75 protein-coding genes and 1 tRNA gene are annotated in these 81,760 nt (G+C 32.6%); 28 read left to right on the forward strand and 48 right to left on the reverse strand.

From position 1 onward, the window contains the following. Positions 1-2,725 (reverse strand): Ig-like domain-containing protein (locus tag O9267_RS10155; RefSeq protein WP_298178934.1); only part of this gene is annotated, 2,725 nt, incomplete at its 3' end. A gap of 243 nt (positions 2,726-2,968) precedes the next feature. Next, the gene (locus O9267_RS10160; RefSeq protein WP_298178936.1) at positions 2,969-3,838 is read right to left on the reverse strand and encodes a Two component regulator three Y domain protein; all 870 of its coding nucleotides are present in this window, start codon (positions 3,836-3,838) and stop codon (positions 2,969-2,971) included. Between the two features lie 204 nt (positions 3,839-4,042). On the opposite strand from O9267_RS10160, the gene O9267_RS10165 reads away from it, so the two are divergent. Both O9267_RS10165 and O9267_RS10170 read left to right on the forward strand, forming a co-directional pair. Beyond that, complete coding sequence (locus O9267_RS10165; protein WP_298178938.1) at positions 4,043-4,525, forward strand: DUF1761 domain-containing protein; 483 nt, start codon at positions 4,043-4,045, stop codon at positions 4,523-4,525. 55 nt (positions 4,526-4,580) lie between these two features. Next, positions 4,581-5,726: a GNAT family N-acetyltransferase gene (locus O9267_RS10170; protein WP_298178941.1), complete on the forward strand. Its 1,146-nt coding sequence runs from the start codon at positions 4,581-4,583 to the stop codon at positions 5,724-5,726. Positions 5,727-6,124: 398 nt separating this feature from the next. On the opposite strand, the gene O9267_RS10175 is transcribed toward O9267_RS10170, so the two are convergent. Then, positions 6,125-8,032: an ATP-binding cassette domain-containing protein gene (locus tag O9267_RS10175; RefSeq protein ID WP_298178944.1), complete on the reverse strand. Its 1,908-nt coding sequence runs from the start codon at positions 8,030-8,032 to the stop codon at positions 6,125-6,127. 133 nt (positions 8,033-8,165) lie between these two features. Between O9267_RS10175 and O9267_RS10180 the strand changes: the two genes are divergently transcribed. Continuing rightward, on the forward strand, positions 8,166-8,543 hold the full coding sequence (locus O9267_RS10180; RefSeq protein ID WP_298178946.1) for a DUF983 domain-containing protein: 378 nt from the start codon (positions 8,166-8,168) through the stop codon (positions 8,541-8,543). Here the strand turns inward: O9267_RS10180 and O9267_RS10185 are convergent. The 7 genes from O9267_RS10185 to topA all read right to left on the reverse strand — a co-directional run bounded on the left by O9267_RS10185 (position 8,540) and on the right by topA (position 18,189). Beyond that, complete coding sequence (locus O9267_RS10185; RefSeq protein WP_298178948.1) at positions 8,540-9,586, reverse strand: FAD-dependent oxidoreductase; 1,047 nt, start codon at positions 9,584-9,586, stop codon at positions 8,540-8,542. The genes O9267_RS10180 and O9267_RS10185 overlap by 4 nt on opposite strands. A 60-nt stretch (positions 9,587-9,646) precedes the next feature. After that, positions 9,647-10,534, reverse strand: coding sequence for a gliding motility protein GldN (gene gldN / locus O9267_RS10190; protein WP_298178949.1), 888 nt, complete (start codon positions 10,532-10,534; stop codon positions 9,647-9,649). Positions 10,535-10,581: 47 nt separating this feature from the next. After that, a complete protein-coding gene (gene gldM / locus O9267_RS10195) occupies positions 10,582-12,123 on the reverse strand; it encodes a gliding motility protein GldM (protein ID WP_298178951.1) in 1,542 nt (513 codons plus the stop codon). 49 nt (positions 12,124-12,172) lie between these two features. Then, the gene (gldL, locus tag O9267_RS10200; RefSeq protein ID WP_298178954.1) at positions 12,173-12,823 is read right to left on the reverse strand and encodes a gliding motility protein GldL; all 651 of its coding nucleotides are present in this window, start codon (positions 12,821-12,823) and stop codon (positions 12,173-12,175) included. Positions 12,824-12,870: 47 nt separating this feature from the next. Then, positions 12,871-14,277, reverse strand: coding sequence for a gliding motility lipoprotein GldK (gldK, locus tag O9267_RS10205; RefSeq protein WP_298178956.1), 1,407 nt, complete (start codon positions 14,275-14,277; stop codon positions 12,871-12,873). A gap of 237 nt (positions 14,278-14,514) precedes the next feature. Continuing rightward, positions 14,515-15,669, reverse strand: coding sequence for a formimidoylglutamase (locus tag O9267_RS10210; protein WP_298178958.1), 1,155 nt, complete (start codon positions 15,667-15,669; stop codon positions 14,515-14,517). 3 nt (positions 15,670-15,672) lie between these two features. Further along, entirely contained in the window at positions 15,673-18,189 is a 2,517-nt protein-coding gene (gene topA, locus O9267_RS10215; protein ID WP_298178960.1) for a type I DNA topoisomerase, read from the reverse strand. Between the two features lie 212 nt (positions 18,190-18,401). On the opposite strand from topA, the gene miaB reads away from it, so the two are divergent. The 8 genes from miaB to groL all read left to right on the forward strand — a co-directional run bounded on the left by miaB (position 18,402) and on the right by groL (position 25,564). Beyond that, positions 18,402-19,850 carry a tRNA (N6-isopentenyl adenosine(37)-C2)-methylthiotransferase MiaB gene (gene miaB / locus O9267_RS10220; protein WP_298178962.1) on the forward strand — a complete coding sequence of 483 codons (1,449 nt, stop codon included), beginning with the start codon at positions 18,402-18,404 and terminating at the stop codon, positions 19,848-19,850. A gap of 88 nt (positions 19,851-19,938) precedes the next feature. Further along, positions 19,939-20,310 carry a GxxExxY protein gene (locus tag O9267_RS10225; RefSeq protein ID WP_298178963.1) on the forward strand — a complete coding sequence of 124 codons (372 nt, stop codon included), beginning with the start codon at positions 19,939-19,941 and terminating at the stop codon, positions 20,308-20,310. Between the two features lie 83 nt (positions 20,311-20,393). Then, positions 20,394-21,656, forward strand: coding sequence for a sigma 54-interacting transcriptional regulator (locus O9267_RS10230; protein ID WP_298178964.1), 1,263 nt, complete (start codon positions 20,394-20,396; stop codon positions 21,654-21,656). A gap of 56 nt (positions 21,657-21,712) precedes the next feature. After that, positions 21,713-22,216, forward strand: a complete 504-nt coding sequence (locus tag O9267_RS10235; RefSeq protein WP_298178966.1) for an LptE family protein — start codon at positions 21,713-21,715, stop codon at positions 22,214-22,216. Between the two features lie 35 nt (positions 22,217-22,251). Next, the gene (locus O9267_RS10240) at positions 22,252-23,109 is read left to right on the forward strand and encodes a tetratricopeptide repeat protein (RefSeq protein WP_298178968.1); all 858 of its coding nucleotides are present in this window, start codon (positions 22,252-22,254) and stop codon (positions 23,107-23,109) included. A 2-nt stretch (positions 23,110-23,111) separates the two neighbouring features. Then, positions 23,112-23,459, forward strand: coding sequence for a preprotein translocase subunit SecG (secG, locus tag O9267_RS10245; RefSeq protein WP_298178970.1), 348 nt, complete (start codon positions 23,112-23,114; stop codon positions 23,457-23,459). Positions 23,460-23,599: 140 nt separating this feature from the next. Further along, the gene (locus O9267_RS10250; RefSeq protein ID WP_298178971.1) at positions 23,600-23,875 is read left to right on the forward strand and encodes a co-chaperone GroES; all 276 of its coding nucleotides are present in this window, start codon (positions 23,600-23,602) and stop codon (positions 23,873-23,875) included. Positions 23,876-23,932: 57 nt separating this feature from the next. Then, complete coding sequence (gene groL / locus O9267_RS10255; protein ID WP_298178973.1) at positions 23,933-25,564, forward strand: chaperonin GroEL; 1,632 nt, start codon at positions 23,933-23,935, stop codon at positions 25,562-25,564. Positions 25,565-25,805: 241 nt separating this feature from the next. On the opposite strand, the gene O9267_RS10260 is transcribed toward groL, so the two are convergent. The 9 genes from O9267_RS10260 to xrtF all read right to left on the reverse strand — a co-directional run bounded on the left by O9267_RS10260 (position 25,806) and on the right by xrtF (position 32,448). After that, the gene (locus O9267_RS10260; protein ID WP_298178975.1) at positions 25,806-26,486 is read right to left on the reverse strand and encodes a VTT domain-containing protein; all 681 of its coding nucleotides are present in this window, start codon (positions 26,484-26,486) and stop codon (positions 25,806-25,808) included. 94 nt (positions 26,487-26,580) lie between these two features. Beyond that, complete coding sequence (locus tag O9267_RS10265) at positions 26,581-27,333, reverse strand: DUF2490 domain-containing protein (protein WP_298178977.1); 753 nt, start codon at positions 27,331-27,333, stop codon at positions 26,581-26,583. A gap of 35 nt (positions 27,334-27,368) precedes the next feature. Beyond that, positions 27,369-27,713, reverse strand: coding sequence for a metal transporter (locus O9267_RS10270; RefSeq protein ID WP_298178979.1), 345 nt, complete (start codon positions 27,711-27,713; stop codon positions 27,369-27,371). A 96-nt stretch (positions 27,714-27,809) separates the two neighbouring features. Continuing rightward, positions 27,810-29,816 carry a TonB-dependent receptor gene (locus tag O9267_RS10275; RefSeq protein ID WP_298178980.1) on the reverse strand — a complete coding sequence of 669 codons (2,007 nt, stop codon included), beginning with the start codon at positions 29,814-29,816 and terminating at the stop codon, positions 27,810-27,812. 51 nt (positions 29,817-29,867) lie between these two features. After that, positions 29,868-30,257: a hypothetical protein gene (locus O9267_RS10280; protein WP_298178982.1), complete on the reverse strand. Its 390-nt coding sequence runs from the start codon at positions 30,255-30,257 to the stop codon at positions 29,868-29,870. A gap of 147 nt (positions 30,258-30,404) precedes the next feature. Next, the gene (locus O9267_RS10285) at positions 30,405-30,947 is read right to left on the reverse strand and encodes a hypothetical protein (RefSeq protein ID WP_298178984.1); all 543 of its coding nucleotides are present in this window, start codon (positions 30,945-30,947) and stop codon (positions 30,405-30,407) included. Positions 30,948-30,959: 12 nt separating this feature from the next. Continuing rightward, positions 30,960-31,370 (reverse strand): lipocalin family protein, encoded by a 411-nt coding sequence (locus O9267_RS10290; RefSeq protein ID WP_298178986.1) that lies wholly within the window; start codon positions 31,368-31,370, stop codon positions 30,960-30,962. Between the two features lie 105 nt (positions 31,371-31,475). Further along, entirely contained in the window at positions 31,476-31,901 is a 426-nt protein-coding gene (locus O9267_RS10295) for an exosortase F system-associated protein (RefSeq protein ID WP_298178989.1), read from the reverse strand. Continuing rightward, positions 31,891-32,448, reverse strand: a complete 558-nt coding sequence (gene xrtF, locus O9267_RS10300) for an exosortase family protein XrtF (RefSeq protein WP_298178992.1) — start codon at positions 32,446-32,448, stop codon at positions 31,891-31,893. The genes O9267_RS10295 and xrtF overlap by 11 nt, the downstream gene beginning before the upstream one ends. A gap of 71 nt (positions 32,449-32,519) precedes the next feature. On the opposite strand from xrtF, the gene O9267_RS10305 reads away from it, so the two are divergent. The 3 genes from O9267_RS10305 (at position 32,520) to O9267_RS10315 (ending at position 35,670) form a co-directional block, all read left to right on the forward strand. Then, positions 32,520-32,975, forward strand: a complete 456-nt coding sequence (locus O9267_RS10305) for a GAF domain-containing protein (protein ID WP_298178994.1) — start codon at positions 32,520-32,522, stop codon at positions 32,973-32,975. 112 nt (positions 32,976-33,087) lie between these two features. Further along, positions 33,088-33,354: a 30S ribosomal protein S15 gene (gene rpsO / locus O9267_RS10310; protein WP_298178997.1), complete on the forward strand. Its 267-nt coding sequence runs from the start codon at positions 33,088-33,090 to the stop codon at positions 33,352-33,354. Positions 33,355-33,519: 165 nt separating this feature from the next. After that, the gene (locus O9267_RS10315) at positions 33,520-35,670 is read left to right on the forward strand and encodes a polyribonucleotide nucleotidyltransferase (protein WP_298178999.1); all 2,151 of its coding nucleotides are present in this window, start codon (positions 33,520-33,522) and stop codon (positions 35,668-35,670) included. A gap of 34 nt (positions 35,671-35,704) precedes the next feature. Here O9267_RS10315 and O9267_RS10320 read toward each other — a convergent pair whose 3' ends face one another. Beyond that, positions 35,705-36,790: a fatty acid desaturase gene (locus O9267_RS10320; protein WP_298179001.1), complete on the reverse strand. Its 1,086-nt coding sequence runs from the start codon at positions 36,788-36,790 to the stop codon at positions 35,705-35,707. Between the two features lie 103 nt (positions 36,791-36,893). Here O9267_RS10320 and O9267_RS10325 point away from each other — a divergent pair, with 103 nt between their 5' ends. The 8 genes from O9267_RS10325 (at position 36,894) to rpe (ending at position 44,723) form a co-directional block, all read left to right on the forward strand. Continuing rightward, positions 36,894-37,850 carry a hypothetical protein gene (locus O9267_RS10325; RefSeq protein WP_298179003.1) on the forward strand — a complete coding sequence of 319 codons (957 nt, stop codon included), beginning with the start codon at positions 36,894-36,896 and terminating at the stop codon, positions 37,848-37,850. Between the two features lie 86 nt (positions 37,851-37,936). Continuing rightward, complete coding sequence (locus tag O9267_RS10330; RefSeq protein ID WP_298179005.1) at positions 37,937-38,416, forward strand: hypothetical protein; 480 nt, start codon at positions 37,937-37,939, stop codon at positions 38,414-38,416. 151 nt (positions 38,417-38,567) lie between these two features. Further along, positions 38,568-39,866 (forward strand): hypothetical protein, encoded by a 1,299-nt coding sequence (locus O9267_RS10335; RefSeq protein WP_298179007.1) that lies wholly within the window; start codon positions 38,568-38,570, stop codon positions 39,864-39,866. 40 nt (positions 39,867-39,906) lie between these two features. Further along, on the forward strand, positions 39,907-40,458 hold the full coding sequence (locus O9267_RS10340) for an RNA polymerase sigma factor (RefSeq protein ID WP_298179008.1): 552 nt from the start codon (positions 39,907-39,909) through the stop codon (positions 40,456-40,458). Continuing rightward, positions 40,448-41,983, forward strand: a complete 1,536-nt coding sequence (locus O9267_RS10345; protein ID WP_298179010.1) for a hypothetical protein — start codon at positions 40,448-40,450, stop codon at positions 41,981-41,983. The genes O9267_RS10340 and O9267_RS10345 overlap by 11 nt, the downstream gene beginning before the upstream one ends. 16 nt (positions 41,984-41,999) lie before the next feature. Then, positions 42,000-42,839, forward strand: coding sequence for a hypothetical protein (locus O9267_RS10350; protein WP_298179013.1), 840 nt, complete (start codon positions 42,000-42,002; stop codon positions 42,837-42,839). Positions 42,840-42,982: 143 nt separating this feature from the next. Next, positions 42,983-43,846 carry a sigma-70 family RNA polymerase sigma factor gene (locus O9267_RS10355; RefSeq protein WP_007804760.1) on the forward strand — a complete coding sequence of 288 codons (864 nt, stop codon included), beginning with the start codon at positions 42,983-42,985 and terminating at the stop codon, positions 43,844-43,846. Positions 43,847-44,060: 214 nt separating this feature from the next. Beyond that, the gene (gene rpe / locus O9267_RS10360) at positions 44,061-44,723 is read left to right on the forward strand and encodes a ribulose-phosphate 3-epimerase (RefSeq protein ID WP_298179015.1); all 663 of its coding nucleotides are present in this window, start codon (positions 44,061-44,063) and stop codon (positions 44,721-44,723) included. Position 44,724: 1 nt separating this feature from the next. On the opposite strand, the gene O9267_RS10365 is transcribed toward rpe, so the two are convergent. From O9267_RS10365 to mraZ, 18 genes are all read right to left on the reverse strand, one after another. Then, the gene (locus O9267_RS10365; protein WP_298179017.1) at positions 44,725-45,789 is read right to left on the reverse strand and encodes a T9SS type A sorting domain-containing protein; all 1,065 of its coding nucleotides are present in this window, start codon (positions 45,787-45,789) and stop codon (positions 44,725-44,727) included. A 61-nt stretch (positions 45,790-45,850) separates the two neighbouring features. Beyond that, positions 45,851-46,270 carry a CBS domain-containing protein gene (locus O9267_RS10370; protein WP_298179019.1) on the reverse strand — a complete coding sequence of 140 codons (420 nt, stop codon included), beginning with the start codon at positions 46,268-46,270 and terminating at the stop codon, positions 45,851-45,853. A gap of 157 nt (positions 46,271-46,427) precedes the next feature. Beyond that, positions 46,428-48,359 (reverse strand): choice-of-anchor L domain-containing protein, encoded by a 1,932-nt coding sequence (locus O9267_RS10375; RefSeq protein WP_298179021.1) that lies wholly within the window; start codon positions 48,357-48,359, stop codon positions 46,428-46,430. A 22-nt stretch (positions 48,360-48,381) separates the two neighbouring features. After that, positions 48,382-48,455 (reverse strand) — tRNA-Arg (locus O9267_RS10380). A gap of 76 nt (positions 48,456-48,531) precedes the next feature. Then, positions 48,532-48,981: a GatB/YqeY domain-containing protein gene (locus O9267_RS10385; protein ID WP_298179023.1), complete on the reverse strand. Its 450-nt coding sequence runs from the start codon at positions 48,979-48,981 to the stop codon at positions 48,532-48,534. Positions 48,982-49,323: 342 nt separating this feature from the next. After that, entirely contained in the window at positions 49,324-51,225 is a 1,902-nt protein-coding gene (gene ftsZ, locus O9267_RS10390; RefSeq protein ID WP_298179026.1) for a cell division protein FtsZ, read from the reverse strand. Positions 51,226-51,300: 75 nt separating this feature from the next. Continuing rightward, positions 51,301-52,683, reverse strand: a complete 1,383-nt coding sequence (gene ftsA / locus O9267_RS10395; protein ID WP_298179028.1) for a cell division protein FtsA — start codon at positions 52,681-52,683, stop codon at positions 51,301-51,303. A gap of 6 nt (positions 52,684-52,689) precedes the next feature. Next, positions 52,690-53,415: a cell division protein FtsQ gene (locus O9267_RS10400; protein ID WP_298179029.1), complete on the reverse strand. Its 726-nt coding sequence runs from the start codon at positions 53,413-53,415 to the stop codon at positions 52,690-52,692. Then, positions 53,412-54,752 (reverse strand): UDP-N-acetylmuramate--L-alanine ligase, encoded by a 1,341-nt coding sequence (gene murC / locus O9267_RS10405; RefSeq protein ID WP_298179031.1) that lies wholly within the window; start codon positions 54,750-54,752, stop codon positions 53,412-53,414. The genes O9267_RS10400 and murC overlap by 4 nt, the downstream gene beginning before the upstream one ends. 79 nt (positions 54,753-54,831) lie before the next feature. Then, positions 54,832-55,923 carry an undecaprenyldiphospho-muramoylpentapeptide beta-N-acetylglucosaminyltransferase gene (gene murG / locus O9267_RS10410; protein ID WP_298179033.1) on the reverse strand — a complete coding sequence of 364 codons (1,092 nt, stop codon included), beginning with the start codon at positions 55,921-55,923 and terminating at the stop codon, positions 54,832-54,834. A gap of 54 nt (positions 55,924-55,977) precedes the next feature. Then, a complete protein-coding gene (locus tag O9267_RS10415; protein ID WP_298179035.1) occupies positions 55,978-57,279 on the reverse strand; it encodes an FtsW/RodA/SpoVE family cell cycle protein in 1,302 nt (433 codons plus the stop codon). Between the two features lie 82 nt (positions 57,280-57,361). Next, positions 57,362-58,696 (reverse strand): UDP-N-acetylmuramoyl-L-alanine--D-glutamate ligase, encoded by a 1,335-nt coding sequence (gene murD, locus O9267_RS10420; RefSeq protein ID WP_298179037.1) that lies wholly within the window; start codon positions 58,694-58,696, stop codon positions 57,362-57,364. Between the two features lie 49 nt (positions 58,697-58,745). Further along, on the reverse strand, positions 58,746-59,972 hold the full coding sequence (gene mraY / locus O9267_RS10425) for a phospho-N-acetylmuramoyl-pentapeptide-transferase (protein ID WP_298179040.1): 1,227 nt from the start codon (positions 59,970-59,972) through the stop codon (positions 58,746-58,748). A 58-nt stretch (positions 59,973-60,030) separates the two neighbouring features. Then, positions 60,031-61,494 (reverse strand): UDP-N-acetylmuramoyl-L-alanyl-D-glutamate--2,6-diaminopimelate ligase, encoded by a 1,464-nt coding sequence (locus tag O9267_RS10430; RefSeq protein WP_298179042.1) that lies wholly within the window; start codon positions 61,492-61,494, stop codon positions 60,031-60,033. Further along, a complete protein-coding gene (locus O9267_RS10435; protein WP_298179044.1) occupies positions 61,491-63,506 on the reverse strand; it encodes a penicillin-binding protein in 2,016 nt (671 codons plus the stop codon). Before O9267_RS10435 ends, O9267_RS10430 begins: the two co-directional genes overlap by 4 nt. After that, a complete protein-coding gene (locus O9267_RS10440; RefSeq protein ID WP_298179048.1) occupies positions 63,497-63,850 on the reverse strand; it encodes an FtsL-like putative cell division protein in 354 nt (117 codons plus the stop codon). The genes O9267_RS10435 and O9267_RS10440 overlap by 10 nt, the downstream gene beginning before the upstream one ends. Further along, positions 63,847-64,749 (reverse strand): 16S rRNA (cytosine(1402)-N(4))-methyltransferase RsmH, encoded by a 903-nt coding sequence (gene rsmH, locus O9267_RS10445; protein WP_298179093.1) that lies wholly within the window; start codon positions 64,747-64,749, stop codon positions 63,847-63,849. Before rsmH ends, O9267_RS10440 begins: the two co-directional genes overlap by 4 nt. Further along, positions 64,730-65,200: a division/cell wall cluster transcriptional repressor MraZ gene (gene mraZ, locus O9267_RS10450; protein WP_298179051.1), complete on the reverse strand. Its 471-nt coding sequence runs from the start codon at positions 65,198-65,200 to the stop codon at positions 64,730-64,732. The genes rsmH and mraZ overlap by 20 nt, the downstream gene beginning before the upstream one ends. A gap of 326 nt (positions 65,201-65,526) precedes the next feature. On the opposite strand from mraZ, the gene O9267_RS10455 reads away from it, so the two are divergent. Together O9267_RS10455 and yihA are read left to right on the forward strand one after the other, a co-directional pair. Beyond that, positions 65,527-66,300, forward strand: a complete 774-nt coding sequence (locus O9267_RS10455; protein WP_298179053.1) for an alpha/beta hydrolase — start codon at positions 65,527-65,529, stop codon at positions 66,298-66,300. Between the two features lie 26 nt (positions 66,301-66,326). After that, positions 66,327-66,947 carry a ribosome biogenesis GTP-binding protein YihA/YsxC gene (gene yihA / locus O9267_RS10460; protein WP_298179056.1) on the forward strand — a complete coding sequence of 207 codons (621 nt, stop codon included), beginning with the start codon at positions 66,327-66,329 and terminating at the stop codon, positions 66,945-66,947. Here the strand turns inward: yihA and gldC are convergent, their stop codons facing one another. After that, on the reverse strand, positions 66,948-67,271 hold the full coding sequence (gene gldC, locus O9267_RS10465) for a gliding motility protein GldC (RefSeq protein WP_298179059.1): 324 nt from the start codon (positions 67,269-67,271) through the stop codon (positions 66,948-66,950). A 74-nt stretch (positions 67,272-67,345) separates the two neighbouring features. Then, the gene (gene gldB / locus O9267_RS10470) at positions 67,346-68,305 is read right to left on the reverse strand and encodes a gliding motility lipoprotein GldB (protein WP_298179062.1); all 960 of its coding nucleotides are present in this window, start codon (positions 68,303-68,305) and stop codon (positions 67,346-67,348) included. 255 nt (positions 68,306-68,560) lie between these two features. Here gldB and nadE point away from each other — a divergent pair, with 255 nt between their 5' ends. Both nadE and O9267_RS10480 read left to right on the forward strand, forming a co-directional pair. Then, positions 68,561-69,361 carry an NAD(+) synthase gene (nadE, locus tag O9267_RS10475; RefSeq protein WP_298179065.1) on the forward strand — a complete coding sequence of 267 codons (801 nt, stop codon included), beginning with the start codon at positions 68,561-68,563 and terminating at the stop codon, positions 69,359-69,361. A gap of 94 nt (positions 69,362-69,455) precedes the next feature. After that, positions 69,456-70,085 (forward strand): response regulator transcription factor, encoded by a 630-nt coding sequence (locus tag O9267_RS10480; RefSeq protein WP_298179068.1) that lies wholly within the window; start codon positions 69,456-69,458, stop codon positions 70,083-70,085. On the opposite strand, the gene dnaG is transcribed toward O9267_RS10480, so the two are convergent. The 7 genes from dnaG to O9267_RS10515 form a co-directional block, all read right to left on the reverse strand. After that, on the reverse strand, positions 70,071-72,071 hold the full coding sequence (gene dnaG, locus O9267_RS10485; RefSeq protein WP_298179071.1) for a DNA primase: 2,001 nt from the start codon (positions 72,069-72,071) through the stop codon (positions 70,071-70,073). The genes O9267_RS10480 and dnaG overlap by 15 nt on opposite strands. A 138-nt stretch (positions 72,072-72,209) precedes the next feature. Beyond that, positions 72,210-72,797 (reverse strand): Uma2 family endonuclease, encoded by a 588-nt coding sequence (locus O9267_RS10490; RefSeq protein WP_298179073.1) that lies wholly within the window; start codon positions 72,795-72,797, stop codon positions 72,210-72,212. Positions 72,798-72,894: 97 nt separating this feature from the next. Continuing rightward, positions 72,895-73,953 (reverse strand): hypothetical protein, encoded by a 1,059-nt coding sequence (locus O9267_RS10495; protein ID WP_298179076.1) that lies wholly within the window; start codon positions 73,951-73,953, stop codon positions 72,895-72,897. Positions 73,954-74,108: 155 nt separating this feature from the next. Next, positions 74,109-74,906 (reverse strand): hypothetical protein, encoded by a 798-nt coding sequence (locus tag O9267_RS10500; protein WP_298179079.1) that lies wholly within the window; start codon positions 74,904-74,906, stop codon positions 74,109-74,111. Next, positions 74,893-75,453, reverse strand: coding sequence for an RNA polymerase sigma factor (locus tag O9267_RS10505; protein WP_298179081.1), 561 nt, complete (start codon positions 75,451-75,453; stop codon positions 74,893-74,895). Before O9267_RS10505 ends, O9267_RS10500 begins: the two co-directional genes overlap by 14 nt. A gap of 140 nt (positions 75,454-75,593) precedes the next feature. Beyond that, a complete protein-coding gene (locus O9267_RS10510; protein WP_298179084.1) occupies positions 75,594-76,256 on the reverse strand; it encodes a DUF4395 domain-containing protein in 663 nt (220 codons plus the stop codon). A 170-nt stretch (positions 76,257-76,426) separates the two neighbouring features. After that, the gene (locus O9267_RS10515; protein WP_298179086.1) at positions 76,427-77,404 is read right to left on the reverse strand and encodes a polyprenyl synthetase family protein; all 978 of its coding nucleotides are present in this window, start codon (positions 77,402-77,404) and stop codon (positions 76,427-76,429) included. Positions 77,405-78,288: 884 nt separating this feature from the next. Here O9267_RS10515 and O9267_RS10520 point away from each other — a divergent pair. Beyond that, positions 78,289-79,155 carry a hypothetical protein gene (locus tag O9267_RS10520; protein ID WP_298179088.1) on the forward strand — a complete coding sequence of 289 codons (867 nt, stop codon included), beginning with the start codon at positions 78,289-78,291 and terminating at the stop codon, positions 79,153-79,155. A gap of 210 nt (positions 79,156-79,365) precedes the next feature. Here the strand turns inward: O9267_RS10520 and rlmN are convergent, their stop codons facing one another. Beyond that, entirely contained in the window at positions 79,366-80,403 is a 1,038-nt protein-coding gene (rlmN, locus tag O9267_RS10525) for a 23S rRNA (adenine(2503)-C(2))-methyltransferase RlmN (RefSeq protein WP_298179089.1), read from the reverse strand. A gap of 310 nt (positions 80,404-80,713) precedes the next feature. On the opposite strand from rlmN, the gene O9267_RS10530 reads away from it, so the two are divergent. Further along, positions 80,714-81,355, forward strand: a complete 642-nt coding sequence (locus O9267_RS10530; RefSeq protein ID WP_298179091.1) for an O-methyltransferase — start codon at positions 80,714-80,716, stop codon at positions 81,353-81,355. Positions 81,356-81,760 lie beyond the last annotated feature (405 nt).

The following is an 81,760-nucleotide window of genomic DNA, read 5'->3' on the forward strand; positions in this document are numbered from 1 at the left end:
CTGTCGGGGTATCTTCTGTTGTTGTGTTTACATCATTATCAACTATCGGTGCATCATTTAATGGTGTTACTGTAATTGTAATATTAGCTGGGTTTGACAACAATCCATCATCGTCTAATACTGTATAAGGTATGGTTGCCGCACCATTAAAATTAGCATTTGGTGTAAAAGTTACAACTCCTAATGGACTTACTGACCAATTCCCCTCTGGTGAAGTAAATGTGGTTTGTTGTCCTAATGTTGATGGATCTAAGTCAACTGTTGACACATCTACTGTTCCATCAGCATCTGTATCATTCGTTGTAACATTTACTGTTGCTGCAACTCCATCCTCTAGCATCGTTGCTGAATCATCATTCGCTACTGGTGGATTATTAACCGTCAATATCCCAAAACTTGAAGTTAAATTAGTACACGCATATGTAGTCTCTGTTATTAAAGCTCTATATCTATATGTATTGTATACAAATGGAACACCTGTTAAAGTCAGTGATGATGATGTAGCACCTGAATAAACACCACCATTGGTAACATTTCCCCAAGTTAAACCTCCATCAATACTTTGTTGCCATTGATATTGAGCAACACCACTTCCACCTGAAGCTACAGTAGTAAATATAACATTTCCTCCAGTAGTTACAGATTGATCAACTGGTTGTGTCGTAACCGAACTTGAAGAACCTGCAACTATTGCATTTGCATAACTACCCGTATAAGTTGCAGCAGGCAAATTTACTCTACCATTAGCCAAAGTTGGCGCGATAGCACCCCCTGTTTGACCAAATTGCTGACCTGCAACTGCACTTGTATTATTATTATAGTATTCATTTGAATCTGAACAACCATCATTATCAGAATCTAAATCAAACTGATTAATAATCCCATCCAAATCAGTGTCATATCGATCATCAATACCATCAAAATCTGTATCAACAAATCCTGCTGCTTGAGGATCAATATAATTAGGCACTCCATCAGTATCAGCATCAGCCATTGGATCTGGCAATGCTCCGTATTCAACTGTGTCATTTATACCGTCATTATCATCATCAAGATCAACACTGTCAGATTTACCATCACCATCATTATCACAAGTAGGTAAAATCATTGCTTGAGGAGCAGATGACACATCTACAGAGTAAAACCAAGTATTCATAATTCTTGAATTACCATAATCATTATATAGATTTGTAATATCTAATGAACCTTGACCAGCTGTTGTGGTAGCAGGAGTTGTTGTTGTAGGGTTTGGACCATCCCAAGCATGTGTTGGCCCAAAAAATCCTTCATAAAGCCCTGTAGAACTAACTCCTCCAGAAGTTGTATTAGCATTTCCGTTTGGACTCGCTCCAAAAGCAGTGATTGCCGTATCATCCCAATATAATTTTCTAGAACCAATATTTGGAAAAACAGATATAATTGATAGCCCTTCGGTATTCAACTCAGCATCAACCATTGGTACATTCGTTCTACCTTGAAATATTGTAACTGTAACTTGAGCAGTAAATGATGGAGGAACAACTGCACCTAAACCATCTACCCCATCCCAAGCCGCAATATTACTTCCTGCAGACATACCATAAGCCTCCAAAATCCTATCCGTAGTTGCTGGTTGATAGCCTGGAGTTCCATTTAAATCAATTAATACAGCAAAATCTCCAGGTTGATCAGAATAATAAGGAATATAATAAGCTCCTGGACATCCATATATATTAGATGTAAAAGCTGGATTTCCTTGAGTTCCATTAGGAAATGCAGCAACATCTGGACGCCTCAAAAACACCTTATAACCAGAAGGTGTTGCTGGATAGGTTATCGTATTTGGCGCAGTAAAATTACCATTTCTAGACCTTCTATCGTTGGCAAAATTTGATGTTGAAGCAACACCCTCATAATTCATAGACAATTTGAAACCTAAAGGGCGAAATCCAGGTCGAAACTGAACTTGCATAACAAAATTATCGGGAGTATACGCAAAAAAATCTCCCTCAAAAGAAGATGTTATTGGACAAGGATATCCGTTTAATGTTGCTAAATTAAAATTTGGTGGAACTACAGTTAAGTCTGTGGTAACAAAACTCCATTCTTTACACCATAATCTACCTGGTATAGGTGTTGTACCATTAGCTACAGTAAAATCAAAAAAAGGATATGTTGAATTTGCCGAATCAAAAGTAGATCCTCCTGTAGCACTAGTGTACACTTCAATTATATAGTCCCCATTCATGGTTGGATTTACAGTTGGAGTTCCCGCTGTATTTGCATTATCTAAAAAAGGAGTATATCCTGCAGGATTAGAACCAAAAATATTCGGCCCATTCCAAGCCTTATTATAATTCTCAATAAAACCGTTTCCAATATTAGCCGGAATAACTCTTTGAAAAACAACAGCACCCAATGGATCAGTTATTCTCAAATAAGCGTTATCGATAATTGTTGTATTAGCATTTTGGAAGTTTCTAGCCATCAAACCAGCATAGATATTTTCCACAGTGTGATCAACAATAGTTACTTTCATTTTGGAATCAGCGGGACTTCCTGGTCTAGAACCTTGCGCAGCTGTTATCAAGAGAGCTGTTCCATTTGCATTTGCAGCTCCCAATCCATTACCAGGCGACACTTGTCGTGTACCTTCCTGAGCATAAAAATTAAAAGCTAAAAGTGCAAAAAATAAAACTAGAAAAAGATTTTTAGTTTTCAAATTAGTGTAAGTAAAATTTTGCATACTTGTGTATGATTTGGTTATATAAAATTGCAAAATAGAAGAATATTCAGATAAATGAACACACTTCAGCAAGCAAATGTATAAAAAAAAAAAAATAAAAGTTTATGTTTTTATTACATTTTTATTATTATACCAAATACTACAAATAAAACTTAACAAATTATATTTAAAATAATTGCGAAACAAAAATCAAAAAGCCCAATCAAAATGATTGAGCTTTAATTTATAAAAAACTATTATTATTTAATCTTCAGCAGCAATTGCCGTTTTAGAAGATTGAGAATCGAATTTTGACTTAATTGGCAATGAAACTGCTACACCTCTAGTGTTTACCATTGTCATGTTAAGCGTATCAAGAGCCAACATTTTTTTAGACACAAATCCATCAAAATTGTTGTATGAAATATTCATTTCTTTCAAAGCTGTTAGTTTTTCTAACTCATATGGAATTTGACCATAAAAACTATTATCAAATAAGCTTAAATGCTCTAAAGATGACATGCTTCCAATTGCTTTATCAAGGCTTCCAGAAAAATTATTACTATTTAAAAGTAATATTTTCAAAGATTTCATTGCATAAATTGATTTTGGAATTTTACCCTCAAATGAATTGTTATATAAAGATAAAGTTGTTAATTTTTTAAGACTTCCAATTTCAGACGGTAATTTACCTGAAAGATTATTCATAAACAACTCAAGAGAATGAAGGTTTTTAAGATTTCCAACAGAAAAAGGAATTTTACCTTTTAGCTGATTGAAAGACAGATTTAACAATCTCAAGTTAGTTAAATTTCCAATTTCGAATGGTATAACGCCGGACAATTGATTTTTAAACAAGTTTAATTTTGCTAAATTTGTCAAAGTAGTAATCGAAGCTGGGATTTCACCAACAAGGTTATTGTCAGAAAGGTTGATTTCAACCACTTTATCATTTTTGATTTTTACACCATACCAAGAAGTTTCGTCTTGTTTCAAATCCCACTTATTGGTCCAATTAGCACCATTGGTAGTTGAATATAATTTTAGTAATGCTTCTTTTTCTGTTTTAGAAATTTTTGCATTCATTGATAATGTCACAAAGAATACAAATGCTAGGGTAGAGATAGTTTTCATAGTAGTAGGTTTTAAATTTTTATAAATGGGTTTTGTTATTTGGGTTATGTAAAACTACAAATAAATATCGTTTATAAACAAATAAAATCGATGAAATACATTTTTTTTTAATTTATTTATAATTTTACTTACAATAAAACAAAAATAATCATCTTTTCAATTAAATATTTATATTTGTATCACTAACCTTTAAAACTATAAACTATGAACATTAATTTTTTAGCATTATTACTTGCTGCGGTTTCAACTCTAGCAGTTGGATTTGTTTGGTATAATCCAAAAGTATTTGGTAACATCTGGATGAAAGAAGCTGGAATAAAAGAAGAAGACGCAAAAGGCGTAAATATGATTGCTGTTTTCGGCATGTCAATTTTCTATGCTTTCTTGATTTCTTTCATTTTACAGTTTTTAGTTATTCATCAATATGGTGCAATTGGAATGATTGGTGGTGATCCATCTAAAGCGCTACCATCTTACACAGCATTTTTTGCTGACTACGGAACAGCTTTTAGAACCTTTAAACATGGAGCATTACATGGATTCATGACTGGTTTATTTTTTGCTTTACCAGTGATTGGAGTTGGAGCTTTGTATGAAAGAAGAAGCTGGAAATATGTATTAATAGCTGGTGGATATTGGGTAGTTTCGTGTATGATTATGGGCGGAATTATCTGTGCAATGCAATAATTTAACATTTAATTATATAGTAATCGCTCTACTTTTGTGGAGCGATTTTTTTATTTTGGAACAACTCACATTTAAAATTTACAACACCGTTGCTTCACTTCCAAAAACTTGGAATGCTGTTGCAATTTCAAATGTTTTTCTGCAAACACATTATTTACAGGTACTTGAAGATTCTGCTCCTGTAAATATGGAGTGTTTTTATATTGGGATTTTTGAAAAAGAAACCTTAATTGGCGTTGCTCTTGCTCAATATCTTGACTTAAATAAACTAGAATCGTTTGGCGAAAGAGACAAATGTTTTAAGACATTTATTCGGAATTTAATTTTCAAAAATTTTGCTTCTCATACTTTATTTATGGGAAACAATATGATAACAGGTCAGAATGGTTATGTTTTTTCTAAGGAAATTGGTTTTAAAGAATTAAGTACCATTTTACTTCAAAGTGCTGCAAAAATCACAACCTATTTCAAGAACAAAGACATAAAAATTCATTTAGTTTCGTTTAAAGATTTTTATGAAAATTGTTCGGTTGAGTTGAAGAAACATGCTTTCAAAAATGTGTATGAATTTAATACACAACCCAATATGATTTTTTATCTTGATGAAAATTGGAAAAAAGAAGCAGATTATGTTGCCGCATTTTCAAAAAAATACCGTGACCAATACAAACGCGCTCACAAAAAATTTGATGGAATAATTGTAAAGAATTTATCGCTTGATGAGATTATTGAGCATGAAAAGACCATTTATGATTTATACCATTATGTAGCTCAAAATGCGCCATTTAATACTTTTTTCTTGTCGGAAAACCATTTTTCGACCATGAAGAAACAATGTTTAGATCATTTTTTGATTTATGGTTATTTCTTAGAAGGAAAACTGGTTGGCTTTCATACAATGCTATTGAATGGAACGGTTTTAGAAACCTACTTTTTAGGTTATGATGCAAAAGTTCAAAAAGAAAACATGTTGTATTTGAACATGTTATACAATATGACAGCCTACGGAATTGAAAATGGTTATAAAAAAATAATTTTTGGAAGAACAGCTTTAGAAATTAAGAGTTCTATAGGAGCTATTCCTGTAAATATGTCTGGCTTTATTTACCACAACAATAAGTTTATTGACAACTATATTGGACAAATATTCAAAAAATTGGAGCCAACACTTCATTGGCAGCAAAGAAATCCTTTTAAGTAAAAAATCGATTTTAAGGCGTTTTAAGAAACTTTAAAGCGTTTTCGATAATAATTATCTCAATAATTTTTTTTTCATTTAAATCAAACGCAAGAAAGCCGTTTTTAATAGAAAAAAATTATAAGATTTTCAGAATAATAAGAAATAATTATTCTTTCGTTTTGGAAATTTATTTATGATTTTCCTTTCAAAAAAGGATTTTGACTTACAACCGAAATTTTGTTAGAAGTTATACGAACTAGCCCTGATAGAAATGAAAAGCCTTTTCTTTGGGTTGCTATTTTTTTCTTGCTTAAAAAGAGCGACCAACGGAAGCTCCTTTTTGAGTTAGAAAAAAAGCAACGCAGAGAAAAGCTTGTAATGTATAGCAGGAATAGCTCCTTATTAAAAAATTAGAAAAACTATAAACTGTCTATTTCTTCTTGTACGGTTTCCCAATCTTCGAGGAGTTTGTCTAATTCTTGCTTTTTCTTGTTGTAAGCTATGAAGAAATTGGCGTCTTCTATATGCTTGTCATAGTTGGAAGCCAGTGCTTTATCGTCGTTTTGAATGTCGATTTCGAGTTGTTTGATTTGACTTTCTATTTTGCTAAGACGATTTTGAAGTGACTTGCTTTTCTTTTGATCTTCGTACGAAACTTTGTTGCTTTCCTTAGGTTCCTCTTTTTTGGCAATGTCTTTTTTCTCAACTTCGCGCATGTTTTCGAGATTGCGTTGTTCTAAGAAATAATTGATATCGCCAAGGTATTCTTTGATTTTTTGATCTTTGAATTCGTACACAATATTGGACATTCCTTGAAGGAAATCTCTATCGTGCGAAACCAACAAAAGTGTTCCTTCGTACTTTTGCAAAGCAGCTTTTAGGACATTTTTGGACTTTATATCTAAGTGATTTGTCGGCTCATCCATCACCAAAACATTGATTGGTTGCAACAATAATTTACACAAAGCCAATCGATTACGCTCGCCACCCGATAAAACTTTCACTTTTTTGTCTACATCGTCACCTCGAAAAAGAAACGAACCCAACATATCACGAACCTTTGAACGATTGGTATCCGTTGCAGCATTTTCCATAGTTTCGAGCAGTGTGATTTCACCATCGAGATATTCGGCTTGATTTTGTGCAAAATAACCAACTTGCACATTGTGACCTAGTTTGATTGAACCTTGAAATTCAAATTCGTTGACAATTGCCTTGATAAACGTTGATTTTCCTTGTCCGTTTTGACCCACGAAAGCGATTTTGCTTCCACGCTCAACCAACAAAGAAATATCTTTTAGTATTACTTTATCTCCATAAGCTTTGGTAACATTTTCAGCTTCAATCACAACTTTACCAGGCACTTTTGAAACAGGAAACGAAATATTCATAACCGAATTGTCGTCTTCATCGACTTCAATTCGTTCTACTTTATCTAATTTTTTAATTAAGGATTGCGCCATCGAAGCTTTGGATGCTTTAGCACGAAATTTCTCAATTAACTTTTCAGTTTCTTCAATTTTCTTGGCTTGATTTTTTTGTGTTGCCAATTGTTTTTCACGGATTTCGTGACGTAATTCTAGATATTGAGAATACGGTTTGTTGAAATCATAGGCTTTGCCAAGAGAAATTTCGATAGTTCTGTTGGTTACGTTATCCAAAAACATTTTATCATGCGAAACTATCACAACAACACCAGGATAATTACGCAAGAAATTTTCAAGCCAAATGATACTTTCAATATCCAAGTGATTGGTTGGCTCATCAAGAAGCAAAATATCGTTTGATTGCAAAAGCAATTTAGCCAATTCAATACGCATACGCCATCCACCAGAAAAAGTTTCGGTCTGATTATCAAAAACTTGACGTTTGAAACCTAATCCGAGAAGAATCTTTTCGGTATCACCAACATAATTGTAACCGCCATGAAGTTCGAAACGATGTGTGTAATCAGATAAATCTTCAATGATTTGTGAATATTCTTCACTTTCATAATCAGTTCTAGTAACCAATTGATGATTGATTTCTTCTAATTTTTTTTCAATTTCTTTAATTTCTGTAAAAGCTTGGTACGCTTCTTCAAGAACAGTTCGTCCTTGTTCAAAGTCGATATCTTGACGAAGAAACCCAATTCTGACTTCTTTTTCGGTAGCAATACTTCCAGAATCTGGTTTGAAATCACCTGCTAAAATTTTAAGCATGGTTGATTTTCCTGCGCCATTTTTTCCGACAAGTCCTACACTATCGCCTGCTCCCATTCGAAAAGTTACTTCTTCAAAAAGATAAGTTCCACCAAAAGAAATCGATAAATTATGTATGTTTAGCATTTATTATGTTTATGAGTTTAAAAGTTTAAGGGTTTAAATTTAAACCCTAGACTCTTATTTATTTTTGATTATTGTAATATTTGTTACATTAGTAAAACTACAAAGACGTACCTTTACAGAAATTTTTTTGCAAATGTTAAAAAAAGGATCCAAATTATATAGCATTTTAACAGGAACTTGTCCTAAATGTCAAAATGAAAGTATGTATGTGGATAAAAACCCATACAATCTCAAGAATTTATACAAAATGCATGACCATTGTAGCCATTGTAATTTGAAGTACATGATTGAACCAGCCTTTTTTTATGGAGCGATGTATGTGAGTTATGGTTATTCTGTGGCTTTTGGAGTGGCATTTTTTATCATTTCAAAAGTATTTTTAGGCTTAAGTTTAGTTACATCATTTATAGTAATTATTATTGGATTGATACTATTAATGCCTTTTATCGCAAGACTTTCTAGAAATACTTATATTAATATGTTTGTTTCTTATGATAAAGCGAAAGATTAATTTTTCTTTTTAAATCTTTTAATGTCCATTTCAGGTTTTAATTCTTTTCCGTATTCAATATATTCAAAAAGCGCTTTTGCTAAATAAGGTGCTAACATAACACCACGTGTGCCCAAACCATTGAGGATGTGCACATTTTTATGTTCAGAATGCGTACCTAAAAGTGGTCTTCTATCACGAACAGTTGGTCTTATGCCAGCAAAATGCTCAATAATCTCGAAATCACAATTGATAATATCTTTTAGTTTTTCTATTAATTCTTGCTTACCTTCTTCGGTTGGTGTCGTTGTTTTATCTTGCCAATTGTATGTGGCGCCTACTTTGAAATAGTGATTTCCGATTGGAAGAATGAAAACACTTGCGTTTATGATTACATTAAAACACAATTTAGGAGCTTTTATAAGCAAAAGATCACCTTTTGTCCCATCTAGAGGCAAATGATTAAAATATGGATTAGAATGCATTCCAAATCCTTCAGCGAAAACAATATGTTTTGCTTTAAAGTTTTTATATAAAATTAAATCGTCTTCAAACTGAAGTTGATCATATTCAAATGAATCTTCAATTAGTAAAGAATTCGATTTTAGATATTCTCGGAAAGAATCAATAAAGATTGCTGTATCCAAATATCCTGTATACAAAACCTGACCATAATCAAAAGGTGAATCTACTCCATCAAACTTATCCGTTACTAAATTTGCAGATAAAAAAGGAGACAATAGTGGATTATCAGAAGCAGTAAACCAGTTATTTTGCTCTTCAACTGAAAAGAATTTTCTTAAAACTGGCATCTCAAAAAGAAAGTTAGAGTTTAATTTAGATTCGATATTTCTGTAAAAAACATTCAAAAGTTCCAATTGTTCTTTTGCTTCAGGTGTTGCCGTAAATCTTTTTAAAACAACAGGATTATATAAACCCGCAGCAACTTTAGAAGAGTTTTGAGAATTGTTATCAAAAACTAAAATCTTTTTATTGGCATTCAAAATATTTTCTGCAAAAGCAATACCAGCTAAATTACAACCAATAATAATATAATCGACCATAATAAGTAAAATAAAAAACTCTCACTAATAGTGAGAGTTTATAATAAATCTATATTGAAATTAATAATTCCACATATCTTGTTCGAAATCGCGAATTTTAGTTTTAACTCTTTCAGATTCTAGTAATTGGTTTTGAGCATTGTCTTTCATATACTCATCAATTCTTCTATCACCATATACGTTTTCTTCTAAATAAATAACTGCATTAAATCTTCTAGAATTCAACAATCTATCAAAAGAGAAAGGCATTGCTGTATTTCTATCATTAAAAGCATACGCATTATGCAAAACTTCTCTAGCAGCTGGGAAATATATCCAGAATAACTCTATATAATCTTGTTCTTCTTTATCAACTGTATAAACATCAGGAGTAACAGGACATAAACCTAAAAGTCTATATTTTAATTCACCTTGACGTTTGTCAAAATACCAAAAACCTTTTATTTTATAATCAGAAACATTGTAAGCAGTTAAATCAGTCTTTACAATATACTCTGGCGATATAGGTAATCCAGCATTGAATTGCTCTCTACCTGGATCTGTAGTATCTATTCTAGTCAATGAAGCTTCAATATCCTTTAAAGATTTTTTAGTATTAAAATAACTATCAGAATAAACTTCTGTTATTTTACCTTCTTTCATAGCTTTGGTCAAAACATCATACAAAGAACGTCTGTCTTTACCAATGTTTGCGCTATCAACAGGATAGTAATAAGGAAAATTAATTCTTTCATCAAGGTCAATAATTTCCCAAACAGTTTTCCCCATCAATACATCTCTATCATGAACATATCCATAAGGTAGTGGATTGTCATTATCAGATTTTAACTGAGCCTCTGTTTTTTTACCAATTTCGTCAGGCGTTTTTGCATTAAGCAAATTCGATTGAGCGAAAGATAAACTACCAAATGTTAAAGCAAGAGCTATTACTAAATTTTTAATTTTCATCTTTATAAGAATTGTAGGTTATTTAAGTAAACGTAATACTTAAATTATTATTGTATTTCGTAAATTACTGGAGCAGTTCTTGGCAACATATAGCTACCAGCACCTTCCAATTTAGTTTTAATTTCTGAAATCGTTACTTGATCTCCTTTACTAGCTCTAGACAAAACAGCTTTACATGCAGCATTCAATTTACTCCCTTGAACAACTACTGTTGGTTGACCAGAAACTTTAAGGTTAAAACCAACAACACTTAATCCAACTTCAAAATCGAAATCAACTAATTTTGCTCCAACAGTAGAAACTTCTAAACTTGATTTAGGACCTTTAACAGTTCCCATTTCACCTCTAATTGTTCCCATTGGACCAGGAATACCTTTAATTCTGAAAACTTTACTATCAGAAACAATTTGACCATTTGGCAATTTACCGGTAACTGTGATTTTAGCTTCAGTACCAGCACCAGGACTCATTTTATACTTCCCTTTTCCTCCAGCTGGAGATAATCCAGGACCAGAAGCAGTAACTTTATCTTCACCAATACCGGCAAATGATACAGAGATTGGATTCACAACACCACGGTAAACAACATTCATTTTATCAGCTGAGATTGTTGCCGAATTTGGTCTTGGAACTACAACATATTTACCTTCGAAAGGCAATGGAATTGTTTCACCGTCTTGAACAAAAGTAAATTTACCATTTATTGATTGTTCTCCAACAGCACCAGCAGTCATAGAAATAATAGCTTGCCCATTAACAATTTTACCAGGACCTTGAAAAGAAGTAGGCTTAGTATTAGCATCATATTTACCTAACACAACTTTACCTGTAACTTGTTCTCCTTGAAAGTAAGCACTTTTATCTAAAACAACCATTGCAGTAAAATTCTTCATAGAAGAAGCCTCAACAGCAGCCTTACCTAATAAAATACTAAAAACATCAGCTTCAGCTTTCTTAACATCATTCTGAAATGATGTTAGTTTTGCAAGAGAAGCAATCGAAGGAAAACCTTTAAAATGATAATCTAAATATTTAATAGATACACCTTCACTGTTTTTAACATCTGTAGTCTTGAATTTTGTTGTAATTTCTGAAAGAACTCCACTCAATTTAGAATTACTTCCAATCACAGTTTTCATATCAGCAACATATTTATTAAAATTATTAACAAATTCTGTTCCTTTAGCAGTATATCCTTCACCTTTAAAGAACATTTGATCAATAACGTCAGCTTTGTCCATGGCCTCGTAAGGCATTTTCCCAGTAGTTTTATCTACTTCAACACTTTTTGTTATCTCAGATTTAACAGACCCAACGTAATCGTAAAAACTTTTAGATATAGCCGAAATCTTTTTTGCATCAGCAGCAGCTTGAGCAAAGTGAGCATCCTCTCCTGCTTTTTTCTCTAAAGCAGCAAGCATGCCATTATTTGTTGTCTCTGCTGAAACATTTGCCGCATCAAATTTTTCATTCATTAATCCAAAAGCCGACAAAACTTCTTTGGACATATTCATTGCTAACATTGCGATGAAAACCAAGTACATCAGGTTAATCATCTTCTGTCTAGGGGTTAATTTTCCTCCTGCCATTTTTTCTAATTATTTGTTTAGTTATTTAATTTAAAAATGTAGTAAGATACTAATTCCCTTTGTTACTCATTGCAGAAAGCATACCACCATAAACATTATTCAATGAAGATAAGTTAGATGTTAATGACTGCATTTGATCTTTTAATTTCAAGTTATTTTCAGCAACTTCATTATTTATTTGAGCATTTCTTGAAGCGCTTTCTAATTGTACTTTATATAAACTGTTTAATGATTCCATTTGAGCAGCAGCTGTTGTTAATTCTTCAGCGTATTTTCTTTGTCCTGCAATAGAATCAACTGTTGGAGAGATTGCTTTTGCAGCTCCTTCAAAGTTTTTGATACTATTACCTAAACTTGACATTAATTCACCGTCAATTTTAGCTTCTTTCAACATTGCGTCTAATTTTTGAGACAACAATCCTTGTGCGTCTTTAGCCTCTTCAACTTTAGATGTTTTCTTTTTAGCTTCACCACCTGCTAATTCTGGGTATACTAATGACCAGTCTAATTCGTTATCTACAGGCTCAAAAGCCGATAAAGCAAAGATTAAAGCTTCAGTCAAAAGACCAATTGAAAGCATTAAAGTTCCTGTTAAAGGACCCAACTCAAAGTGTGTAATTTTGAATAATGCTCCAACGATTACAACCGCAGCTCCCATACCGTATGCAAAGTTCATTGCTTTTTTGCTTAATAATGCCATAATAATAATTTTTTTTAGTTAGTTAATTTAGGTTTGTTAATATAAAATTATTTTCTTTTTTTAGGAGAGGTAATATTTGTACCCATGTAATCTTGTACAGTTCTGAAGCCGATATAACTTCTAGCCGTATCTTGGTATTCAAAATCTCTTGTACTCACTTGCAACATATAAGCTACATCTTTCCAAGAACCTCCACGAACAACTTTACGTTGATTTTTATTATCTAATACATTTGGATTCATTGTTGAAACATACTCATATGCACTTGCATCATAAGCAGAATCAGTCCATTCGGCTACATTACCAGCCATATTGTAAAGGTTATAGCCATTTGGATCATATGATTTTGCTTCAACTGTATATAAAGCATTATCACCAGCATAATCTCCTCTATTAGGTTTGAAGTTAGCTAAGAAACAACCTCTATCATTCTTAGTATAAGGACCACCCCATGGATAAGCTCCTGATTCTAAACCACCTCTAGCGGCATATTCCCATTCTGCTTCAGTTGGCAATCTGAAAGAATTAATTAAATCCCTACCTTTAGTTTTTTTAACATAAGTGTTTTTCTTTAGCGTTCTCCAAGCACAAAATGCTTTAGCTTGAGTCCATTTAACACCAACCACTGGATAATCACCGTATGCTTGATGCCATAAATAGTCATTATGCATTGGTTCATTGTATGAATAAGAGAAATCCTTAATCCAAACTGTTGTATCAGGATAAACTTCAACTTGTTCATTTTTAATAAAGTCTTTTCTTTTCCCAACTTTAGCCTTCGCAGCTGCTTGAATATCCATCCAAGAATATCTAAATTTCAATTTAGAAACATCAATAGTTCTTAAACCATTGTATGACTCAGCAATTGGCACATACATACTATCCATAACTTCAACATAGTAAGCATCAGGATATTTAGAAGTATCTGTAGCCAATTTAACTTTTCTATTAAGCTTTCTACCCGCATAAGCATCATCACTAGTACCAACACTGTAATAATTCTCATACATATACTTATCATATGGAGTCATTTTTTCAGGTTCAGCATCATTAAAAGCATAATCACCTATGCTACCGGTAGATTTCCCGCTTTTACCACCAGCACCAGCAGTTCCGCCACCACCAACTTCATCAGCCATGATTGCCAAACGTACACGAATAGTAGAATCTTTAACCCATTCTACGAATTCACGATACTCACTATTAGTGATTTCGGTTTCGTCCATATAAAAAGAACGAACAGTTACTGTTTTAGTTGGAGCGTCACCAATATTAGCCAAATCATCATCTGATTTACCCATAATAAAAGAGCCACCTGGAACAAGAGTCATACCATAAGGTTTCTCTGGATGCCATTTTCTCCCTTTAACTCCTACTAATTCACCTTTATCGCCTGATCCTCCACAACTGACCAAAAGCGCTGAAAATACTGTAAATGCAATGAATTTCTTCATATAAATTTGGGTTTTTTTTGTATTCATATTTTGAGGGCGTAAACCTATTTATTATTTTTTAAAAAAACAATTATTCTAATAAATTTATTTTCACGCACCAAAAGTAGAATTAATTATTAAAACTAAAAAATATTTTATCGATAAAATGCAAAAATTTCCGATAATTGTACAAAAAAAATGTTAAATTACCTTATTTCACAATAGATTAAGAAATTTAATTTTTTATCAAAAAAATATCTAAATCATGTTTTTTCGCTGAAATTTCCACCATCTTTCGGGAAATTCGTGATTACATGCTTGTAAATATTCTTCATAAGAACATGGTAATAACGCTTGTTTTTTTGTTTTATTGTTTGAATTTGAAATTTGTTGCGGAATTTCTAACCACCATCTTTCTGTTTTATTACTTTTATAAAATATTAACTCTTCTTCATCAAATGGGATGATATATCTTAAATAATTTTCTCTACTTCCAAATGGATATTCATTTGAACGATAATTATAACCTTCAATAAAATACCACATTATTTGTGCAATCAAAACAGCTTCATTTTTGCTACTATTATGGTTGAAAATTCCAAATAAAGAAACTTTGTCGCTAATACCTGAATATCTTGCTAAAGCACAAATTTCTTTTCCGTCAAATCCGTTAGGCTGAAAGAAACTGAAATTCCCAGAATCTGATGACTTAACTGACGACAAATCTAAACTTACACAATCTGCATCTCTAAAAACAGGTTCAGCTAATGCTATATTATTAGAAATTTCACCTAATCGATAAGCATCAAAAAACATTTTTTCAATCAAATCGATTTCTTCTTGTGAATTATAATAGGTCTGGAAGCCAACATTTGTATAATTAAACAAATTATTTGGTTCATCGATAACTATCTTAGACAAATAAGATTCTGCCGAAACGGTATCTTCTTGCTTTCCAAAATCAAACTTATTATCAATAGCAACCAAATTTACCATTTGATCTAAATTATCATAGCTCCTATACAAAGCATAAGTCAAATCTTGAGAACCACCTATAATTATAGGTGTAATTTTTCTCTTTATTAATTTAGAAATAATACTTTGTAAGGCGTAATAAGTATCTTCAATTGAATCTCCAGATCTTATATCACCTAAATCAGCAATAGAAGCCATCCAATTACCTGGATAAAGAGAATAGAACTGTTTTCTAACAAAAGTTAAATCAACTTCATCATTCAACTTATTATTTCCTCTATTATCTAAAACGCCAATGATTGCAATCTGAACTTTATCGATATCTGGAAAACTTTCATCCGAATGAAAAACAACTTTACTCGCTAAATGTTGCGAAGAAAGATTTTTTAATTCGATAAGCAAATCGACATCTATTGGCTCAAGAAAATCAAATTCCATTTACTATTTCTTTTTTACTGTAGTTTTTTTGGCTGCTGGTTTCTTTGTAGCTGCTTTTTTTGCTGGTGCTTTTTTAGCAGGCGTTTTCTTCTCAATCATTTCTTGCACTTGCGCCAAGGTTAATTTTGAAGCATCAATATCTTTGCCAAGTTCAATTTTAATTTTCCCTTTTGTAATTTCACTTCTTCCCCAACGGGCTTTTTGAACCAAAATCCCTTCAGCTTCCCAGTTATGAATCACCTTATCAATGTTTTTTTGAAGTTTATCTTCTATTAATTCGGCAACATCTGATTGCGAAAGATTATCAAAATTATATTTCTTGCTAACATTTATGAAAATTCCATTCCATTTAATGAATGGTCCAAAACGACCAGTTCCTTTTTGAACAGGTTCATTTTTATAAATTGCTATTGGAGCATCCGCTTGTTCTTTTTCACTAATTAAACCTTGAGCAGTTTCCAAAGTTACATCCATTGGATCCATTCCTTTTGGTAACGAAATAAATTGTTTACCAAAGCGAACATACGGTCCAAATCGACCATTATTAACTTCAATTTCTTCTCCTTTATATATACCCAAATTTTTTGGAAGTAAAAATAAATTCAAAACATCTTCTAAAGTTATGTTTCCAATATTCTGATCTTGACGTAAACTTGCGAATTGTTTGTTCTCATCATCCGCTTCACCAATCTGAGCCATTGGACCAAATTTTCCTAAACGAACAGAAACCTGTTTTCCTGTTTTTGGATCTTTTCCTAAAATTCTTTCACCACTTTCGCGATCTGCATTTTTTTCAACATCTTGAACATTTGGATGAAAATGTGAATAAAACTCATTCATCATTTTTGACCATTCAATATTTCCTTCGGCTATTTCGTCAAAATCTTGTTCGACTTTTGCAGTGAAATTATAATCTAAAATAGTTTCAAAATTTTTAACCAAGAAATCCGTTACGATTGTACCAATATCAGTTGGAACCAATTTTCCTTTGTCAGAACCTGTATTTTCTTTAAGAATTTTATCGCTAACCTTACCTGATTGCAAAGTCAATTGTGTATATTTTCGTTCTTGACCTTCAAGATTTCCTTTTTCTACATAATTTCTGTTGATAATGGTAGAAATTGTTGGCGCATAAGTTGAAGGACGGCCAATTCCTAATTCTTCAAGTTTTTTTACCAAAGAAGCTTCAGTATATCTTGAAGCAGGTCTAGAATAACGTTCGGTTGCAGTAATATAATGGTTTTGAAGTTTTTCGTTAATCTTTAAGGCTGGCAACATTCCTTCTTGTTCTTCATCATCGTCGTCGTGACCTTCTAAATAAACTTTTAGAAATCCTTCAAACTTTATCACTTCACCAGAAGCTGTAAAAACTTCGCTGTGATTATTAGCTTCAATTTTAACATTTGTTCTTTCTAATTCGGCATCGCTCATTTGAGAAGCTAATGTTCTTTTCCAAATCAAATCATACAAACGTGCTTGATCTCTATCAATATTAACGGTGTGACGAGACATATCTGTTGGACGAATGGCTTCGTGAGCTTCTTGAGCACCCTTACTCTTGTTTGCGAAAGTTCTTGGTTTTGAAAACTCTTTCCCGTAGGATTTTATAATTTCAGCCTGAGCAGCATCAATTGCTTCTTTTGAAAGATTGACACTATCAGTTCTCATATAGGTAATTAACCCAGCTTCGTATAAACGTTGTGCTAACTGCATTGTAATTCCAACTGGCAAGTACAATTTACGAGCCGCTTCTTGTTGCAATGTTGATGTCGTAAATGGTGCTGTTGGCGATTTTTTGGTAGGTTTAGTTTCTAAATCCGCTACCTTATATATAGAACCGATATTTTTATTTAAAAAATCTTCGGCTTCTTTTTTAGTAGAAAAGTTCTTTGGCAATTTAGCTTTGAATGCCTTTCCTGCTTCGTTTACAAATTCTGCAACGACTGAATAACTTGCAACTGCTTTAAAATTTTGGATTTCGCGTTCTCTTTCAACAATTAGTCGAACAGAAACTGATTGTACACGGCCAGCAGAAAGTCCGCCTTTAATTTTTCTCCATAAAACTGGAGATAATTCATATCCAACCAATCTATCTAAAACTCTTCTTGCTTGTTGAGCGTTTACTAAATTATAATCAATTTCGCGTGGATTATCGATTGCTTTTAGAATGGCATTTTTAGTAATTTCGTGAAAAACAATTCTTTTGGTTTTCTTTTTATCTAATTTTAATTCTTCTGACAAATGCCATGAAATAGCTTCTCCTTCTCGATCCTCATCGGATGCTAACCAAACCATATCGGCATTTTTAGCTAACGTTTTCAATTTGCTTACCAGCGCTTTTTTGTCGGGCGAAACTTCATATTTGGGTTTAAATCCGTTTTCAACATCTACTCCAATTTCTTTAGAAGGCAAGTCGGCAATATGTCCGTAACTTGATTCTACTTGATAATCACTTCCAAGAAATTTTTCAATTGTTTTTGCCTTTGCTGGTGACTCTACGATAACTAAATTCTTTGCCATATCACATTTGTTTGTTCGGCAAAAGTAGAAGATTTTTTTAAATATTGTGCTTTTAATCGAAAATTTGAGTTTTTTGACGACTTCACAAGCCTATTTATTAAACCTTTTAATTATTCAATTCAAAATTCAATTCTAAAAACTTTTGTTAAATCACATCTGCCATCTTGTCAGATTTTATAATTTAGTATTATCTTTGCTAGAGAATTTGACTTATGGAAAAGATTATTGAAGAAAACAAACAAGGACAAAGTTTAGTTCTTGAAAATAAAAAAGAAAATACCAAAAAACTTTATATTGAAAGTTATGGTTGCGCTATGAATTTTTCTGATAGCGAAATCGTAGCTTCTATTTTAGTTAATGGTGGTTACAATACAACACAAGTTTTAGAAGAAGCCGATTTGGTTTTGGTAAACACTTGCTCAATAAGAGACAAAGCAGAACAAACCATTCGCAAGCGTTTGGAAAAATACAATGCTGTCAAAAGAGAAGTAAATCCTAAAATGAAAGTAGGTGTTCTAGGCTGTATGGCCGAGCGATTGAAAGAACAATTTCTGGAAGAAGAAAAAATTGTCGATTTGGTTGTTGGTCCAGATGCTTACAAGGATTTGCCAAATTTATTAGCCGAAGTTGAAGATGGTCGTGATGCGATAAATGTAATTTTATCCAAAGAAGAAACTTACGGAGATATTTCGCCAGTAAGATTAATGAGCAACGGAATTACTGCATTGGTTTCAATCACACGTGGTTGTGACAATATGTGCACGTTTTGTGTTGTACCTTTTACTCGCGGTCGTGAACGCAGTCGTGAACCTCAAAGTATAATGACAGAAATTCAGGATTTATGGAATCAAGGATTCAAAGAAATTACACTTTTAGGTCAAAATGTGGATAGCTATTTATGGTATGGCGGTGGGTTGAAAAAAGATTTTGACAAAGCAACCGATATGCAAAAAGCTACAGCTGTTGCTTTTGACCAATTACTAGAAATGGTTGCAGTAGCTTTTCCGAAAATGCGTATTCGTTTTTCAACTTCTAATCCGCAAGACATGCACGAAGAGGTTTTACATGTAATTGCCAAATATCCAAACATCTGCAAACATATTCACTTGCCTGTTCAGTCTGGAAGCAATCGTATTTTAAAGGAAATGAATCGCTTACATTCTCGTGAAGAATATATTGAATTAATCAATAAAATCAACTCAATAATTCCAAATTGCTGTATCACACAAGATATGATAGCTGGTTTCCCAACAGAAACCGAAGAAGATCATCAAGATACTTTGAGTTTAATGGAACATGTGAAATATAGTTTTGGCTACATGTATGCCTATTCTGAAAGGCCAGGAACACTAGCTGGCAGAAAAATGGAAGATGATGTACCTGAAGAAACAAAATTGCGCAGATTACAAGAAATTGTCGATTTACAAAGAAAACACAGTGCATTCAGAACGCAAGAATTCTTAGGACAAACAGTAGAAGTTTTAATAGAAAAAGAATCCAAAAAATCGCCAAATGATTGGTCTGGAAGAAATTCGCAAAGTATAACAGTAGTTTTTCCAAAAGAAAATTACAAAATTGGAGATTTCGTAAACGTAAAAATCACCAATTGCACCAGCGGAACGTTAATTGGTAAAGCTGTTGGTTATAGTGAAATGAATTAAAAATTTTGCCACAGATTAAAAAGATTTTCACAGATTTTTTGAATTTCTTTTAATCATATTAATATGTGATTAAAAAAGATAAAACGTGATGGAAGGATATAGAGAAGAAGAAACATATAAAATTATCGGTATTTGTATGGAAGTCCATAGAAATCTTGGACCAGGATTATTGGAAGTCATTTACAAAGATGCATTGGAAATTGAATTTAAAGAAAACAACATTCCTTTTGAAAGAGAAAAGGAATTTTTAATTGAATATAAAGGCAAAATATTGCCTCATAAGTTTTACGCTGATTTTATTGTTAATGAAGATATAATATTAGAAGTAAAAGCTGTTAAAGAATTTTCTAATGAACACATTGCGCAAGTTTTAAATTACTTAAAAATAGCTGATTCAGAAATTGGCTTGTTGGTTAATTTTCAAACTAAATCGCTTCAATATAAAAGATATGTTATATAATTTAAGTTAAAAAAATCTGTGAAAATCTTTTTAATCTGTGGCAAAAATAAAAAAATGAGATTTCCTCTCTTCACGAAATAAATATGGAAACAGTACAAAGTATAAAACAACGATTTGAGATTATTGGAAACGATCCAAAGCTTAATCGTGCAATAGAAAAAGCTATTCAGGTTGCTCCTACTGATATTTCGGTTTTGGTAGCTGGTGAAAGCGGTGTCGGAAAAGAAAATATTCCTAAAATAATTCATTCGCTTTCACATAGAAAACACGGTAAATACATCGCTGTAAACTGCGGTGCCATTCCAGAAGGAACAATAGACAGTGAGCTTTTTGGACATGAAAAAGGTGCTTTTACAGGCGCAACTGGAACTCGTGAAGGTTATTTTGAAGTGGCCGATGGTGGAACAATTTTTCTTGATGAAGTTGGAGAATTACCATTGACAACGCAAGTGCGATTGCTTCGTGTTCTCGAGAATGGTGAATTTATCAAAGTTGGTTCTTCCCAAGTTCAAAAAACCAATGTTCGTATTGTTGCCGCAACCAATGTTAACTTATTTGAAGCCATCGAAAAAGGGAAATTCCGCGAAGATTTGTATTATCGTTTGAGTACGGTTGATATTACTTTGCCGCCGCTTCGTGAGCGAAAAGACGATATTCATTTGCTTTTCAGAAAATTTTCTGCAGATTTTGCTCATAAATACAAAATGCCTCCATTAAAATTGGATGAAAATGCAGTTCAAGTTTTACAAAAATTTAGATGGAGCGGAAATATTCGTCAATTGCGAAATGTTGCCGAACAAATTTCTGTTTTAGAGACTAATCGTGATGTTTCTGCCAATACACTTTTATCTTATTTACCCCAAGAAGGCAATAATTTACCAAGCGTAATTGGTGGAAAAAAAGCCGAAAATGATTTTTCTACCGAAAGAGATATTTTATACAAAGTGCTTTTTGATATGAAAAGTGACTTGAATGATTTAAAAAAATTAACTTTGGAATTGATGAAAAATGGTTCAGCAAAAGTTCAGGAAATCAACACCAATTTGATTCAGAAAATTTATGGTTCTAACGAAAGTGAAATTTCATTTGAAGAAGAACCAAGAACTGCTGTTTACAAACCTGAATATAAAGCACAAAACGAAGACAATGATTTTCAGGAAAACGATGACAATTACCTTTTTGCAGAAACAGTTGAAGAAGAAGAAATTCTGAAATTAGAACAAAAAGAAATCGAATTAATTAAAAAGTCATTAGAAAAAAACAAAGGAAAAAGAAAAGCTGCTGCCGATGAATTGGGAATTTCTGAAAGAACTTTGTATAGAAAAATTAAACAATTTGATTTATAAAAAAAATATAGTCAAATAATGTACTTTTGAAACGGAAAGTATTTGAATAAACACTTATGAAAAAAATACATTTTATAGTTGCCATCATTGTTTTGTTCTCGATAAATAGCTGTTCGGTATACAATTTTACAGGAACAGGGAAAATTGACGCCAAAACATTTCAGGTAAATTATTTTCAAAATAATGCAGAAATTGTGCAACCGGGAATCGAAAGAACTTTTACTTTGCGCTTACAAGATTTAATTCAAAATCAAACCAATCTTAACTTGATTAGTTCTGGTGGAGACTTACTTTATGAAGGTGAAATTGTAGATTTCAGAATCACACCAATGACAGCAACAGCCGACATTAAAGCCGCACAAAACAGAGTTACTATTGCAGTAAATCTTAGATACAGCAACAAAAACAAGGATACAGACGATTTTGAAAAAAGATATTCATTCTTTTATGACTATCCTGCCACTTCTCAACTAATCGGAAGAGAATTAGATAATGCTCTTGAAGAAATTTTTGAAAGAATTACACAAGATATTTTTAACGACACACTCGCTAAATGGTAATTTATTTTCATAATTTTACAGCTTTAATTTAAAATATGACAACCTCGGAAATTACAACTTTACTCAACAAACCTTTTTTCGTCAATGATACACAAACATCGGCGTTGGAAAATGTTGTGCAAGAATTTCCGTATTTCCAAAGCGCTCGCGCCTTGTATTTAAAAGGGTTGTACAATCAAAATAGTTTTAAATATAACTACGCTCTAAAAGTTACAGCTGCACATACAACCGACAGAAGTGTTTTGTTCGATTTTATTACTTCGGATGAGTTTACAACCATCAATGAAGAAAAAACGACTCCAAGTGAAAGCGAAATTTTAGAAATTTCTGTAGAGAATAGTGTTGTAGTTGCTCCTTTTAAGATTGAGCAATCAATTATAGATTCTATAAAAGCATCTGGAAACGAGATTGAAGAAAATGAAGAAACTTTAATAGTTGCTGATCCTGTTTTTGAAATAGCAAAAGAAAATTTAGAAATAGGAAAACCACTTGAATTTTCGTCAAAAGAGAAACATTCATTTCAGGAATGGTTACAATTGGCAAAAGCAAAACCTATAATTAGAGAAGAAAATACAATTACAAACGAAATTTCTGAAACTGATTTAGAAAAGCAAAAAAAAAATGAGTTAATCGATAAATTCATTGAAGCCAATCCGAAAATCCCACAAATTAAACCAAATACTACTGCCTCCACCTTTATTTTCGAGCCTTCAAAAGAAGATAATTCTTATTTAATGACCGAAACTTTGGCACGAGTTTATCTGGAACAACATAAATATCAAAAAGCAATTCAAGCTTATGAAATATTAATTTTGAAATATCCAGAAAAAAGTAGTTTCTTTGCAGACCGAATTTTAGATATTAAAAATTTACAACAAAATAATAATACATAACAATGAGCACATTTTCAATTTTTTTAGTTTTAATAACTATAGTTAGTTTTTTATTAATCATCGTCATTATGGTTCAAAATCCTAAAGGAGGCGGTTTATCATCTTCTATTGGTGGATCACAAATGCTTGGTGGTGTTCAAAAAACAACTGACTTTTTAGATAAAAGTACATGGACATTAGCAGCAGTATTAATGGCATTAATTTTATTATCAAGTTTGAGCTTTACAGGTTCATTAAGCGATTCAGATTCTAAAATCATCGATACTACAGAAGCTGCTGCGCCAGCTAAAGCAACTACACCAGCAGAAAAAGCGCCAGCTACAACTGCGCCTGTTGCTCCAGCAAAATAATATTCAAAAAAACAAATTGAAATGCCAGCCTGTCAAAGCTGGCATTTTTTTTGGCAAAATGTCAGTTTTTATGTGTTGGCATAATTTCTGAAATAACGAATACAACAAATAAATTATAACTTAATTAAAATATATTGATTATGAGTTTAAGTATTAAACCTCTTTCAGACCGCGTAATTGTTGAACCAGCTGCTGCCGAAACACAAACAGCTTCTGGAATTATCATTCCTGACACTGCCAAAGAAAAACCTCAAAAAGGAACTGTTGTAGCAGTAGGAAATGGAAAAAAAGACGAGCCAATGACTGTAAAAGTTGGCGATAGTGTCCTTTACGGTAAATATGCAGGAACCGATCTAAAATTTGACGGAAAAGATTATTTGATAATGCGTGAGGATGATATTCTAGCAATAATCTAATTAGTATTAAGATTTTGAGAATTAAGTATTAAGACTAAAATATAAACAAACAACAAAATGGCAAAAGATATAAAATTTGATATTGAAGCACGTGATGGATTAAAACGTGGCGTTGACGCATTGGCAAATGCAGTAAAAGTAACTCTTGGACCAAAAGGTCGTAATGTAATTATTGGAAAATCATTTGGTGGACCAAACGTTACTAAAGATGGTGTTACCGTTGCAAAAGAAATTGAATTGAAAGATCCATTGGAAAATATGGGTGCTCAAATGGTGAAAGAAGTTGCCTCAAAAACTAACGATTTAGCTGGAGATGGAACTACAACTGCAACCGTTTTGGCGCAAGCAATTGTAAAAGAAGGATTGAAAAACGTGGCTGCTGGAGCTAATCCAATGGATTTGAAACGTGGAATTGATAAAGCAGTTGAAGCAATAGTTGCCGATTTAGGAAAACAAGCTCAAGAAGTTGGTTCTTCATCAGAAAAAATCAAACAAGTGGCTTCTATTTCTGCTAATAATGATGAAGTTATTGGTGATTTAATTGCTACTGCTTTTGGAAAAGTTGGAAAAGAAGGTGTAATTACAGTTGAAGAAGCAAAAGGAACTGAAACTTATGTAGATGTTGTAGAAGGAATGCAATTTGACAGAGGATATTTATCTCCTTATTTTGTTACAAATCCAGAAAAAATGAATGTTGAATTAGAAAATCCATACATTCTTTTATACGACAAAAAAGTTTCTTCTCTTAAAGAATTATTGCCTGTTTTAGAACCAGTTGCTCAATCTGGAAAACCATTATTGATTATAGCAGAAGATGTTGATGGAGAAGCATTATCAACTTTAGTAGTAAACAAACTTCGTGGTGCGTTAAAAATTGCAGCTGTAAAAGCTCCAGGTTTTGGCGACAGAAGAAAAGCAATGTTAGAAGACATCGCTATCTTAACTGGTGGAACTGTAATTGCAGAAGAAAGTGGTTATACACTTGAAAATGCAACATTAGAAATGCTTGGAACAGCTGAGAAAATTGCAATTGACAAAGACAATACAACAATTGTAAATGGTGCAGGAAATGCAGATTTAATCAAAAATAGAGTAAACCAAATCAAAGGTCAAATGGAAACTACGACTTCTGATTATGACAAAGAAAAATTGCAAGAGCGTTTAGCTAAATTAGCTGGTGGTGTTGCCGTTCTTTATGTTGGTGCCGCTTCTGAAGTGGAAATGAAAGAGAAAAAAGACCGTGTTGACGATGCCTTACACGCAACTCGCGCTGCTGTAGAAGAAGGAATTGTTGCTGGTGGTGGTGTTGCGCTTTTAAGAGCTAAAAATGCCTTAGCATCAATAAAAGCCGATAATGCTGATGAAGCTACAGGAATTCAAATTGTTTTCCGTGCAGTTGAATCTCCGTTGAGAACTATTGTTGAAAATGCTGGTCTTGAAGGTTCAGTAGTAGTAGCAAAAGTTTCTGAAGGAAAAGGCGATTTTGGTTATAACGCAAAAACGGATGAATATGTGGATATGCTAAAAGCTGGAATCATCGATCCTAAAAAAGTAACTCGTGTAGCACTAGAAAATGCAGCTTCAGTAGCAGGAATGATTCTAACTACAGAATGTGCTTTAGTAGAAATTAAAGAAGAAAACGCTGGTGGCGGAATGCCAATGGGCGGTGGAATGCCAGGAATGATGTAAAACTAAGTACGAAGTACAATATTCGAAGTACGAGGTTAAAATAAAAAATCCGTCTTGTTGAAAAACTTGACGGATTTTGTTTTATTTCTTTTTAGTATATTATCATAATTTCACAAAAATGATTCACTAACTAGCCCTGATACTGGAATTGTTTGAGCTCTTAACGAAGTTAAAGCGAGTTCCAGTAGCAGGAATTACCATCACTGAAAAAAGCCCAAGCCATTCGCTCCTATTTTCAATTCTATTCTTCTAAATGAACTTTTTTCTTGATAAACTTTAAAATTACTGGCAAAGTCGTAACCAATACAATACCAATTACAATATATTCGATATAATGTTTCAAATCTATTTGATAGGTGTCAAGGAAAAACTTATACAAATAATGACCTGCAAAAATCAACGAAAACGACCATAAAAAGGCACCAATAACATTAAAAAACATGAATTTTTTCTTGTCCATTCCAACTATACCAGCAATTACAGGTATAAAAGTTCTAACTATCGGAATAAATTTTGCAAAAAGAACGGCTTTGCTTCCATGATTTTCAAAAAAGTTTTGAGCGTCATATAAGTATTTCTTTTTAAAAATAAAATTATCAGGTCTTTTAAACAAATAATTCCCACTTTTTTGTCCATACCAATAGCCAAACATATTTCCAAAAATACCCATAAGCGAAATTAATGTTGCAAGCAAAGTAACGTTAAGAAAATCGCTTCCTAATGAAAATTCTCTCATTAAAGTTTCGCTGTATATTCCGCATAGAAATAACAAACTATCGCCTGGTAAAAAGAAGCCTGCAAGCAAGCCAGTTTCGGCAAAAATGATGAATAAAACGACATACAAACCTATTTTAACACCGCCAAATTCTAATAGAATATAAAATTCAGGGTTGAAGAGTTGTTTCCAATCAAAATCTGTCATAAAAAATTGCGTATTATTTTAGGGCGTGAAAGTAATTATAATTTATTTGATTTAGTAATCTTACTTGCTTTTTTGACTTAAATATAACATATTTTTATTCTTTATAAAAAATCAAATTTTGCAATAATGTTAATGAAACAGTATGATTCATAACATCACTTCCTGATTTTGAGTTCAATAACTGATTCATGTAGGCAATTTCAAACCGAATACTATTTTTATAATTAAACCCTATGCCAGCTAAAAATCTATTTTGATCAAAAAACTTTGAATTCACTTTATTATCACCAATATTTACAAAAATCTCATCCTGCAAAACAAGATACATTTCTTCATTACCTGATTTAAAATTGGACAAATGAATTACATGTCTATTCAAATATCGAAGTCTATTCTGGTAATTGGTTGCGACTTTTTGTACAACATCATCTTTTAGTTGAATATCATCTACAAATCTTTGTTCAAGTCTAAATCTATTGGTGAAATTATTTTTGTTATCATTCCATTTATTATTCAACAGAAATTGTTCCCATATTCTATCTTCATTAAAATACTCATCTAAATCCTTATTAAAAGTATTAATCAATCCGTAACCAATAGTAACCGAAGCATTTTTATTCAAATTATAAAAACCACCAAAACGAAACAAATTTTGATTACTCATTTTCAACTCATCATCAAGTCTAAAACTGGCTTCTATATGATAACCAAGCTTAGGGGAAACATTATATTGTCCAACATAAGAAAACCAATTGGCTTGATTATTTTTTATTTCTTGTGAAAAAAATTGTGTTGTAAATAGCAACAAGATTATTTTTATTACAACTATAGCTGTTTTATTTCTCATTTTGTAAATATACCAAAATAAAAAAACAACTAACTTTATTTTCTTTCATAAAGACAGCAACTATGAAGTCTTTCATAATCTCCATCGGTAGATTTTACTCCATCTGTATCGTGTCCAACCTTTGCAACGGCTTTTTTTACATCTAGCAATGAACACTTTTCTTCATTAATTATCAAATGTAAAGTATGATCATCAATGTGCCATTCTGCACTTTTTACGCCTTTAACAGAATAAGCGGCTTTTTCAATTCTCTTTTTGCATTGCTCACAATTACCATTGACTTCGGTGTCGTATTTAGCGTTTTTATTTTTTGTTTCTTGTGCTTGTGCTGAAAGTGCTACAAACAGTAACAACATTCCAAAAATTATATTTTTACTCATGCTTTTATATTTGTTTTTTTGTATTCGAGAATCTTCGATTTCATTTTTTTATATTTTATTGTTATTGAATTTGAATTTTGATATTGTAATTGATTTCTATTTTATTTTAAAACGCAAACCAGCATAATACATTTGACCAAAAACAGGCGCATATATAATTGAGGTGTCAAAATGCGTTCCAAAAGGATTATGTTCACCTAAAATAGCGTTTTCTTGTTTGTAGTTCCCAATATTTTCTCCACCAATGTACATTTCGAATGTGCTTGAAAATGTTCTTGTAATTTGCGTATTCATAACTGCAAACGAAGGCGAAAATGTTGGCAATCTGTCCGCAACTGGATTTGTTGACGTTATTGGCAATTGCTGTTTACCTAACCAATTGAATGTATAATCAAATTTCCATTGTTGACCTTTTTCTTTGATATGTGTTTCAAATTCTAGATTTCCAAAAAACCGATGTTTGGCTTGCAATGGTCGCTGAAAAGTTCCAGATAGATAATCGGTTGCAATGTCATAATACTTGTAGGCCGTTCTCAAATTAAGATGCTTAATAATTTCTAAATTAAAATCAACTTGCAAACTATTGGCATACGAACTTCCTTTTAAATCATAAAACAAAACCTGTTGCGAACTTTGCATAACATCAACAATTGCTTGATTTTGAAAATCAGTTCGATAAAAATCAATTGTAAAATCTGCATTTTTTTGAAACAATTTGAAATTTTGTGTAAAACTCAAACCATAGTTCCAAGCAATTTCTGGATTTAAGCCATAAACTTTTCCGTTCGTATCTAAAACTGAAAACACTCTTGAACTTGCAAAAAGATTTTGATTTTCGGCATAAATATTGGCAGCACGTTTTCCTCGACCAGCAGAAAACCTAAACACTGATTTTTCCCAAGGATTGTATTTTACGTGCAATCTTGGTGTAACAAATACTCCTAACCTATTATGATAATCAACTCGACCACCAAGTGTGTAACTAAACTTATCAAGGTTATCAAAATTATATTCAAAAAAAGCACCAACAGAATTATCGACTCTACTAACATCGTTTAGATTCACAAATTCGGCATATTTATCATAAGTGAAATTCAATCCCGTCGAAAATTTATGCATCGTATTATTGATGATTGAATTAAAAATTAAATTTGAATAATAACTTTGTTGCTTTATATCATATTGATTTAATCCAAAATAAGAATCTTGATTATGATTGCTAAAAGCGTTTTGAAAACCAATACTTTGATAAGGCATGTCTTTGAAAACATACCCAATTTTTGAAGTAAAATCCAATCGTTCGGTATTGATTTCTGAACCCCAAAAGTTAGTCGTTAGTTTATCTCTTTTTTTATCAAAATCAAATTCACCAGTTTGTTTTTCATCTCTCATAAATTTAATATTGAAAAAAGAAACCCAACCCGTTTCGGCATTAGAATACTGCCAACGATTGGTAACATTTACTTGTTTACCGATTGGATTATCAAGAAAATGATCATGATTCATATCGTTTTTGGCAACTCTTGTATTTCCGTGAAGAAACAAACTTGTCGCCCATTTATCGGATATTTTTTTAGTGAAATGTGTATTCAATTCAAACCTTGAATCGGTTGAACCATAAGCATTCAGAAAAAACGGAATGTCTTTTAGTGGTTTTAATAATTCGGTATTTATTTGTCCCGAAATGCTTTCATAACCATTTACGACACTTCCTGCACCTTTTGTGATTTGGATACTTTCAACCCAAGTTCCTGGCGTAAATGATAATCCGTATGCTTGTGAAGCACCACGAACCGAAGGAATATTTTCTTCTGTAATCATCAAATACGGGCTTGTTAAACCTAACATTTTAATTTGTTTGGTTCCTGTCAAAGCATCCGAAAAATTAACATCGATTGATGGATTGGTTTCAAAACTTTCGGCAAGGTTGCAACAAGCCGCTTTTAATAATTCCTTGCTCGAAACTAACGTAGTATTTGAAGTAAGCGATAGTGATTTTTTAATTCCTTTTTGCTTTTTTTCTACCTTTACTTCCTCTAAATTTTCTTGAGAAAAAGCGATTGTAGAAAAAAGGAATATTGCGAATAACGCATATTTTTTCATGTTTTAAAATTTTAATATTTATAATAGTTGTAACTAATTAAATATCAAATTTTAACCAAAAAGCGTGAATTGACAATAGAGTTTGTAGAATGGCGGCGCATTAGCATCGCAATAGTAAGTAACATTTTGAGTTGTTACAGTTGTTGGTGAAAAAACAAAATCAAAAGAGTTGAAATCCTGAAAAACAAAAACCGAATCTAAATTGAAAGAAATAGTTTTAATAACTACTTTCTCCGTTTTACTTTCAAGCTTTACTTCTTTATCCGAACAACATTTTTTGTGTGTTGCTTGTTCCTTTGCACAGCAAGATTTTGCTTTTTTTACAGGCATCTTGCACACTTCCTCTTTTGAAAAAACAGAAGAAATTGCGGCAATTTTCCCTTCGCAATAATGCACATTAAAAGCCAATCCCGAATTGGAAACCAAAACGAAAAATGCCAAAAATAAACTTATGTGCTTTCTAATTTGAATGAAGCAAAGTTATGAAAAAGAATGGATTGAAATCTTAAAATTTACATAAATGAGAAAACGCCTCCACCAAATAAGATGAAAGCGCAATCTAACTAAAACAAAAAAACAAACTAATTTTTATTCGGTTGCGGTAGCCGAAGAAGCTGCCAATCCAATAAGTAAACCACCTGCTATTACACCAGCCACTAACCATCCAGTTCCTTTTGATTTTTTCTGAGTTACAACTGGTGGCTCATAAGTAGCAGCTTTTTGAGTAATTCCTGCTTGCAAAAGAGGAATATCTTCAGCTTTTATAGCTCTGAAATTTTTATAATTTGCAGGAAAACCACTTACTGAAACAGTCGTTACACCTTTACTTGTTTCTGTTTCAAATTTTGGCTCTATTAAAACATCTGAATTGAAGGTTTTAAGAGCGTTTACAACTGCTTCGTGTTTGATAACATCAACTGATTTTTCTAAAATTTTTCCAGATGAAGTTCCAGATGTCTTCGTATCCTTCACTTCTAAATCGACCAATGTTGGTTTGTGAATGACACCAGCTCCGTAAATATCTAATGTTTTGGCTGTTGCCGAAGAAGATTTACCTACAGAACATGATGTAAGCATTAGTGTTGCAAGAAATAATGCAATTACTCTTTGATAAGGTTGAATTTTTTTCATGGTTTATTATTTTTATTGTTTTATGTAAACTGACAAATATGTTTCAGATTCGACAACATTTTTTATCACTAATCCTGTAGCATTTAAAGTTACTATTTCACTTATAAAAGTGCCATCAGCTGTAGTAACTGTTATAGAATTATCATTTACTGTATAATTGTATGAGTAATTTTCACTTTCTGAACAGTTTTCTCCCCAGTAATCAGTTCCGTTAATTTTATCACTAGTAAAAGAAATCGTTGACATCGTTTCACAAGTTCCATTATTATCTTGAACTCCATTAGTTGAACTCGAAACAAATTTCCAATTTCCAATAAGATTTTCTTTGTTTTGGTCAGTCAATGATTTTTCATCCTCTTTATCACAAGCAACAAAGCCTACCATAATGAATGTTAATAAAAATAAAAGTTGAATTTTTTTCATAGTTAAAATGTTTAAGTTAATTAAGTTGAATACAAAACTACCCTTAAACAAATTAAACAGAATTAGGTAAAACCCTAATTTACAATAGTATTTTACCTATTATAATTATTTCATTTTTCTCTGATAATAAAAAGCTGGTACAAAAAGAATTAGAAAAATTGGTTGAATAATAAAACGACGTAAATAGAACAACGTCATTTTTTCGGCAGGAAAGAATTTCAGTGTAAAAAAGAAACTTACCATCAAAATGATTCCAAAAACCGAAAACAAGAAAATAGAAAACTTGATGATTTTATTGTCTTTAAAAATAACATACAACAACGCCAACGAAATCATCGAATTAAGATAAAATCGAAATCCCAAACTCAAGAATAACTTAATAGGATTGGTTTGAGGCAAAGGCAAGTTAGCATATTCACTTTTGAAATAAATCAAAAAAGGATCATAAAAAATAGTGTTTTCAAAAGCTCTTATAGCTATTAGAAGTAACACTAAAAATATTCCAACACCAACTCGTACTTTATTTTTCAATAGATTTTTTAGCATAAAACGAAAATTTATTTACCCAAATTACCCAAAGCAAAAACACGGTTCCGTATATCAACAATGGAAACAAAACACCATGAAGAAACTCTTTATATTCAGGAAAATGATACATTAACACAACCAACAAAGCAATTCGTGTAACGTTTAAAATGTGAATTACAATTATTCCAAAAAGAATGTATACTAAAGTAGTTTTTATTTTTCCTGAAAAAGCTATTATAAAACTAATAAATAAAATTATAACGCTTAATCCGTTACAACCTTCAATAACTCTCGCAATCCATTTTTGATTGTAGTTTAGTTTTATACTTGGCTCAGTTGGATGTTTCATAGTTTTAACATCACAATCAAAAAGTAAAAGTAACTTTTCTGTTTGATTAGAAACCACTTGTGTGAATCCATCAACTTCATGATTTTTAACATCAAAACTATTCAAATAGCTTTGATAAATAAAAGTCAAAATCAAATAACTGATTAAGAATTTACCCAAAAACAATAAAAAAGGTTTGTATTCGATTAAATAATGCTTCACTAGAAAATTTTTAACAAATTTATATATTTTTAAGTTGGGTTAATTAAATACTTTTGTCAAAATTTAAAAAAATGACATTTCAAGAACTAAAACCATTGATAAGTACAATTGTTGCAAAAGAAGCTTTTTCAAAAGAAGAAAAACTTCAAGAAATATGCAATTTATTAAAAAATGAAATTAGCTATTACGATTGGGTTGGCTTTTACTTTGCCAATCACGAAGCTAAAACCTTGCATCTTGGTCCTTATGCTGGTGCAGAAACAGATCATACTGTAATTCCGTTTGGAAAAGGAATTTGTGGTCAAGTAGCTGTTTCTAATCAAAATTTTGTAGTTCCTGATGTATCGGCACAAGACAACTATATTGCTTGTAGCTTTACGGTTAAATCAGAAATTGTTGTACCGCTTTTCGTAAATGGAATCAACATAGGTCAAATAGACATTGACAGTCATGTTCTTGATCCATTTACTAATGAAGATGAAGCGTTTTTAGAATATGTAAATCAAGAAGTTACGAAACTTTATTAGAAATTCAAAAAAATTCGTATTTCGTATTTCGTAATTCGTATTTTTTTTTACCTTTGCACACGAATTAGGAAACGCCTAGTTCATACATAATAATCATTTAAAGAATATTGGCATGTACTTAACTAAAGAAGTTAAAGCAGAAATCTTCGCTAAACACGGAGAAGCAACAAACACAGGAAAATCTGAAGCACAGATTGCCTTGTTTACATTTAGAATCAATCACTTAACTGAGCACTTGAAAAAAAATCGTCACGATTATAATACAGAGCGTTCATTGGTAAAGTTGGTAGGTAAAAGAAGAAGTCTTCTTGACTACTTGAAGAAAACCGAAATCAACAGATATCGTGAGATTATAAAAGTATTAGGAATTAGAAAATAATTCAAATATAAAGAGGTGCTCACGCGCCTCTTTTTTTTTAAATAAAAATAGAATATTTCCATTAGGGGTAAGAATAAAAAAGTTTAGTTTTTCATTGGGTTTTAGGCAATAACTACGCAACAACAACACAACTAAAACCCATGTTTAACTTAGAGAATTAAATTTATGATTCCACAATTGTTTGTAGAAAAAATCGATTTAGGTGATGGCAGAAGCATCACAATCGAGACAGGACGTTTGGCCAAACAAGCTGACGGTTCTGTAGTAGTAAGAATTGGAAATACTGTTATCTTAGGTACAGTAGTTTCCGCAAGAAAAGCAAGTCCAGGTATCGATTTTTTACCGTTAACAGTAGATTATCGTGAAAAATTTGCAGCAGCAGGTCGTTTCCCTGGTGGTTTCTTCAAAAGAGAAGCGCGCCCAAGTGATAGCGAAGTGCTAACAATGAGATTAGTTGACCGTGTTTTACGTCCACTTTTCCCATCAGATTACCATGCAGAAGTTCAAGTTATGATTCAATTAATGTCTCATGATGATGAAGTTATGCCAGATGCATTAGCAGGTTTAGCAGCTTCGGCAGCACTTGCCTTATCTGACATTCCTTTTGAAACTTTGATTTCTGAAGCTAGAGTTGGAAGAATTGACGGTAAATTTGTCATCAATCCATCAAGAGCACAATTAGAATTATCAGATATTGATATGATGATTGGAGCTTCTAGAGATTCTATCGCAATGGTAGAAGGAGAAATGAAAGAAATTTCAGAAAAAGAAATGGTAGAAGCAATTAAATTTGCTCACGAACATATTAAAGTACAAATTGACGCTCAAGAAAGATTGGCAGCAGCATTTGGAAAAAAAGAAGTTCGTACTTATGAACAAGAAAAATCAGATGATGCAATTTACGCTAAAGTTAGAGAAGCATCTTACGATAAAATTTATGCAATTGCTAGCAAAGGTTCGGCTAAACACGAACGTTCAGCTGCATTTGATGCTGTAAAAGAAGAAGTAAAAGCGTTGTTTACAGAAGAAGAATTAGCAGAAAATGGCGATTTAGTTGGAAAATATTTCTACAAAGTCAACAAAGAAGCTGTTCGTAATGTAACTTTAGATTTAGGAACTCGTCTTGACGGAAGAAAAACTACAGAAATTCGTCCTATTTGGAGTGAAGTAAATTATTTACCATCCGTTCACGGTTCGGCATTGTTTACTCGTGGAGAAACTCAAGCATTGGCAACAGCAACTTTAGGAACATCTAGAGAAGCTAACCAAATTGATTCACCATCTGAACAAGGAGAAGAAAAATTCTATTTACACTATAATTTTCCACCATTTTCAACAGGAGAAGCTCGTCCGTTAAGAGGAACTTCAAGAAGAGAAGTTGGTCACGGAAACTTGGCACAAAGAGCATTGAAAAACATGATTCCTGCTGATTGTCCTTATACAATTCGTGTGGTTTCTGAAGTATTAGAATCCAACGGTTCTTCTTCTATGGCAACAGTTTGTGCTGGAACATTATCATTAATGGACGCTGGAATTCAAATGATTCGTCCTGTTTCTGGAATTGCAATGGGATTGATTACTGACGGAGATCGTTTTGCGGTTTTATCTGATATTTTAGGTGATGAAGATCATTTAGGAGATATGGATTTCAAGGTAACTGGAACTTCTGAAGGAATTACAGCTTGTCAAATGGACATCAAAATTGATGGATTGAAATATGAAATCATGGAGCAAGCTTTGGCTCAAGCTCGTGATGGACGTTTACATATTTTAGGAAAAATATTAGAAACGCTGCCTCAACCAAATAGTGATGTTAAAGTTCACGCTCCAAAAATCATCATGCGTACCATTCCTGGTGCTTTCATTGGTGCCTTAATTGGACCTGGTGGAAAAGTGATTCAAGAATTGCAAAAAGCTACTGGAACAACTATAGTTATTAATGAAGTTGACGAACAAGGTGTTGTTGAAATCTTAGGAACTGATCCAGATGGAATTGCAGCTGTTTTAGCTAAAATTGATTCTATCATCTTCAAACCACAAATGGGTGAAGCTTACGAAGTAAAAGTAATAAAAATGCTTGATTTTGGTGCTGTGGTAGAATACACTGCTGCTCCAGGAAACGAAGTTTTATTACACGTATCAGAATTAGCTTGGGAAAGAACAGAAAATGTTACTGATGTAGTTAATATGGGCGATGTGTTTATGGTGAAATATTTAGGTATTGATCCAAAAACTAGAAAAGAAAAAGTTTCTAGAAAAGCACTTTTACCAAGACCTCCAAGAGAAGAAAATAAAATTACTCCTAAAGCGGAATAATAAATTTTCCATATAAATAAAAACCCCAATTCATTTAGTTGAATTGGGGTTTTGGTTTTTTACCCATTTCTTTAAGATGTTTGAAATGAGATTTCATCATATTTAAAAGTGTCTTATTATGATATGGTAATTGAAAACTTAAAGTCTCTTTTTCAATAATAGGATTTATCAAATCGTAAGAGGTATGACATAAATTTGGAAACAAATGATGAGCAGCATGACAATTTGCGCCTCCACTTAAAAATTGTGCAAAATAATTATTAGCATTCCAATCACAACTTGTTTTCAATTGATGAACAGCCCAAGAATCAGTAAGCATATCGTCTGAAATGTCAGGATAAAGAGCTTCCTCAAAAAAATGTGTTCCAACAAGCATTACAACAAACAGTAATGAAGTGAAAGCACTTGAAGTCAAGTATGTAATAATTATAAAATAATAATGATTATTTGTAAATAAGATTGGTAAAACTAACACTAACAAAAAATAGAAAATCTTAAAAGCAGAAAATCTTAAATATAACTCAACCTCATTAACTCCTGCTCTCATCCATTTATACTTTTTAGTAAATAAATATATCCAATCACCAATAAAAACAGAATGTAGTAATGCCAACATATACACAAAAGGCGCGTAAATATATTGAAAACTATGAAACCATTTTCTTTTATGGCAAGGAGCTAACCTTAAAAACGGATTCTCATCAATATCTATATCACTACCTTCAACATTTGCATACAGATGATGAGAACGGATATGACGCAAACCCCATAACAAAGGATCAATACCAACCGTAATAAAACTAAAAAAATGTAAAACTTGATTTGCCTTTTTGTTTTTAAATGCTGTATTATGTGAGGCATCATGACCTAAAGAAAATCCAATCAACAAACCAGATAATTGAAAAATTAAAAACAATATCCAAAAGTAAAGTTTACTATCACATAAAAAAAGTGACATATAACTTCCGTATGCAACAATAAACCAAAACAATCCTTTTATCCAAAAAGAAATTGTTCCATAACTATATTTTGCAACATCAATTTCTGAATAAACTTTGTTTTTTAAAGAAGAATAAAACAATTTTTGATCAGCAGATTTATTAAATTTTAGTTTTTTCATACTAATTAGTTTTAAAATTATTCACCAAAACTATTGCAATAAACACAATTGAATTGGCGATAAATAATAAATAAATTTTATATATTTGTGATTATCACAAAATATGAACAATCAAGAACTACTTTTAAAGGAAATTAGAAAGCTCACTTCAACTTCATTGAATGATGAAATTTCTGCAATACTCAATATTAGTTATGATGCTGCTCACAGAAGAGTTTCAGTAAAAAGTAAGTTTTCTATAGATGAAACATTGCAATTGGCCAATCATTTTAATATTTCATTAGACAAATTATTTTTGAAGAACGATAAAGTTATTGTTGAGAAAACTATTGAAATCACTTCGTTAAACGATATGCTTTCATATTTTAAAAAATCGGCAGAGAGAATTGAACATTTAGCAAGTAATGAAAATGTAACCTTATATTATTCTGCAAAAGATATTCCGCTATTTTACTTTATGGATGGAACCATTATCTCAAAATTCAAAGCTTATGTTTGGTTGAAATTGTTAAATCCAAATCAATCGGATGTTTCTTTTGAAAATTTTGTTGTTGATGAATCGTTTATGGAACATACGCAAAAGTTGAAAAAAATATATGAAAAAGTTACAGTAAAAGAAGTTTGGAATGACACGACTATCAATAGTAGTTTACAGCAAATATTATATTTTTATGAATCAGGGCTACTTAATTTTAATAGTGCTAAAGCTTTATGTTTAGATTTAAAACGCATTTTGAATTTGATAAAAGAAAAATCTAACCAATCAAATTCTAACTATTCTATCTATTACAATGAATTGATTTTGTTGAATAATAACATGCTAATCGAAACCAATAAAAAGCTCACAATGTTTATTCCTTATACATTATTAGGTTATTTTATAACAGACAATTTGGAAAGTTGCAAAAATGTACATCAGTTTTTCAAGCAGCAAATTCAGAATTCTAAATCTTTAAATCAATCAGGAATTAAAGAACAAAATTTATTTTTTAATAGAGCCAATAGAAAAATTGATTATTACTTAGAACGATTAAATAATCAAGTTGATTTACTTTTTTAAAAAAAATTAGTTATTCTATATTACCTCATTTTTCTATTTTAGGAAGCAAAAAATAATTAAATTTGATACTCCTAAAAATTCAAAAAATGCCTAGAGAAAGAAAAGAAGATTCTCCTATAATTAAAAAAGCTGACTCCATTTTTAAACAAGTTGAAGCTTTGGTAAACGCCATTCCAGAAGAAGATGATTTTTTACAATCACAAGCTGGTTTAATGATGAGCGACAGCATGATGATTTGTGCAAAATTAGCTGGTGCCAGTAGTGTTGGCTTGTATAGTATAAGAATGCAAAACGCAGCAATCATAAGACAATGCGTCATGGATTTATACGTTTTTGTTGGCGGATTACGCTACCATGAAGGTTTTACATCTAACGATTATGTAGAACTAATTCGCAAAGAAATTGAAGAATTTAGATTACTCTTTATAGACTGGGTAGCTAGTTTTGACAAATCAGATTATTTATGGGACGAATGGGAATTGTTCAATCCACCAGGTGCAATTCCTCCAAGTGATGATGACTACAATGACCCTATAAATTGGGATGATTTTGATTTTGAAAACTGATTGATTTTTTAAAATTTAACTTTATAAAAGTTTAATAGTAGTACTAGATAAAACCCGAATTCATTTAGTTGAGTTGGGGTTTTTGGTTTTATTTTATTCTTCACGCAACCTTTTTTTGTTTTGAAGACTATTAAATATAAAACAAAAAGTCATGAGATCTATTAAAAAAATTGTCATAATCTTAACGTCCTTATTTATATCATGCCAAGTAGAACCTCTGGATGAAAGCTTGTTAAACAACAGTGCTAACAACTCTAGTAATTCTGAAAAGATTGAAAAGAATTCTGAATTATACACATTGTTAGAAAACGTAACAAATGATAAAGGCAACCCAACTGAAAATATTGTATGCCTAGATTTTATTTATCCTTTTAAAGTTTTAGTTTATGATACTACTTCAGCTCAAATTGGAAATGTATTACTAACAAGCGACCAGCAATTTAGTTTGTTTTTAGAAAACCTTCCTATAGACCAAAAAATAAGCATAAGTTATCCAATAAATACAATATTGGAAGATGGCGAAATTTTTTCTGTAAATAACAATTCTGAATTAAAATTAGCAATAGAAAGCTGTTCAAAAGAAGACATAATAAACCATTGCAACAATACATTTGGTGGAGAACAATCAGTTTGTATTTGGAAAATACCCTATACAATAGAAAACGACAACAAATACTCCAGCGGGTATTTTAACACAAACAGTAATGGTTCTTTAGAATACACTTACAATGGAACTACTTATTCAGGAACATGGATATTCTTGTATGTTGACAATAAACTACATATAAATATAAATCTAGAAGGCTCATCCCAAGTTGCTCAAGATTGGAATATTGACAGGGAAATAGAATTGATTAATGAAGATATAGTAATAAAAAACGAATTGAAAGATATTATTTTAAGAAAATCATGTGAGTCAATAATAGAATATCAAATAGGCGATACAGGTCCAGCTGGAGGAATTGTTTTTTATGACAAAGGAAGCTATAGCGAAGGTTGGAGATACATGGAAGCAGCACCTTTAGACACTAATTCGACAGAATGGGGTTGCTTTGGAACATTAATTGAAAACACAAATAGTCCTGAAATTGGCAAAGGATTATTAAACTCAATTTTAACGACAAATTATCATGACAATTTATTCAATTACTATTTGAACCCAAGCATTTGTAACTCAGCAAATAATGGAACTGTCGCTAGTAGAGAGGCTCTCATTTTTGAAATAAACAATATAAAAGATTGGTTTTTACCTTCAGAAGAAGAACTTGCCTTAATGTATCAAAATTTAAAAAATGAAAATTTAGGATCATTAACAAACTCTCATTATTGGAGTTCAACACAAGTTGATGAAAATAACGCAATAGCAATAGATTTCTCAAACGGAGCAGTAATTACTCAATTAAAAATTGAAATAATACCTACAAAAGCTAGGGTTATTAGATATTTCTAAATTCAAAAAAAGAAACGTATATTTAAAACAAAAAAAATTCTTGAATCTAGAAAACCTCATAAAATCTTGCATAAAGCAAAATAGGCAAGCACAAGAAGAGTTATACCATTTGTATAAAAAAACTCTTTTCGTGTTGAGTCTTAAATATTGCGCAAACGAAACTGAAGCTGAAGATAACCTTCATAATTCTTTTATTGAGATTTTCACCAACATTAAAAAATTTGATAACAAAGGTTCGTTTGAAGGTTGGATGAAACGAATTACCATAAATAAAGCTATTGATAGCTATAAAAAGAAACTCCAACATATTACTTTAAAAGATGACAATATCCAAGATACGACAATAGATGAAGATGAACTAGAATATTCACTAGATTATATCTTATCAATTATTCAAGAATTACCGCATCAATATCGATTAGTTTTTAGCTTATACGAGTTAGATGATTATTCACATCAAGAAATTGCTCAAATGCTTTCAATATCTGAAAGTACTTCAAAATCAAACTTGCATAGAGCAAAAGTTATTTTGAAAGAAAAAATAAAGTCAAAAAATTCATTCCATAATTACTCAATAGAAAATGGGAAATAGAAAAGATATAGGAACGATTTTGAAAGAAAAAATCAATCGTTTGGACAAATCTCCAAATGAAAATGGTTGGAATGCTATTCAAACTGAATTAGACAAAAAAAAGTCTAAAAAAGTTTTTTTACTATATTGGCTTTCAAGTCTTTTGATAATTTCATTAGGCATTCTCATAACGAGCAAACTTTTATTAAATCAACCTAAGAATAATGACACAATCCACTTAGAAAATAGATTAAATAAAATAAAAGAAAACCGAAATAACACCAATAATAAATCTAAAGATTCTAATCAAATTAAAATTGAAGCTAAATCAAAACATACTAATCTCACTAATGAAGCATCAGAAAAAATTGAAGAAAACAATAAAATAAATATTACTACAAAGAACAACAAGGTTTCAAAAACAACGCTAAACAACTCTAATCCAGTAAATGAAAAACATGCGTATAACAAAAAATCTACTTCAAACAAAAGGATAAGTGCTTTAAAAAGTAAAGAAGATAAATCTACATTCAAATCAAAAAAAATAGGATCAGTTTCAAAAAGAAAATTAAAAAAGAAAAAATCTAGTAGTATTCTTGAAAAAAATAACTTTGGCACTAACATTTTTCAAAATGATAGTTCATCAAAGAACAGCGAAAAGGGAAATACTAAATTTTCAACATCAAGTTCAAATGAGAACAAAGATTCTAATGTTATTATAAAAGACAAGTTAATTTCTGACGAAAAATTATCAATCCAGAAAACTGGAAATAAACTTGAAAAAGAAAAGCTAAATCAAATTAGTAAAGACAGTATCAAAAAGAAAAATGAAGCTCTAAAAACAAAAAAAGATTCTGTCAGCAAAATTATAGAGAAAGAAAGATATGTAACTGTTTTTATATATGGAACACCAACTTTTTATAAACCACTGAATGAAAATTTCATACTAGATAACAGCTTAAAAAACAACCCTACAACATCAAAAACACAACTAAGCTATGGAGCTTACTTATGTTTTCAAGGAACCGACAATCTTAGTATTAGACTTGGATACGGAAAAAATAACATAAAATATAGCACTCAAAATGTAACAATAAATACTTCTAACTTTTCAAATATAGATTATGATTCAGGGGTTTCAAATCAATTCATATATAGCCAGTCTAACAACTCAAAATCAATGTCTGTTTTTCAAGAGTTATCTTATACCGATATTCCATTTGAAATAAAATATAAGATATTAAAGAAAAAAGTAGGTTTTAATGCAATTTTTGGTGTTAATTTTCTGCTACTAGAAAAAAATGAAGTTTCAATAGTAACTGAAAACGGTTTAAAATATAAAATTGGAAAAACTGGAAATCTTTTGAAACAAAGTTTTGGGGCAAACATAGGCTTAGGTCTTGATTATAAAATTTCTAAAAGAATAAAAATAAATGTTGAACCAATGATTAAATATCATTTCAAAGATATTGAAAATAGAAAGTCAGACTCTTATATCTTTAACATCTTAACTGGAATTGAATTCGATTTATTTAAAACTAATTAGTAAAAAAACAATCAAAATGAAATTATTTAAATTAATAATCAAAAGCATTTTTTTCCTATTATTATTTTCATGTTCGAATGACAATAACGAGGAAGCATCAAACTCTGAGAACTTAATGACTATTAAAAAAACTATTACGTACAATTATTATGTCAATACTAGTACCACGGAAAAAGTCATAAGTTACTTTGAAAACAATAAAGTAATTACTGACAGTACATTTAACAACAATATATTTGCAAGAAAAGCAATGTATGAATATGGCAGTAATAATAGGCAACAAATTGTCTATAATAACACAAATGATTTTGTAGTAAAAAATATTCGTAACTATGATAATCTAAATAGAATAACTAGCATTAACAGTTATAACATTTCAAATCAGATTATATTCTCAAAATCATACGAATACCAAAACGAAAATATTTTTGTAACAACAATTGCTGATGGGACATCAACTCTAAAATTTCACTATAAAACTAATTCTGACAACCTACTTTTTTACGAAAAAAATCTAATTACAAACGAAACTAGAACTTTAGTTTATTCAAACAATAATCCCATCGAATTATTAGGAACGCCAAACAACACCAATTACGAATATTATTCAACTCTAAAACCTTCAAATATTCAGAATAATAATTATGAGATTAACAATACTGCTTTAATCAACTTACAATTAGAGCATATCTATCTATCATGCAATAATTTTTTAAAAAAAATATCAGGAACTACGTTTGTAACCGATTTTGAAAAACAGTTTAATTCTAATAACTATGAAACATATTCGAAAACAACCATTACTCGAAATAGCGGAAGCTATATTAGTTCAGAAATATTTACTTACTATAATTAATTTAATAAATTTTGGTTAATTTGCTTAGCCCTAATTCAAACTAATGAATTGGGGTTTTGTTTTTTTTATTCCTTTTTGTAACTTTTTTGCAACCCTTTACGTATAACAACATGAACACTTTAAAGTAAAGGAGAAAAATATACATGAGACAACTTAAAATCACCAAGCAGGTAACCAATCGTGAAACTGCTTCTTTAGACAAATACCTTCAAGAAATTGGAAAAGTTGACCTTATTACTGCTGACGAAGAGGTAGAATTGGCGCAACGAATCAAAGCTGGCGATCAACGCGCTTTGGAGAAATTGACTAAAGCTAACTTACGTTTCGTGGTTTCTGTTGCTAAACAATACCAAAATCAAGGTCTAACCCTTCCCGATTTGATTAACGAAGGAAATTTAGGTTTGATAAAAGCAGCACAGCGTTTTGACGAAACTCGTGGTTTCAAATTCATTTCTTATGCGGTTTGGTGGATTCGTCAATCGATTCTTCAAGCGTTAGCAGAACAATCTCGTATCGTTCGTTTGCCATTAAACAAAATTGGTTCTATCAATAAAATCAACAAAATGTACGCATTATTAGAGCAATCTAACGAACGTCCGCCAAGTGCTGAGGAAATTGCAAAAGAGCTAGATATGACAGTAAATGATGTAAAAGAGTCTATGAAAAACTCTGGTCGTCATTTATCAATGGATGCGCCACTTGTAGAAGGTGAAGATTCAAACCTTTATGACGTTTTACGTTCTGGTGAATCTCCAAATCCTGATAGAGAATTGATTCACGAAAGTTTGCGTACAGAAATTGAGCGTTCGTTAGAAACTTTAACTCCAAGAGAAGCAGACGTAGTTCGCTTGTATTTTGGATTAGGTGACCAACACCCAATGACTTTAGAAGAAATTGGTGAAACTTTCGATTTAACTCGTGAGCGTGTACGTCAAATAAAAGAAAAAGCGATTCGCAGATTAAAACATACATCAAGAAGTAAAATCTTGAAAACATATCTTGGGTAAATTCCAAATGACAAATTCCAAATCCCAAATGTTGGAATTTTATAAAAGTAACAAACAGTCTGATTAACTGTTCGTTTTTTGATTGATGATTGAAACCTCGGCTGATTACCGAGGTTTTATTTTTTTCAAAAATGACAACCTTATGAACTTTGAATAAATCTTTGTGAACTTTGCGGTTAAAATTTTACCTTTGTCAAAACAACATAACTACACAATGAAGAATACACTTATTGCTCCATCTTTACTAGCAGCTGATTTTGCCAATTTGCAACGCGATATCGAAATGATTAACAATTCAGAGGCCGATTGGTTTCATATCGACATTATGGATGGCGTTTTTGTTCCAAATATTTCATACGGAATGCCCGTTTTAGAAGCAATTACGAAACATGCAACTAAAACTATTGATGTGCACTTAATGATTGTTGATCCTGATAGATATATAAAAACTTTTGCACAGTTAGGTTCTAACATACTAACGGTACATTACGAAGCTTGTACGCATCTTCACAGAACTTTACAGGCTATAAAAGCAGAAGGAATGAAAGCTGGAGTTGCCTTAAATCCACACACTAATGTAGATTTACTAGAAGATGTAATTAATGATATCGATGTGGTTTTGATAATGAGTGTCAATCCTGGTTTTGGCGGACAATCATTTATAGAAAACACCTATTCTAAAATTGAAAAGCTAAAAGCATTAATTACTAGAAAAAACGCTTCAACATTAATAGAAATTGACGGTGGTGTAACTGATAAAAATGCGGAAAAATTAGCAAATGCTGGCGCAGATGTTTTAGTGGCTGGAAGTTTTGTTTTTAAAGCAAAAAATCCAACTGAAACTATAAGTGCATTAAAAAAATCTGTGAATTCTTAACTTATTCTTTTACAATTTTTTTAGTAAAATTGCCTTTATCCGTAAGTAGTTTCGTGATGTAAATTCCTTGTAAAAGCTCTTGAACATTGACTTCTAAATTGGAAGTATTTGTATCTGAAATTACATTTTTTATCAATCTAGAATTAACATCATAAATTTCAATTCCTTGAATAGTTGCATTATTTACTGAAATAGAAACAACATCATTAACAGGATTTGGAGCAATAAAAATAGAATTTTCAACAACCGATTGGTTAACACCTAAAGTAACTGAACCATTTAGTACAAAAGGAAAATCCTGAGCAACATCAGGTGCTGATGAAGGTGTTCCACTATCAATAATATTTGTTGACCAACCTATAACATCAGAAGGGTAAGTTGAAGCTACAACATGTATTTTAGCATTAGCCCCTGCAACTCCTCTGCTACCAATAACAGTCGCAGGAGGAAAAAAGAAATTGGTATTGTTTGTTGGATGCACCTGAAATTCAACCCAATAATGACCCGATGGTAATGTTGCTGTTAAAGTTCCTCGTAAACGCCAAACTCTTCTAGAAAAATTGATGGGTTGTCCACCAGAAGGATATGAAGAGTTAAATATTCTGTATATAAATGCATTGCTGCAATTGGGGATATCGATCACATTTGCTGTCATATCACCAACTATAGGTGTAGCTCCTATAGTCGAAGGATCAGTATTAAAAATCTGCACTTTCAACTGATCAACTGGAGATGTAATAAGATTATTGTATTCGCCTTGATAACCAAAAAAATCAATACTTGAAACTTCCCATTCTTCACCCACAGGAACAATAAAATCATCAGCTATTCTGTAGCTAGTAGTTCCATCTGTTGTATAATAAGCAGGAAGACCAGCCGTAGCATTAGCTTGTAAAAAATTCCCAGTGTTATTTTGCATCTCGCTCCAAGTATAACCTGACGGAGCAGTACTACCACTTATTGAATTCACTCCAGTAGAAAGTGTTCCATTAGTATAGATTTGTCCATTACATACAACACAAAAAACCACTAAAATACTGCTAATTATATACTTAACTTTTAACATTTTGATCATTTACTAAATGTCAAAAATACAAAAAAAATTAATTCATAAAAAATTAAGTAATCTAATACTGACTAATCAAATATTTTATCAAATCTGTTGTAGTTACAATTCCAACTAGTAAATCACCTTGGCAAACTGGCAACGCATGAAATTCATTTTTAGATAAAATCTCTGCCGTTTCTTTAATTGTCGTTTCAGGTGTTACTGTTATTAGTTTTTTTGCCATTACTTGCTCAACTGTAAACATATTGTAAACGGTTGCATCAACAACTTCATCGTCATCATCGACAGCATCAACAAAAGAGATTCTTAGCAAATCTGTATAACTCAACATTCCTAATATAACATTTCCTTTTACAACTGGAATATGGCGAATATGATGCTTTTTAAAAAGCGTTTCAGCCTTTGTTAAATCATCATTCAAATTTAATTTAACAACATTTTGCGTCATTATAGTTGACACCGGAACAACTGCTTTCATGATTTCAGTATTTTAACAATACACAAATTTAGTTTGCTTTTAAAACAAAAATCATGACTTATATCAATAATTAATTTGATTTTTTACGCTAATTTATACACAAAAAAAAGAGTAAGATTTAGCCTTACTCTTTTTGAAATTTTTATTTCTAGTAAACTTATTGCTTAATTATTTTTAAAACTTTACTTGATGTTTCAGAAGTTATTTTGACAATATAATTACCAGAAGTTAATGCTGTCAAATCTATTTTTTCTTCACTAGTATTTACTTTCTTTTCAAAAACCAATTGTCCTAACGTATTGAAAATAGCAATTGAATTAATATTTTCTTTAGCAGAAACAGTCATAAAATCGATAATTGGATTTGGACTTACACTAACATTTGACATTTCAAAAGCAGTAGATTTTAAAGAAGATATTTCTACACACGAACTCATTTCACTACATCCATCAAATGATGTAACAAGGACAGAATACAAACCATTTGATATAGCTGTATAACTTTGGGAATTCGCTCCAATAATAGGTGTAGATGGAACTCCTCCACAAAGATACCATTGATAAGTAGCTCCATTCTGATTTGCTGTTATTGTATTACCATTTAGAGTTGTTGAATTATCAGTTGAGTAAACATAAACCATAAAAAAAGTTTGATTACTACAGTTTCCATTACTTGCATATACATAAATAAGTTGATTACTCGTAATTGCAGTTCCAGCTGGAATTTGCACACCTGTTCCATTTGGACCAGTATAGTATTCGCCCACTAGTAATACAGGCAACACAAAAAATGTACACGTAGCAATATCGCCAGATGAATACAAAACTGGTGCTTGATTAATACTCACAACCACAGGTTCAACATCAAAACCACAACTATTACTGCTTTTTACATAATAAGTACCACTTTGAGCGATTGACGATGGATTAACTAATGGTGTTGTACATGCTGCATTAGTCCAATAAGTGATTATTCCTTCCGCATCACTTTCAATGACAACATTTGGCGAAGTGATGTCAACCGTTTGTGGAGAACAAACTGACGGAGGATTTATAATTAATAATTGAGGAGCAACATTATATTCAACAATTATAGAATCTAAGCTTACTAAAGTTGTTGCTATATTGGTGTAAATCACTTCATAAGTTCCAGGCTGCGTTACGACTAATGAAGAATTAGTTTGACTTGGAATTACAACACCATCTTTTTTCCATAAGAAAGTATAATTTGAAGTACTCAAACCTGTTGTAAGCGTTACGCTGTTTCCTTGACAAACTGCTGTATTATTTGCTATTGTTAAATCAGCACCTAAAATATTGGTATCTAGCAAAGAAGATTTCATAAAAATAGCAGAATCAAATAAAGAGTCTTGCCAATCACCAATTACAATTTTGAGTTTATATGTATCTCCTATTACAAGATTTGATGAAGCATTTAGCAATACAGTACGACCATTAAAACAAGTTCCGCTCAAGGAAGAATTATTGGACGCATCATAGGCTCCAAAATATTGAGCATTAACCGAAGGACAACCGCTATTGTAAACGTTGCTTCTAATTGTATTTACTGAAACGGGAGTTGTAGTTTGTGGAACAACAGCAATATTGGTAGTCACACCAGTTGTTAAATTAGTTAACAAAAAAGCCACTTTATCGGAAAATCCACATTGATATGCACCATACTCTTCGGATGCAAAAACATAATCCATACTTAAACTTGACGTTGCTGCCACAAAATTAAAGGATAGAAAAGACGCATCTTGTATAAAACCTGTTGAACCTGATGCATTTGAAAAAGCTTGCAAATCTGAATCACTAACACCACTTCCTGTAGTTGACATTGTAGATGTACCCGAAATAGAATTTGAATTTCCACCACAAATAACAATTCCGCTAGAAAGTGGAAAGGCAGGATTTGTATTTTGAAAAGAACCTAGTCCATTGCCAGAACTTCTACTAATATTTGAGGCAGTTCCATTAAAAATAGTGTTTACAAGTGTCGTTGCGCTTGTTGTTGTATTTACTGTAATTGCTTGCGAGTAACCTGCAAAAACAGTTAGTGTAAGTAATCCTAAAATAATTTTTTTCATGTTTCTTTATTTTATTTAATTGTGACCGCGGAAGGATTCGAACCCTCAACCCTCAGAGCCGAAATCTGATATTCTATCCAGTTGAACTACGCAGCCAAATAAGAGTAAAGAATATAGAGAATAGAATAAAGACTTAGTCTATTCTCTATATTCTATTTTCTTTACTCTAAAATTATACTAAAAGTTTTTTCACTATTGCCGAAATTGTTTTGCCTTCTGCTTGACCACCTATTTGCGCTGATGCTAATCCCATCACTTTTCCCATTGAAGCTATGCCTGATGCGCCTGTTTCGGAAATGATTTTGGAAACAATTGCTTCAACTTCAGCTTCTGAAAGTTGGGCTGGAAGGAATTTTTCGATTACAGCGATTTGTGCTAATTCTGGTTCGGCTAAGTCTGGACGGTTTTGAGCTGTAAAAATTTCGAAGCTATCTTTTCTCATTTTTACTAATCGTTGTAAAATCTTGATTTCATCTGCTTCTGAAATTTCTTCTTTGCTTCCCGATGCTGTTTGTGCCAATAGTAACTCCGATTTGATTGCTCTTAATGCTTCTAATGCTATGGTGTCTTTTGAACGCATGGCATCTTTCATTACTTCCATTATTTTTGCTGATAAACTCATTTTTATATTAAATTTTAGATTTTGTACTTATAATTTGCTAATTAGCCCTGATTACTTCACATATTTTTTATTTCCATTGGAGTTCAGTGAACTTCGTTTGGAGCAAGTATCCTTTTTTTTTAATAGAAAAGCACCTCGACTGCGCTCGGCGTGACAAAAAAAAGATACTGCGGAAAGCAGGAAAATGGATTGTCGAAAAAGCCCAAACCACTCGCTCATAAGCTTTGCAAATTTAGTGAAATTTTTATTAATAATTTGGAGATTGCTTTGACCCTAACAAAAACAAATAACCCGAAAATTCAGAAGAAAATTCGGGTTACTTAGGTTTGGGATGTTTAGTTCTTAGTCTACATTATCGTGTAGAAAAGAATTATTAGAACGCAATTGAACATCGTCATTACTGTCTGTTCCCAACGACATGCGTGAATTGTTATTTAACGCTTGATTGGTAGTGATATCAATACCTGAGCGTTTGTAAGCTGGTTCTTTTTCAAATTCTTCAATACGTGATGGATTGTTGTGGAATTTGTAATTGAACTCTTTTAATTTACGTCTTCTTTCTTCGGCACGGAATCGCAATGTTTCTTCGATTGACATTTCCATTGGCGAAATTGATTCATACGTTGGAGCAACCGGATTTGTTTCTACTTGCTTCATTGTGATATTTAGCTCTTCATTAACTGGTTCTTCAACAACCGCAACAGGTTTTGAGCCAATTAAATCTGATTCCATTTCCATATACTCTTCTAACGAATATTTGATTATTCCGTTTTCTTGTACTTCGGTAACTGGAACAAATTCGATTGCTTCTTTTACATCAATGTTTTTTGCTTCAGGCGATAAATCGAATACAATTTTGTTTTCTTCAACTGGTTTAGTTTCGCTTATTGGCAAATCGAAAGAGAAAGCAACTTGTTCCACTTCTTTGTAATCAACAACAGGAATATCATTGATTTCGACAGCTGGTTTAGTAAAAGTAAAATCGATTTCTTTTACAGGCGAAACGATTTCAAAGTCAACATCGATATTTCTAATTAAATCGGTTATAAAAACCAATTCGTTTTCTGAAATTACAGGTTGTGGCGCTTCTACAACGTCTTCAACTAGTTCGAAAACTACTTTTTCTTCAACAACTACATTTTCAACAACTGGAGTTGCAGCAACAAAGTTGGTAGCGATTAAATCTCTTTCAATTTTTTGATTATCTTCAAGAGCATGAATGATTTTTTTTGGTTCTGTGTTTACAATTTCGCTTTGTTGTTCTGGATTAAAACCTGTAGCGATAATGGTAACAGCGATAGAATCTCCAAGTGTTTCGTCTTCACCAACACCCATAATAATATTAGCATTGAAACCAGCTTCGGCTTGGATATGATCATTGATTTCTCCAATTTCGTCAATTGTGATTTCATTAGTTCCAGAAACGATAAGCAACAATACGTTTTTGGCGCCTGAAATTTTATTATCATTCAACAATGGCGAATCTAAAGCAGCGATAATTGCTTCTTTAGCTCTGTTTTCACCGATAGCTGTTGCCGATCCCATAATAGCAGTTCCACTATTTGACAATACGGTTTTAGCATCTTTTAAGTCGATATTTTGCGTGTAGTGATGCGTAATAACTTCTGCAATTCCACGAGAAGCAGTAGCTAAAACTTCATCAGCTTTAGAAAAACCCGCTTTGAAACCAAGATTTCCATAAACTTCTCTAAGCTTGTTATTATTGATAACAATTAATGAGTCAACTTGTTTTCTTAAACGTTCAACACCCGCTAATGCTTGTTCTTGACGTGCTTTTCCTTCAAATTGAAACGGAATTGTTACGATACCAACGGTAAGAATATCTCTTTCCTTAGCCAATTGAGCGATTACTGGTGCAGCACCAGTTCCCGTTCCACCACCCATTCCTGCGGTGATAAAGACCATTTTGGTATTGCTATCCAACATTTTTTCGATATCAGCAACACTTTCAATTGCTGATTGTTGCCCAACTTCAGGATTAGCACCAGCTCCAAGACCTTCAGTAAGGTTTACACCTAATTGAATTTTGTTAGGAACAGGACTATTATCAAGAGCCTGAGCATCGGTATTACAAACGATGAAATCTACACCTTTGATACCTTGTTTAAACATGTGGTTTATTGCGTTACTACCGCCGCCACCTACACCGATTACTTTAATAACATTTGATTGATTTTTTGGTAAATCAAATGTAATGTTTCCAAAATCTGAGTTGCTTGTCATACTTTTTGGTTTTTGTCTTTCGTCTATTTTTTGTAAAACATCGAAAGGATATTAATTATGCTATTACTATTTTCTTTATTCTGCGTTATCTAAGAAGTCTTTTATCTTATCTACATATTTATCAAAAAAAGATCTTCTTATTTTGGTTTCAGTAGATTCTACTTCAACTTTTTGTTCCACTTTTTGTTCCACTTTTTCAACTTCTGGCTCAACTTCTTGAACTGGTTCTATTACTTTTTCTCTTTGAAAAGAAACTTTTTCTGGAACTGCTTTTTCAAATCTAACCGCGCTTTGCGTTTGGTTTTCGATGCTATTCATCATTAATCCAACAGCAGTGGCGTATAATGGACTTGAAAGTTCTTCGCTTGAATTTCCTGCCAAATGCTCGTTAGGATAACCAATTCTTGTATCCATTCCGGTGATGTATTCAACCAATTGTTTGATGTGTTGCAATTGTGCTCCACCACCTGTTAATACAATACCTGCAATTAGCTTTTTTCTTGGATCTTCGTGTCCGTAAAGTTTGATTTCTGTAAAAACTTGTTCAATAATTTCCACTACACGAGCATGAATTATTTTGGATAAATTTTTAAGCGAAATTTCTTTTGGTTCACGACCTCTTAATCCTGGTATAGAAACAATTTCATTGTCTTTGTTTTCGCCTGGCCATGCCGAACCGAATTTCACTTTCAACAATTCTGCTTGTTTTTCTATAATAGAACAACCTTCTTTGATATCTTCGGTAATCACATTTCCTCCAAAAGGAATTACTGCTGTGTGACGAATGATTCCGTCTTTAAAAATCGCTAAATCTGTTGTTCCACCACCAATATCTATTAAAGCAACACCTGCTTCTTTTTCTTCTTGACTCAAAACCGCATCTGATGACGCTAATGGTTCTAATGTTAGTCCTGATAATTCAATTCCAGAACTTTGAACACAACGTCCAACATTACGAATAGATGAAGCTTGTCCTACTACTACGTGAAAACTGCTTTCTAATCTTCCACCGTACATTCCTATTGGTTCTTTTATATCCGATTGCCCATCGATTTTGAATTCTTGTGGCAAAACGTGTATAATTTCTTCACCTGGAAGCATGGCTAATTTATGTACTTGATTAATCAACAAATCGATATCTTTTCCACCGATTACTTCTTCAGGATTACTTCGACTTATATAATCACTGTGTTGAATACTACGAATATGCTGACCAGCAATTCCAACTACAACATCTTTAATTTGATAACCTGAATTTTCTTCTGCCTCCAGAATTGCTTGCTGTATAGATTGAATCGTTTGTGTAATATTATTTACAACACCACGAGCCACTCCAAGACTTTTGGATTTTCCAACGCCTAGAATTTCCAATTTACCGTATTCGTTTTTTTTACCAATCATGGCAACGATTTTGGTAGTTCCTATATCTAGTCCAACTGCAATTGTTTCTTTTTCCATATTCTATTATTTTGTGCAAACTACTTGTTGCGTAAAAATCAGATTTATGTTTTTGTATTTACTAATCGAATTGTCGGCTGTTGTCTTTTGAAAAAAAGCTTTATAATTATTAAACTTTGTTTCCATATTTTGTGCTTTTCCAAATTCAATTACAAAATCATAACTTCTATTTTGCATTCTTATACTTCCGTTAGGATAAATTTGTATCCCAATTATATTTTTTTTTAAAAAATCGTCGTCGTACACAAATTGCAATAACTTGTGAAAATCGTCTTTAAATTCTTTGTTAATTTCCCCCGAAACAATTGGAACACGAGCTGTAAACTTATCCGACAAAGGCATTTTATTTCCTTGGTAGTCAATATAAAACGAGCCTTCCTCATTAAACACTCTCGCAATAGGATTTTTTTGTTTAACCTTTGCTTTAAGCACACCATCTATACTCAGATAAACCTCTGATTTTTCGATCATAGGATTACTGTTCACAGATTTTTCCAATTTGTTCAAATTTACTTCGACTTTTTTGATGCTTTTTACATCTGTATTATTTTCTATTAACAATTTATTAACCGTTTCTTGCTCGATAAAAGCACCGTTTTCATCGACAAAAACCACTTCGGATTTGGTCAAATTTCGATTGCTATTTCTGTATGACGTAAAAGCATACAAAAACACCATTACTCCAAGAAGTAACACGATTCTAACATTTGTCCAATTAAAGTGCTTTTTCATGACAATGCTTTTTTAATTGACGGTACTAACTCACCAATATCGCCTGCTCCAATAGTTACAATTACCGTTGCATCATTTTTTAAAATGGCTGGAATTAAATCTTCTTTAGAGATTAAACATTTGTTAACGTTTTCTATTTTAGAAAGCAACCAAGTTGATGTTATTCCTTCCATTGGCAGTTCGCGTGCTGGATAAATATCTAACAACAAAATTTCGTCGAATTGACTAAGACTTTTGGCAAAGTCATCAGCAAAATCTTTAGTTCTACTAAACAAATGCGGTTGAAAAATAGCCAAGACTTTTTGGTTTGGATACAATTCACGCACCGCTTGATGCACAGCATTTATTTCGGTTGGATGATGTGCATAATCATCAATATAAACGAGATTTTCTGATTTTATTTGATACGAAAATCTACGTTGAACTCCTTTAAATGATGCTAAAGCTTTAGCAATGGATTCGGTTGGGGAACCGTACGTTTTAGCCATCGCTAAAGCCATTAAAGCATTCATTAAATTATGATGTCCAGGCAAACCGAACGAAATATCTTTGATAGTTTCTGATGGTGTTTGCACATCAAAAACATAACTACTATTTTCAATTCTGATATTGAAAGCTTTGAAAGTTGCTTCTTCATTTATGGCTATTGTCAAACCTTCAAGCGGCAATCCTTTTGGAACAAACAATTTGGTTTTATCAACTACTTTATCGGCAAATTCTCTAAAAGAATCTTCAATTGCATTTTTATCTCCATAAATATCTAAATGATCCGCATCCATAGAAGTTACACAAGCGATATTTGGATGCAAATGCAAGAACGAACGATCAAATTCATCTGCTTCGACAACCGTGATAGTTTTTCCGCTTCCAATCAAATTAGAATGGTAATTTTCTACAATTCCACCTAAAAACGCCGTTACATCTTCACCACTTTCATATAAAATATGCCCAAGAATACTAGATGTTGTAGTTTTACCATGAGTTCCGGCTACTGCAAAACAGAAAGTGTCTTTGGTTATGATACCTAGAACTTCCGCACGTTTTTTTATAGTAAATTCTCTTTCGATAAAATAATTCCATTCCGAATGCGATGATGGAACAGCTGGAGTTACAATCACCAATGTGTTTTCTGGATAATAATCGGTTGGAATTAAACTGATTTTATCTTCAAAATGAATTTCCATTCCGCCAGCGATTAGCTCGTTGGTTAGCATGGTTGGTGTTTTGTCGTAACCCGAAACATTTTTTCCAATGTTTTGAAAATAACGAGCCAGAGCACTCATTCCGATGCCTCCAATTCCGATGAAATAGACGTTATGTATTTGGTTTAAATTCATTTTAAATTTCAAAATTCAACTTCAATATCAATTTCAAACTTTACTATTGAAATTGTCATTGCCATTGCTATTGTTATTGTTATTGTATTAGTTTTATTATCTCTTCAACTATATCTTTTGTTGCATTTGGTTTTGCCAAACTTTTGATATTGTTACTTATTTCGTTTTGCCATTTTTCATTTGAAATTAAATCTGAAAAAGTAGTTTCAAACTTTACATCCAATTCATTTTCTTTTAGAAGAATTGCTCCATTTTTATCTACAATTGCTTTTGCGTTTTTGGTTTGATGGTCTTCGGCTACATTTGGTGATGGAATAAAAATAGTTGGTTTTCCAACCAAACATAATTCTGAAACCGATGATGCTCCAGCACGCGAAATCACGAAATCGGCAGCTGCATATATCAAATCCATTCTATCAATAAACGATACAACTTGCACGTTTTGTATGTCGTTGTATTTTTTATAATCTTCAAAATACAATTTGCCACATTGCCAAAAAACTTGAATTCCTTTTTCGAGTAAAAAATCTAATTCTTTTTCAATTAGTTGATTGACTCTTCTTGCTCCAAGACTTCCACCAAGAACTAAAAGTGTTTTTTTGTTTGAATCTAATTTGAAATAATCAATTCCTTCTTGTCGTTTAGAATCAACTTCAACTAAATCTTGACGAACTGGATTTCCGGTGAAAACAATTTTCTCTTTTGGAAAAAATCGTTCTAAATTTTCATAAGCCACACAAATGGCGTTTGCTTTTTTGCTCAACAATTTGTTAGTAATGCCAGGATACGAATTTTGTTCCTGAATTACGGTTGGAATACCAAAACTATTAGCCGCTTGCAATAATGGACCACTTGCGAAACCACCAGTTCCGATTACAGCATCTGGTTTAAAACCTCTAATAATCTTTCTTGATTTCCACAAACTACTCATTAGTTTTAATGGAAACATGGTGTTTTGCAATGTCAATTTTCGTTGTAAACCAGCAATCCAAAGACCTTCAATTTTGTAGCCTGCTTGAGGCACTTTTTGCATTTCCATTTTGTCTTGAGCACCAACAAAAAGGATTTCTGCATTTGGGAAACGAGATTTTAATTCATTAGCAATCGCAATCGCAGGATAGATATGTCCTCCTGTTCCGCCGCCACTTAATATGAATTTATAGTTTCTCACTTTTATATTTTTTGCCACTGATTACACAGATTAGCACAGATTTTATTTTATTATTTACTTATTAACAACTACATTCATTGGGTTTTCAGCATTATCTTCAATTGAAAAATCTTCTAGCAATTGTGCTTCTGCTCTTTCCTCTTTTGCAATTTGTTCGTCTATCATTCGACGTAATGTTTCTTCTCTTCTATCTTTTTCAGCTTTTTCTTCGGCAATTTCTTCGTCTTTTTTGGTCACACTAATTATAATTCCTAGTGCAATGCAAGTCATCCAGATAGAACTTCCTCCACTACTTATTAATGGTAATGTTTGCCCGGTTACCGGAAGCAATTCGACTGCAACCGCCATATTGATAAGTGCCTGAAAAATGATTGGAAATCCGAGTCCAACAACTACTAATTTTCCAAACAATGTATTGGCTTTGTGCGATGCAATTACGAATCTAAAAAACAACAATAAATACAAAGCTAGAATTGCGATTCCGCCTATTAAACCATATTCTTCGACAATAATGGCATAAATAAAATCCGAAGATGATTGCGGTAAAAAGTTTTTCTGAACACTTTTTCCAGGACCAACGCCTTGAATTCCACCCGTTGCTATTGCTATTTTAGCTTTTTCTATTTGATAATCATCTTCGCCAGGCTTATCGGTTGTGAAATTTTCAAATCGGCTTTCCCAAGTCCCTACCCTACTAAAGAGTTTATTGTCTGGAAATGCTTTACTCAACAAAACAAAAACCATCAATGCTGCGACGCCCATTCCTAGAATAAAGCCAATATATTTGAGCGGATATTTACCCACAAAAACCAACATCAACACCATTGAAAACATCAAAGCAGCAGTTGAGAAATTGGCAGGCAAGATGAACATTAATGTCACAAAAACTGGCGTCCATAATTCCCATAAAGAATTTTGAAAACTTATAGCAACTTCTCTTTTCTTAGATAAATATCGTGCCACAAAAACCATTAAAACGATAAACGCCAAAGTAGATGTTTGAAACGAAACACCAATAAATGGCACTTGAATCCATCGACTTGCATTGGCACCAGCGATAACAGTTCCTTTGATTAATGTGTAGGCTAAAAGTATCCACACAAAAGGCAAACCAATCAAAGAAATCGCTCTAAAATAATGATACGGCACTTTATGAACCCAATAAATCATTAAGAAACCGATGGAAATATGAACTAAATGTTTTGCTAAATAGCCTAATGTATTTCCGGTTCCTAGACCGATATAAGCTAAATTACTACTCGCACTAAAAACAGGCATAAATGAGAACAAGCCAAGCAAGGCCACGAATGACCAAATGCCTTTATCTCCTTTTAATCTGTTTACTAGTTCTTTCATTTTTTGGTTTAAGAGTTTAAAAGTTTAAGAGTTTAAAAGTTCTGAACTAGACCTTTTAAGGTTTTAAACTTCTAAACCAATTTTATAAATTTTTAACTGCTTGTTTAAATTGTCTTCCTCTATCTTCGTAGTTTTCGAATAAATCGAAACTTGCGCAAGCTGGTGATAATAAAACCGTATCTCCTTTTTCGGCAAGACGTTGGCTCATTTTTACCGCATCATTCATACTTGAAACTTCAATCATTACATCAACCACATTTCCGAAAGCATCAATTATTTTCTTGTTATCAACACCAAGACAGATAATTGCTTTTACTTTTTCGTGTACTAAAGCCATTAATTCGGTATAATCATTTCCTTTGTCAACACCTCCAACAATCCAAACAGTTGGTGTAGTCATACTATCTAATGCAAAAAAAGTAGCATTTACATTGGTAGCTTTACTATCATTGATATATTGCACATTTTGAATTTTTAGCACTTTTTCTAAACGGTGTTCTACACCTTGAAAATTTGACAAACTTTCTCTAATAGTTTGCTTTCTGATGCGCATCAATTGTGCCACTGATGTTGCTGCCATTGCGTTTTTCATGTTGTGTTTTCCCTCAAGTGCAATTTGAGTTGTTTCCATTAAAAACTCTTCTTGATTAATGTTGATTTCCATAGTATTGTTTTTTAAAAATGCTCCGTTTTCAACCTGTTTGGTAATTGAAAAAGGAATTAGTTGTGCTTTAGTTTTGTTGTTTGTTAACCAATTATTGATTGCTTCATCATCTGCGTCATAAATAAAATAATCGTCTTCGGTTTGGTTTAATGTTATTCTAAATTTTGATTCTATATAATTTTCATATTTGTAATCGTATCTATCTAAATGGTCTGGACTTATGTTGGCTAAAATTGCAATGTGTGGTTTGTACTTCACAATGCCATCTAGCTGAAAACTGCTTAACTCCAATACATAATAATCGTATTCTTCCTCTGCTACTTGCCAAGCGAAACTTTTTCCAATGTTACCGCCTAAACCTACATTCAATCCACCTTCTTTTAGCAAATGATATGTCAACATTGTCGTTGTCGTTTTACCATTACTTCCTGTGATTCCGATGGTAATGGCATTTGTAAATTCAGAAGCAAACTCTATTTCTGAAATTACTGGTATTCCTTTTTCCAACAGTTTTTTTACCATTGGTGCTTTATCTGGAATTCCTGGACTTTTCATTACCACATCAGCATTTAGAATTAATGATTCCGTATGCTGTTCGTCTTCCCATTTTATCTCATAATCTATAAGAACTTGTCTGTAGTTTTCTTTTATTTTTCCGAAATCAGACACAAAAACATCGTATCCTTTTTTCTTTCCCAAAATGGCTGTTCCGACTCCACTTTCACCACCACCTAAAACGATTAATCTTTTCATTTTTCTTTTTTTAAACCATTAAGAAAGTTAAGTTTCATTAAGAATTTAATTAGCGTAGTTTCAATGTTACTATCGAAACGATTGTAAATAATATCGTTACTACCCAAAAACGGGTTACAATTTTACTTTCGTGATACCCTTTTTTCTGGTAATGATGGTGTAATGGCGACATGAGGAAAATTCTTCTGCCTTCGCCAAAACGTTTCTTTGTGTACTTAAAATACGTTACCTGAATAATTACAGAAGCACTTTCGGCAAAGAAAATGGCGCAGAAAAGCGGCAACAACATTTCTTTTCTAACCGAAATAGCTAATACTGCTATAATTCCACCAATAGTCAAACTACCTGTATCACCCATAAATACAGACGCTGGATACGAGTTGTACCAAAGAAACCCAATCAGCGAACCAACAAAAGCTGCTATAAACACGGTCATTTCACCCGAATTGGGAATAAACATGATGTTGAGATAGCTAGACAAAATCAAGTTACCCGAAACGAATGTGAAAATTCCGAGAGCGAGCACCGATATAGCTGAAGTTCCTGCTGCTAATCCATCAATTCCATCTGTTAGGTTGGCACCGTTTGACACAGCTGTAATGATAAAAATTACAATTGGAATAAAAACTAACCAAGCCCAGTTCTCATAATCATCTGTAAATGGTTTTAGAATTTGAGCATAATCAAGTTCGTTATTTTTAGTAAACGGAATTGACGTTGTAGTCGATTTTATATCTTTTGCAACTGGAGCAATCACGTTTTCCGTTTGATTGAAAGTAATAGGTTTTGCCGATTTTTCTCTGATAGTTACGGCTGGACTGAAATACAAAACCGAACCAACTATTAACCCCAATCCGACTTGACCAATAACTTTGAAAATTCCTTTTAAACCTTGTTTGTCTTTTTTGAATATTTTGATATAATCGTCGATAAAACCGATAGTTCCCATCCAAAGTGTTGTAACAATTAGCAAAATGATGTAAATGTTATCCAATTTGGTAAAAAGCAATACTGGAATTAAAGTTGCAAAAATGATGATAAGCCCACCCATTGTTGGCGTTCCAGCTTTTTGTGTTTGCCCTTCAAGACCAAGCTCTCTTACGGTTTCTCCTACCTGCTGATTTCTTAGAAAAGTGATTACTTTTTTACCATAAATAGTAGAAAGCATCAACGAAAGAATTAGCGCCATTGCAGAGCGAAACGTAATATATTGAAACACTCCAGCGCCTGGAAGGTCGAATGTTTTATCTAAATATTCAAATAAGTAGTATAACATAGTTTAGAAGTTTATGAGTTTATGAGTTTAAAAGTTTAGCTTGTAATCTCAATTACTTTTACTTGTTTAGTTGTTCTAAAATTTCTTTTACAATTTTCATATCATCAAAATCGTGGCGAACGCCTTGAATTTCTTGATAGGTTTCATGTCCTTTTCCAGCAATCAAAATAATATCGTTCGGATTGGCTAGTTGACATGCGGTTTTTATAGCTTGTTTTCTATCTTCAATAGAAAGCGATTTTTTATAATTTTGAGGTTCAACACCAGCTTCCATTTCGGCAATAATCACTTTTGGATCTTCTGTTCTTGGATTATCTGACGTGATGATTATTTTGTCGCTCATTGTTGAAGCGATATTTGCCATAATTGGACGTTTTGTTTTATCTCTATCACCACCACAACCAACAACTGTAATTAGTTGCTCATTTTTGGTTCGAATATCATTGATGGTTTTCAAAACATTTTCAAGAGCATCTGGTGTGTGTGCATAATCAACAATAGCCGTTATTTTTTCGTTAGAAACAATAAATTGAAAACGACCTGAAACACTTTCTAATTCTGATAATAATCTAAGAACTTCAAGATTTTCTAATCCCAATTCAACCGCAGTTCCATAAATTGCTAGTAGATTGTAGGCGTTGAATGTTCCTATTAGTCTAACCCAAACTTCGTGATCATTGATTTTTAACAACAAACCTGATAACTGATTTTCTAGAATTTGTGCTTTGTAATCGGCATACGATTTTAGTGCATACGTCAGTTTTTTTGCATTTGTATTTTGGAGCATTACCAAACCGTTTTTGTCATCGATATTGGTTAATGCAAAAGCCGTTTTAGTCAAACCATCAAAAAACTGTTTTTTTACATCTCTATATTCAGCAAAAGTTGGATGATAATCTAAATGATCATGCGATAAATTGGTAAAAACGCCACCTGCAAAATGCAAACCTTCCGTACGTTTTTGATGCACACCATGCGAACTCACTTCCATAAAACAATAATCGCAACCAGCGTCAATCATTTGGTTTAGATAATGATTTATTGCCAATGAATCTGGCGTTGTGTGTGTTGCTTTATGTTCATCATCATCAACCATTATCTTCACTGTTGAAAGCAGCCCAACTTTGTAACCCGCTTTTTTGAATAATTGGTACAATAAAGAAGCAACTGTTGTTTTTCCGTTGGTCCCTGTAATTCCGACTAACTTTAATTTTGCCGAAGGATTATCATAGAAATTTGTTGCCATAAAAGCCAAAGCAGCGTTTGTGTCTTTCACTTTTACATAGGTAATTCCAGTAACAATAATGGTTGGAAATGTATCGCAAACAACGGTCGTAGCACCAAGATTGATGGCTTTTTCAATAAAATCATGACCGTCAGAAACCGTTCCTCGAATAGCTACAAAGACATCGTTTTCCTGAATTTTTCTCGAATCGAATTCGATTTTATTCACAGGAATTTCTGTTGAACCATTTACGGCTTCAATAGCAACTTTATATAATATGTCTTTTAGTAAGTTCACGATAATTCTAATACTATTGTTGTGTTTCTTGTTAGAGCTTCACCAGGTTGTAACGATTGCGATTTAACCTTGCCCGTTCCTTTTATTTTTACTTTTACACCCATATTTCCTAAAATTGCCACGGCATCCATTCCCGGCATTCCTTTTAGGTTAGGTACTGTTTTTTTGTTTTCTTGTGTTTTAGAAATCTTTACAGAATAATCAGCGTAATTGATTTCTTGTTTGCCGTTTTTCTTGTTTAGATTTTTAATCTCATTTGTTGATGGCGAATCGGTAAATATTTTTTGCGCAATTCTTTTGAAAACCGGTCCAGCTACATCAGCTCCATAATAATTATTCAAAGAAGTGTCAGGTTCATGAACTACCACAATGCAAGAATATTTAGGATAATCAGCTGGGAAATAACCCACAAATGAGGAAATATAGTGCTTATTCGCACCACCATTCGAACCGTAATTTGCCTGCGCTGTTCCTGTTTTTCCTGCCATTGAAAAATCTTTTGAATACAACTTAGATCCTGTTCCTCTTTTTACAACATTTTCTAAAACCGCTTTTACTTTATCAATTGTTTCTTGTGAACATATTTTTGGATTGATAATCTCTGTATCGTATTTCTTGATTGTTTTGTTCCATTCTTTTATTTCAGAAACAAATTGCGGACGAACCATCATACCATTATTGGCAACCGCATTGTAAAATGACAATGTTTGCAAAGGTGTTAAGGAAACACCGTAACCAAAAGCCATCCATGGAAGCGAAATATTACTCCAAGTTTTGTCTTTAGGATTTGGAACATAAGGAATACCTTCGCCTTTAAGCTGTAATCCGAGTGGTTTGTTTAGTCCGAAATTGGTAAGATGATTTACAAATTGCGACGGATTTGATTTGTAATTTTCATAAACCGCTTGAACCATAACTGTATTGGATGAAAGTTCAAAACCGCGCGCCAACGAGATTTTTCCGTAACCTTTATCATTAGAATCCCTAACTTTTTTTCCAGAATACATTACTGTTCCACCAAACGTATTATAAACTTGACTTGTATCAACTTTTTTATCTTCTAAAAGGGCAATTAAATCAGCTAATTTATACGTTGAACCTGGCTCATGTGATTCGGCTACAGCATAATTTTCAGTTTCATAATACGACCCATCTGATGCTCTTCCTAAATTAGAAATTGCTTTAACTTGACCTGTTTTGGTTTCCATTACAACTACACAACCATGATGTGCATTGTAAAGTTCAAGTTGTTTTAGCAAAGCATGATGCGCAATGTCTTGAATATAAACATCTATCGTTGAAATAATATCGTAACCATCTTGAGGTTCTAACTCATTTACATCACGAATAGGTTTCCATTGCCCTTTTGCGATTTTTTGTTTTAGAATTTCACCATCTTTTCCATTGATATATTTTCTAAAAGCCCATTCAATTCCTTTACCAGTTAGAACGCCAGTTTTGGGATCAACTCTTTCGTAACCAATTGTTCTTTCAGCAATTTTTCCAATTGGATGTTCTCTTACTGTTTCTTGTTCGATAATAATTCCACCTTTATAAGCTCCCAATTCGAATAGTGGAAACTTTTTCACTTTCATGTATTTGGTAAAACTCAAATCTTTTACAACCAATAAATACCTGTTTTTACTTGCTCTTGCTTTTCTGAATTCAGCTTGGTATTCACTTGAAGGTTTACCCGTCATTTTAGATAATGAGTCTGAAAGCGCTTTTACATTTTTTTCAAAAACTTCTGCTTTTGGCGCTAATGCATCAAAACGAATGATGTAATTAGGAATAGAGGTTGCTAACAAACTTCCATCAGACGAATAAATATTCCCTTTGTTGGCTGGAATTGGCACGCGTTTTACCGTTCTGTCTTTCGCTAATTTTCGATAATAATCACCTTCTACCCACTGTATATTAGTGAGTTTCACACTAACAGCAATTGCCATCAAAAAGATGACAAACGCCACTAGGTAAATACGATAGGAAATATTTTTATCTTCTAATGCCATATTTTATTGAAAAAACTTTTTTCTTCTTCTTTATCTACTTTAATTTTTACTGGTGGAACCGATGCTGGAAAAATTCCTTTTGTTTCCATCTTTTGAGAAACCGTCGATTCCATTTTTAATTTCATTAATTGCGAACGTTTGTCTACAAATTTTGAACGCAACTCTTTTACTTCATTTGTCAAGGCTACGATTCTGAAAACTTTTTGCTCGTAACGCTGTGTATTGGCTATCATTAGTATTGCTAGAAAAATGATAAACACAATAAACCGCCAATTTTTGGCTGCATTAGCTTCTTCATTTATAAGAAACCTTGCTTTTAATATATCGTAGATGCCGCTTTTCATTTCTTTTCTGCAATTCTTAACTTAGCACTTCTTGCTCTGTTGTTTATTTTTATTTCTTCATTAGATGGAACTATTAACTTTCCAACTAACTTGAATGGCACTGAAAAATTTCCGTAGAAATCACGTTCTGGTTCACCTTCAAACAATCCGTTTTTCATGAATCGTTTTACCAACCTGTCTTCTAATGAATGATACGATATAACGCTTAATCGTCCTTCAGGTTTTAGAATCTCTAATGATTGTGATAGAAATTCTTTCAAAACATCCATTTCTTGATTTACTTCAATTCGGATTGCCTGATACATTTGAGCCAAAATCTTATTACTAATATGTGCTGGCAAAAAACGGCTTAAAACAAATTTCAAATCATCGGTAGTTTTGATTGGTCCATCTTCTCTAGCTTCAAGAATTGTTCTTGCGATTGCAGGAGCATTTTTCAATTCGCCATAATCTAAAAAAACACGTCTCAAATTCGCTTCATCATATTCATTCACAACATGGTAGGCACTCAACTCGCTGTTTTGATTCATTCGCATATCCAATCCCGCTTCAAAACGTGTTGAAAAACCTCTTTCGGCAACATCAAACTGATGTGATGAAACACCTAAATCGGCCAGAATTCCATCAACTTCTTTTATTCCGTGAAAACGTAAGAACCTTTTTATATACCTGAAATTTTCGTTGATTAGAACAAATCTTTCATCTTTAATCACATTTTCTAAAGCATCCAAATCTTGGTCAAAACCAAACAATTTTCCATTTGGGCCTAATCGACTCATAATCTCTCTTGAATGTCCACCGCCACCAAAGGTTACGTCAACATAAACGCCGTCTGGTTTTATATTCAAACCATCTACGGTTTCTTTGAGCAAAACTGGATTATGATATTCCATTGTCATCATTTACATTTCCCATTACATCTTCGGCTAAATCTGCAAAATCTACAACCGAATCATCAATTGCTTTTTCGTATAAATCTTTATCCCAAATTTCAACAATGTTCACTGCCGATGACAAGACAACATCTTTAGTAATTTGAGAGAATACCGTTAAATCTTTCGGAATTAATAATCTTCCTAAATTGTCAATTTCAACCACTTTCACGCCTGCTGTAAAACGACGAATGAAGTCGTTATTTTTCTTTACAAATCGGTTGAGCTTATTGATTTTTTCCATCATAATAGTCCATTCTTGCATAGGATACAATTCTAAACAAGGTTGAAAAACAGAACGCTTCAAAACAAAACCGTCTTGAAGAGAAGCATTGAGTTGCTTTTTTAAAGGCGCAGGCAAAAGAAGCCTTCCTTTAGCGTCAACTTTACATTCGTATGTTCCAATTATTGAGTTCAACTAAGTGCTATTTATGATTGAAAGCAAAATTATAAAAAATATTACCACATTTTACCACAAACTACCACTTTGTTGATAAGTTTTACCACTTTTGAAACAAAAACACTCAAAAACCGCCAAGAATGGGCATAAAAACTTATTTAACAAATTGTTAAGATTGGAAAATTGAAAGAGATTTTAAGCAAAACAACCCGAAAAATCATTGAATTGAAAGTGAACTAATTACAAAAAGAAGCGAGAAAAAATATTTTAAAAAAAACTGTTGACTATTCCTTTTTAACTATTAAATCTTATATTTGTGAAAATCTGTAGTGCCGAAAGAAATAATGGAAAACGAATTAAAAAAAGAAGGAAAATATAAATATTACGAAGCTGGCGAAGGAACGCCAATCATCATTTTACACGGATTGATGGGTGGATTAAGTAATTTTGGCGGTGTGGCTGATTATTTTCCAAAAAAAGGATATAAAGTGGTGATTCCCGAATTGCCAATTTACACCCAAAACATACTGAAAACCAACGTAAAAGCTTTTGCAAAATATGTAAAAGATTTTATTACTTATAAAGGATTTGAAAGAGTAATTCTGTTAGGAAATTCACTTGGCGGGCATATTGCATTGTACCATACCAAAATGTATCCTGAAAAAATGCTTGGACTTATAATAACAGGAAGTTCAGGACTTTACGAAAGTGCTATGGGTGATAGTTACCCAAGACGTGGTGATTATGATTACATTCAGAAAAAAGCGGAAGATGTTTTTTATGATCCTAAAGTTGCTACAAAAGAAATTGTTGACGAGGTATACGAAATGGCGAATGACCGTATCAAATTGATAAAAACATTAACCATTGCCAAAAGTGCCATTCGTCATAATATGGCTAAAGATTTACCAAAAATGCATGTTCCAACTTGTATTATTTGGGGAAAAAATGACAAAGTTACACCACCAGAAGTAGCCGAAGAATTTCACAAACTTCTTCCCAATTCGTCTTTGTATTGGATTGACAAATGCGGTCATGCTGCTATGATGGAACATCCAGATGAGTTTAATAAAGTTATGGAAAACTGGTTGGTAGAAAAAAGTGAAACCTTAAAATAAGTTGCTTTTTATAGCAATCACAATAAATGAAAATTAACACAGCCGAATTTATAATTAGCAACTCCGAAGTTAGCAAATGTCCGTTAGAACGTTTGCCAGAATATGCTTTTATTGGTCGTTCTAATGTTGGAAAGTCTTCATTGATAAATATGTTGACCAATCATAAAAATCTGGCAAAAACATCTGGAAGACCAGGAAAAACACAGTTGATTAATCACTTTAAGATAAACAACAATTGGTTTTTGGTCGATTTACCAGGTTATGGTTATGCTAAAGTTTCTAAGAAGACTAAATCTGTTTTTCAGCAATTTATTACCGATTATTTTGAAAAAAGAGAGCAATTGGTTTGTGCTTTTGTATTAATAGACATTCGTCATGAAGCGCAAAATATTGACTTAGAGTTTATGGAATATATGGGCGAAAGTGAAATTCCTTTTTGCATTATTTTCACCAAAGCCGATAAAATAAGTAAAACCAAAATTGACTCACATATTGCAGCCTACAAAAAACAAATGATTCAAAACAACTGGGAAGAAATGCCACAATACTTCGTGACTTCTTCTACAGAAGGTATAGGTAAAGAATTTTTACTGAATTATATTGACGAAATAAATCAAGAGGTTTTTAAGAGTGAAAATGAGTTTTAACTACTTCTTCAATTCCAATTTTTCGGCAAAATAGTCACAAAAATCTCTCATTGTTCCTGCCATTTTCTCGTCGGCAGTGGCACGCTCGAAACTATCAGCCATTGCAACTAAAGTTTGGTGGTAAAAAATCTTCATTTCGTCAACAGGCATGTCTTTGGTCCATAAATCGATACGCATGGTTTCTTTTGCTTTGCTATCCCAAATAGAAAGCATTATGGCTTTTGCCTCTTCTTTTTCAATACCGCCATCTTGAGCTGTCCAAGATAGTTTTTCGGGAACACGGTTTTCGTCTAGATCTATTGTGAATTTTATTTCTGAAGTCATTTTTTTTTAAGTTAGAAGATGGAAGTTGGAAGATGGAAGAGCTCAATTACTATTTACTAATCACTCTTCACTAATTACTCTTTCTTCGGTTTATATTTTGAGTTTTCGAATATTGTTTTGGCATCCATTTTTAGCATGTCTTGCAAGGATGTTTTGTTGTTTTCCATGTACGAACGCACTATTTGCCAGCCTAGCCACGCGCCTACTCTTCCTGGTGTATCGTTATCTATCTCAAGATAAAATTTAGAAAACGGTGCTGGATTTATAAATCGTGGTACTAATTTTTGATCAGTGTCGTATAGCATTTGGTTGTCTATAAAAAAACGCCACATATAACTTTCGTTTTCTTGACAGAATTTGATTTGTTCAGGTGTATAGCCCATTTTTACATCGTCGGTTGCTTCTGGAAGTAAAATATCTTTTAAGTACATTTCTTTTCCTGCATAAAGCATAAATGACAAGAATGTTCCTTCTACTGGCGGCGCAATTTTTCGAGGTGCAAAACTAGAAACAATGTCTGAAAGTATTTGACTTTGCTCGAAATTTTGTTTTATGTAGTCTGGAAATTCGTAGAATTTATGGTCTTTACCTAAATATAATTCTAATGAAACAATCACTAAACTATCCGCATATATAGCTTTGTTTTGGTAATCCATTTCGGAAATGATGGTAATTACTTTGGGTGTTTTGGTTTCTGGAAAATAATATTTGATATGTTTGAATAAATCTTCAATTTGAGTAGTTTCGGTTTCGAAATTGCCGTATTTTTTTTGTACTTCTTTGTACAATTCTCTCCATTGCGGATGTTGCATTTTTTCTAACCAAACAGCATCTTCGTTTCCTGCTGGAAAGAAAAAAGGATATTTTTGTTTAAGTTTAGGCAAATCGGCTGGAGCGGTTTCGAAGAATGCTTTATCAAAACGTTCTACTTTTATTTCTAGCGGAATTTCTTCGACAGCTTTTTCTACTTTAGATTTTTGTTCGCACGAAAACAGAAAGATTGTTACTGCAATAACCACAAATATTTTTCTCATAGATTGGTCTATTTTAGCCCAGATAGTAGGGGAAATCCTTTTTGGCTTGTTTTTATTTTTTGGTTAGTGCAAAAGAGCGACCAACGGGAGCTCCTTTTGTGCTTAGCAAAAAAAAGAATAAGGCGAAAAGATTGTACCGAATAGCTGGATTGGCTTTACCCTTTGACTACGCTCAGGATGACAATATTGATATTACGTTAATTTATATTATTTTTGCAAATATACATTTTCCAAAATTTAATTTTCTTAAATAATATGCAAAAAAATACTGGCATAAATCCTGAAAAAGTGAATGCTCAAATAGTAAATTGGCTGAAAGAATATGCTACAAATGCAAAAGTGAACGGTTTTGTAATTGGAATTTCGGGCGGTGTTGACTCGGCAGTAACTTCTACATTATGTGCACAAACGGGCATGAAAGTTTTGTGTGTTGAAATGCCGATACATCAAGCAGCAAGTCAAGTAAGTCGTGGTAGAGAACATATTGAACAGTTAAAAAAACGATTTGAGAATGTAAGCAATGCATCGGCAGATTTGACTGAAGTTTTTGAAACTTTCAAGAAAGAAGTTCCCAATGATGCATCGATTGATAAAGTGAATTTGTCTTTAGCCAATACTAGAGCGCGTTTGCGAATGACTACATTATATTATTATGCTGGAATATATGGATTGCTAGTAGCTGGTACTGGAAATAAAGTAGAAGATTTTGGCGTAGGGTTTTATACCAAATATGGTGATGGCGGCGTAGATTTGAGTCCGATAGCCGATTTGATGAAGTCGGAAGTATATGAATTAGGTCGTTATTTGAAGATTCCAGAATCAATTTTGAATGCTGCGCCAACCGATGGACTTTTTGGCGATGATAGAACCGATGAAGATCAATTAGGTGCCAGTTATGACGAATTGGAATGGGCTATGTTAGAAGCTGAAAAAGAGAAAAATACTACAGATTTTTCTGATAGAGAGGCTCAAGTTTTTGAAATTTACACACGATTAAATAAATCTAATAAGCACAAAATGAACCCGATACCTGTTTGTGTTATAGAAAAAAAATAAACGAAAGTTAGTGTTAATTTTTAAAATGTAATTTTTTTTGATTAATTTTACATTTAATTAAATTTGTAGCTAACAATTTTTTAAAATTGATATTATGATAAAAGTATGTTTGGCGGACAATTACCCTGTTGTCCATTTTGGAATAAAATCTTATTTCAAAGATCATTCAAGCATTAGCATTGTGGCTAATGTTGGTAATTTTTCGATGGTAAAGGATGTTTTATCAGACAAAGAGATTGATATTTTAATACTTGACTTAGATTTAGATGGATTATCAAGTATTTATGAAGTAAAAGCACTCATAAAAAATTTCCCAAAAACTAAAATACTAATTTTTAGTAATTATGCAGAACAGCTATATGCTCCAAACGCTATAAAAGCAGGAGTTTCTGGTTATGTACATAAAACTTCAAAATTAGAAGGTTTAGGAAATGCTATTATGCGTGTTAGTCAAGGTAGTATTGTAATGAATGAGACGCTAAAGAAAAACTTGGCTGCCATTGCAAAACAAAACAAATCAGAGCGTTTGTACCGTAAACTTTCTAACAGAGAAATTGAAGTGCTTCGTTACCTAAGTGATGGTAAGAAAAACAATGAGATTGCACAAATCTTAACTTTGAACGAAAAGACAATTAGTACCTACAAACTAAGATTGTTGCAAAAATTAAATGTAACTAATCTTGTTGACTTGGTAAACAAAGCTAAGACGTTAGAAATCGTTTAGTAAAAATGAAGAAGGTCGAATACGCCCTATACTTCTAGAAATCACAACTTTCAACTTGTTATAATCATTAATTGAAGATAAAATTTCTGTTTTATCTTCAATTTCTGGTTTTAATATTTCTATCATTTGCTCAGAGTTAAGTTTATTGATTAGATATTCTCTATATGAGATTATTACATCAACAACTAATGACTTTAATACTTCTGAATTAAATTTATCTTTCACAAACACCTGTTTTTTTTCTAACCAGCCATGAAGTTGGTGCTTTTCATCATCCATATAAATATCAGTAACAACAGGTAAAAACTCTGGCTTCAGGTTGTTTAAATAATTTTCACTATCAAAAATGTCATTATTTAAATAGTTAGCAATTAAATCGTCATATATGTCTTTAAAAATTGGATTGGCAAATTGAATTTCGTCTTCTTGAAGATTTAAATAAATACGATTGAAAATTTTAGATATAACTTTCTCTGTTACTTGAACTTCTTTTTCGTCTTCATATTTGATAAAAACATTTTCAAATTCTATTTCAATATTCCCATAGATAAGTAAAATTTCTAATATTTTTTTTTCAAGTAAATTTAGAACATCTATTTTTTCGGTTGAAATTGTTTCTTCATTTTTTACAACTTCAAAAGATTTTTGGTCTTGTTTGAGTTTTTTTCCAGCTTCAGAAATATCTTTTTGAACTAATTGCGCCAAGGTGTTTAGTAACACTTGCTCTGAAATGTCCATGATTCGAGAACATTCCTGAATATAGATTTCACGTTGAATTCTGTCTTTTATTTTAGAAATACTAACTACCATATCTCTAATCAAATCGGCTTTTTTGATAGGATCGTTCTTAGCTTCATCCATCAAAAGTGATGCTTTGAACTGAATAAAATCCTTGGCATTTTCATCCAAATATTTAATCAATTCTTCGTGCGTGGCTTTTTTGGCAAAACTATCTGGATCTTCACCTTCAGGAAAAGTACATACACGAACGTTCATGCCTTCTTCCAAAATCAAATCGATTCCACGAATGGAAGCTCTAAGTCCGGCTGCATCACCATCATACAGCACTGTTATATTTTTGGTCAAACGATTAATCAACCTGATTTGTTCAGGTGTCAAAGCCGTTCCAGACGAAGCCACCACATTTTCAATTCCGGCTTGGTTAAATTGAATTACATCGGTATAACCTTCGACCAAATAACAATTGTTTTGCTTCGCAATTGCTTGTTTGGCATGAAAAATTCCGTAGAGAACTTTACTCTTGTGATACAAATCACTTTCAGGTGAATTGAGGTATTTGGCTGCTTTTTTATCTTGCGTTAAAATTCTTCCACCAAAGCCTAAAACGCGTCCCGACATGGATTGGATTGGAAACATTACACGCCCTCTAAAACGGTCCAAAACGCTTTTGTCTTCTCTTACAATTGTTAATCCTGTGCTTTCTAGGAATTCTAATTTGTAGCCTTTGCCTAATGCTTCTTTGGAAAAAGCATCCCAAACTTCGGGTGAATAACCTAACCCAAATTTCTTAATCGTTTCGGTTGTAAAACCTCTTTCTTTGAAATACGAAAGTCCAATGGCTTTTCCTTGTTCTGTGTTATGTAGTGTATCTTGAAAATAGTTTTTGGCAAATTCTGAAACCAGGTATAAACTTTCTCTTGCATCTGTATTTGCCTTTTCTTCGTCGGTTAACTCGGTTTCTTCTATTTCGATATTGTATTTTTTGGCCAAATAACGAATGGCTTCTGGATAGGTAAAATGCTCGTGCTCCATCAAGAAAGCCACTGAATTTCCGCCTTTTCCAGAACTAAAATCTTTCCAAATTTGCTTTACTGGCGAAACCATGAACGATGGTGAACGCTCATCAGAAAATGGACTTAGCCCTTTGAAGTTACTTCCAGCGCGTTTTAATTGTACAAAATCGCCAATGACTTCTTCTACTCGAGCCGCTTCAAAAACTTTGTCTATGGTTTCTCTTGATATCAATTTTTTAAAAAAGTTTAGAGTTTACTAGTTTATTTTACTACTTCTAAATTTTTAAGTTTGTAAAAATACATAATTAAAAAATAAAAAAAGCCTACAAAAACAGAAAGTCTCGCAGGCTTATTAGGTATAAATTTAATGTTATTTGAAAATTTCCTCGAGAACAAAATCTAGTTGAGGAAAAAGTGGGCTTTGAATTGTATCTTCTTCAATAAGAGGATGTTTACCAATAAAAATTCCGTTTTCTAGTGCGTAAATAAATAATGTTTTATCAGCAGGATTTACAATCCAATATTCTAATACGCCTGCTTCTTGATACAAATCATATTTATATTTCATTTCTTTTGAAGAATTTCCTGGAGACAAAATTTCGATTACTAAGTCTGGCGCACCAATAGCACCTCTTTCGTCTAATTTATCTTCATCACAAAACACACACAAATCAGGTTGTACAACTGTAAAAACCTCTTTATCGGCGGTAGATTTTTTTTTATCAACTAATCTAACATCAAATGGTGCGGAAAATAATTTGCAAGAATGATTTTTGTATTCATACCATAAAAGCCCATGCAAGTTACTAGCAATTTTTTGATGAAAAGTGCTTGGTGCTGGACTCATCTTGAAAATTTTTCCTCTTATTAGCTCTAATCTTTCCTGAAATTTCCAGGTAAGATAATCGGCATAAGAATAGGTTTTTTCTAAATCTAAGTCATTAATATTGGTAATCATAACTTTATTTTTTTCAAAATTAAGAATTATTTTCTAAACAAAACCCTTTCAGAATTTAAAAAACTGAAAGGGTTAAAAACAAATCTAACTCAATTTTTTAATTAAAATCCCAGCGAACTCCCAATGAAACATTGTTTTGTTTCACCAAATTATCTTGAAATAAAGGATTCAAATCATATTTTACATACAAACTAGTTTCTTTGTATCCAATGTAAGCACTTACTCCATAAATGAAATTGCTTACATTATAATCTTTTTTGGTTTTTTGTTTTACATCGTCACCAAACTCGTCTTCATATTTTAGAATTTGCTTAGTTTTTAGGCGAATTCCTCCGTAACCACCTAATCCGAAACGGAAACTTTCGTGTGTTTTGAAATAAGGTTTTCCGTCTTTTTGTTTTTTGCCAGAAAAGTCAAATTCTAAATGCAAAGGCGCTACTAAATATACGTTTCTAAACCTTGATTCGTCTAAATCGTATGGGCTTTTTTCTAAAGTTGTTTTGTCACCATCTTTAAGAAAAAAACGGTTTTCAGTCGGACGCAAATTGTTATACATTACTGACCAACCATATTTGAAATGCAGTAAATTACTTTCTTTGGCAATTCGGGTGTTATAGGACATTCCCCATTCGTAAAAATGCGAACCTAAGAAACGGTAATCCGAATTTTCAAAATCGCCATCGGTAGCAAGATTGTTCAATCCCATTGCGAAGACAAATTGTGAAGTCGTTCTTTTTTCTCCAACGTCTTCTTTTTTAAATTTTAAACTGTCTTTTTCAAACTTAATAATAATTTTGTTACCAATAGCAACTTTGACACTGTCTTGTGGCGTTTCCATGTTTCTATTTTCAACTTTGTCTTGTACCAAAACTTTTAGTTCGTCATAGGCTGCATCTACTTTATTTCCTATAATTACGGCTCTGGCCTCGGCTAACTTTTTCTTCTTTTCGTCAGCTTGTTCTTTGGTAATTGAACCATTTTCGAGCTGAACATTAACTTCTTCTACTTCTTTTTTTAGTGCTTCTTTTTCTTCTTTGGTTACCGATTCGATTTTATCGGCTACTTTTTTGGCTCTAACTTCAAAAGTGTCTTGTGCGATTGCTTTTGAAACAAACAAAAACAATGAGATAACTACGTAAGTGATAATTTTGTACATAATGTTTTGATTTTTAAATGATTATTGATGATTGAATTTTGATTCTACTTTTTTTGGAACTCAGGTTTAAGAAATTTGAGAAATCTTAAACTTTGATATTGAAATTGACATTGATATTGAAATTGTGATTGACATTGAAATTGACATTGAAATTATTATTCCTGATTTCTATTGGCTAATGCTGATTTGGCATTTTGATAGCTTTTGCCAATTCTGGAAATTACTTTTTCTCTGAATGTTTGTTCTAATTCTCCATCTACTTCTGTTAGCAAACTATTGGCATCTACTTTTATGGCTGCAACTTTAGTGTTTGTTTTTGGTTGCTTTTCTACCGATGCTAATAAATCGTCTACGTTTACATAAGTTGGTTTTGGATTGACCACTTTTTCTTGAGTAACTTGTTTTGGTTGTTCGTTTTGAGCCACTGCTTCAGAACTTTTAAATGGAATAATTTTTTCTTTGTTGTTGATTGAGTTGATTGGTGTTTTTTGATTTTGATTGAAACCTTTTGATGATTTGTTATTTACTGTTTGTGGTTCATTGCTTATTGTTGATGGTTCATTGTTGGTGGCTTGAGCAACTTGACTTTCTACCTTGATGCCATTTACATTTTCTTCATTGTCATTGCTATTGTCATTGCCATTGATATTGCCATTGTCATTGCTATTGTCATTGCCATTGATATTGCTCTCCTTTTCAGTAACCACCACATTGTTTTCGGGTTTAATTTCTGTGCTTTTTTGATTGAAATAAAGTATTCCAATAGAAAGAAAAACCAAAAAACTTGCTGCAATTCCAATGAATCGGAATGAGAAAAAAGGGGAACGTTTTGCACTCTTTGCTTCGGCCACTGATAGCATCGAGTCTAATCTATCCCAAGCCATTTCGGTTGGTTGGATTTCTCGAGCGTTTAGTTGCTCTTTTATTTGATTTTCTACTTTATTCGGTGCCATTGTTGTAATTTTTTAATTTGGTAATGTTGGTTTGCAACATTTTGCGTGCATGTGATAATTGCGATTTGGATGTTCCTTCGTTTATTCCGAGTAATTCGGCTATTTCTTGGTGTTTGTAACCTTCAATTGCGTAGAGATTAAAAACCATTCTATAACCATCGGGCAAACTATCTATGAGAAACTGAATGTCATCAACCGAGAATTTACTTTCTATATTGTTGAAACTTTCCTCGTAATAATTCTCATCTTCAATGAACTTAACTTTTTTCTGAACTCTTATATACGATATACATTCGTTTATCATGATTCGTCTAATCCAACCTTCAAAACTGCCTTTGTGTTCAAAATGCTTTAAGTTGGTAAACACTTTCATAAAGGCCGTAATCATTACATCTTCTGCTTGTTGTAAATCTTTTATATATTGTCGGCAAACACTTAACATTTTTGGAGAAAATTTTGAATAAATCTGATGTTGCGCATGACGATTGTTCTCGACAGCCAACTCGATTAGTTCTTTTTCTTCTTGATGTAAGTTGATTACTTTCATTGTTCAAAGGCAATTTCAAAATTCAATTTCAAACTCAATATTTGTCATTGCTATTGCAATTGATTTTTGATATTGAATTAGACTTCTATTTACATAGACGATTCTCGTTGCAAAATGGTTGCATGATGATTAAAAATTTTTTATTTTATTTTCTCAACAGTTTGTTTTCCAAACAGATCATACGGTTTTTCGTGAAACTTTGTATCAAAAAATTGCGCTATTGTTAACAAAAATGCGACAAATATCAATACAATTGCAATTTGAACTATTGATGTCTTTTGAATTTCGGCTTTTGTTTTAACATCGCATATTTCACCTGGACAATATTGTGCTTTATCTTTATAAAAAAGTCCGTATAGTTTACAGCCTATGCAAATGCCAAATGCTGTTTCAAAAAACATAAATATAAGACAGACTAAACAAACTAATCCCGTTATTATACCGTATGCGTTTACAATTACCAGTAACACGAACATAGTTGCCGAAAGCACAAGACCAATTAGCCATGCGACTTTTTTTTGTTGTGCGCCAACATATTCAGGGTTTTGGTTTCTAACAATAAGTCTTGCTACTATTAGCGTTGGTGCAAACTTCGGATTGATGAAAATTCTAATGATAAAATCGGTTAAGAAAACGGTTAACACATATTTTACTGGCACAAAATTTCCTTCAAATAGAATAAACATTAAGGAAAGAAAAACGGCAAAAAACAACATACCAGCTGCTGCTCTAATTTCTCTTTCGTTCAAAACTCGAATGTTGTATCCTTCTACTTCTTCTCCAAACTGTATTACTTTGTTCATAATGCTATAGATTTAATTGATTGATGATGGTTCTATTAGCATAGACGCTTTTGGTTGTAAAAAGGTTGCATGTGAATTTTAAAATTCCAAAAAAATAAATTCCAAATTCCAATATCAAATCAAAACAACTTCATTTTTGACATTGCAATTGATATTGACTTTGACATTGTTTATTTCTTTCTTTCAATTACATAGTTAACCATCAAGGTTAAGCTTTCTTTATATTCGGAGTTGGGAAAGTTTTGAATAAGCGCTAGTGCTTCTTGTTGGAATTGCACCATTTTTTCTTCGGCGTAGGATAATCCGTTTTTGTCTTTTACAAATTGGATTACTTCTTTCACTCGCTTTTTGTCTTTGTTATGATTTTTGATAGAATTGATGCACCAACTCTTTTCTTTTGAAGTACAATTATTTAATGCATAAATCAGTGGCAACGTCATCTTTTGCTCTTTGATGTCAATTCCTGTTGGTTTCCCTATAGCATCGTCGGTGTAGTCGAATAAATCATCTTTTATCTGAAACGCCATTCCGATGAGTTCACCAAACTTTCGCATGGTTTCAACTTGTACTTCATCTTCCGAAACAGATTTGGCTCCAAGTGCACAACAAGCGGCAATAAGTGTGGCTGTTTTTTGGCGGATGATTTCGTAGTAAACCGATTCATCAATATCTAATCTTCGTGCTTTTTCTATTTGAAGTAATTCGCCTTCACTCATTTCACGTACCGCTACTGAAATGATTCTAAGTAAGTCAAAATCGCCGTTGTCTATTGAAAGCAACAATCCTTTTGAAAGTAAATAATCTCCAACAAGTACGGCAATTTTATTTTTCCAAAGAGCATTTATAGAGAAAAAACCTCTTCTTCTGTTACTATCATCAACCACATCATCGTGAACTAAAGTAGCGGTATGAATTAACTCAATAACCGAAGCACCTCGATAGGTTCGTTCGTTTACAGTTCCACCTGAAATCATTTTGGCGGTTAGAAACACGAACATTGGTCGCATTTGTTTTCCCTTACGATTTACAATATAATAGGTAATTCTGTTAAGCAACGCCACTTTGGAGGACATGGATTCGAAGAACTTCTTCTCGAAAAGTTCCATCTCTACATTAATGGGTTGTTTTATTTGCGAAGTTATATTCATTATTGAAAGCAAAAATAAGGATTTTGTATTTACAAATGATGTTGTTATAGTAAACTTAACTTTTAGACAATATAAAAAAATTAACTCGCCGATGAAACGGTTCTTTCTTTTAAAACCACATAGAAATATAGTTCTATTTTTTGGCGCTTTGCTTGAAGCTTTAACCACAAAGAGCACGAAGAAGGCACAAAGTTCGCAAAGGTTTGATAGAACGCGGATGAAACGGATGCTTCGCAAACGCGGGTTTACACTGATTTTTTTTGGAGTACTGATTGAAGAAATTAGAGAAATCTTTATAATTTATTGCTTCTAAGTTCTCGATACAATTTTTGTATAATAGCTGGCGCAATTACACAAAAACCAATCGAAGTGACGTTAGTTTTGGGTTGACGAATTCGTTTTTTTAAGAAAATAAACCTATAGGTCCTATAAGAACTAAACTTGTAATTTCCCCAATCGTCACTTCGAGTAATTTTGTGTTTCGAAAACGCTAGTTTTTGAAATGTAAAATTGTATCGAGAACCTATGGAAAACTGGTTTTTGTTTCTAAGTTCTCGATACATTTTATAAAAAGCTAGCGCATTTTATAAAACACTCGAAGTGACGGTAGTAATAATTTGATATGACTTGCTTTTAAGAAATATAAATCTATAAGCCCTAGAAAAACTATACTCGTTCTTTTTCCTATCGTCACTTCGAGTGATTTTATGTTTCGAAAACACTAGTTTTTGAAATGTAAAATTGTATCGAGAACCTATGGAAAACTGACACTATTATCTTAAAGTTCCTGATGCGTTTTAAACTTTTATCAAAAAAAATAATTTTCAATTAAACCTTTTTGAGTTGTAATTGTCTTATTATTAAACCGTAAAAAAATATAGAATATGAAAACTACTCAATTTATTTTAGGATTAGCTTTAGCTATTACTTTTTTTAGCTGTAACAGAGATGACTATGAAGATAGAGGAACTATCACATCGGAGGAAATGCAATTAAATGCAAAAATTGACATTGCTAGTGATGATGTGTCAAATATTGTGGAAGAACAACTTACCGTAGATGATGGCATTGTTGGCAGAGGTACAACATCTGCCGTACAATTTTTGCCTGCTTGTGCAGTAGTGACTAGAGTTCCAGAAACAGGTGTTCCTGCTGTTGGTCAGAATATTGTTAAAACTATTAATTTTGGCACTACTGGTTGCGAAATGCCAAATAGGAATGTACTTAAAGGTGTTATCATAATTACCATTCCTTATTTACCAAATGCTACTACTCATACTATCACTTATCAGTTTGTAAATTTCTATCATAATGCTATCAAGTTTGACGGAACTAAAACTTTTTCAAGAACCATGAGCGCTGCAGTTGATGGGCATCCTATTGTAACAATGAATATGGACTTGAATGCTACTTTCCCTAACGGAAATGTTTATACAAGAGTGGGAACTAGAGTTAGAGAGATTATAGAGGGTATGAATACTCCAGCCGTTTTAATTGATAATATCTATAAAATTACTGGAAGTTGGACTACAACTTTTCCTAACACAACAGTTCAAACGAGCACTATTACAACGCCTCTTAATGTAAAGATGAGCTGTATGTCGGTTAATAAACCGTTGCTTGTGTCTGGTGTTATAACTATTACTAGAAATAATAATGTTGCCACACTAGATTATGGTGATGGTACTTGTGATAATCTTGCTACTTTTACTTTAAATGGTGTCGCCTATCAAATTACATTTGGTAATTAATATTGATTTTTATTTTCAGAAGAAAGGTTCCAGTTTTTTGGGGCCTTTTTTTGTTTGGTTTTTAACCACAAAGGACACGAAGAAGGCACGAAGGGCGCGAAGGTTTTTTGGAACACAGATTAAAGAAATTAGAGAAATCTTTATAATCTTTTTACTTCATCTATTCATCATATCACCACTTCGTACCTCGTATTTCGTACCTCGTCCCTTTTATGATTTGTTGGCTAGTTGACCACAAGCAGCGTCTATGTCTTTTCCTCTGCTTCGGCGGACTTTGGCTACTATATCGTGTTTGGATAATTCAGTTATGTATAAATTGATGGCTTCGTCGGATGCTTGTTGGAATTCACCGTCGTCTATTGGATTGTATTCTATTAGATTGACTTTGCAGGGAACGTATTTGCAGAATTTTACTAGAGCATCAACGGCTTCTTTGTTGTCATTGATTCCTTTCCATACAACATATTCGTAGGTAATTTTGCTTTTGGTTTTTCTATACCAATAGTCCAAGCTTTCTCTTAAATCTTTTAGTGGAAAGTTGACAGTAAACGGCATAATTCTATTACGAACCTCATCTATTGCAGAATGTAGCGAAACGGCTAATTTGACTTTTACCTCATCGTCTGCCATTTTCTTAATCATCTTCGGAATTCCCGATGTGGAAACTGTGATTCTTTTGGGTGACATACCTAATCCTTCGTTGGAGGTTATCATGTCGATGGCTTTCATTACGTTGGGGTAATTCATAAGTGGTTCACCCATTCCCATAAAAACGATGTTGGACAACGGATGGTTGTAATATAAACGACTTTCTTTATCGATTGCCACTACTTGATCATAAATTTCGGCTGGTTCAAGGTTGCGCATTCTTTTGAGGCGCGCTGTTGCACAGAAATTACAATCTAAACTGCAACCTACTTGTGAAGAAACGCAGGCGGTTGTTCGGGTTTCTGTTGGAATTAGAACGCTTTCAACAACTAAACCATCGTGAAGTCTTACGGCATTTTTTACGGTTCCGTCGTCACTACGCTGCATGGTATCAACTTTGATGTGATTGATGACAAAATTAGCTTCGAGCATAGCACGGGTTTCTTTGGAGACGTTGGTCATGTCTTCAAATTTATGTGCGCCTTTGCTCCACAACCATTCATATACCTGATTGCCTCTAAAGGCTTTGTCTCCATTGGCTACAAAAAAGTCTCTGAGTTGTTCTTTAGTGAGGCTTCGAATGTCTTTTTTCTCCATCATGGGGCAAAGATAGTTATTTTTTGGAAGTTGTGTGACTTGCGGTCTAACCACAAAGAGCACGAAGAAGGCACCAAGGTCACAAAGGTTTTTTGGAACACAGACCTGTCTGCCGACAGGAGGGTTTAAGAAATTAGAAAAATTTTGATAATCTTTTTATTGCTTCAAAGCTCTCGATACATCCGCCGCGGCGGAAACTCGAAGTGACGGCTGTGGTAGCTTGATGTATTCGTTTTTGGAATTTGTTATTTGCTTTTTGGGATTTTCCTTTTGTTATTTGTTCTTTGTACTTTTGCTTCTTAAATTTATTATTATGCATTTTCTTTCCGACGATTTAGAACATTATATTGAGAAACACTCACAAAAAGAGCCTGAGCTTTTGGCGCAATTGAATAAGGAAACGTATCAAAAGATATTGTTACCACGTATGTTGAGTGGGCATTTTCAAGGGCGTGTTTTGAGTATGCTTTCTAAGTTGATTCGTCCTGTGACTATTCTTGAAATTGGTACTTATACGGGTTATTCGGCTTTGTGTTTGTGTGAAGGTATGCAAGAAAATGGTGTTTTGCATACTATTGATATTAAGGAGGAATTGATTGATTTTCAAAGAAAGTATTTTGATAAGTCGCCTTGGGGTTCACAGATTGTGCAACATTTGGGTGAGGCTTTAGATATTATTCCAGCTATTGATACTACGTTTGATTTGGTTTTTATTGATGCCGATAAGGAGAATTATATTAATTATTTTCATCTGATTGTTCCCAAAATGAATAAGGGTGGTATTATTCTTTCGGATAATGTTTTATGGAGTGGAAAAGTTGTGGAAGAAGTAAATCCGAATGATGTTTCGACTACTATCTTGCTTGAGTATAATACGCTATTGAATACGGATGCGAGAGTGGAAACGGTTTTGTTGCCTATTCGGGATGGGTTGACGGTTAGTAGGGTTTTGTAGGGCTTAACCACGAGGGACACGAAGAAGGCGCGAAGGACACGAAGGCTTTTTTTAACCACATAGAAACATAGTTTTTATAGTTCTATTTCTAGGCGCTGCGCTTGGGATGGGTTACATAGTTTTTGGCGCTGCGATTGGGATGGGAACGCGGATGAAACGGATGCTTCGCAAACGCGGATTTGCACGGATTTTTTTGGAGCACGGACCTGTCTGCCGACAGGCAGGTTGAAGAAATTTGAGAACTCTTTATGATTTATTGCTTCTAAGTTCTCGATACAATTTTAGTGTAATAGCTGGCGCAATTACACAAAAACCACTCGAATTGACGGTAGTGGTAGATTGATGAATTCTTATCGTCAAAAGACCTGACAGGTTTTAAAAACCTGTCAGGTCTAAAATTACAAG

The organism is Flavobacterium sp. (assembly GCF_027531705.1).
Classification (GTDB): Bacteria; Bacteroidota; Bacteroidia; order Flavobacteriales; family Flavobacteriaceae; genus Flavobacterium.

Bases quoted from the DNA above. Each gene is read 5' to 3' on its own strand.
- O9267_RS10160 (WP_298178936.1), bottom strand. From the start codon at position 3,838: ATGAAAACTATCTCTACCCTAGCATTTGTATTCTTTGTGACATTATCA.
- O9267_RS10165 (WP_298178938.1), top strand. From the start codon at position 4,043: ATGAACATTAATTTTTTAGCATTATTACTTGCTGCGGTTTCAACTCTA.
- O9267_RS10175 (WP_298178944.1), bottom strand. From the start codon at position 8,032: ATGCTAAACATACATAATTTATCGATTTCTTTTGGTGGAACTTATCTT.
- O9267_RS10180 (WP_298178946.1), top strand. From the start codon at position 8,166: ATGTTAAAAAAAGGATCCAAATTATATAGCATTTTAACAGGAACTTGT.
- O9267_RS10185 (WP_298178948.1), bottom strand. From the start codon at position 9,586: ATGGTCGATTATATTATTATTGGTTGTAATTTAGCTGGTATTGCTTTT.
- gldN (WP_298178949.1), bottom strand. From the start codon at position 10,534: ATGAAAATTAAAAATTTAGTAATAGCTCTTGCTTTAACATTTGGTAGT.
- gldM (WP_298178951.1), bottom strand. From the start codon at position 12,123: ATGGCAGGAGGAAAATTAACCCCTAGACAGAAGATGATTAACCTGATG.
- gldL (WP_298178954.1), bottom strand. From the start codon at position 12,823: ATGGCATTATTAAGCAAAAAAGCAATGAACTTTGCATACGGTATGGGA.
- gldK (WP_298178956.1), bottom strand. From the start codon at position 14,277: ATGAAGAAATTCATTGCATTTACAGTATTTTCAGCGCTTTTGGTCAGT.
- O9267_RS10210 (WP_298178958.1), bottom strand. From the start codon at position 15,669: ATGGAATTTGATTTTCTTGAGCCAATAGATGTCGATTTGCTTATCGAA.
- topA (WP_298178960.1), bottom strand. From the start codon at position 18,189: ATGGCAAAGAATTTAGTTATCGTAGAGTCACCAGCAAAGGCAAAAACA.
- miaB (WP_298178962.1), top strand. From the start codon at position 18,402: ATGGAAAAGATTATTGAAGAAAACAAACAAGGACAAAGTTTAGTTCTT.
- O9267_RS10225 (WP_298178963.1), top strand. From the start codon at position 19,939: ATGGAAGGATATAGAGAAGAAGAAACATATAAAATTATCGGTATTTGT.
- O9267_RS10230 (WP_298178964.1), top strand. From the start codon at position 20,394: ATGGAAACAGTACAAAGTATAAAACAACGATTTGAGATTATTGGAAAC.
- O9267_RS10235 (WP_298178966.1), top strand. From the start codon at position 21,713: ATGAAAAAAATACATTTTATAGTTGCCATCATTGTTTTGTTCTCGATA.
- O9267_RS10240 (WP_298178968.1), top strand. From the start codon at position 22,252: ATGACAACCTCGGAAATTACAACTTTACTCAACAAACCTTTTTTCGTC.
- secG (WP_298178970.1), top strand. From the start codon at position 23,112: ATGAGCACATTTTCAATTTTTTTAGTTTTAATAACTATAGTTAGTTTT.
- O9267_RS10250 (WP_298178971.1), top strand. From the start codon at position 23,600: ATGAGTTTAAGTATTAAACCTCTTTCAGACCGCGTAATTGTTGAACCA.
- groL (WP_298178973.1), top strand. From the start codon at position 23,933: ATGGCAAAAGATATAAAATTTGATATTGAAGCACGTGATGGATTAAAA.
- O9267_RS10260 (WP_298178975.1), bottom strand. From the start codon at position 26,486: ATGACAGATTTTGATTGGAAACAACTCTTCAACCCTGAATTTTATATT.
- O9267_RS10265 (WP_298178977.1), bottom strand. From the start codon at position 27,333: ATGAGAAATAAAACAGCTATAGTTGTAATAAAAATAATCTTGTTGCTA.
- O9267_RS10270 (WP_298178979.1), bottom strand. From the start codon at position 27,713: ATGAGTAAAAATATAATTTTTGGAATGTTGTTACTGTTTGTAGCACTT.
- O9267_RS10275 (WP_298178980.1), bottom strand. From the start codon at position 29,816: ATGAAAAAATATGCGTTATTCGCAATATTCCTTTTTTCTACAATCGCT.
- O9267_RS10285 (WP_298178984.1), bottom strand. From the start codon at position 30,947: ATGAAAAAAATTCAACCTTATCAAAGAGTAATTGCATTATTTCTTGCA.
- O9267_RS10290 (WP_298178986.1), bottom strand. From the start codon at position 31,370: ATGAAAAAAATTCAACTTTTATTTTTATTAACATTCATTATGGTAGGC.
- O9267_RS10305 (WP_298178994.1), top strand. From the start codon at position 32,520: ATGACATTTCAAGAACTAAAACCATTGATAAGTACAATTGTTGCAAAA.
- rpsO (WP_298178997.1), top strand. From the start codon at position 33,088: ATGTACTTAACTAAAGAAGTTAAAGCAGAAATCTTCGCTAAACACGGA.
- O9267_RS10315 (WP_298178999.1), top strand. From the start codon at position 33,520: ATGATTCCACAATTGTTTGTAGAAAAAATCGATTTAGGTGATGGCAGA.
- O9267_RS10320 (WP_298179001.1), bottom strand. From the start codon at position 36,790: ATGAAAAAACTAAAATTTAATAAATCTGCTGATCAAAAATTGTTTTAT.
- O9267_RS10325 (WP_298179003.1), top strand. From the start codon at position 36,894: ATGAACAATCAAGAACTACTTTTAAAGGAAATTAGAAAGCTCACTTCA.
- O9267_RS10330 (WP_298179005.1), top strand. From the start codon at position 37,937: ATGCCTAGAGAAAGAAAAGAAGATTCTCCTATAATTAAAAAAGCTGAC.
- O9267_RS10335 (WP_298179007.1), top strand. From the start codon at position 38,568: ATGAGATCTATTAAAAAAATTGTCATAATCTTAACGTCCTTATTTATA.
- O9267_RS10345 (WP_298179010.1), top strand. From the start codon at position 40,448: ATGGGAAATAGAAAAGATATAGGAACGATTTTGAAAGAAAAAATCAAT.
- O9267_RS10350 (WP_298179013.1), top strand. From the start codon at position 42,000: ATGAAATTATTTAAATTAATAATCAAAAGCATTTTTTTCCTATTATTA.
- O9267_RS10355 (WP_007804760.1), top strand. From the start codon at position 42,983: ATGAGACAACTTAAAATCACCAAGCAGGTAACCAATCGTGAAACTGCT.
- rpe (WP_298179015.1), top strand. From the start codon at position 44,061: ATGAAGAATACACTTATTGCTCCATCTTTACTAGCAGCTGATTTTGCC.
- O9267_RS10365 (WP_298179017.1), bottom strand. From the start codon at position 45,789: ATGTTAAAAGTTAAGTATATAATTAGCAGTATTTTAGTGGTTTTTTGT.
- O9267_RS10370 (WP_298179019.1), bottom strand. From the start codon at position 46,270: ATGAAAGCAGTTGTTCCGGTGTCAACTATAATGACGCAAAATGTTGTT.
- O9267_RS10375 (WP_298179021.1), bottom strand. From the start codon at position 48,359: ATGAAAAAAATTATTTTAGGATTACTTACACTAACTGTTTTTGCAGGT.
- O9267_RS10385 (WP_298179023.1), bottom strand. From the start codon at position 48,981: ATGAGTTTATCAGCAAAAATAATGGAAGTAATGAAAGATGCCATGCGT.
- ftsZ (WP_298179026.1), bottom strand. From the start codon at position 51,225: ATGACAAGCAACTCAGATTTTGGAAACATTACATTTGATTTACCAAAA.
- ftsA (WP_298179028.1), bottom strand. From the start codon at position 52,683: ATGGAAAAAGAAACAATTGCAGTTGGACTAGATATAGGAACTACCAAA.
- O9267_RS10400 (WP_298179029.1), bottom strand. From the start codon at position 53,415: ATGAAAAAGCACTTTAATTGGACAAATGTTAGAATCGTGTTACTTCTT.
- murC (WP_298179031.1), bottom strand. From the start codon at position 54,752: ATGAATTTAAACCAAATACATAACGTCTATTTCATCGGAATTGGAGGC.
- O9267_RS10415 (WP_298179035.1), bottom strand. From the start codon at position 57,279: ATGAAAGAACTAGTAAACAGATTAAAAGGAGATAAAGGCATTTGGTCA.
- murD (WP_298179037.1), bottom strand. From the start codon at position 58,696: ATGAAAAGATTAATCGTTTTAGGTGGTGGTGAAAGTGGAGTCGGAACA.
- mraY (WP_298179040.1), bottom strand. From the start codon at position 59,972: ATGTTATACTACTTATTTGAATATTTAGATAAAACATTCGACCTTCCA.
- O9267_RS10435 (WP_298179044.1), bottom strand. From the start codon at position 63,506: ATGGCATTAGAAGATAAAAATATTTCCTATCGTATTTACCTAGTGGCG.
- O9267_RS10440 (WP_298179048.1), bottom strand. From the start codon at position 63,850: ATGAAAAGCGGCATCTACGATATATTAAAAGCAAGGTTTCTTATAAAT.
- rsmH (WP_298179093.1), bottom strand. From the start codon at position 64,749: ATGACAATGGAATATCATAATCCAGTTTTGCTCAAAGAAACCGTAGAT.
- O9267_RS10455 (WP_298179053.1), top strand. From the start codon at position 65,527: ATGGAAAACGAATTAAAAAAAGAAGGAAAATATAAATATTACGAAGCT.
- yihA (WP_298179056.1), top strand. From the start codon at position 66,327: ATGAAAATTAACACAGCCGAATTTATAATTAGCAACTCCGAAGTTAGC.
- gldC (WP_298179059.1), bottom strand. From the start codon at position 67,271: ATGACTTCAGAAATAAAATTCACAATAGATCTAGACGAAAACCGTGTT.
- gldB (WP_298179062.1), bottom strand. From the start codon at position 68,305: ATGAGAAAAATATTTGTGGTTATTGCAGTAACAATCTTTCTGTTTTCG.
- nadE (WP_298179065.1), top strand. From the start codon at position 68,561: ATGCAAAAAAATACTGGCATAAATCCTGAAAAAGTGAATGCTCAAATA.
- O9267_RS10480 (WP_298179068.1), top strand. From the start codon at position 69,456: ATGATAAAAGTATGTTTGGCGGACAATTACCCTGTTGTCCATTTTGGA.
- O9267_RS10490 (WP_298179073.1), bottom strand. From the start codon at position 72,797: ATGATTACCAATATTAATGACTTAGATTTAGAAAAAACCTATTCTTAT.
- O9267_RS10495 (WP_298179076.1), bottom strand. From the start codon at position 73,953: ATGTACAAAATTATCACTTACGTAGTTATCTCATTGTTTTTGTTTGTT.
- O9267_RS10500 (WP_298179079.1), bottom strand. From the start codon at position 74,906: ATGGCACCGAATAAAGTAGAAAATCAAATAAAAGAGCAACTAAACGCT.
- O9267_RS10505 (WP_298179081.1), bottom strand. From the start codon at position 75,453: ATGAAAGTAATCAACTTACATCAAGAAGAAAAAGAACTAATCGAGTTG.
- O9267_RS10510 (WP_298179084.1), bottom strand. From the start codon at position 76,256: ATGAACAAAGTAATACAGTTTGGAGAAGAAGTAGAAGGATACAACATT.
- O9267_RS10515 (WP_298179086.1), bottom strand. From the start codon at position 77,404: ATGAATATAACTTCGCAAATAAAACAACCCATTAATGTAGAGATGGAA.
- O9267_RS10520 (WP_298179088.1), top strand. From the start codon at position 78,289: ATGAAAACTACTCAATTTATTTTAGGATTAGCTTTAGCTATTACTTTT.
- rlmN (WP_298179089.1), bottom strand. From the start codon at position 80,403: ATGATGGAGAAAAAAGACATTCGAAGCCTCACTAAAGAACAACTCAGA.
- O9267_RS10530 (WP_298179091.1), top strand. From the start codon at position 80,714: ATGCATTTTCTTTCCGACGATTTAGAACATTATATTGAGAAACACTCA.